Source organism: Nocardioides szechwanensis (assembly GCF_900103935.1).
Lineage (GTDB): Bacteria > Actinomycetota > Actinomycetes > Propionibacteriales > Nocardioidaceae > Nocardioides > Nocardioides szechwanensis.
The window spans coordinates 1-115343 of the sequence record NZ_FNIC01000004.1; the positions used below are offsets into that span (position 1 = coordinate 1).

The 115343-nt window shown below is 70.0% G+C and carries 107 protein-coding genes and 2 tRNA genes (1 of these 109 running past the window's edge); 45 read left to right on the forward strand and 64 right to left on the reverse strand.

Annotation, left to right across the window (positions count from 1 at the left end):
• The 3 genes from BLR90_RS21465 to BLR90_RS10745 form a co-directional block, all read right to left on the reverse strand.
• On the reverse strand, positions 1-121 hold a 121-nt coding region (locus BLR90_RS21465; RefSeq protein WP_245715284.1), incomplete at its 3' end, for a transposase family protein.
• 492 nt (positions 122-613) lie between these two features.
• A complete protein-coding gene (locus BLR90_RS10740; RefSeq protein ID WP_245715256.1) occupies positions 614-1453 on the reverse strand; it encodes a rhomboid family intramembrane serine protease in 840 nt (279 codons plus the stop codon).
• A 113-nt stretch (positions 1454-1566) separates the two neighbouring features.
• Positions 1567-2079 carry a peptidylprolyl isomerase gene (locus tag BLR90_RS10745; RefSeq protein WP_091025222.1) on the reverse strand — a complete coding sequence of 171 codons (513 nt, stop codon included), beginning with the start codon at positions 2077-2079 and terminating at the stop codon, positions 1567-1569.
• Positions 2080-2272: 193 nt separating this feature from the next.
• Between BLR90_RS10745 and BLR90_RS10750 the strand changes: the two genes are divergently transcribed.
• On the forward strand, positions 2273-2911 hold the full coding sequence (locus BLR90_RS10750) for a DLW-39 family protein (protein ID WP_091025223.1): 639 nt from the start codon (positions 2273-2275) through the stop codon (positions 2909-2911).
• An 86-nt stretch (positions 2912-2997) separates the two neighbouring features.
• Here the strand turns inward: BLR90_RS10750 and BLR90_RS10755 are convergent, their stop codons facing one another.
• Genes BLR90_RS10755 through BLR90_RS10770 form a run of 4 tightly spaced genes read right to left on the reverse strand, consistent with a single transcriptional unit; the run spans position 2998 to position 5962 of the window.
• Positions 2998-4005 (reverse strand): 1-acyl-sn-glycerol-3-phosphate acyltransferase, encoded by a 1008-nt coding sequence (locus BLR90_RS10755; RefSeq protein WP_091025224.1) that lies wholly within the window; start codon positions 4003-4005, stop codon positions 2998-3000.
• A gap of 7 nt (positions 4006-4012) precedes the next feature.
• Entirely contained in the window at positions 4013-4846 is an 834-nt protein-coding gene (locus BLR90_RS10760) for a patatin-like phospholipase family protein (RefSeq protein ID WP_091025225.1), read from the reverse strand.
• A 4-nt stretch (positions 4847-4850) separates the two neighbouring features.
• Positions 4851-5201: a DUF3817 domain-containing protein gene (locus BLR90_RS10765; protein WP_091025226.1), complete on the reverse strand. Its 351-nt coding sequence runs from the start codon at positions 5199-5201 to the stop codon at positions 4851-4853.
• Positions 5198-5962 (reverse strand): SURF1 family protein, encoded by a 765-nt coding sequence (locus BLR90_RS10770; RefSeq protein ID WP_091025227.1) that lies wholly within the window; start codon positions 5960-5962, stop codon positions 5198-5200. The genes BLR90_RS10765 and BLR90_RS10770 overlap by 4 nt, the downstream gene beginning before the upstream one ends.
• 64 nt (positions 5963-6026) lie before the next feature.
• Between BLR90_RS10770 and BLR90_RS10775 the strand changes: the two genes are divergently transcribed.
• From BLR90_RS10775 to BLR90_RS10795, 5 genes are all read left to right on the forward strand, one after another.
• Entirely contained in the window at positions 6027-6992 is a 966-nt protein-coding gene (locus BLR90_RS10775) for an AAA family ATPase (RefSeq protein WP_091025228.1), read from the forward strand.
• A complete protein-coding gene (locus BLR90_RS10780) occupies positions 6985-8193 on the forward strand; it encodes a DUF58 domain-containing protein (RefSeq protein WP_091025229.1) in 1209 nt (402 codons plus the stop codon). Before BLR90_RS10775 ends, BLR90_RS10780 begins: the two co-directional genes overlap by 8 nt.
• A 13-nt stretch (positions 8194-8206) precedes the next feature.
• Entirely contained in the window at positions 8207-10471 is a 2265-nt protein-coding gene (locus tag BLR90_RS10785; protein ID WP_091025230.1) for a transglutaminase-like domain-containing protein, read from the forward strand.
• 132 nt (positions 10472-10603) lie between these two features.
• On the forward strand, positions 10604-11344 hold the full coding sequence (locus BLR90_RS10790) for a FadR/GntR family transcriptional regulator (protein WP_091025231.1): 741 nt from the start codon (positions 10604-10606) through the stop codon (positions 11342-11344).
• The gene (locus BLR90_RS10795) at positions 11341-12075 is read left to right on the forward strand and encodes a sterol desaturase family protein (RefSeq protein WP_091025232.1); all 735 of its coding nucleotides are present in this window, start codon (positions 11341-11343) and stop codon (positions 12073-12075) included. The genes BLR90_RS10790 and BLR90_RS10795 overlap by 4 nt, the downstream gene beginning before the upstream one ends.
• A gap of 13 nt (positions 12076-12088) precedes the next feature.
• Here BLR90_RS10795 and BLR90_RS10800 read toward each other — a convergent pair whose 3' ends face one another.
• Positions 12089-13063 carry a hypothetical protein gene (locus BLR90_RS10800; protein WP_143016183.1) on the reverse strand — a complete coding sequence of 325 codons (975 nt, stop codon included), beginning with the start codon at positions 13061-13063 and terminating at the stop codon, positions 12089-12091.
• Positions 13064-13100: 37 nt separating this feature from the next.
• Between BLR90_RS10800 and BLR90_RS10805 the strand changes: the two genes are divergently transcribed.
• Positions 13101-14141: an App1 family protein phosphatidate phosphatase gene (locus BLR90_RS10805; protein WP_091025234.1), complete on the forward strand. Its 1041-nt coding sequence runs from the start codon at positions 13101-13103 to the stop codon at positions 14139-14141.
• On the opposite strand, the gene BLR90_RS10810 is transcribed toward BLR90_RS10805, so the two are convergent.
• Complete coding sequence (locus tag BLR90_RS10810; protein WP_091025235.1) at positions 14138-14488, reverse strand: hypothetical protein; 351 nt, start codon at positions 14486-14488, stop codon at positions 14138-14140. The genes BLR90_RS10805 and BLR90_RS10810 overlap by 4 nt on opposite strands.
• 168 nt (positions 14489-14656) lie before the next feature.
• Here BLR90_RS10810 and BLR90_RS21010 point away from each other — a divergent pair, with 168 nt between their 5' ends.
• Both BLR90_RS21010 and BLR90_RS10820 read left to right on the forward strand, forming a co-directional pair.
• A complete protein-coding gene (locus tag BLR90_RS21010; RefSeq protein ID WP_170254366.1) occupies positions 14657-14905 on the forward strand; it encodes a sigma factor-like helix-turn-helix DNA-binding protein in 249 nt (82 codons plus the stop codon).
• A gap of 127 nt (positions 14906-15032) precedes the next feature.
• A complete protein-coding gene (locus BLR90_RS10820; RefSeq protein WP_143016184.1) occupies positions 15033-15662 on the forward strand; it encodes a hypothetical protein in 630 nt (209 codons plus the stop codon).
• 243 nt (positions 15663-15905) lie between these two features.
• Here the strand turns inward: BLR90_RS10820 and BLR90_RS10825 are convergent, their stop codons facing one another.
• The 4 genes from BLR90_RS10825 to BLR90_RS21765 form a co-directional block, all read right to left on the reverse strand.
• On the reverse strand, positions 15906-17366 hold the full coding sequence (locus BLR90_RS10825) for a plasmid pRiA4b ORF-3 family protein (RefSeq protein WP_245715257.1): 1461 nt from the start codon (positions 17364-17366) through the stop codon (positions 15906-15908).
• A gap of 80 nt (positions 17367-17446) precedes the next feature.
• A complete protein-coding gene (locus BLR90_RS10830; RefSeq protein ID WP_091025238.1) occupies positions 17447-18049 on the reverse strand; it encodes a hypothetical protein in 603 nt (200 codons plus the stop codon).
• A complete protein-coding gene (locus BLR90_RS10835) occupies positions 18046-18609 on the reverse strand; it encodes a helix-turn-helix domain-containing protein (RefSeq protein WP_143016185.1) in 564 nt (187 codons plus the stop codon). The genes BLR90_RS10830 and BLR90_RS10835 overlap by 4 nt, the downstream gene beginning before the upstream one ends.
• Positions 18610-18659: 50 nt before the next feature.
• A complete protein-coding gene (locus BLR90_RS21765; RefSeq protein ID WP_091025240.1) occupies positions 18660-18872 on the reverse strand; it encodes a helix-turn-helix domain-containing protein in 213 nt (70 codons plus the stop codon).
• 263 nt (positions 18873-19135) lie between these two features.
• Between BLR90_RS21765 and BLR90_RS10845 the strand changes: the two genes are divergently transcribed.
• Genes BLR90_RS10845 through BLR90_RS10855 form a run of 3 tightly spaced genes read left to right on the forward strand, consistent with a single transcriptional unit; the run spans position 19136 to position 20943 of the window.
• Entirely contained in the window at positions 19136-20314 is a 1179-nt protein-coding gene (locus BLR90_RS10845) for a tyrosine-type recombinase/integrase (RefSeq protein ID WP_091025241.1), read from the forward strand.
• A 34-nt stretch (positions 20315-20348) separates the two neighbouring features.
• A complete protein-coding gene (locus BLR90_RS10850; RefSeq protein WP_091025242.1) occupies positions 20349-20660 on the forward strand; it encodes a type II toxin-antitoxin system RelE/ParE family toxin in 312 nt (103 codons plus the stop codon).
• A complete protein-coding gene (locus tag BLR90_RS10855) occupies positions 20647-20943 on the forward strand; it encodes an addiction module antidote protein (RefSeq protein WP_091025243.1) in 297 nt (98 codons plus the stop codon). The genes BLR90_RS10850 and BLR90_RS10855 overlap by 14 nt, the downstream gene beginning before the upstream one ends.
• A 368-nt stretch (positions 20944-21311) precedes the next feature.
• On the opposite strand, the gene BLR90_RS10860 is transcribed toward BLR90_RS10855, so the two are convergent.
• The 20 genes from BLR90_RS10860 to dnaA form a co-directional block, all read right to left on the reverse strand.
• Positions 21312-22133, reverse strand: a complete 822-nt coding sequence (locus tag BLR90_RS10860) for a trypsin-like serine peptidase (protein WP_091025244.1) — start codon at positions 22131-22133, stop codon at positions 21312-21314.
• A gap of 90 nt (positions 22134-22223) precedes the next feature.
• Entirely contained in the window at positions 22224-22838 is a 615-nt protein-coding gene (locus tag BLR90_RS10865; RefSeq protein ID WP_091025245.1) for a hypothetical protein, read from the reverse strand.
• A gap of 156 nt (positions 22839-22994) precedes the next feature.
• On the reverse strand, positions 22995-23192 hold the full coding sequence (locus BLR90_RS10870; RefSeq protein WP_091025246.1) for a helix-turn-helix domain-containing protein: 198 nt from the start codon (positions 23190-23192) through the stop codon (positions 22995-22997).
• On the reverse strand, positions 23185-23424 hold the full coding sequence (locus BLR90_RS10875) for a PLC family EF-hand domain-containing protein (protein WP_143016186.1): 240 nt from the start codon (positions 23422-23424) through the stop codon (positions 23185-23187). The genes BLR90_RS10870 and BLR90_RS10875 overlap by 8 nt, the downstream gene beginning before the upstream one ends.
• Before the next feature lie 172 nt (positions 23425-23596).
• Positions 23597-26257 carry a MobF family relaxase gene (gene mobF, locus BLR90_RS10880; protein ID WP_245715259.1) on the reverse strand — a complete coding sequence of 887 codons (2661 nt, stop codon included), beginning with the start codon at positions 26255-26257 and terminating at the stop codon, positions 23597-23599.
• A 345-nt stretch (positions 26258-26602) separates the two neighbouring features.
• The gene (locus BLR90_RS10885) at positions 26603-29674 is read right to left on the reverse strand and encodes a type I restriction endonuclease subunit R (protein WP_218029447.1); all 3072 of its coding nucleotides are present in this window, start codon (positions 29672-29674) and stop codon (positions 26603-26605) included.
• On the reverse strand, positions 29671-30930 hold the full coding sequence (locus tag BLR90_RS10890) for a restriction endonuclease subunit S (RefSeq protein WP_091025249.1): 1260 nt from the start codon (positions 30928-30930) through the stop codon (positions 29671-29673). The genes BLR90_RS10885 and BLR90_RS10890 overlap by 4 nt, the downstream gene beginning before the upstream one ends.
• Entirely contained in the window at positions 30927-32492 is a 1566-nt protein-coding gene (locus tag BLR90_RS10895; protein WP_091025552.1) for a type I restriction-modification system subunit M, read from the reverse strand. The genes BLR90_RS10890 and BLR90_RS10895 overlap by 4 nt, the downstream gene beginning before the upstream one ends.
• A 51-nt stretch (positions 32493-32543) precedes the next feature.
• The gene (locus BLR90_RS10900; RefSeq protein WP_091025250.1) at positions 32544-34670 is read right to left on the reverse strand and encodes a GmrSD restriction endonuclease domain-containing protein; all 2127 of its coding nucleotides are present in this window, start codon (positions 34668-34670) and stop codon (positions 32544-32546) included.
• Between the two features lie 199 nt (positions 34671-34869).
• Positions 34870-34942: transfer RNA gene (locus BLR90_RS10905), tRNA-Ala, on the reverse strand.
• Between the two features lie 49 nt (positions 34943-34991).
• On the reverse strand, positions 34992-35117 hold the full coding sequence (locus BLR90_RS21270; RefSeq protein ID WP_218029449.1) for a DLW-39 family protein: 126 nt from the start codon (positions 35115-35117) through the stop codon (positions 34992-34994).
• A 33-nt stretch (positions 35118-35150) separates the two neighbouring features.
• A tRNA-Ile gene (locus BLR90_RS10910) sits at positions 35151-35227 on the reverse strand.
• A gap of 103 nt (positions 35228-35330) precedes the next feature.
• Entirely contained in the window at positions 35331-35888 is a 558-nt protein-coding gene (locus BLR90_RS10915) for a DUF3566 domain-containing protein (protein ID WP_091025251.1), read from the reverse strand.
• The gene (gene gyrA, locus BLR90_RS10920) at positions 35888-38569 is read right to left on the reverse strand and encodes a DNA gyrase subunit A (protein WP_091025252.1); all 2682 of its coding nucleotides are present in this window, start codon (positions 38567-38569) and stop codon (positions 35888-35890) included. The genes BLR90_RS10915 and gyrA overlap by 1 nt, the downstream gene beginning before the upstream one ends.
• Before the next feature lie 54 nt (positions 38570-38623).
• Positions 38624-40735, reverse strand: coding sequence for a DNA topoisomerase (ATP-hydrolyzing) subunit B (gene gyrB, locus BLR90_RS10925; protein ID WP_091025253.1), 2112 nt, complete (start codon positions 40733-40735; stop codon positions 38624-38626).
• A 268-nt stretch (positions 40736-41003) separates the two neighbouring features.
• Entirely contained in the window at positions 41004-41561 is a 558-nt protein-coding gene (locus BLR90_RS10930) for a DciA family protein (RefSeq protein ID WP_091025254.1), read from the reverse strand.
• Positions 41554-42696, reverse strand: coding sequence for a DNA replication/repair protein RecF (gene recF, locus BLR90_RS10935; protein ID WP_091025255.1), 1143 nt, complete (start codon positions 42694-42696; stop codon positions 41554-41556). Before recF ends, BLR90_RS10930 begins: the two co-directional genes overlap by 8 nt.
• Before the next feature lie 14 nt (positions 42697-42710).
• Positions 42711-43682: a phosphogluconate dehydrogenase (NAD(+)-dependent, decarboxylating) gene (gene gnd, locus BLR90_RS10940; RefSeq protein WP_091025256.1), complete on the reverse strand. Its 972-nt coding sequence runs from the start codon at positions 43680-43682 to the stop codon at positions 42711-42713.
• Between the two features lie 43 nt (positions 43683-43725).
• Positions 43726-44865, reverse strand: a complete 1140-nt coding sequence (dnaN, locus tag BLR90_RS10945) for a DNA polymerase III subunit beta (protein WP_091025257.1) — start codon at positions 44863-44865, stop codon at positions 43726-43728.
• 381 nt (positions 44866-45246) lie between these two features.
• The gene (gene dnaA / locus BLR90_RS10950) at positions 45247-46677 is read right to left on the reverse strand and encodes a chromosomal replication initiator protein DnaA (RefSeq protein ID WP_091025553.1); all 1431 of its coding nucleotides are present in this window, start codon (positions 46675-46677) and stop codon (positions 45247-45249) included.
• A 567-nt stretch (positions 46678-47244) separates the two neighbouring features.
• Here dnaA and rpmH point away from each other — a divergent pair.
• The 8 genes from rpmH to BLR90_RS10990 all read left to right on the forward strand — a co-directional run bounded on the left by rpmH (position 47245) and on the right by BLR90_RS10990 (position 52631).
• Complete coding sequence (rpmH, locus tag BLR90_RS10955) at positions 47245-47382, forward strand: 50S ribosomal protein L34 (RefSeq protein ID WP_091025258.1); 138 nt, start codon at positions 47245-47247, stop codon at positions 47380-47382.
• A gap of 42 nt (positions 47383-47424) precedes the next feature.
• Positions 47425-47769, forward strand: a complete 345-nt coding sequence (gene rnpA / locus BLR90_RS10960; RefSeq protein ID WP_091025259.1) for a ribonuclease P protein component — start codon at positions 47425-47427, stop codon at positions 47767-47769.
• On the forward strand, positions 47766-48020 hold the full coding sequence (gene yidD, locus BLR90_RS10965) for a membrane protein insertion efficiency factor YidD (RefSeq protein WP_091025260.1): 255 nt from the start codon (positions 47766-47768) through the stop codon (positions 48018-48020). The genes rnpA and yidD overlap by 4 nt, the downstream gene beginning before the upstream one ends.
• A gap of 3 nt (positions 48021-48023) precedes the next feature.
• Entirely contained in the window at positions 48024-49139 is a 1116-nt protein-coding gene (gene yidC, locus BLR90_RS10970; protein WP_091025261.1) for a membrane protein insertase YidC, read from the forward strand.
• A complete protein-coding gene (locus tag BLR90_RS10975) occupies positions 49136-49810 on the forward strand; it encodes a Jag family protein (RefSeq protein WP_371863178.1) in 675 nt (224 codons plus the stop codon). Before yidC ends, BLR90_RS10975 begins: the two co-directional genes overlap by 4 nt.
• 36 nt (positions 49811-49846) lie before the next feature.
• Positions 49847-50581, forward strand: a complete 735-nt coding sequence (rsmG, locus tag BLR90_RS10980; RefSeq protein ID WP_091025262.1) for a 16S rRNA (guanine(527)-N(7))-methyltransferase RsmG — start codon at positions 49847-49849, stop codon at positions 50579-50581.
• A 128-nt stretch (positions 50582-50709) separates the two neighbouring features.
• The gene (locus BLR90_RS10985; RefSeq protein ID WP_281245389.1) at positions 50710-51669 is read left to right on the forward strand and encodes a ParA family protein; all 960 of its coding nucleotides are present in this window, start codon (positions 50710-50712) and stop codon (positions 51667-51669) included.
• Positions 51666-52631: a ParB/RepB/Spo0J family partition protein gene (locus BLR90_RS10990; RefSeq protein WP_091025264.1), complete on the forward strand. Its 966-nt coding sequence runs from the start codon at positions 51666-51668 to the stop codon at positions 52629-52631. Before BLR90_RS10985 ends, BLR90_RS10990 begins: the two co-directional genes overlap by 4 nt.
• A gap of 179 nt (positions 52632-52810) precedes the next feature.
• Here BLR90_RS10990 and BLR90_RS10995 read toward each other — a convergent pair whose 3' ends face one another.
• Both BLR90_RS10995 and BLR90_RS11000 read right to left on the reverse strand, forming a co-directional pair.
• Positions 52811-53584, reverse strand: a complete 774-nt coding sequence (locus BLR90_RS10995) for a lysophospholipid acyltransferase family protein (protein WP_091025265.1) — start codon at positions 53582-53584, stop codon at positions 52811-52813.
• A 46-nt stretch (positions 53585-53630) separates the two neighbouring features.
• Positions 53631-54854, reverse strand: a complete 1224-nt coding sequence (locus tag BLR90_RS11000) for a pyridoxal phosphate-dependent aminotransferase (RefSeq protein ID WP_281245390.1) — start codon at positions 54852-54854, stop codon at positions 53631-53633.
• Positions 54855-54936: 82 nt separating this feature from the next.
• On the opposite strand from BLR90_RS11000, the gene BLR90_RS11005 reads away from it, so the two are divergent.
• Entirely contained in the window at positions 54937-55590 is a 654-nt protein-coding gene (locus BLR90_RS11005; protein ID WP_091025267.1) for a GNAT family N-acetyltransferase, read from the forward strand.
• Positions 55591-55620: 30 nt separating this feature from the next.
• Here BLR90_RS11005 and trxA read toward each other — a convergent pair whose 3' ends face one another.
• From trxA to BLR90_RS11040, 7 genes are all read right to left on the reverse strand, one after another.
• Positions 55621-55947 carry a thioredoxin gene (gene trxA, locus BLR90_RS11010; RefSeq protein WP_091025268.1) on the reverse strand — a complete coding sequence of 109 codons (327 nt, stop codon included), beginning with the start codon at positions 55945-55947 and terminating at the stop codon, positions 55621-55623.
• Positions 55948-56057: 110 nt separating this feature from the next.
• Positions 56058-57068, reverse strand: coding sequence for a thioredoxin-disulfide reductase (trxB, locus tag BLR90_RS11015; protein WP_091025269.1), 1011 nt, complete (start codon positions 57066-57068; stop codon positions 56058-56060).
• Positions 57069-57175: 107 nt separating this feature from the next.
• Positions 57176-57898 (reverse strand): hypothetical protein, encoded by a 723-nt coding sequence (locus BLR90_RS11020; protein ID WP_091025270.1) that lies wholly within the window; start codon positions 57896-57898, stop codon positions 57176-57178.
• Between the two features lie 53 nt (positions 57899-57951).
• Positions 57952-58644: an RNA polymerase sigma factor SigM gene (sigM, locus tag BLR90_RS11025; protein WP_091025271.1), complete on the reverse strand. Its 693-nt coding sequence runs from the start codon at positions 58642-58644 to the stop codon at positions 57952-57954.
• On the reverse strand, positions 58637-60547 hold the full coding sequence (locus BLR90_RS11030; RefSeq protein WP_091025272.1) for a protein kinase family protein: 1911 nt from the start codon (positions 60545-60547) through the stop codon (positions 58637-58639). Before BLR90_RS11030 ends, sigM begins: the two co-directional genes overlap by 8 nt.
• A gap of 54 nt (positions 60548-60601) precedes the next feature.
• Entirely contained in the window at positions 60602-62257 is a 1656-nt protein-coding gene (murJ, locus tag BLR90_RS11035) for a murein biosynthesis integral membrane protein MurJ (protein WP_091025273.1), read from the reverse strand.
• Complete coding sequence (locus BLR90_RS11040) at positions 62254-64446, reverse strand: DUF6049 family protein (protein WP_091025274.1); 2193 nt, start codon at positions 64444-64446, stop codon at positions 62254-62256. Before BLR90_RS11040 ends, murJ begins: the two co-directional genes overlap by 4 nt.
• A 100-nt stretch (positions 64447-64546) precedes the next feature.
• Between BLR90_RS11040 and BLR90_RS11045 the strand changes: the two genes are divergently transcribed.
• Both BLR90_RS11045 and BLR90_RS11050 read left to right on the forward strand, forming a co-directional pair.
• On the forward strand, positions 64547-65965 hold the full coding sequence (locus tag BLR90_RS11045; protein WP_091025275.1) for a CCA tRNA nucleotidyltransferase: 1419 nt from the start codon (positions 64547-64549) through the stop codon (positions 65963-65965).
• 10 nt (positions 65966-65975) lie between these two features.
• On the forward strand, positions 65976-66935 hold the full coding sequence (locus tag BLR90_RS11050) for a 1-aminocyclopropane-1-carboxylate deaminase/D-cysteine desulfhydrase (protein WP_091025276.1): 960 nt from the start codon (positions 65976-65978) through the stop codon (positions 66933-66935).
• A 55-nt stretch (positions 66936-66990) separates the two neighbouring features.
• Here BLR90_RS11050 and BLR90_RS11055 read toward each other — a convergent pair whose 3' ends face one another.
• The 5 genes from BLR90_RS11055 to BLR90_RS11075 form a co-directional block, all read right to left on the reverse strand.
• Positions 66991-67917 (reverse strand): PKD domain-containing protein, encoded by a 927-nt coding sequence (locus tag BLR90_RS11055; RefSeq protein ID WP_091025277.1) that lies wholly within the window; start codon positions 67915-67917, stop codon positions 66991-66993.
• Positions 67889-69595, reverse strand: coding sequence for an immune inhibitor A domain-containing protein (locus tag BLR90_RS11060; RefSeq protein ID WP_143016188.1), 1707 nt, complete (start codon positions 69593-69595; stop codon positions 67889-67891). Before BLR90_RS11060 ends, BLR90_RS11055 begins: the two co-directional genes overlap by 29 nt.
• Before the next feature lie 95 nt (positions 69596-69690).
• On the reverse strand, positions 69691-73620 hold the full coding sequence (locus BLR90_RS11065) for a PKD domain-containing protein (RefSeq protein ID WP_170254367.1): 3930 nt from the start codon (positions 73618-73620) through the stop codon (positions 69691-69693).
• Between the two features lie 142 nt (positions 73621-73762).
• Positions 73763-74848 (reverse strand): inositol-3-phosphate synthase, encoded by a 1086-nt coding sequence (locus BLR90_RS11070; RefSeq protein WP_091025280.1) that lies wholly within the window; start codon positions 74846-74848, stop codon positions 73763-73765.
• 80 nt (positions 74849-74928) lie between these two features.
• Positions 74929-75531 (reverse strand): PadR family transcriptional regulator, encoded by a 603-nt coding sequence (locus BLR90_RS11075; RefSeq protein WP_091025281.1) that lies wholly within the window; start codon positions 75529-75531, stop codon positions 74929-74931.
• 198 nt (positions 75532-75729) lie between these two features.
• On the opposite strand from BLR90_RS11075, the gene BLR90_RS11080 reads away from it, so the two are divergent.
• Both BLR90_RS11080 and BLR90_RS11085 read left to right on the forward strand, forming a co-directional pair.
• Positions 75730-78015: a transglycosylase domain-containing protein gene (locus BLR90_RS11080; protein WP_091025282.1), complete on the forward strand. Its 2286-nt coding sequence runs from the start codon at positions 75730-75732 to the stop codon at positions 78013-78015.
• 43 nt (positions 78016-78058) lie between these two features.
• Complete coding sequence (locus BLR90_RS11085) at positions 78059-79483, forward strand: glycosyltransferase family 87 protein (RefSeq protein ID WP_245715261.1); 1425 nt, start codon at positions 78059-78061, stop codon at positions 79481-79483.
• Here BLR90_RS11085 and BLR90_RS11090 read toward each other — a convergent pair.
• The 5 genes from BLR90_RS11090 to BLR90_RS11110 form a co-directional block, all read right to left on the reverse strand.
• Positions 79444-80517 (reverse strand): alanine racemase, encoded by a 1074-nt coding sequence (locus BLR90_RS11090; RefSeq protein ID WP_091025284.1) that lies wholly within the window; start codon positions 80515-80517, stop codon positions 79444-79446. The genes BLR90_RS11085 and BLR90_RS11090 overlap by 40 nt on opposite strands.
• Before the next feature lie 127 nt (positions 80518-80644).
• On the reverse strand, positions 80645-81772 hold the full coding sequence (locus BLR90_RS11095) for a lipid II:glycine glycyltransferase FemX (protein ID WP_245715262.1): 1128 nt from the start codon (positions 81770-81772) through the stop codon (positions 80645-80647).
• Between the two features lie 9 nt (positions 81773-81781).
• Positions 81782-82591 carry a deoxyribonuclease IV gene (locus tag BLR90_RS11100; protein ID WP_091025285.1) on the reverse strand — a complete coding sequence of 270 codons (810 nt, stop codon included), beginning with the start codon at positions 82589-82591 and terminating at the stop codon, positions 81782-81784.
• Between the two features lie 50 nt (positions 82592-82641).
• The gene (locus BLR90_RS11105; RefSeq protein WP_143016189.1) at positions 82642-82998 is read right to left on the reverse strand and encodes a hypothetical protein; all 357 of its coding nucleotides are present in this window, start codon (positions 82996-82998) and stop codon (positions 82642-82644) included.
• Positions 82999-83267: 269 nt separating this feature from the next.
• Positions 83268-83831, reverse strand: coding sequence for a hypothetical protein (locus BLR90_RS11110; protein WP_091025287.1), 564 nt, complete (start codon positions 83829-83831; stop codon positions 83268-83270).
• Positions 83832-84020: 189 nt separating this feature from the next.
• Here BLR90_RS11110 and BLR90_RS11115 point away from each other — a divergent pair, with 189 nt between their 5' ends.
• On the forward strand, positions 84021-86039 hold the full coding sequence (locus BLR90_RS11115; protein WP_091025288.1) for an FHA domain-containing protein: 2019 nt from the start codon (positions 84021-84023) through the stop codon (positions 86037-86039).
• An 86-nt stretch (positions 86040-86125) separates the two neighbouring features.
• Here the strand turns inward: BLR90_RS11115 and BLR90_RS11120 are convergent, their stop codons facing one another.
• A complete protein-coding gene (locus tag BLR90_RS11120; protein WP_091025289.1) occupies positions 86126-86989 on the reverse strand; it encodes a serine/threonine-protein kinase in 864 nt (287 codons plus the stop codon).
• 177 nt (positions 86990-87166) lie between these two features.
• Between BLR90_RS11120 and rpsF the strand changes: the two genes are divergently transcribed.
• The 4 genes from rpsF (at position 87167) to rplI (ending at position 88962) form a co-directional block, all read left to right on the forward strand.
• Entirely contained in the window at positions 87167-87466 is a 300-nt protein-coding gene (gene rpsF, locus BLR90_RS11125; RefSeq protein WP_091025290.1) for a 30S ribosomal protein S6, read from the forward strand.
• A gap of 126 nt (positions 87467-87592) precedes the next feature.
• Complete coding sequence (locus tag BLR90_RS11130; protein ID WP_091025291.1) at positions 87593-88138, forward strand: single-stranded DNA-binding protein; 546 nt, start codon at positions 87593-87595, stop codon at positions 88136-88138.
• Positions 88139-88263: 125 nt separating this feature from the next.
• Entirely contained in the window at positions 88264-88500 is a 237-nt protein-coding gene (gene rpsR, locus BLR90_RS11135; protein WP_091025292.1) for a 30S ribosomal protein S18, read from the forward strand.
• A 15-nt stretch (positions 88501-88515) separates the two neighbouring features.
• Entirely contained in the window at positions 88516-88962 is a 447-nt protein-coding gene (gene rplI, locus BLR90_RS11140) for a 50S ribosomal protein L9 (protein WP_091025293.1), read from the forward strand.
• 86 nt (positions 88963-89048) lie between these two features.
• Here rplI and BLR90_RS11145 read toward each other — a convergent pair whose 3' ends face one another.
• Genes BLR90_RS11145 through BLR90_RS11155 form a run of 3 tightly spaced genes read right to left on the reverse strand, consistent with a single transcriptional unit; the run spans position 89049 to position 92154 of the window.
• Positions 89049-90203 carry a hypothetical protein gene (locus BLR90_RS11145; protein WP_091025294.1) on the reverse strand — a complete coding sequence of 385 codons (1155 nt, stop codon included), beginning with the start codon at positions 90201-90203 and terminating at the stop codon, positions 89049-89051.
• 53 nt (positions 90204-90256) lie between these two features.
• Complete coding sequence (locus BLR90_RS21015) at positions 90257-90814, reverse strand: hypothetical protein (protein ID WP_091025295.1); 558 nt, start codon at positions 90812-90814, stop codon at positions 90257-90259.
• Positions 90811-92154, reverse strand: coding sequence for an MATE family efflux transporter (locus BLR90_RS11155; protein WP_245715263.1), 1344 nt, complete (start codon positions 92152-92154; stop codon positions 90811-90813). The genes BLR90_RS21015 and BLR90_RS11155 overlap by 4 nt, the downstream gene beginning before the upstream one ends.
• Before the next feature lie 437 nt (positions 92155-92591).
• Here BLR90_RS11155 and dnaB point away from each other — a divergent pair, with 437 nt between their 5' ends.
• Entirely contained in the window at positions 92592-94010 is a 1419-nt protein-coding gene (gene dnaB, locus BLR90_RS11160; protein ID WP_091025296.1) for a replicative DNA helicase, read from the forward strand.
• Between the two features lie 5 nt (positions 94011-94015).
• Positions 94016-94567, forward strand: a complete 552-nt coding sequence (locus tag BLR90_RS11165; RefSeq protein ID WP_091025297.1) for an AAA family ATPase — start codon at positions 94016-94018, stop codon at positions 94565-94567.
• 28 nt (positions 94568-94595) lie between these two features.
• On the opposite strand, the gene BLR90_RS11170 is transcribed toward BLR90_RS11165, so the two are convergent.
• From BLR90_RS11170 to BLR90_RS11190, 5 genes are all read right to left on the reverse strand, one after another.
• Positions 94596-95192, reverse strand: a complete 597-nt coding sequence (locus tag BLR90_RS11170; RefSeq protein ID WP_091025298.1) for a TetR/AcrR family transcriptional regulator — start codon at positions 95190-95192, stop codon at positions 94596-94598.
• Positions 95193-95198: 6 nt separating this feature from the next.
• Positions 95199-96323: a hypothetical protein gene (locus tag BLR90_RS11175; protein ID WP_091025299.1), complete on the reverse strand. Its 1125-nt coding sequence runs from the start codon at positions 96321-96323 to the stop codon at positions 95199-95201.
• Positions 96320-97837, reverse strand: coding sequence for an FAD-dependent oxidoreductase (locus tag BLR90_RS11180; RefSeq protein WP_091025300.1), 1518 nt, complete (start codon positions 97835-97837; stop codon positions 96320-96322). The genes BLR90_RS11175 and BLR90_RS11180 overlap by 4 nt, the downstream gene beginning before the upstream one ends.
• A 70-nt stretch (positions 97838-97907) precedes the next feature.
• Positions 97908-98327 (reverse strand): hypothetical protein, encoded by a 420-nt coding sequence (locus tag BLR90_RS11185; RefSeq protein ID WP_091025301.1) that lies wholly within the window; start codon positions 98325-98327, stop codon positions 97908-97910.
• Positions 98327-99175 (reverse strand): hypothetical protein, encoded by an 849-nt coding sequence (locus BLR90_RS11190; RefSeq protein ID WP_091025302.1) that lies wholly within the window; start codon positions 99173-99175, stop codon positions 98327-98329. The genes BLR90_RS11185 and BLR90_RS11190 overlap by 1 nt, the downstream gene beginning before the upstream one ends.
• A gap of 372 nt (positions 99176-99547) precedes the next feature.
• Here BLR90_RS11190 and BLR90_RS11195 point away from each other — a divergent pair, with 372 nt between their 5' ends.
• The 6 genes from BLR90_RS11195 (at position 99548) to BLR90_RS11220 (ending at position 106073) form a co-directional block, all read left to right on the forward strand.
• The gene (locus tag BLR90_RS11195; RefSeq protein ID WP_091025303.1) at positions 99548-100141 is read left to right on the forward strand and encodes an ATP-binding cassette domain-containing protein; all 594 of its coding nucleotides are present in this window, start codon (positions 99548-99550) and stop codon (positions 100139-100141) included.
• Complete coding sequence (locus BLR90_RS11200; RefSeq protein ID WP_091025304.1) at positions 100138-100947, forward strand: ABC transporter permease; 810 nt, start codon at positions 100138-100140, stop codon at positions 100945-100947. The genes BLR90_RS11195 and BLR90_RS11200 overlap by 4 nt, the downstream gene beginning before the upstream one ends.
• A 4-nt stretch (positions 100948-100951) precedes the next feature.
• Positions 100952-101668: a MerR family transcriptional regulator gene (locus BLR90_RS11205; protein ID WP_091025305.1), complete on the forward strand. Its 717-nt coding sequence runs from the start codon at positions 100952-100954 to the stop codon at positions 101666-101668.
• A gap of 50 nt (positions 101669-101718) precedes the next feature.
• The gene (locus BLR90_RS11210; protein WP_143016190.1) at positions 101719-103668 is read left to right on the forward strand and encodes an alkaline phosphatase D family protein; all 1950 of its coding nucleotides are present in this window, start codon (positions 101719-101721) and stop codon (positions 103666-103668) included.
• A gap of 43 nt (positions 103669-103711) precedes the next feature.
• Positions 103712-104596, forward strand: a complete 885-nt coding sequence (locus BLR90_RS11215; RefSeq protein ID WP_174812381.1) for an aldo/keto reductase — start codon at positions 103712-103714, stop codon at positions 104594-104596.
• A 178-nt stretch (positions 104597-104774) separates the two neighbouring features.
• On the forward strand, positions 104775-106073 hold the full coding sequence (locus BLR90_RS11220; protein WP_091025307.1) for a cytochrome P450: 1299 nt from the start codon (positions 104775-104777) through the stop codon (positions 106071-106073).
• An 11-nt stretch (positions 106074-106084) separates the two neighbouring features.
• On the opposite strand, the gene BLR90_RS11225 is transcribed toward BLR90_RS11220, so the two are convergent.
• Positions 106085-106489, reverse strand: coding sequence for a limonene-1,2-epoxide hydrolase family protein (locus BLR90_RS11225; RefSeq protein WP_091025308.1), 405 nt, complete (start codon positions 106487-106489; stop codon positions 106085-106087).
• 43 nt (positions 106490-106532) lie between these two features.
• Here BLR90_RS11225 and BLR90_RS11230 point away from each other — a divergent pair, with 43 nt between their 5' ends.
• The 5 genes from BLR90_RS11230 to BLR90_RS11250 all read left to right on the forward strand — a co-directional run bounded on the left by BLR90_RS11230 (position 106533) and on the right by BLR90_RS11250 (position 111832).
• Entirely contained in the window at positions 106533-106898 is a 366-nt protein-coding gene (locus BLR90_RS11230) for an iron chaperone (RefSeq protein WP_091025309.1), read from the forward strand.
• Positions 106899-106962: 64 nt separating this feature from the next.
• Positions 106963-108306: a purple acid phosphatase family protein gene (locus BLR90_RS11235; RefSeq protein WP_091025310.1), complete on the forward strand. Its 1344-nt coding sequence runs from the start codon at positions 106963-106965 to the stop codon at positions 108304-108306.
• Between the two features lie 21 nt (positions 108307-108327).
• Complete coding sequence (locus BLR90_RS11240) at positions 108328-109203, forward strand: carbohydrate kinase family protein (RefSeq protein WP_091025311.1); 876 nt, start codon at positions 108328-108330, stop codon at positions 109201-109203.
• Positions 109203-110126 carry a pseudouridine-5'-phosphate glycosidase gene (locus BLR90_RS11245; RefSeq protein WP_091025312.1) on the forward strand — a complete coding sequence of 308 codons (924 nt, stop codon included), beginning with the start codon at positions 109203-109205 and terminating at the stop codon, positions 110124-110126. The genes BLR90_RS11240 and BLR90_RS11245 overlap by 1 nt, the downstream gene beginning before the upstream one ends.
• Before the next feature lie 14 nt (positions 110127-110140).
• Positions 110141-111832, forward strand: a complete 1692-nt coding sequence (locus tag BLR90_RS11250; RefSeq protein ID WP_091025313.1) for a DUF429 domain-containing protein — start codon at positions 110141-110143, stop codon at positions 111830-111832.
• Here BLR90_RS11250 and BLR90_RS11255 read toward each other — a convergent pair.
• Positions 111829-112242 (reverse strand): hypothetical protein, encoded by a 414-nt coding sequence (locus BLR90_RS11255; protein WP_143016191.1) that lies wholly within the window; start codon positions 112240-112242, stop codon positions 111829-111831. The genes BLR90_RS11250 and BLR90_RS11255 overlap by 4 nt on opposite strands.
• 100 nt (positions 112243-112342) lie before the next feature.
• Here BLR90_RS11255 and BLR90_RS11260 point away from each other — a divergent pair, with 100 nt between their 5' ends.
• Together BLR90_RS11260 and BLR90_RS11265 are read left to right on the forward strand one after the other, a co-directional pair.
• Positions 112343-113566: a cytochrome P450 gene (locus tag BLR90_RS11260; protein ID WP_091025315.1), complete on the forward strand. Its 1224-nt coding sequence runs from the start codon at positions 112343-112345 to the stop codon at positions 113564-113566.
• Complete coding sequence (locus tag BLR90_RS11265) at positions 113563-114123, forward strand: TetR/AcrR family transcriptional regulator (RefSeq protein WP_091025316.1); 561 nt, start codon at positions 113563-113565, stop codon at positions 114121-114123. The genes BLR90_RS11260 and BLR90_RS11265 overlap by 4 nt, the downstream gene beginning before the upstream one ends.
• Here the strand turns inward: BLR90_RS11265 and BLR90_RS11270 are convergent.
• On the reverse strand, positions 114099-115343 hold the 3' portion of the coding sequence (locus tag BLR90_RS11270; protein WP_218029450.1) for an MFS transporter. The gene runs 27 nt beyond the window's last position; only the last 1245 of its 1272 coding nucleotides appear in the window; its start codon lies off the right edge, out of view; it ends in the stop codon at positions 114099-114101. The genes BLR90_RS11265 and BLR90_RS11270 overlap by 25 nt on opposite strands.

Sequence of the window (115343 nt, forward strand, 5' to 3'; positions counted from 1 at the left end):
CCTCGAGGAAAGCGGGCTTGGTGCCGTGGTCCAGGGTCCGCCACAGCCGCCGTCCACGTCCCTGGTCATAGCGCCGGGACCGACGCCGGCACCGACCGCAACGGTTCTTCTGACGCGCCATCGGTCGGACACTGACCACGACCCGGCCACCGTGACCCGGCTCGACTCGAACGTCCTCGATCGCGGTGTCTTCAAGTCCGAGCAGGGGTCGCCATAGGGTGAGCGCAGACACGCCGTTCTCCTTCGCCAGGTAACTGTTCCTCAACAGCTCAGAAACCTAGCCAGAGAACGGCGTGTCCTACGTCAACTGCTCAACCCCACCCACACATCCGTCACAAGAGCCCAAACTTTGCGACGGGAGTACGAGCGCAGCGAGTACTCCCAATGGAATGACGGAGTCATTCCACGGTCAGGGTCATTTGTGGATACCCCACAGGGGTTGTCCACAGGTAAGTGCACAGGTGTGGATGAGTTACACCGGTGTGGTTCTACACAGCTGTGGACAAACCTGTGCACTCACGGCTGTGGAGAGACGCGGGAAAGTACGGAACGCAATCGACCCGGTCCCGGCCCGGCGGGGTCGATAACGTTCCGTACTTTCCGGACGATGCGCTCAGGCGGTGAGGGAGGCGGAGCGCAGGATGACCGCGAGGGCGATCAGGGCGGCGATGAAGACCAGCGCACCGACCTGGAACTGCGTGCGGTTGCGGCGGGGGGCGTAGACCAGGGCGCCGGCGATCGCCACTCCGCCGAGGAAGCCGCCGAGGTGGCCCTGCCAGGAGATGAACGAGCTGCCGAGGACGGTGATCACGACGTTGATGCCGATCCAGGTCAGGATCGACTGGACGTTGCCGCCGACCTTGAACGCCACCACGAGCAGGGCGCCCATCAGGCCGAAAATCGCGCCGGACGCGCCGAGGGTGGCGCTGGACTCGTCGGAGAGCCAGAAGACCAGGGCCGAGCCGGCCAGGCCGGAGAGCAGGTAGAGCGCCAGGAAGCGCACCCGGCCCAGCACCAGCTCGAGCTGGGGGCCGAGGGCGTAGAGCGCGAACATGTTGAACGCGATGTGCCAGATCTCCACGTGGGAGAACATGCTGGTGACCAGCTGCCAGTAGGCGCCCTCGGACACACCGGGGATCCACTGCCCGTCGCCGGGTGGGTTGGTCCCGATCGCGCAGGCGCGCTCGGTGAAGAGCGGGTAGGTGCCCGCCTCCGCCCGCGAGCCGCACACGCCGGTGGGCAGCAGGGCCAGGCGGTAGACCAGGTCGCTGGCCTTCCAGCCGGTCACCACGATCATCACCCACACGAAGGCGTTGATCCCGATCAGGGTGATCGTGGTGGCGCCGGGGTTGCTCGGCCGCACTCCGCCGTACGCCGTCCGGCCGGCGCGGGTGGTCTTGGCACCCTCGGCGACGCAATCGGGGCACTGGAAGCCCACCGACGCCTGCCGCATGCAGTCAGGACAGATGATCTTGTCGCAGCGCTGGCAGTGGACATAGGACTCCCGCCCGGGGTGCCGGTAGCAAACCGACATCGGCACCCCAGGAACGGGAGCGGGGTGCTCGGTCAGGAACCCACGACCTCGACCGAGTCGATGACGACGGCGTCCTGGGGCCGGTCACCGGCACCGGTCGGGGTCGTGCCGATCGCGTCGACGACGTCGCGCGAGGCCTGGTCGGCCACCTCGCCGAAGATCGTGTGCTTGCGGTTGAGCCACGGCGTAGCGCCGAGGGTGATGAAGAACTGCGAGCCGTTGGTGCCCGGGCCGGCGTTGGCCATGGCGAGCAGGTAGGGCTTGTCGAAGACCAGCTCGGGGTGGATCTCGTCCTTGAACGTGTAGCCGGGGCCGCCGGTGCCCGTGCCCAGCGGGCAGCCGCCCTGGATCATGAAGCCCTCGATGACGCGGTGGAAGCCGAGCCCGTCGTAGAACTTCCCGGTGCGGCCGTTGCCGGCGTCGTACGACTTCTCACCCGTGGCCAGGCCGACGAAGTTCTCGACGGTCGCCGGAGCGTGGTTGGGGAAGAGGTTGACGGTGATGTCACCCCGGTTGGTCTTGAGGATGGCCTGCTGCTCAGCCATGACTGCCTTTCGCCTTAGGCGTTGTCGCCTGGAATGTCTGGTGCGTTACGTCGGAATCGTTGCGGATCGATCCTCGCACGCGCCACAAGGCGAGCGTCACCGCAGGTCGTCGAGGAGGTCACCCCGGCGGGGGGTGGCCCGGGTTACCAGTGGCATGGTGGGATGGAGACGACGCCTAAGAAGGAGTGCTCGGATGGGACTGCGCAAGAAGAAGTCACTGTTGGACCAGGCAAATGACTGGGCCAGCGACTATGTCGAGGCCGCGAAGCCCCACGTCGAGGCGGCCTACGAGTCGGCCCGCGAGTTCGTGCAGGACACGGCGGTGCCCGCACTCCTCGACGCCAAGGACAAGGCCGGCCCCGCGCTGGCCGACGCCCGCGAGAAGGCCGCGCCAGTGATCGCTGACGCCCGGGGCAAGGCGGCGCCGCTGATCGCCTCCGGTGCCGCGCTGGCTGGCGAGAAGGCCACTGCCGCCAAGGCGCTGGCCGACGCGAAGGTCGCCCAGCTCAAGGGTGAGCCCGAGCCCAAGAAGGGCGGCAAGCTCAAGAAGTTCGTGCTGTTCGCCGGCATCGCCGGTGCGGTCGCGTTCGTCGCCAAGAAGCTCCAGGGCGGCAGCGGCTCCAGCGACAACTGGCAGTCGTCGTACGTCCCGACCCCGCCGCCCAAGAGCGCGCCGACCCCGGCCCCCACGCCGGCCGAGGCCACGACCGACGACACCGGCGGCTCCTCGCCCGACGAGGCCCTGGCCGACGCCGCCGACGCCCCGCACCCGGTCACCACGCCCGACGACCCGGCCGACGTAGTCGAGATCAACCCGGACACCAAGTCCTGACCATGGAGTGACTTCGTCACTCCATGGGGAGCCTGACCCGCTCCACCGTTGACCCGCCCGAAACTTTCGGGCGGGTCAACGTCATTTCAGTGGGTTTCGGACGGGTCGGCGTAGTCCTCGATCCAGGCGTCGATCCGCTCCCACCAGCCGAAGAGCCACTCGATCCGCTCGTCACGGCCGGCCGGGATCTCGGAGCGCGGCACGGTCCACCAGCGCATCACGATCTTCTTGTCCATCGGTAGCTCGCGCCAGATGTCACCGACGGTGAGCAGGTGGTCGAGCCCCGTGTGCGCCACGAGTACGACGTCAGCAGCCGGCGCGGCGTCGAGCGCGGCCAGGAAGCCGCCGGGGCGCGGGGCGAGCACGTTGGTCATCGCCTCGGCGCGCTCGGCCATCCGCTCCATGCCGAGCTTGCGCAGCCGGTCGATCGCGCGCTGCCGCCGGGCCGGGGTGAAGTTGCCGCCTTCGGGGAAGATCACGAACGCGTCGTTCTCGTCGAGGTCCGAGGCCAGCGCGGCGATCTGGCTCTCGAGGTCCTCGCCGGCCGCCGGGTTGGGCGAGATGAACCGCGCCGGGATCCGCCGCAGCACCACGTCGATCATCGGGTCCCAGGCGAGCGTGTCCTTGAGCACGACCCGCGGCTCGCGCCGGTACCAGTACATCAGCGCGTGGATCAGCGTGAACGAGTCGCCGGGCCCGGCATGCCGGCACGCGACCAGGATCGGCCGGCCCGGGTGGGCGTCCGGGCTCGGGCCGTCGGTGACGATCGTCAGCCGGAGCACCCGCTTCGCCTCGCGGAAGAACACCCACATCACGCCCTGCACCAGGTCGTAGTGGATGCCCTCGAAGTAAGGCGTCCGGATCCGCCTCCCGAACCCGCTGGCCAGCCACAGCCCCAGCAGCACGAGCAGCATCAGCGCCTCGATCGTCAGGTAGACGATGAGGATCCACGCCAGCCGCAGCGCCCGCCACCGGCCAGGCAGCAGCGGCGACAGCGCCGCGGCCGCGATCGCCCAGAGCGGCGCGGTCACCCACAGCAGCCCCGCAAGCAGTACGACGGCCGGCGCGACGACGACCCGCCGGACGACTCTCATCGCGGTCTCACAGGTCCCTCAGGTGCTCAACCAGGTAGTCGCGGCTCGCCTCGTAGGTGAGCTCGATCCGCTCCTCGACGGTGCTGAAGTCGCGGGTGCCGAAGATCGTGTCGTCGCGCGCGGAGGTGCCCTTGGCCGGCAGCACGTGGCACTCGACGTCGTCGGGCAGCTCGGCGAGCTCGCGCGTGAACCGGTGCCGCCGCGCGATCTCGAACGACACTCGCGCGACCTCCCACGGACGCTTCGGCACGGTCAGCGGCCGGTCGATGCGCCCCACCTGGAGCACGAACACCCGGGTCGCACCGAGCCGGACCGCGCGCCCCAGCGGGATCGAGTTGACGATGCCGCCGTCGAGGAAGTGCTCGTCGCCCACCTTGGCCGGCGGCAGGATCCCGGGTACGGCGGCGCTCGCGACGACTGCGTCGACCACCGGGCCGGAGTCGAACCAGTGCTCCGCGGCCCGCTCGATGCTGGCCGCGCAGACCTGGAAGCGCACCGGCAGCTCCTCGATCGTGAGGTCGCCGAACTCCTCGGCCAGCCGCTGCTGGAGCGGCTTCGAGGAGTAGATGTGCGTGCCGGTCGCGACGGCCCGACGTACGGTCCGCAGCGGGTTGTCGCCGTAGACCTCACGCCCCGACTCGCTGGCGCCGCGCCACAGCTCGGTCATCCGCTCGATGACCGTCAGGCTCGGGTCCTGCGCCACCAGGGCACCGTTGATGGCGCCGACGCTGGTGCCGAGCACGAGGTCGGGCACGACGCCGCGCTCGAAGAGGGCTCGCAGCATCCCGACCTCGACCGCGCCAAGCACCCCGCCCCCGCCGAGGACGAACGCGGTCGTCATGGTGCTAGGCCGCGCTGGGCGTGAGCTCGTCGGTGTGCTCGGCCCGCACCCGCGCGGTGGCGCGGTGCTCGGCCCAGAAGCTCAGCACGGGCACTGTGCCGCAGAGCAGCGTGACGATCGTGAAGCCCAGCTCCCAGCCGGCCTTGCGCGACAGCAGGAACGCCGTGACCAGGAAGATCATGTAGAGCCAGCCGTGCGCCACCCCGAGGTTGGTGGTGATCCACTCGCCGGCCTCCTGGGCGCCGGAGCCGTCCTCGAAGAGGTACTTCAGCGGCATCCCGATGAGGATCAGCACGATCAGCAGGACGCCCACGACGGTGGCCATCACGCGGTAGCGGGTCAGGGTGCCGGTCACGCGTCCGAACGTACCCGGTCGGCCTCGGCCGAGGCCTCCTGGGGCGCCCCCTCCTCGCGCACGAAGCGCCACCAGATGAAGGCCGCGAACCCGCCGAACACCCACCACTCGATCGCGTAGAGCAGGTTGCGCAGCGCCGTGAAGCGACCCGGCGACGGCAGCTGCTCGAGGGTGGCGGGCGCCAGCCCGTCGAGCGGCTCGGTGGCCACGCCGTAGGCGCCGTACAGGTCCTGGTCGACGTGCTGGATCAGGTCGGCGGTCCGCAGCTGCGGGAGTACGTCGTCGTCCGGGTCGGTGTCGGCCTCGCCGCTGCCCTCGGTCGGCTGGAGCCACGCGACCACCGAGGCCGTGCCGGCCGGCGGTGGGGGCGCGGTGTCGATGGCCGACAGCCACCCGCGTACGACGGGCAGCGCGGGGCCGTCCGGGTCCGGCCCGTCCGGACCGTCGATGGCGAGCGGGGTCACCACCCAGAACCCCTCGACGCCGTCGACCTCACGGCCGGACACGAAGACCGTCGAGTCGGGCAGCCAGGTGCCGGAGACCTCGACCGGCTGGCCCACCTGGTCGCCGGGGAAGGCGTCGTCGGGCCCCATCACGTCGGCGAGCGGGACCGGCTCGAGCTGGGTCAGGTCGACCGCCTCGGCCGCGCGATGCTCCTGCCAGGCGTCGTACTGCCACAGCCCCAGACCGCCCGCCACCCCCACGCAGACCAGCACGAGCAGGTGTGCGCCCAGCATCCGGAGGGTCAGGAAGGCACGCACCCTGGCAAGAGTACGGAGTCACTTCGCCCCTCCACGGGGTCGCCTGCGCGTTACCCTCCCTGGCATGACGTTGAGCGCGGAGCAAGCGCAGTGGTTCCGCGCCGGGTTCACCGACATGGCCGACAACATGGGTCAGGCCCTGCTCGGCAAGGACCACGCGATCCGGCTCGCGCTGACCTGCCTGGTGTCCGAGGGACACCTGCTGCTCGAGGACCTGCCCGGCACGGGCAAGACGATGCTCGCTCGGGCGCTGGCCAACACCGTCGAGGGCCGCCACGCGCGCATCCAATTCACGCCCGACCTGCTGCCGACCGACGTCACCGGGGTGACCGTCTACGACCAGCTCAAGGGCTCCTTCGACTTCCACCCCGGCCCGATCTTCCACGACATCGTGCTGGCCGACGAGATCAACCGGGCCTCGCCCAAGACCCAGTCGGCGCTGCTCGAGGTGATGGAGGAGGGCCACGTCACCGTCGACGGCGTCACGCACGACGTACCCCGCCCCTTCATGGTGATCGCGACCCAGAACCCGATCGAGCAGGCCGGCACCTACCGGCTGCCCGAGGCCCAGCTCGACCGGTTCCTGATGAAGACGTCCGTGGGTTATCCCGACGCCGACTCGACCGAGGAGCTGTTGCTGGCCTCGCACATCCGCGACCGGGCCGAGCTGGTCAAGCCGATCGCGACCACCGCCCGGATCGCGGAGATGTCGGCGCTGGCCGCCGACGTCCACATCGACCGGTCGCTGGTGCGCTACGTCCGCCAGCTCGCCGAGGCCTCGCGCACGATGAACCACGTCCGGCTCGGGCTCTCGGCGCGCGGCTGCCTGGCGCTGGTCCGCGTCGTCAAGACCTGGGCCGCCGCCGACGGCCGCACGGCCGTCGTCCCCGAGGACATCAACAGCCTCGCCGAGCCCGTGCTCTGCCACCGGCTGCTGCTCGACCCCCAGTCGCAGTTCAGCGGCGCCACCATCAGCGACGTGATCTCCCAGCTGCTGGCCGCCGTCCCGCCGCCCGTCGACCGTGACTGACGTCCGGCGCACGCTGCGCCGCGTGCGCGCCGGCGTGACTCCGGCCGGACGGGCGGTCATCTGCCTCGGTGCCTTCGCGACCCTGGTCGCGGCGTTCGCGGGGTACGACGAGTTCCGGCTGATCGCCATCATGTGCGCGCTGCTCGTGCTCGTCGCGCTCGTGCTGTTCTCGATGCCAACGCGGGTGCGGGCCCGGCTGCAGCTGCACCCCGCGCACACCATCGCGGGCGAGACCGGGGTCGGTGACCTGGAGGTCACCAACCTGCGGCTGACCCCGATGTACCACCCGCTGGTGAGCATCCCGCTCGACGCCGCCCGCGACGACCTGCGAGGCGCCCAACGCGTGCACGTGCGGATGCCGGTGCTGCGCCGCGGCGAGACCACGGTGGAGCGCTTCGAGGTGCCCGCCGTACGGCGCGGGGTGCTGCAGGTCGGCCCCGCAGGCGTACGGCGGACCGACCCGCTGGGGTTCTTCCAGCGCCACGCCGTGTGGGCCCAGCCGGTCGACCTCTACGTGCGGCCCCGGATGGTCCGCGTCGAGTCGCTCGGGACCGGGTCGGTGCGCGACCTCGAAGGCATCCCCAGCGACCAGATCTCGATGAGCGACCTGTCCTTCCACGCGCTGCGCGAGTACGTCGTCGGCGACGACCTGCGCCACGTCCACTGGCGTTCGTCGGCGCGCACGGGTCGGCTCTACGTGCGGCAGTACCACGACACCCGCCGCAGCCACACCGTCGTCCTGGTCGACGACGACCCCGCCGCCTACGCCGACCCCGAGGACTTCGAGCTGGCCCTCTCGATCGCGGCGTCGGTGGTGATGCGGGTCGCCCTCGAGCAGTTCGCCCTGACCCTGGTCTGCGGGCCCCAGCAGCTTGCCGGCTCCCCCCACCAGGTCCTCGACGCGTTCTGCCTCTCCGAGCTCGCGGCTGGGTCCGACCTCCGGCTCGCCGCCGCCACGGCGGCCCGGATGGCGCCGGACGCCAGCCAGCTGATCGTGGTCTCCGGCGGAGGGGTCGACCCCGGTGTCCTGAGCGAGGTCCGCAGGACCTTCCCCGACGACGTCCAGTTCCTCGCGTTCCGGGCCGACCCGGGCAGCGGCGAGGAGAGCCCGGCAGCGGACCGTCCGCACCTGCTCACGGTCAGCGTCCTCGAGGAGCTCCCCGGCCTGCTCGGCGCCTACGTGCGTGGGGTCGTCCTGTGAGCGGGGGCCTCCAGTGAGCGAGCCGCGGGCGCCGGCGGTCCAGGGCTTCCACGCCTGGGACCTGGTGCTGGTCTTCGCCCTCACCGCGATCGCGCTGGTCGGCTGGAGCTCGACCTACCGCGGCGCGGGGTGGTTCGTGGCGGGGGGCCTGGCCGCGCTGGCCGGCGCGGTGATCGCGTTCGTGGTGGTCTCCCTGCGCGGCGGCGTCGAGATCGTGAGCCTGCTGCTGCTGGTCGTCTACTACCTGGTCTCCGGACCCATCGTCGACGGGAGCCTGCGCCTCGACGGGCTGCGCACGCTGGAGAACGGCATCCGTGCCAACGTCGAGGGGTGGCCGATCCTGCTGGGCACCCATCCGCCCGTCGACGCCGAGGGCGCGGTGCTGCTCGCGCCCGTCCTGCTCTGCCTGGTGTCGGCCGGCATGGGGGCCGCGACAGCCCTGCGCGGCACTCGTGTCGCCTGGCCGCTGGTCCCGCCCACGATGATGCTGGGCTCCGTCCTGCTCCTGGCCCAGCCCGAGCCGGTGTCGGTGCTCCTGCAGGGGGTGGGCTACGGCGCGCTGGCGATGCTCTGGATGCGGCTACGCGGGCTGCGCGTGGACGAGACAGCGCACGGTCGGGACCCGGCACGCCTGTGGCGGCTGGGCGGCAGCGTGGTCATCGTGGTGGTGACGGCGCTGGTGGCCGGCGTACTGGCCGACACGACCGAGCCCGGCGAGCGGCTCCTGCTCAGCCGCAGCCTGGCGGCGTACGACGTCGGCGCGGTGCGGACGCCGCTGGACGGCTTCCGTGACTACACCCGGCAGCGCGACAAGCCGAGCGGCAACGTCTTCGACGTACGGCTCTTCGAGGTCGAGGGCGCGCCGGCCGGGACCCGGGTCAGGCTCGCGGCCCTGGACACCTACGACGGCTCCCGCTGGAAGGCCTCCAACGACACCGATCCGAGTCGCCACGACGACCGCTTCCTCATGCTGTCGTCGACGATCACCAACCCGGCGCGCGGACGCGAGGTCGCGGTCACGATCACCCCGTCGGCGCGCTACACGCTGCCCTGGGTCCCGATGGTCGGGGCCCTCCAGTCCTTCGAGTTCCTGGGCCGCGCGCGCAAGGACGCGCGGACACACCTGCGCTACAACCCGGCCACCCAGACGGGCGTGATGGACGACCGGCTGGAGGAGAACGACAGCTATCGCTTCACGACCCGGCTCACCGGCGGCCTCCTCAAGCCGCGGATGGAGCCCTCGGGGTTGTGGGACCAGGCCGTCTACGACGCGGGCGCCTTCCTGCAGCCGGCCGTCAACACCTGGTCGGCCGGCGCCTACGGCCAGGTCGATGCCCTGATGCGGGTGGCCGCGCGGCTCAAGAAGGAAGGGCGCTACAGCGACGGCTACGCCGACTGGGAGTCGGTCTACCTGCCCGGGCACAGCGAGTCGCGGCTGGGCGACGACTTCCTCTTCGAGGTGCCGAGCGTCGGCAACGACGAGCAGTACGCCGCCGTCATAGCGCTCATGGCCACCCGGCTCGGTTTCCCGGCACGGGTGGTGGTGGGCGCCGTCGTCCCCGAGTCCGGCGTGGTCCGCGGCCGCGACGTGGAGGCCTGGGTAGAGGTGCGGATCTCGGACGGCAGCTGGCGCACCCTCCCGACCGAGTCGTTCATGGGTCGCCGGCCACCCAAGCGCGAGGACAGCAGGGGCGGCTCGACCGGCGTGCGCCACTTCCCCCCGCCCATTCCGGAGCAGCAGCCCCCCGCCCAGCCCGAGCAGCAGCCGCAGCCCGACCCTCCTCAGGAGGAGGAGGAGCCCGACGAGGAGAGCGACTCGGGAGGAGGCGTGCCCTGGCGCCTGGTCCTGCTCCTGCTGCTGGGCGGCCTCCTGGTCGCCGTACCCCTGGCCAAGGCCGTGCGGCAGCGCCGCCGCCTGGGCGCTCGCCGCGTCACCGCCCGCTACGCCGGCGCCTGGGCGGAGCTGATCGACCGCGCCCGGGACCTCGGCACCCCCGTGCCCGACGGCCTGACCCGTCCGGCCGAGGCCCGTGCGCTGGGTGCGCGTCTGGCGGAGGTCGGCGAGGGCGAGCAGGGCTCGGTGCTGACGCTCGCTCAGGAGGCCGACGCCCGGATCTTTGGCGCCGACGAGCCCGCCCCCGCCGACGCCGCCGCCTTCTGGGACCTGGTCCGCGACCAACGCTCTGGCCTCGCCGCCGACGTACCTCTCCGCCGCCGCCTCTGGGCCGTCTTCAACCCTGCGTCGCTCCGCCGCCCGCGGCCGCCCGGCGGCTTGTAACACGTTGTTCGTGGCACTTCTCGCCCGATATTTCGGGCGAGAAGTCACGAAAACAACGTGTTACAAGAGTCGCAAACGCCAACTGGTCATACCACTTGACCTGCGACCGCAGCCCGATCTACGGTCGCGGGCATGCCCCTCCAGCCCGTGGTACGCCGTTCGGTCCCCGACGAGGTCTTCGACCAAGTCCTCGGGGAGGTGGTCGACGGCGGCATCGAGCCCGGCGAGACGCTGCCGAGCGAGCGGCGCCTGGCCGAGGTGCTCGGGGTGTCCCGGCCGGCGGTGCGGGAGGCACTGCAGCGGATGGCGCAGACCCGGCTGCTCGAGGTGCGCCACGGCGGCTCCACGACCGTGCGCGACTTCAAGCGGTTCGCCGGTCTCGACCTGCTGCCGCAGCTGCTCGTACGCCGCGGCAACCTCGACGCCGCCGTGGCCCGCAGCGTGCTCGAGGCGCGGCTGGCGATCGGTCCGAGCGTGGCCGCCCTCGCCGCCGACCGCGGCGGCCCGGCTCTGGCCGCGGCCCTCGAAGGCACCGTCGACGCACTCGCGGCCACCGACGACGACGTGGAGCGCCAGCGGCACGCGCTGACCTACTGGGACCAGGTCGTCGACGCCGCCGACTCGGTCGTCTTCCGGCTGATGTTCAACAGCCTGCGGGCCGCCTACGAGCCGGCCCTCGAGGCGCTCGCGCCGGCGATGGCCGAGGAGGTCGGGCAGGCCGGCGCCTACCGCGTGCTCACCGCCGCCATCGCCGCGGGAGACCCCGACACCGCGCGCGCCGCCGCCGACCGCGTGCTGCGTCCCGCCACCGACAGCCTGATCGCCGCCCTCTCGGCGCTGGACCTGCAGAACGACGAGGAGAAGCACTCATGACCAAGGCCACCCCCGAGATCGAGGCACTCGCCGCCCAACGCCTCGCCCACGACGAGGACCGGATCACCGGCAAGGCCGGCCCCGGGCGCCGTACCAACGTCACCCTGGGCGAGGCGTGGGGTGCGTGGTGGCGCCACCCGAGCCCGCCGATGATCAGTACGGCGCTGCTCGCCGCCGTGGTCGCGCGCGTCGTCGCCGGCGGCGGGTCCTGGTGGGAGCTGGCGATCCCGGTCGCGCTGGTGGCGATGTTCCCCGTGATCGAGTGGGTCATCCACGTCGTGATCCTCCACTGGCGCCCGCGCCGGCTCGGCCCGGTCCGGATCGACTCCCTGCTCGCCCGCGAGCACCGCGCCCACCACGCCGACCCGCGCGACATCCCGCTGGTCTTCATCCCGTGGAAGGCGCTGCTGTGGCTGCTGCCGGCGTACGCCGTGGTCGCACTGCTGGCGATGCCCAGCCTGCCCAGCGCCCTGAGCATGCTGGTCGCCGTCTACGGCATCAAGCTCGGCTACGAGTGGACCCACTACCTCGTGCACAGCGACTACCGGCCCCGCTCGATGTGGTACCGCGGCGTGTGGCGCAACCACCGGCTCCACCACTACAAGAACGAGCACTACTGGTTCACCGTCACCTCCGCCGGGACGGCGGACCGGCTGTTCGGCACCTACCCCGACCCCGCCGGCGTCGCGACGTCGCCGACCGTCAAGAACCTGCACGCCAGCGACAGCTGACGAGCTCGATCGCTCAGTCGGTGCAGACCGCGAACGGCAAGTTGCGCTGGCGGGTGAGCAGGGCCGCAGCGGCCGGGTCTGGCATCGAGTAGCCGATGCGGCCGCCGACCGGGTCGGCGACCCCGTCGGTGAAGCCCATGGCGAACTCCGGCTCGGTCGCCGGCAGGTTCTCGGCCAGGCGCATCCGCTCGAACACGTCCGTGCGGTCCGTTCCCAGGCGGGCGGTGGCCAGCAACCCGCCGAAGGACAACGACCACGCCTCCAGCGTCTCGAGCTCGGCGAGGTCCGCCGCCGGCGTGGCCGCCAGCTCGTCCGCGACGTCGGCGCCGAAGGCGTACTCGAACGGCACGCACTCGCGCTGGACGTGGGTCGCGTTCGCCTCGGCCTGGCTCACCAGCGACACCAGCTCGGCGTCGGCCGCCCAGCTCGACTCCCCGTCGGGGGCAGTCCCGCTCGACACCAGCCGGTTGTCGGCGTCGACCTCCGCGCCGCTCAGCGGCCCGACGCCGTCATCGACGGCACGTCGTACGGCGTCCAGGTCGAGGTCGTCGCGGAAGGACAGCACCCAGCCCTCGCCGGCCGGTCCGCTGAACGACGCCTCCCACGCGACGTCGTCCTGGGTGAAGCCGTAGTCGCGCAGCAGCCGGGCCTCGACCGGCCGCAGCATCCCGGTGGAGAGCAGCGGTGCGTCCTCCTCGGCCTGGCGCCAGAAGCGCGCGCGCTCGGCGGCCGGTGACTCACCGGTCAGCAGCGAGGCCCCGAGCACGAGGCGCACCTGCTCGAAGTCGGTGACCGAGAGCGTCGTCGCGTCGTCGGGGACCAGCGCCAGCACCGCGGGCGCGGAGGCCAGCGCGGCGTCGTACGCCGGGGGGCCGGTCTCGGTCGGCTCGCCGAGCGGCGCCGCCGGCACCGGGTCGGGCTCCTCGGCCGAGCACCCCGTGACCGCGAGTGCGGCGACGAGCACCGTGACCACGCCCCAGGACCTCACGCCGTCAGTGTGCCATCTCCGCCGGTAGGTTCGCCGCATGGAGCAGCCGCACCGAGCCGCGCGGATCGAGCAACGCATCCACGCCCTCGTCGAGCGCCGGCTGCACACCCAGGGCTGGACCCCGCGGGTCGTCCCCTACGTCGGGTACGGCGGCGCCGGCTGGGTCCGCGTCCTCGCGCGGGTGCTGCTGATGCCGCCCGGCTCCCCGCGCTCGCTGCGCACCGACGGCCGCGGCTGGCGACGGTTCGTCTCGGCCTCCGCCAGCGACGTCCCCGTCACCGTGCGCGTCGGCGGCCACACGCACGTCGTACCCAGCACCCAGGACGGCTACGTCGACGTCCGACTCGAGGTCTCCGGGCTCGAGCCCGGGTGGACCCACGCCCTGCTCTCGGTCGCCGACGCCGAGCCGGTCGAGGCACCGCTGCGGATCGTCGGCCCGGCGACCACCATCGGCCTGGTCAGCGACATCGACGACACGGTCATCGTCACCATGCTGCCGCGCCCGCTGGTGGCGTTCCGCAACGCGTTCCTGGTGCGCGAGATCGACCGCCGCCCCGTGCCCGGCATGGCCGCGCTGTACGCCGACATCGTCGCCGCGCACCCCGACGTACTCGTCGTCTACCTCTCCACCGGCGCCTGGAACACCGCCGCCGCGCTCAACGGGTTCCTCGAGCGCCACGGCTACCCGCCCGGACCGCTGCTGCTCACCGACTGGGGTCCGACCAACGACGGCTGGTTCCGCTCCGGCCGCGCCCACAAGCGGGCCCAGCTCGCGCACCTCTTCGCCGACTTCCCGGGCCTGCGCTGGCTCCTGGTCGGCGACGACGGCCAGCACGACCCTTCGCTCTACGCCGAGGCCGCAGCCACCCACCCCGACCAGGTGCTCGCGATCGCGATCCGCCAGCTGTCGACCACCGAGCAGCTCGCCCAGCACGGGAGCCTCGTCGGACCCGACCCGATCACCGAGCCCGTGCCCCACGCCGTCGACGACGCTACGCCGGAGGTGTGGGCTCCCGACGGCGTCGCCCTGGCCGAAGCCCTGCGCAAGCGGGGTCTCCTGCCGCCGATCTCGCGTTAGTCGTCGGCCTGGACGTCATCACCGTCATCATCAGCCGGCTCGCTGTCGTCGGCGTCTGGATCAACCTCCGGAACCTCGACGCCGTCAACGCCGTCGGTCTCGTCGGAATCCCCTGAGCCGTCGCTGTCCTCAGTGTCGTCAGCCGCATCACCGTCGCCGTGATCGGTCGGGTCGGTGTCGCCGTCGTCGGTCGAGTCGGTGTCGTCGTTGCCCTCGGTCTCCGGGGAGACCTGGGGTTCGTCGGTCCCGTCGTGGCCCTCGGTGCCTTCTGTCGGTTCGGCTCCCGGCGCATCCTCGGTCGGGGATGCGGGCTCACCTACTGACGGCTCCCGGTCGGGGGCAGGCACTCCGCGGCCCTGGTCAGGTCGTTGCTCGGGCGGCCTCCGAGGGTCGCCGGCGGTCGTGGGCGGCTCGACAGGGTCCGGCTACGTGTGGTCGGCCGGGGGCGGGAGACCTCGCCTCACGACACGGCAGTCCCGAGCGGCGTCGACTGGGGCACCACTGCGGATGGGGCCTTGGTCATCAACGGCATTGACGCCACCCGCCGGCTCCTGGGTCTTCTCTCCAAGCGAGAGGCCGAGGTGATCGCCTGCATCGACGTCGTCGGGCTCGACGCCGCGGCCACGAGCCAGGCGTTGGGGATCAGCGTGACCGCAGTTCGCGTGGCGCGGCACCGCGGCCTCAAGCGGCTCCGTGCGCTGATGTCGACCCCGCCAGCCCGCACGGCGCCGGCCCCACCGCGACCGGTCGCCGGGCCAGCATGAGGACGCGGCACCGAGAGGCTCCCGAATCGCGCATGTAACGGATCGCAGTGCTCGCAACCTGAGTCTTCCGTAACCTTCGTCCCGCTGCCCCCGCCGTGGGTCGTCCCCCGCTGGTTCTGGAGGATTCATGACGCTTCACGACCCATTGCCCGGCAGAACAGTCGCCGTCGGTGCCGCCCTGGCCGCTGCCGGCCTGTTCGGTGTGATGCCTTTGGCGCACGCCGGATCCTCCGACGCCGATGGCGACGGCATCCCCCACCGATGGGAGCGCAGCCATGGCATGAACCCGTTCAAGGCTGCCGACGCCCGCGCCGACTTCGACCTGGACCGCCTGAGCAACCTTCGCGAGTACCGACTGGGGTCGCGCATTCGCGATGAGGACTCCGACAACGACGGCCACGACGACGGCGATGAGGTCAGGGACGGGTTTGGCTCGACCGCCCTCAACGACCGGGACACCGACGACGACGGCGACTCGGACGGCGACGGCGAGTCCGACGAGGACGAGGCGGACGTGCTGGGCACGATCGACTCCTTCGACGGCACCACGCTCGTGGTCACCTCAGTGAACGGGTTCATCGTCTCCGGGATGGTCACCGAGGACACCAAGGTTGAGCTGGAGGAGGACGGCGAGGACGGTGAAGGGGCCGGAGCGACGACCGCCGACCTCCAGCCGGGCGTCACTGTTGCTGAGATCGAGTTCGATGACGAGACCGGCGCGATCGAGGAAGCCGAGATCTACCTGACCAGTCCCTGATCAACAGGAGCCCGACCGGACACCGGCACATCCCCGCCGGACTGGGCTACTCGGGCTTTTCGTCGTCGTCCTGCTCGCGCCACCAGACCAGCAGGAACAGCCCGGACAGGATACCGGCGACGATCAGCACCGCGACCTGAAGAGGCTCGTCGTAGATCATTGCCCCTCACGCTAACGACAGTCGCGGCCCGCTCACAGTCCCAGCGGCCGAAACCGGAGGGTTCCGGCGGATCGCCGCTGCACTCAGCGCCGCCGCGTCACCGCGCGCGCCGTGGCCGCGACGGCGAGGTCGATGCCCTTGATCTCCCGCCAGCGGACGCGCGAAGCACCGGCGAGTTGCTCAAGCACGTCGAGGGTCGCGCTGTTGGCGGGCGGAGGCGAGAACCGGTCGTGTCCGCTTCGCCACCCGAGCGCGAAGAGCAGGTCGCTGATCTCGCTGCGCCACTCCTGGGCCGGTACGCCGCTGCCGACCACGGCGAGTGCCATCCAGCCCGCCTGGCGCTCGGCGTCCTTGGTCCCTAAAGGCAGGCGCCCGACGATGTGACGCCACAGTGCCTGCGGGTCACGGCCACATCGGAGGGCGGCGGTGGTCGGGCTCAGCCGGCCCTTGCGGACGCTGACGAAGCCGAGGGCGCGCGCGGTAGTGCGGATGTCGGCGACGGGGAAGGTGAGGTCCTCCCGGTTGGCCTTGCCGAACCACCAGTCCGCGATGCCGGTGCGTTCGGCGACCTGCTCGACCACCGCAGGCGGGAGGTAACCCGCGGCGGTCAGCGTGACGCCGTCCCCGATGACCTCGAGGAAGACCCGGTAGGTCTCGGTCAGCCTGTCGGCCTCGACATCACTCACGTCTATCGAACCGTGGGAGAACGGCCGTCCCAGGACCTCGCGCAGCAGGCGGACGCCCCGGCGGTCGAGCTGTTCAGCCAGCTCGGCCATCTCCCCGGTGACCGCGACCGGCTCGGCCACCGCGATCGCCAGGGCGGTGTCGGTCTCCCCGACGTCGAAGTGGTCGGGGTGCCAGTCAATCGGCAGCCAGTCGCGCGCATGCGCCGCGTCCTCGAAGTTGCCAGGGAGACGCACGTCGTCATACCCGCTGCGGACCCAGGCGGCCAGGTCCTCGTAGCCGCCGATGCCACCGCAGTCCTCGGGCGGACACGCCATCCGACCACCGGTGCAGCGCGCCGTCGCGGGCGGCTCATCGAGGACCTCCTCGATCACCAGCTTGTGGTCCCAGCCGTCGCCGAAGTCGTAGTCGTACCAGAGCTCGTCGCCCTTCTCGGCGACGAGCTGGTCGAGTCGCACGTCGTCCTCGAGCGTCCCCTCATCGCCCTCCTCGAGGTCGAAGCTCGTGACGAAGAACGGCGAGCGGTGGTCGCTGCCGGTGCGGAACCGGTGCAGATGGCTGTTGGTCCACCCCATCGCGGCCTGGATCACGTCATGCAGCCGCGGCAGGGTCAGGTCACCGGGCAGCTCGAGGCGGCGCCAGACCGGCGGCTTCGCGCCGTGCAGGTCCAGACGCACCCGGAACCCGCGGACCTCGCTCGGGACCGGGAGCAGCGTCGGCGCCTCTTCGCGCTTGACCTTCTCGAAGATGCTGGTCACCTGTCCGCTCATCAGCGCCTCGAGGAGCGCCTTGTTCTCCTCGGGGCTGGCGCCGGCCATCAGCTGCTTCACCAGATACTGGACGTCGATTGCTTCGGCCACGACAGACAGTCAATCACCGTCGGATCTGTCGATGAGCGCGCGCCACGAGGGTCGCAGGGCGGCTCTTTCGCGCGTGCTGGCTATGAGTTGTGGAGTTCGCTCGCGAACTGATGGGCCCACTCGCCGATGCGGATGGCCTCGGTGCGCGTGGCGGCCGGATCGGCTCCCTTGATCCCGAGCATGGTGGGGAGCAATCCCTCACCGTCGTAGACGCGGGCAAGAAGGTCGGCGTACTCCTCCGGTGGCGCGTCCTCCATGCCGACCTCTCTGATCAAGAGTCGGATGTCGGGGCGGTCTTTGCGACGTGTGGCGATGAGCTTCATCGCCAGGACGTGCTCGGGCGGGGCGATATGAATGGTCAGGCCCGGTTTTGTTGGCGGCGTCAGTGCCCATTCGGGCCGAGGAGGCACCCAGCCCGCGGCGTTGCTGTTGAGCCATCCTTCGGGTAGGCCGTGGTCTTGGGCCATCGAGGTGGCCTCGTCCAAGACCGCTGCGTGACTGGTCAGTGCGTCGATATCGGGGGTCAGCCCATCACGCCCGTACGCCAGGGTCATAGCGGCGCCACCGACGAGGTAGAGGCTCGCGGCAATACCGCGAGCCTCTAGTCGGTCGCCTAGTTCGTTGAGCAGCGCCGTCATCTGGGCACGGTCCAGTTCGAAGAGCGGTCCGTTGCTGTCCATCACGCGGTGACGAGGTCCTTCTCAGCGATGAAGATGTTGCGCTCAGCTAGCCAGCGTGGAGTTTGTTCTTTGATCTGGTCGTCGCTGAGTCGAGGTGTGTCGAGGATCCATTCGCTGGCGAGGCGGGGCCCTTGCGTCCACTTGGGTGCAGGAAGGCCGGCCTCGTGGAACTCCCTGCTGACGAAGGCGGCGGCCAGGGCCTTCCAGTGAGCTTCGATGTCCGGCGGCTGCGCCTCCCAGGCCTCGGCTAGTTCCATGGAATTGCGCAAGATGTCGCGGAGCCTGTCGCGAAGTTCGAGAGACAGGGCGTAGGTCCAGTCGTCGTCGCCCTTGTTGTGGGCTGCGCCGATGGAGAGGACGGCGTCGATGGAGGTAGGAATGCGGCTCTCGCGAGCTCGGGAGATGGCGTCTGCGATGCGCTCGGCGCGCAGGAGAAACGCCGCAGATGGCGCGATCTTGCCCGAACGGTAGGCCGAGAATCGTGAAGCGTCGGTCCCCAGTGCGTGGGCAAAACGGCGCAACGAGAGACCGCTTCGCGCATGAGCGGCGTTGAGGCGGTCCATGACCGCCTGTGTGTCTCGGTCCATCACTTGGACAGGATACATCGGCGTAGTCATATATGACAACGCGCCGTCTGCGCGACGGATTGCCGCGTCACCACCGAGCAGACGGGAGCTGCCGCGGTGCCGCCTCCAGATCCTCGAGCTTTGATCCGAATGGCGTTGCCGCAGCGGTACGCCAGGAGCGTGCCTGCTGCGATCCAGCGCCGGATGGTCTTGACCGAGACCGACATGGCCTCGGCTGCCTCCTCGAGGCTCGCCGGCATGGACGACAACCTCGTCCCGTCCGAGAAGGGCGTCGAAGACCTGCGGTTTCTCTCGGTGGAGCCTAGGGGACTCGAACCCCTAACCCCCTGCTTGCAAATCGACCTGAAACAGGCGCAGTATGGCTCTGACCTGCAGAAACGTCGGACACGTGTGGACAAGATTCCCCTATTTGGGACATTCTTTCCCCCACCAGTCCCCCACAGGGACTCCTGCTGCTAACCAAGCATGGGGTTAGGACTCGGGATCGAAGGGCGGCTCTCGGATGGCCAGGCGACGGGGCTTCGGCGAGGTCGAACGGCGGGTCAGCGCGACCGGCCAGGTGACCCACCGAGCTCGCTATGCCATGCCCGACGGCACCCGCTACTCACGCACTCTCGCCACCAAGATGGACGCCGAGGCGTGGCTCGCTGCCGAGCGGGCGTTGGTCGACCGGGAGGAGTGGACTCCACCCAGGGCACGTCAGGCGGCGGAGTCCAAGCGGCAGTCCGCCGCGGCCTGGAACACGGTCGGCTCGTTTGCCGAGCGCTTCCTGGTCGAGCGCGGCCTGCGGCCGACCACCCAGCGGAACTACCGGCAGCTGCTGCGGTCACGGATCCTCCCGTACTTCGGCGAGATGCCGCTGACTGAGGTCGCCCTGTCGGAGATCAAGCAGTGGCGCGCCTCGCTGGATCCAGCCACCGAGTCGAGCAACGCCGCGGCGTACCGACTCGTGCGATCGATCCTCCAGGCGGCCGAGGAGGAGGAGCTGATCTTCCGAGCACCACCCAAGATCCGCGGCGCCGGATCGGCTCGCGTGAAGCGAGTCGCCGTGCCGGCGACCCTCGACGAGCTGGCGGTCATCATCGACGCGATGCCCGAGCGGCTGCGACTGCTCATCGTGCTGGCCGCGTTCGTCGGCCTCCGCGAGGGCGAGCTGCTCGAGCTGCGACGCTCCGACATCGACGGCGTCACCGGTCGGATCAGCGTCACCCGCAAGGTCGACAAGGACGTCATCCCCGGAACGAAGGACGCCTGTCCCAACTGCGGTCGCGTCATCAGCCCGCCGAAGACGGCCAGCGGAGTCCGTACCGTGCACGTCCCGCCGCCATTCCTTCCGATGCTGCAGAAGCACCTGCTCGAGCACACCGCACCCGGCCCGGCTGGACTGCTGTTCGCCGGCGACCGGACCGACCACATGAGCGTCCGCTATCTGATGGACCGATACCGCCCCGCCCGCGAGAAGGCCGGTCGCCCGGACCTGACCATCCACCACCTGCGCCACACCGCACTGACCATCGCCGGCCAGCACGGCGCGACGGCGGCCGAGCTCCAGGCGCGTGCCGGCCACGCCTCCCAGGCCGCGATGGCGATCTATCAGCACGCCACGCTGGACCGCGACAAGTCGCTCGCCCAGGCGATCGGAGACACGTATCGCCGCTGGGCAGAAGGCAAGCACCCATGAACGCCGTTGAGTTCCACCTGGGTGTGAACTAGAGTTGACAACCAGGGTCATCAAGACGAACCACTTCGACAGGTGGTTCCGGCAGTTGAAGGACATCCGGGCCGCGGGTCGGATTCAGATGCGGCTGGACCGGCTCAGCGCGGGGAACCCCGGGGACGTGCGACCAGTCGGTGGCGGCATCTCAGAGTTGAGGATCGACTACGGCCCGGGCTACCGGGTCTACTACCAGCAGAAGGGCGACGTGTTGATCGTCCTCCTCTATGGCGGCGACAAGTCCACCCAGGCCAAAGACATCACGAGGGCGAGAGAACTCGCAGAGGAGTGGACGGACAATGACCAAGACTGAGTTCAGCGAGTATGACTCGGCCGACTACCTGACCTCCCTCGAGCACATCGCCGCCTATCTGGAGGCCGTACTAGAGGAAGCGGGCGATGACCCCGCCTTCGTCGCTAAAGCCCTCGGAACCATCGCGCGCTCGCAGAACTTCAGCGAACTTGCCCGCAAGGTCGGGATGAGCCGCGAGGGGCTTTACAAGGCCTTGTCAGCGGACGGCAACCCGAGCTACGCCACCATCGTGAAGGTCGCCAAGGCCCTCGGTCTCAAGATCGAGTTCCACGCGGTCGCCTAGCCACACGATGCGCGGGCCGGCCGGGGTCGGGACCTCTTCAGTAGCGAACCTCCCTGCGTCCTACCGCCGCGTCCAGTCGCAGCGTGCACCGCACAGTTCGGGCAATCTCGCGTCGAGTCGGCGGCTTGCGCCGGCGACTTGGTCGAGCGGCACCTCCGCGGCTGGCAGTCCCGTAACGACGGCGACTTCTGACTCTGCCAGGTCACGTCTAACCCGGTCATCGGTTAGCTCCGCCCCCGCAACGTCTCGCGCTCAAGGACGCTCGTTGGCGCTCTACGCCAGCACAGTTCAAGCCACCTCGTGCGGGTCCGACAGAGTCACCGACGCGCGAGTCATCTCGGACGTCGGAGCCACATCGACGGCACCGCCTAAGAACCATTCGCTGCATCGATCATCTGTCGTGCCAAGGCGTGCACCTCACTCGCCTTGTAGACGATCCCGAGGTCGATCAGGTCGTACACGAACGGGATGCCATGCGCGGTCTGCAGCACCGGGACTTGACGCTGATGGACGGCTGCCACAACACCGAGGAACACCGGCGGCCGGGAGCCCCCGATGGTGATGTTGCCGAACTTGTCGGGCGCTGACGGGTTCGGCACGAGGAACACAGGACTGCCGCTCGAACCCGGGAAGACCGATGCGTCGATGAGGAACGTCGGCTTGCCCCCATAGTCGATGTTGAGCGCGGTCGCGGAGTGGCCCTGCCGAACAATCGGCAGGAGCGACGCGGAGTCGAACAACCCGTTTGGGTAGCCGATGAATGTCACCGGTTCAATCGGCTCGAACTGATCCAGTACGTCCTCGGTTGCGCACATCTCTGTACTCACCGAGCGGAAAAAGGCGGGCGTCCCAGCGTTCGCAAGCTGCTCCAGCGCTCCCCCTACCCCGATCATGGCAATGTCGATCTCAGGATCCGGGTGACCAACGAACCGATCCGGCGTCGCCGATAACACTCGCTCGTGGCCGAGCTCGGGTTCTCCGTCAGGAGTGGCAGCGAGCAGGTGCATGTTGACTAGCGCGGCGCCCTCGACAACGTGCTTGTTGGTTACCAGGAGCAGCGATGCGCCGCCGTCCGGGCGACTTTCGGCGAGCATGAATCCGGTGCCGCTGCCACTCTGCCCGTCGGGCATCTGGGTCGTTATGCGGACGGTCACGAACAGCAACTGCTCTCTCAGGGTCTGTACCTGCATCTCGATGGCTCCCCGTTCGCTTCTCGTGGGTCAGTCAGGTGAGGCACGCTACGTCCAGCGGCTCTCTTCGCTACACACTTACCGCGGCGTTCACTCGCCTTCGCTATCGAGTTCGACTAGGAAGGGCTTGCGTTGGTCCGGCAGCTTCTCAGTGAGCTTGGCGATTGCCCGCGCCACGTCGACGAGAGTGCCGTCATGACGGGCCACTGACTCCCGGAAATCAGCCATGTCGATGATGTACTCGTTGGCCGGTATCGCCCCGTGCGGGCCGTCGCAAGCGATGCGGACCCGGTGGGCCAACGATCCGGACCGGTTCACGAGATCGGCTGATGGCCCGAGCGTCCAATGAAGGGTGCACCCCGGTGCGAGCGACGACAAGCCCTCGCTGAGACGCTGATGCATAGCGTCGATGTAGACGCCTTCGTGGTCGGTGGGCAGCGGCGGGTCAATCGCGACCCTCACGTTCGTGGCCACCGTAGGCCCGGAATTGCCGATGACGAACTCCAGATTCCAGCCGTTACGAGATTGCAGTCGAACATCCGCCCATACATAAGGCGACGAGGAGCCCTCTGCAATCGCCTGTTGCAGGTCTGTCTGCCGCTTCATCTCTCTGACCTGTTGCTGGACGAACCGGCCCGAGACGGTTGCGGCGGCAGCGGCGGCCACCGCCGCCACCGCCGCGATCACTGCAATCCAGGTCTCCATGACATGCACGCTACGCAATCGCACCGACGGTTAGGTGAACGGACACAACGGAACCAGCCGGCTGAAGCGGGTCATTCCGCCTTTTGGCGCCGGCAATCTAATGATGACGTCGCACTTGTCGGGTGCGGCGGCGTCCTGGCTCGACGCTCTACCGCATCACCACCGCGCTGACGGGATCTGTCGAGGCGCGGCCTCCAGGTCTTCGAGCTTGATCCGGATGGCGCGCTTGCCGCAGCGGTACGCCGGCAGGGTGCCGACGGCGATCCAACGCCGGATCGTCTTTACCGAGACTGACATGCATTCGGCCGCCTCAGCGAGGCTCAGGTAGACCGGGACGGCGCGTCGTTCAGCCATCGGATCGCACCTCCGCTCGTGGGACGGTGGCTGAGGCGAGGAAGCGTCGGGCCTCGGCGACGGTGATGTAGAGCCGGCCGACGCCTTGGAAGCGGGTCCACCGTGGCCCGACACCGCGCCGGCGCCAATCGCGGACGGTGCGCTGCGGTGTGCGGATGAGTTCGCAGAACTCCTCGAACAAGATCAGGTTGTCGTCGTCCCAGTCGTCCGGGATGCCGATGGGTGTCACCATCACTTCGCCTCTCGCCGTGGCCGCCGAGGGATTCGGCGACTCCTGCTTGGAGAAGCAACCTCGCGTTCGACGGATCGGACGTCTGTGACCGCTGCTGTCGAGACCCGAGCCTCTCCTGGTCACCTATGTCATCCGGGCCGCTCCGGGCGATCACTCGACGCGATGAAGTTGGTCAGCGGCGGATCCCGCGGGAGGTGGGTGAAGGAGTCGGGATCGGTTGGGGTGGACGACGAGGACCGTCGCGCAGCACCGCAGCCTGGAGTCCCGCGGCGGGCGGCTGCGCCTTCGGTCCGTACCGGTCGATGTCGTCCGCGGCTCTCTCGGCGGCGTGCCTGGGCCCGAGGTCGGCGCGGTCGCGGTTGAAGACGTCGACCCATTGGCTACGGGCGTCGTCGATCGACTCGGCGACGAGGTGGGCGACGTTGCGGTGGCGGCCACGGGTCATGCCGACGTACGCCGAGGCGGCGCCGGTCGTCTCGCCGAGTGCGAGGTGGGCTGAGTCGACGGTCTCTCCCTGGGCTCCGTAGGCGGTGGTGGTGAAGGCGAGCTCGACGTGATCGTGGACGTACGCGGCGGGCAGTGTGCGTTGGCCGGCGCGGCCGGTGACGAGGAGGCTGCCGCCGTCGCCAACCCCGGCCACGGTCCAGGTGTCGCGGTTGGCGACTGCGAGGTCGCGGTCGTTGCGTCGGGTGGCGACCCGGTCGCCGAGACCGATCGGCTCGCCACGACGCGTGGTGAGTTCACCAGCGCGCTCACCAGGTTGTTCGCGCTCGCCGTGGCGGCGGTCGCGGATTGCCGCGTTGAGTGCGCCGACCTGGTCGCGGGTGTCGGTGATGACGAGCTGGTCGCCGTCGGCGCCGATCGCGGCAAGGGCTGCGGTGCGTTCGACCTCGGTGGTGTGGACGACGACCTCGCCTCGTTCGAGGAGTGCGTCGAAGACCTCACCGGACCGCTCACCAGAGCGCATGAGCAGGCTGAGTTCGGCGTACGCGGGGTCGCTGAACCGGTGGACCGAGTCGAGCTCGTGGTGCGCTTCGGGTGGCACCCAGCGTGCGGCGAGGTCGAGGACCCCGCCGCGGCCGACGGCCGGCAGTTGGTGGCGGTCGCCGAGGAGCGCCACGACTGCGTGCGCTCGGTCGGCGATGGCGAGCAGCGCGCGGGCGGTGTCCTGGTCGAGCATGCCGGCCTCGTCGACGAGGAGGACGTCGCCGGGGAGCAGTCGTGCGCGGGCCTCGGGCGCGGCGTCGGTCTGCGACCAGTGCCCGTCCTCGTCCCAGCGGTAGCCGTGCTGGTGAACGAGCCAGGCGGCGGAGAAGGCGGCGGTGCCGACCTGCTGCTGCGCCGCTTGAGCGGCCTTGAGGGTGGGCGTGACGACCACGAGTCGACGATCGGCGTCGTCGAGTACGTCGCGCGCGGCGGCCAGGGTGGTGGTCTTGCCGGTGCCGGCTGCACCTTCGATCACAAGCAGACCGGCGCGGCCGGCGAGGGCCGCTACGACGCACCGTTGCGCGGGGTCGAGGTGCCCAACGCCGCGGAGCCGGACCGCGTCAGTGACCGGCCGTGCGGAGCGGGCAGCGATGCTGTCGACCAGGTCGGCTTCGACGGCGAGGACTCGTTCGGACGTCAGGCTGCGGACGTGCTCCGGGACGTCATTGCGTTCCAGCAGGGGCACGCATCGTGATCGCGCACGGTCGGCGAGGTCCTCCACCAGCTCCTGCCTGACGGGTCGCTCGGCGACCACGCCGACGGAGGCGATCAGCCGTTCGGCCTCGCCGCGGATGTCTGCTGCGTTCCATGCCGACCGCTTGGCGCCGAGCCGGGTGAGCACGAGGTCGGCGGCGACGTCGCGGTTGAGCCGGCCGATCTGGAGGCCCGGCTCTGGCGCGCGGCTGGTCGGGGGCGTGAAGCCGAGGTCGCGCAGTTCGCTGTTCCATGCGGCGACTAGGTCGGCGCCGCTGTGGGGCACGACCTTGTCGGGTCGTGTGTCCGCCCACGCGCGTCGGTCCCAGGTACGGCGCAGTCGCGGCCCGGGCTCCTGGTCGGGATGCTCGGCTCGCCACGCGGCCTCGTACCGGTCGACGTTGCGGTTGATCTGTGCAGCGCGCTGGCTGAACCCGCCGACGAACGACGCGAGCTGCTGGATCTCACCGTCGTCGTCGAGGCTGTAGCCGCGGCCCGCGAGCGCGGCCCGGAACTCGGGGTCGCACATCACGGCGGCGTGACCGATCCCGTTGAGCGCCTCGATGCTGTCGACGACGCCGACCGAGTGCAGTCCACGCCACGCGCCGCGTGCGAAGACGCGTGCGTTGATCTGTACGTGGAGGTGACGGTGCGGGTCGCCGGCTCGCGAGGTGTAGTGACGTACGACGGCCGCCTCGAGCATCTCCACCGGCACCTGCACCTGACGGCCGCGCGGCCCGACCCGGGTAGTGGCGTGCTCAGCCACCCACCCGATCACCTCACCAGCTGCCCTGCACAACGCCGCGTCGTACGCCGTCGCGATGTCGGGGTGAAGTGCGGCGGCGAGCGACCAGGACTTCGGCCCGTTGACGACGACCTCGACGAACCGCAACGCGCGTGCGTCTTCACGCAGCCGCCCCTTGGCCGCGCCGGTCAGCACGTCGTACCCGCCAACCCAGCGCTCGTACGCCGGGCCGTCGAGGTCGCCGACACGCTGCACCGCTCCGGGACCGGCGATGTAGTGCTCGGCCAGGCCGCTGCCTTCGGCCAGGTAGTAGTCGTCGGCGCGTGAGTGGTCGGCCTCGACGTAGGAGCGCGCCGCAGCCGCAGAGCCGCGGTAGAACTTCACTCCACCGTGCATCGGCCTCGTCACCGCCCGTCACTACTCGTCACCTAGCCTTGAAATGACGCTCGGCCCACCCCGAGGGGCGGACCGATCTACGGACCTTCGTAGCATGCGTGCCGCTGGATTTGGAAGCTTCGAAGTGCTCCTGGGCACAGCGGTTTCGTGGCTCGCCGGCCTTCGTCAAAGATCGTCAAGGGCAGCGGGTGGTGGGCCGACGCACCTGCGCTTCAAGTCGTTTCGCGGCTGGGCGAGAGGTTCGACGCTGACGGGGCGGTAGTCGTTTACTCCCGGGAGCGCAGACACGTTGCTGGAGGTGCGAGTCGCCGGCAGATTCTGCGACACGCAACGATGCTCACGGCCTGCCGGCCCGGGTCACGAGAGTCCTGCATACCGGTCGAAGAAGGCGGCGAGCTTGTCGAGAACGGTCTGCTTCTTGAGCGCGTGGTTGCTGCCAGCCGCGAACCTCGAGACGGGCGGCAGGATCTTAGTGACGGCAGTTCCGGCGGTGGGGATCGCGCCGTCGCGGAAGGCGTCGGCCACGAACGCGCGCGTCTCCTCAGGTTCCAGTCCCTCGGCGAGGATCAGCGCCTCGAGTTCCTCAGTCCTCTTGGCCTCGACGAATCGGCGCCAGTCATCACTCGTGTCCTCGCTGACGTTGACGGAGTCGACGAAGGCTAAAATGAGGTCGCGCTTGTTGCGCAGGGTGATGCTGGAGTCGATGGCGCGCTGGATGTTCATCAGCGCGGTCATCTCGACGTCGGAGCCGTTGCCTCGGGCTTCGCGCCACTGCTCGACCAGCAGCAGGATGTAGTCGACATTGACCTCGACCTGCTTGATGAGCTCGATCTCGAAGACTACGTCGTCGTTGATCGACTCCTTCTCGGCCGCGTCCTGGCCCCGGAACTCGGCGTACAGGTTGAGGTAAACGCTTCGGTAGTCCTGGAAGTCGCGCTCGCTGAGGATCTCGTGCCCGGCGAAGTCGTCGAAGGAGACCAGGATGTTGCGTAGTCGCAGGATGGCGCCGAAGAGCGCGATGAACGCCTTCTGCGCAGCCTCACCGACGATCGGCTGGGAGAGCGGGAACAAGGTCGTGAGGTCGGCGACGAGCCTGGAGTATTCGGCGTAGTACTCGGCGTAGGGCTTGAGTAGGACGATGCCCTTGGCGTCCTTGTTGCCGAAGAGCGACAGCGCATCGTTGGTGGCCTTTTCCAGGTCTCGGAAGCTGACGATGTTGCCGTAGGTCTTGACGGAGTTGAGGATCCGGTTGGTACGCGAGTAGGCCTGGATCAGGCCGTGCTGTCGGAGGTTCTTGTCGACCCACAGGGTGTTCAGGGTAGTGGCGTCGAAGCCCGTCAGGAACATGTTGACGACGATCGCGAGGTCGAGCTCACGGTTCTTGAGACGCTGCGACAGGTCCTTGTAGTAGTTCTGGAACCGATCGGCCGACGTGTCGAAGCTCGTACCAAACATGACGTTGTAGTCCTGGATCGCGTCTTCGAGGAAGTCACGGGAGCTGGCATCGAGGTCTCCGGTCTCGAACTCTTCTTCCCCCAGGATTCCGCCGTCGAGGTCCTCGTTGGCGGCGTAGCTGAAGATCAGTCCGACCTTGAGGGGCTGGTATCCCGGGACGGTCTCCTCCCGCTGGCGCTGCGTTTCCTTAAACGCCTGGTAGTAGCGCTTCGCTGCGTCGATGGACGCGGTCGCGAACATCGAGTTGAACCCGGCGACGCGCTTGTCCCCCAGCCGGTAGGTCGAGTTGCGGCGGGTCTTCTGATCGAAGTGGTCGAGGACGTAAGACGTCACTGCTCCGACCCGCTCCGGACTCAGCAGAGCTGCCTCGGTGTTGATCGCGGCAACCTGCTTGTCGGTCAGGGCCGCCGGGATCTTCAGCGTGTTGACGTAGTCGATGCGGAACGGCAGCACGTTCTTGTCATTGATCGCGTCGACGATCGTGTATGTGTGGAGCTTGTCGCCAAATGCCTGCTCGGTGGTGCGTAACTGTGGGTTCCCGCTTGTCCCCGCGTTCTCGGCGAAGATCGGCGTGCCCGTGAAGCCGAACAGGTTGTAGCGGCGGAAGACGTTCGTGATGGCCATGTGCATGTCGCCGAACTGACTGCGATGGCACTCATCGAAGATCACCACTACGTGCGAGCCAAACACGTCGTGCCCTCGCTCATAGCTCACGAATCTGGCGAGCTTCTGGATCGTCGTGACGATGATCCGCGACGTCGGATCCTCGAGCCTTCGTTTGAGGTGCGCGGTGTTGGTGGTGCCGTCGACCGCGCCCTTCTCGAAGCGGTCGTACTCGCGCTGGGTTTGGTAGTCGAGGTCCTTGCGGTCGACGACGAAAAGTACCTTGTCGACGCTGGTGAGCTTGCTCGCCAGCTGGGCGGCCTTGAAGCTGGTGAGCGTCTTACCGGACCCGGTGGTGTGCCACACGTAGCCGCCGGCTCCGAGGGTGCCGAGCTTCTTGTAGTTGGTGGAGGTCTCGATGCGTTGAAGGATCCGCTCGGCCGCGACGATTTGGTACGGACGCATCACCAGCAGGTTGCGGTCGACGTCGAAGACGCAGTACTTCGTCAGGATGTTGAGCAGCGTGTGCTTCGCGAAGAACGTCTTGGTGAAGCCGGTCAGGTCGGCGATCGCCCGGTTGCTCGCATCGGCCCACCAGCTCGTGAACTCGAACGTGTTGGACGACTGCTTCCTGCCACGCTTGCCACCGACCGACTCGTTGACGTGGCGCTCGCGGGTGGTGTTGGAGTAGTACTTCGTCACGGTTCCGTTGCTGATCACAAACAGCTGGACGTACTGGAACAGGCCGGAGTCGGCCCAGAAGCTTTCCCGCTGGTAGCGGTTGATCTGGTTGAAAGCCTCCCGGATGTCGACCCCGCGGCGCTTGAGTTCGATGTGCACCATCGGCAGCCCGTTGACGAGGACGGTGACGTCGTAGCGGTTCGTGCGCTGAACACCTGATGCTCGGCCCTCGACCTCGTACTGATTGATGACCTGGAGCCGGTTGTTGTGGATGTTCGTCTTGTCGATCAGGTAGATGTTCTTGGCCGTGCCGTCATCGCGCTTGAGGACCCGAACGTGGTCTTCCTGGATGCGGGCCGTCTTCTCGACGATCCCGTCGTTCTTGCCCGCGACGGACTCGTTGAAGAACCGCTGCCACTCTGGGTCGGTGAACTCGATCTTGTTCAGCGTTTCGAGTTGGGCGCGAAGGTTGGTCTCCAGCGCTGCCGCACTGACTATCGGCAGATACTCGTAGGCCTGCCCCTGGAGCAGCTTGACGAACGCCGTTTCCATCTCGGCCTCGCTCTGGTAACCGCTCTCCTTGGAATCCTCCGGCAGAAACTCGGCGACCACCGTGCTCTCGTCACTCACCGAGATCGGCTCGAAGTGGGTGGCGCTTCCTGTGACGCCCAGCTCGGGGAACTCGGTCACGCTGCTTCCTCGAAAGTGAGCAACTTGTCCCGGTAGTACTCATATTGCCGACGCCGGGCAGCGATCTCCGCCGGCAGGCCGATCGACAGCTCATTCACAAGTACGTCGAACTTGTCGAGGATCTCGACGATCCGCTCCTGCTCCGTCATGGTCGGCACAGGGATTTCGATCTTGCCGAATCCTGCAACGAGCAAGGTGTTGACCTTGGTTCTGGCGATGTACTTCGCCTTCTCCCGGCGAAACCAACTCGTCTGCATGACGTATGAAACGAACGCTGGGTTGAGCTCGTGTCGGAACGCGTAACTGTGGTCGTGAATCGCCACTGGTTCATCGCCGAGCCAAGCCACCGCCTTGCCGACATCCTCGACGGTTTCGCCGACATCAACGATCACCACATCCCCAGGTTGGGCATACCGAAGACCAGGGATGTCTCGCCGGAGGTGCGACACAACCGACCTCGCGGAGGTACCGAAGTGTGTGTAGATCTCGCCATAGTGGATGCACGGAATGCCAGCGTCCTCGTAGTCGGTCTTGGTGAACCGCTTACCCCGAATGAATTGACCCAAGTCACTCAACTTCGCCCACCGAACTCTTGCCCGAGAGAGAGAGAGAGAGAGAGAGTCAGCGCCGAAGGCGAGGAGGGAATCCCGGTAGTGGACGAACTGCTCACGTCGAAGTTCGAGTTCAGCCTCCAACTCGGTCCGAAGCCGGGCCTCAAGATCGGCAAACTTGTTCAGCACAGCAACCACCTCGCGCTGAACAGCTAGCGGCGGAACTGGGGCAACGATCTTGGAGAGGTTCGTGGCCGATACTCGCGCCAGCTTCGACTCGGATGCGAACCGCACCTTCTGGTCATGGAACATCGTCGTCTGGAAGTAGTACGAGATGAAGGTGGGATCGAACCCATGTCGAAAGATGTAGCAGTCGTCGTGAACTGCCACATCGTCTTCACCAAGCCAGGCAACGGCCTTGCAGACGTCCTGCACGTTCTCGCCGGTTGCCGCAATCACCAGGTCTCCCTGACGTGCGAGGCGCAAGCTGGACTTCAGATCGGCACCCACAAACCGATTCACCGAAGACGCGGTTGTGCCGTAGTCCGTGTAGATCTCGCCGTAGTGGATAGAGCCGAGGCCCGACTCCACGTAGTCGACTTTCGTGAAGCGGCGGCCGCGGATGAACTCGCCCAGTTCACCCAACGGGCGATATTCAACGCCATTCGGACACGCGTCAGCTATAAGGTCGTCGATCCGGCTCACCGACGGCTCCCTTCAAGGTCAGCGACGATCGCGTCGATCTCGGCACGGACCGTTGTCTGACTCTCGACGATGTGACGGATCTCTGCGTTCAACCTCGTGATGTCGACGGCCACCCGGGTGTCCTCGGCCGCGACGTACGAGCTCACCGCGATGTTGTACCCGTTGTCGGCGATGACCTCGTGGTCGACGAGCTTGGCGAAGTGTGCGACGTCCTCCCGCTTTTCGAAGGCGTCGAGAATGACCTGCTGGCGATCCGTTGTGAGTCTGTTCTTGTTGCCCTGACGCGTGAATTCTGCGGAGGCATCAATGAACAGGATTCTATTGTCCGCCTTCGACTTCTTGAGAACGAGAACGCAGGTCGCGATCGCCGTGCCGAAGAAGAGGTCCGGTGGGAGTTGGATGACGGTGTCGACGTAGTTGTTGTCTACGAGCCACTTGCGGATCTTCTGTTCTGCTCCTCCGCGATAGAGCACGCCGGGATACTCGACGATCGCCGCGGTGCCATTGACGGCGAGCCAGCTCAGGATGTGCATGGTGAACGCGAGGTCTGCCCGTGACTTGGGCGCGAGCACGCCGGCTGGTGCGTACCGCGGGTCGTTGATCAGTAGCGGGTTCGCGTCGCCCTCCCATTTGATCGAGTAGGGGGGGTTGGACACGATCGCCTCGAACGGCTCGTCGTCCCAATGGGCCGGGTCGATCAGGGTGTCGCCGTGTGCGATCTCGAACTTCTCGTACGGGATGTCGTGCAGGAACATGTTGATCCGGCACAGGTTGTAGGTGGTCAGGTTGACCTCTTGGCCGAAGTAGCCTTGCCGCACCTTGCCGTGTCCGAGGACCTTCTCGTACTTCAGCAGCATCGAGCCCGAGCCGCAGGCCGGGTCATAGACCTTATTGACCTCGGTCTTGCCGACGACGGTGATCCTGGCCAGGAGCTCCGCGACCTCCTGAGGCGTGTAGTACTCACCACCGGACTTGCCGGCCGCAGACGCGTACATCTGCATGAGGTACTCGTAGGCGTCGCCGAACAGGTCGTTGTTGTTCTCCCTGAAGGCACCACCGAGCGGGAGGTCGCCGATGGCGTCGAGGAGCTTGACGAGCTTCTCGTTGCGCTTGGCCACCGTGGGGCCGAGCTTGCTGCTGTTGACGTCGAGGTCGTCGAAGAGACCCTTGATGTCATCCTCGGAGGTCGCGCCTACGGCCGAGCCCTCGATGCTCTTGAAGACACGGCTCAGCGTCTCGTTGAGGTTCTCGTCGTGCCTGGCCTTGGCGCGGACGTTGGCGAACAGATCCTCCGGGAGGATGTAGAAGCCCTTCTCCTTGACCGTCTCGTCACGGCCGAACTCCGCGTCAGCACGTGCCAGGTTGCGGTAGTCGAAGCCCTTGTTGCCTGCCAGCCGCTCCTGCTCGTTGAGGTAGACCGTCAGGTTCTCCGAGATGAAGCGGTAGAAGAGCATTCCGAGGACATATGTTTTGAAGTCCCATCCGTCGACACTGCCGCGAAGATCGGTGGCGATCCGCCAGATGGTCTTGTGTAGCTCCGCGCGCTCCGTTTCCTTCGTCATCTCACCCACGCGCGGATTCTCTCAATGGCCCCGTAGACGGGTGAACAGCGGCTACTCATCGATGAGCGCCAGCTGTGCCTCGGCGGCGGACTCCGCGGAGGCGAGAAGCTCGGCGCGTAGATCTCGGAGTCGCCGGCCGTCGGCCACGGACCAGAAGTACCACCCGTTCGTCGCCCGCTTGCGCAGCAGGTTGCCGGCGCCAGACGGCGTTCCGAAGCGCTTGCCGTTGAGCTCGATCTTGGCGTCCGCGGCGATCACGCCCTCGACACCTGCGAAGTCGCGGTGGGTCGCGATCAGCTTGTCCCCGACCGAGAGGAGACCGGCCTCGAGGAGATGCTTGATCTCTACCCAATCCTGGGCCTTGGTCTGGGGGTCGACGACTCTGCCGGCGTGGCCGACCGGGACGGGCCAGACCTTGAGCAGCCTGTCGACGAGCATGGCCGTGCGCTCGTCGATCCTGGCCTCGTCCCATTCGCCGTCGACATCCAGGAGGCGACCAGTGAGCTTAATGGTGTTGTGCTCCATCAGGCTCTTGCGCTTGCTAGCCCATGGGCCGTTGGAGACCTTCGAGTTGAGGCCCTTGGTGAGCAGCGTCAGGTTGCCGAGGCGGTGGACCCGCTCCTGGCGTTCCTGCTCGGCCTCTGGGGATTCGACCGACCAGTGGTCCTTCCACTTCTGGGGGAGGATGTGTTCGATCGGGAAGCCAGCGCGCTCTACCTGCGGCTGACCCGTCTCGGCACGGAACGAGTTTTCGATCGCTTCCAGGTAAGCGCGCAGACGTGCCCGGGGGAACCGGCGATACGCGGGTTCGGCTATCAACGTCGAGCGGATCTCGTCGTCGCCCGGCCAGTAGGTGCTCGTCACGTTGAGGCGCGCGAGATGGCCGACCACGCGGTCAGCCAGTTCAGGCGTCGAAGTCTGCGTGTTGGTCTTGATGAGATCGGCGACGATGCGGCCGAGGTCCGATCCAGGCAGGCGGAGCAGCTGGCGACGGACGACCCAGCTCTCACTCGCAGTGATGATCCCGTCGATCACTGCCTGTGGAAGGTCGCGGCCCGGCTCGTGGAGCCACAGCAAGAGTGGTTTCAGGAGTTCAATCCCACTGGCTTGCATTCGATAGACGGCCATCTCGACGGACGTGAGGTTTCCGTCAGGTCGCGCAGCAGCCTCGGTCCAGGCCTCATACAGGTTCGCCTGCTCCTTGAGAACCGGCAGGAGGTCGGCCATCTTGTGGCCTGCCTGGTGTTCGACATACGACTTGAAGCGGGTAAAGGTGGACTGCGGACTGATCTCTTCACCAAGGCGCGAGATCAACCACTGATTGAGGAAGAGCGAACTCCGGCTGACAAAGTACCGGCCGACGCTGATCTCTTTAGTCCAGAACTTCGTCTCGAACGGCCAGTCCTCCTTGTAGGCCTTCTTGGTGTCGCTACCCTCGGCCTCCAGTCGCTGGAAGACGAAGTTGCGTACCAAATCCGCAGCCGTGAGCGGCGTGCCCCGGGCATTGAGCGTCTCAAAGATCTCCTGTGAGTTCTCCGACGACAGCAGTTCGATAGTGACCAGCTGCAGATCCGTCTGGAGCACGCTGGCGAGCTGCTCGGCCTTGGCCGCGAAGCCCTCAGCCGCGGGATCGCCCAGCCACTGGGTTACCGCAGTTGTGAAGTACCGGTGAGCCTTCGCGATCTGGGAATCGGAGTGCTTCAGGCTCGCGTAATCGATTGGTGGGTCGGCGGACATGACCTCGTCGAAGGCGGCGTGGTCGTTGTTGAGGTGGCGCACCTTGAGTCGGCTGTCGCCCTCTGGGATGAAGTTCACCGGGTTGTGCGTCAGGGACTCCAGCTGGCTCGCGTAGCGATCCGAACCGGCCTGCGTCAGAACCGCACTCGTCGCGTCCATCAACGCCTGGAGCGTGGTCAGCCGCTGCTGGCCGTCGATGACGTTCCAGGTAGTCACCCGGTTGCTCCCCGCGTCGTGGGCTTGGAGGACTACCGCACCCAGGAAGTGCTGGGGGTTGAGATGAGGCTCGTTGATGCGCAGCTCAGCGACCCGGCGGATGTCCTTCCAGAGCGGCTCCCACTGGAGGTCTTCCTTCCAGACGTAGGGGCGCTGGAAGAGCGGGATGACAAAGTGTTGCGGCAGGTTGAACAACTGCAGCGGCGTCCGCTTGAAGGTCTCCACCCCGCCATCCTGCCTTGCTGGCTGGACCCTGGGAGTAAGTCGCACCGCTTGAGCATGTCGATGGCCTGGGCAGGGCCCGCGTCCTCCGACGTCAGTACCGATGCTTTCCCCCACCAATCCCCCACAGCATCGAGAGAGTCAGCAGGGGGTTAGCCCGAAAATGGGAAGAAACCGCAGGTTGACCTGCGGTTTCTCTTTGTGGAGCCTAGGGGACTCGAACCCCTAACCCCCTGCTTGCAAAGCAGGTGCGCTACCAATTGCGCCAAGGCCCCTCGGATCCCGGCACCAGGCCGGGACGCGGGTGGTGGAACAGCGAGCGGGTCAGACCTTCTCGACGTTGTCGGTGGCCTCGGCCCAGAGGGCCTGCTCTGCCTTGCCCTCGGAGATCTTCTTGCGGGCGATCACGGCGCCGGCGGCCGCGATCACGACCAGGAGGATCTTCTTCATGGTGACTCCCAAAACACGTGAGGGCAGAGGTGGTGGTGGGCCTAAGAGGACTTGAACCTCTGACCTCTTCCTTATCAGGGAAGCGCTCTAACCGTCTGAGCTATAGGCCCGCTTGGCGACTGCCAGCGGCGAACATTACCCCACCGCGAACGGCCCCCACAAAACGCCCGGCACTGCTCCCACCGAGGGTGCGACCGGGGGCCTCGGCTGGGCTCAGTTGTTGTCCTCGGCGAGGGTGACTTCGATGCCGCCGAGCAGCGCCGCCGCCATGTTGTAGAGGAACGCCCCGAGGGTGGCGATGGCGGTCAGCAGGATGACGTCGACCGCGGCCACGAGCATCGTGAACCCGAGCACCCGCGAGGTCCCGATGTAGTTCTCGACGTCGAGATCTGCCGTCTCCGGGCCGCCGATGCTCTCCTGGATCGTCTGGTTGATGGAGTCCCAGACACCGGCCGCGCCGAGCACGGACCAGACCATCAGCACCGAGACGACGGTGACGACGCCGAAGGCGATCGACAGCAGGAACGCCGTCTTCATCACCGACCACGGGTCGATCCGGGTCAGCCGCAACCTCGCGCGCCGCGGCGGCTTGGCCGGGCCGGAGGCCAACTTGTCCGCCTTGGTCGACTCGGGTGCGGCGTTGGCGCGGTGCTCCTCGGTGGCCGAGCTGACCTTCGCCTGGATGCGCTCGCGCAACGGCGGTCGCACGGCGGTGTCGTCAGTCGGGACGGTGGTGCGCTGGGTGGACGGCTGGGCGGAACGCTCCGTCATCAGCCCTCACTCTCCCCTTCGTCGGTGGTCTGCGTGGGTGCGGTCTCGTCGATTGTGTCATCCGCTACCACATCCGACGACTCAGCGGCGACCACCTCGCCGTCAAGCTCGCCGTCCACCCCGCCGTCCTCGGCGTCGTCGATCACCTTGGCCTCGACCGACCGAGCGACGACCACGACCGAGTCTCCGGACTTCGGCGTCACGAACTTCACGCCCATGGTCGAGCGACCGGTGGGCCGGAAGTTCTCGTTGATGGGGCTGCGTACGACCTGCCCGCCCTGCGTGATCGCGAGCACCTCGTCGCCGTCCTCGACGATGAAGCCGCCGACCAGACCACCGCGGTCCTCGTTGGCCAGCGCCATGGCGCGTACGCCGAGTCCGCCGCGGTTGGTCAGGCGGTACTCGCTGATCCGGCTGCGCTTGGCGAAGCCGCCGTCGGTGATCGTGAAGACGTACTGGACGTTCTCGTCGGACTCCTCCGCGGCCGCCTCGGCGGCGCGGATGACCGACATGGACAGCACGGCGTCGTCGTTGGTGCGGAACTTCATGCCCGAGACACCGGACGTGGCCCGGCCCATCGGCCGCAGCTGCGAGTCGTCGGCGCGGAAGCGGATCGCCGAGCCCTTGCGGGAGACCAGCAGGATGTCGTCCTCGGCGTTGACCAGCTCGGCGCCGATCAGCTCGTCGTCGTCCTCGCGGAAGTTGATCGCGATGACGCCGGCCTGGCGCGGGCTGTTGTAGTCGCCGAGGCGGGTCTTCTTGACCAGTCCGTTGCGGGTGGCGAGCACGAGGTAGGGCGCCTGCTCGTAGTCGCGGATCGCCAGCACCTGCGCGATCGACTCGTCGGGCTGGAAGCTCAGCAGCCCGGCGACGTGACCGCCCTTGGCGTCGCGCTGCGCCTCGGGGAGGTTGTAGGCCTTGGTGCGGTAGACCCGGCCGGCGGTCGTGAAGAACAGCAGCCAGTGGTGGTTGGTGGTTGCGATGAAGTGCTCGACGACGTCGTCGCCGCGCAGCGTCGCGCCGCGCACGCCCTTGCCGCCGCGCTTCTGCGAGCGGTACTGGTCGGCACGGGTCCGCTTGGCGTAGCCGCCGCGGGTGATCGAGACGACCAGCTCCTCGTCGGGGATCAGGTCCTCCATCGAGAGGTCGCCGTCGGCCGCGATGATCTGGGTGCGGCGCTCGTTGCCGTACTTCTCGACGATCCCGGCGAGCTCCTCGCCGATGATCGAGCGCTGGCGGGTCTCGTTGGCGAGGATGTCCTCGAGGTCGGCGATGGCCACCTCGAGCTCGGCGAGCCGGTCCATGATCTTCTGGCGCTCGAGGGCGGCCAGTCGGCGCAGCTGCATCTCGAGGATGGCGTTGGCCTGGACCTCGTCGATCTCGAGCAGCTCCATCAGGCCGGTGCGGGCCTCCTCGACGTCGGGCGACCGGCGGATCAGCGCGATCACCTCGTCGAGGGCGTCGAGCGCCTTGGCGTAGCCCCGGAAGATGTGGGCCTGACGCTCGGCCTCCGCGAGGCGGAAGCGGGTACGGCGCTGGATGACCTCGACCTGGTGGGTGACCCAGTTGCTGATGAACTGGTCGACCGACAGCGTGCGCGGGACGCCGTCGACCAGCGCGAGCATGTTGGCGCTGAAGTTGGTCTGCAGCTCGGTGTGCTTGAGCAGGTTGTTGAGCACGACCCGGGCCACGGCGTCGCGCTTGAGCACCACGACCAGGCGCTGGCCGGTGCGGCCCGACGAGTCGTCGCGCACGTCGGAGATGCCCTGGACGCGACCGGAGTCGGCGAGCTCGGCGATCTTGAGCGCGAGGTTGTCGGGGTTGACCATGTAGGGCAGCTCGGTGATCGACAGGCAGGTGCGGCCCCGGTTGTCCTCGTCGATCTCGATGACCGCGCGCTGGGTGACGGAGCCGCGGCCGGTGCGGTAGGCCTGCTCGATGCCCTCGCGGCCCACGATCAGCGCGCCGTTGGGGAAGTCGGGGCCCTTGATCCGCTCGATCAGGGCGTCCTGGAGCTCCTCGCGCGACGCGTCGGGGTGGTCGAGCGCCCACTGCGCGCCCTCGGCGACCTCGACCAGGTTGTGCGGCGGGATACTGGTGGCCATGCCGACCGCGATGCCGGCCGAGCCGTTGACCAGCAGGTTGGGGTAGCGCGACGGCAGGACCGTCGGCTCCTGCGAGCGGCCGTCGTAGTTGGGCTGGAAGTCGACGGTGTCCTGCTCGATGTCGCGCACCATCTCGAGCGCGAGCGGAGCCATCCGGCACTCGGTATAACGCATCGCGGCAGCGGAGTCGTTGCCCGGCGAGCCGAAGTTGCCCTGTCCGTTGACCAGCGGCGCGCGCATCACCCAGGGCTGCGCGAGGCGGACCAGGGTGTCGTAGATCGCGGTGTCGCCGTGCGGGTGGTACTGACCCATGACGTCACCGACGACGCGCGAGCACTTCGAGAAGCCGCGGTCGGGGCGGTAGCCGCCGTCGTACATCGCGTAGAGCACGCGGCGGTGCACCGGCTTGAGGCCATCGCGTACGTCGGGCAGCGCGCGGCCGACGATGACCGCCATCGCGTAGTCGATGTAGGCGCGCTGCATGGACGTCTGCAGCTCGATCGGCTCGATCCGGCCGCCGGGCCCGGGGCCCTCGGGAGGAGTCGTGGTGCCGCCGCCGGTGGGGGTCTCAGTCACGTGTCTGGGTCTCTCTGGTCGGTTCTATCGATATCTAGGACTGTCGCTAGACAGTTAGATATCGAGGAAGCGGACGTCCTTGGCGTTGCGCTGGATGAACGACCGGCGCTGCTCGACGTCCTCGCCCATCAGGATCGAGAAGATCTCGTCGGCCTGGGCGGCGTCGTCCAGGGTCACCTGGAGCATCAGGCGCTGCTCGGGGTTCATCGTGGTCTCCCACAGCTCCTCGGCGTTCATCTCACCGAGACCCTTGTAGCGCTGGACGGGGTTCTCCTTGGGCAGCTTGCGGCCCTGCTCCAGACCGTCGCGCATCATCAGGTCGCGCTCGGTGTCGGAGTAGACGAACTCGTGCTCGGCCGGCTTGTTCCAGCGGATCCGGTAGAGCGGCGGCTGGGCCATGTAGACGTAGCCGTGCTCGATCAGCGGCTTCATGAACCGGAACAGCAGCGTCAGCAGCAGGGTGTTGATGTGGTGGCCGTCGACGTCGGCGTCGGCCATCAGCACGACCTTGTGGTATCGCAGCTTGTCGAGGTTGAACTCTTCGTGGATGCCGGTGCCGAGGGCGGAGATGATCGCCTGGACCTCGGTGTTGGCGAGCACCTTGTCGATGCGGGCCTTCTCGACGTTGAGGATCTTGCCGCGGATCGGCAGGATCGCCTGGACCCGCGGGTCGCGGCCCTGGCGGGCCGAGCCGCCGGCCGAGTCGCCCTCGACGATGAAGACCTCGCACTCGGCGGGGTTGGTCGACTGGCAGTCGGACAGCTTGCCGGGCAGACCGCCGCCGCCGAGCAGGCCCTTACGGCCGCGGGCCAGGTCGCGCGCCTTGCGCGCGGCGATCCGGGCCGACGCCGCGGCCTGGCTCTTGCGCACGATGTCGCGGCCCTCGGCGGGGTTCTGCTCGAACCACGCGCCGAGCTGGTCGTTGGTCAGGCGCTGCACGAAGCCCTTGGCCTCGGTGTTGCCGAGCTTGGTCTTGGTCTGTCCCTCGAACTGCGGCTCGGCCAGCTTGATCGAGATGATCGCGGTCAGGCCCTCGCGGATGTCGTCACCCGAGACCCGGTCCTCGCGCTTCTTGATCAGGCCCCACTCCTCGCCCCAGTGGTTGACCAGGGAGGTGAGCGCCGAGCGGAAGCCCTCTTCGTGGGTGCCGCCCTCGTGGGTGTTGATCGTGTTGGCGAAGGTGTGGACCGACTCGGTGTACGACGTGTTCCACTGCATGGCCACCTCGAGGCTCATGTGGTGGTCGGCGTCGGCCGCTCCCTTGCCGTTGGAGAACAGGTCGGAGTCGGCCTCGAACGAGATGACCGTCGGGTTGGCCTTGTCCTTGCGGCGGTTGAGGTGCTCGACGTAGTCGACCAGGCCGCGGTCGTACTTGAACACCTGCTCCAGGCCACCGCCCTCGGCCTTCTTGATCGCGTCGTGTCCCGCGGAGTCGACGTCGGCCTCGACGGTGGCGTCCTGCACCGCCTCGACGAGCTCGTCGGCCTCAGGGCGCTCGTCGCGCACCACGATCTCGAGACCCTTGTTGAGGAAGGCCATCTCGCGGATCCGGTTGGTGATCGTCTCGAGGTTGTAGGTGGTCGTCTCGAAGATCTCGGGCGAGGCGTAGTAGGTGATCGTGGTGCCGGTGCGCTCGCCGGGCTCCATGGGGCGCACCTGCTCGAGATCACCGTCGGGAACGCCGACGGTGAAGGTCTGGCGCCACTCGTGGCCGCGGTTACGGACCTCGGCGATCACGCGCGTCGAGAGCGCGTTGACGACCGAGATGCCGACGCCGTGAAGACCGCCGGACACCTTGTAGCCGCCGCCGCCGAACTTGCCGCCCGCGTGGAGCATGGTCAGCGCCATCGTCAACGCCGGCATCTCCTGGCCGGCGGCGGTGTCGGTCGGGATGCCGCGGCCGTTGTCCTCGACGCGGATGCCACCGTCGGCGAGCAGGGTCAGCACGATCCGGTCGCAGACGCCGGCCAGCGCCTCGTCGACGGAGTTGTCGACGACCTCCCAGATCAGGTGGTGGAGGCCACGCTCACCGGTGGAGCCGATGTACATGCCGGGGCGCTTGCGCACCGCCTCCAGTCCCTCGAGGACCTGGATCGCGGAGGCGTCGTAGTCTCCGGTGACGGTGGCGTGCGGCTGGGGGCTTTCGTCAGACACGCAGGACCTCATCGCAGAAGTTGAGTTGGCACACAGAAGGTCGCTGCTCCCGGGCTGAACCAGTCACGGCAACCGATAGCCATGCTACCGGTTAAAAGCCCGCATTCCACGTGTCACCCCCGACTGTGGGGGGATCTGTGGATGAAAAAGGGCTCTGAGCGCCTCTCCGTGGCCGATTCGAGGCCCGAACAGGGGGTCAGACGGGTACCCATACGGAGACGAGGCCCGCAGATCGCCTGGTAGGCCGTTGGTCCGGGCGCCGCCGCGACCCCTGAGGGGCTCAGCCGTAGGTGTCTCGCGGACCCCGGCCGTCACGCATCGAGCGGCGGCCCTTCTTCCAGTTCGGCAGGTGTGGTCCGACGACGTCGATCACGACCACGGTGCCGTGCCCGAGCTCCTCGTTGAGGCGGCGTACGACGTTCGGCGCGAGCAGCGTCAGCTGGGTCGCCCAGGCGGTCGAGTCGGTGCGCACCACGAGCTTGCCGTCGGTGAAGGTCTCGGGGTGGCAGTGTGCGGCGACCTCGTCGCCGACCAGCTCGGGCCAGCGCGCGAAGACGCCCCGCATCCGCAGGTCGAGCTCCCAGCCGCGGTCGTCGACCAGACGGGCGAGGGTGCTGTCCAGGGTCTGCGGGTCGCGGTCGTCGGGGTGGGCACCACTGACCCGGCTGCGCGGCGACGCCGGCCGGTCCTTGCCGCGCATCCGTGCCTTGCGCCGCGGTGTGGAGCCGGCCGTCGCCCGGGTCAGCGACCGCGCCAGGTCCAGCCCGTCGTCGGCGTGCGGCTCCTCGGGTTCCTCGGGCTGCTCGGGATCGGGGGGGTCGAGCTCCTCGTCAGACACGCGTCACCTCCCCGTTGCCCACGGCGTAGCGGACCCCCGCCAGCGCCACCGGTACGTCGTCGGCCACCGCGGCAGTGACCAGCACCTGCTCGGCGCCGGCGACCAGCTCGGCGAGCTGGCCGCGTCGCTCGGTGTCGAGCTCGGCGAACACGTCGTCCAGGATCAGGATCGGGTCGTCGCCGTCGGAGCGCAACAGGTCGTAGGACGCGAGCCGCAGCGCCAGCGCGAACGACCACGACTCCCCGTGCGAGGCGTAGCCCTTCACCGGAAGCCTGACGCCGCCTGCCTCCGCGGGCGCACCCAGGGTGAGCAGCAGCTCGTCGCGGTGCGGACCCACCAGCGAGATGCCGCGGTCGAGCTCGTCACCGCGGCGGCGCTCCAGCTCCGCGAGCAGGCTCGCCTCCAGGTCGTCGCCGAGCTCGAACGACGGCCGGTAGTCGATCTCCGCGTCGTCGCGCGACGCGCCGCGCGCCACGGTGGCGTAGGCCTTGCCGACGTAGGGCCGCAGCGTGGCCACCAGGGCGAGCCGCTCGCGCAGCAGCTCGGCGCCGGTGTGGGCGAGGTGGGAGTCCCACACGCCGAGCGTGGAGAGCGCCGACTCCTGGCCGGTCGAGCCGCGCCGAGCGTGGCCGGCGGTCTTGAGCAACGAGTTGCGCTGGCGCAGGATCCGGTCGTAGTCGGCGCGGACGCCGGCGAGCCGCGGCGTACGCAGCACCAACAGGTCGTCGAGGAAGCGGCGCCGGTCGGACGGGTCGCCCTTGACCAGGGTGAGGTCCTCGGGGGAGAACACCACGGTGCGGACCAGGCCGACGAGGTCACGTGACTTGGGCAGCGGCGACTTGTTCACCCGGGCCCGGTTGGCCTTGCCGGGGTTGAGCTCGACCTCGAGGACCGCCGTCCGGCCGTCGCGCACGACGGCGGCCCGCACGATCGCCTGGTCGCAGCCGGCCCTGACCAGGGGCGCGTCGGTGGCGACCCGGTGCGACGACAGCCGCGAGAGGTAGTCGATCGCCTCGACCAGGTTGGTCTTGCCCTGCCCGTTGCGGCCGATGAACGCGGTGACGCCGGCCTCGAGCGGCACGTCGACGGAGCCGTAGGAGCGGAAGTTGTGCAGCGTGAGGTGGGAGACGTACACGTGGGGCGTTCTGGCTAGCTCTCGGCCGGGGCGGAGTCGTCGCCGGACCCGGCCTGGGTCGCGGCGGCGGACTGGTCGGGGGTGCCACCGGACGCGTCGCCGCCCTTGGGCGCGTCGGTCTGCATGGCGTGGCCGCCGAACTGGTTGCGCATCGCGGCGATCGCCTTCATGGCCGGGGAGTCGTCCTGGCGGGAGACGAAGCGCGCGTAGAGCGCGGCGGTGATCGCGGGGGTGGCAACGGCGTTCTCGATGCCGGCCTCGACGGTCCAGCGGCCCTCGCCGGAGTCGTCGGCGTAGCCGCGGATCCCTTCCAGGTTGGGCTTCTCGTCCAACGCGGCGACCAGCAGGTCGAGCAACCAGGACCGGATGACCGTGCCCTCGCGCCACGACCGGAGCACCTCGGTGACGTTGTCGACGAGGTCGACCTTCTCGAGCAGCTCCCAGCCCTCGGCGTAGGACTGCATGATCGCGTACTCGATGCCGTTGTGGACCATCTTGGAGAAGTGCCCGGCGCCGACCTTGCCAGCGTGGACCGAGCCGAAGTCGCCTTCGGGCCGCAGGGCGTCGAAGGCCGGCTGAACCTTGGCGACGTCGTCGGTCGTGCCGCCGTACATGAGGGCGTAACCGTTCTCGAGGCCCCAGACGCCGCCGGACACTCCGCAGTCGACGAACCCGATGCCCTTCTCGGCGAGCATCTGCGCGTGGATCTCGTCGTCGGTCCACCGGGAGTTGCCGCCGTCGACGATCAGGTCACCCTCGTCGAGCAGGTCGCTCAGTTCGGTGACCACGTCGTCGGTGGCGGCGCCGGCGGGGACCATGACCCAGACCACGCGGGGCGCCGGGAGCGCCTCGACGAGGGCCGCGAGCGAGTCGACGTCGCGGACGGCGGGGTCGCGGGCGTAGCCCACGACGGTGAGGCCGGCGTTGCGCATGCGGGTGCGCATGTTGCCGCCCATCTTGCCGAGCCCGACGAGTCCGATCTCCATGCGTGTCCTCCGAGGGTCTGCCGAGCGTGAGGGGTTGCCACCCCTAGGAAAGCAGGCGCCTCGGCATGAGCAGGTAGCGGAACCCGCTGTCGTTGCCGCCGTCCTCGACCGAGCCGCTCAGGACCACCGGCTTGGAGGCCTGAGTGAAGGCGAGCTCGACGACCGGCTCGTCGATGGCGGTGAGGCCGTCGAGCAGGAACTGCGGGTTGAAGCCGGTGGTGATGTCCTCGCCCTCGATCAGCGCCTCGATCGACTCGGAGGCCTGGGCCTCGTCACCCGACCCGGCGTCGAGGGTGAGTACGCCGTCGCTGAACGCCAGCTGCACGGCGGTGTTGCGCTCGGCGACGAGGGAGACGCGCTTGACCGACTCGATCAGCGCGGCCTTGTCGACCTTCGCGACGGTGAGCTTCTCCGCGGGGAACAGGCTGCGGACCTTGGGGAACTCGCCGTCCAGCAACCGGGTCGTCGTACGACGAAGCCCGCCGGGTCCGGTGCCCTCGAAACCGATCAGACCCTCGCCCGATCCGCTCGCGGAGAGGGCGATCGTGACCTCGCTGCCCGCGGTGAGCGACTTGGCGGTGTCGCCGAGGACACGCGCCGGGACCAGGGCTGCGACCGACTCGTCGGGGGAGCGTGGGTCCCAGTTGAACTCGCGTTGGGAGAGCCGGAACCGGTCGGTGGCCAGCAGCGAGATCGTGGAGCCGTCGATCTCGATCCGGACACCGGTAAGCACGGGCAGCATGTCGTCGCGGCCGGCGGCGGTGACCGCCTGGGCCACGGCGTGCGCGAAGACGTCGCTCTGGACGGTGCCGGTGGCGACCGGCATCTGCGGGATCGTCGGGTAGTCCTCGACCGGCATCGTCTGCAGCGTGAACCGGGCCGAACCACACGTCAGCGTGACCCGCGCACCGTCGATCGCCATGTCGACCGGCTTGGCTGGCAGGCTGCGGCAGATGTCGGCGAGGAGCCGGCCACTGACCAGGGCACGGCCCTCGTCGCTCACCTCAGCGGCGAGCGTGGCGCGCGCGGAGGTCTCGTAGTCGAAGGTCGACAGCACCAGCCCGTCGTCGGTCGCATCGATCAGGAGCCCGGCCAGGACCGGGGCGCTGGGACGGACCGGCAGGCTGCGGGCAGCCCAGGCGACGGCGTCGGCGAGCACGTCGCGGTCGACACGAAACTTCACGATGGATCCTTCGGGACGGCAGAGTTTGCTGGGTTGTGTTGCGGGAGTTCTTGGGATGCGCATCCTGCCACGTAGGTCCGACCCGCACGAGTCATCCCCAGGCAGGGGTCCAGATGGATGTTCACCGATGACCTGAGCAGATAGAGGTCCGTCGTAGTCATAGCAACGGTGGAAACTGTGGATGAACAACATCTATGCAGGTCAGAGGCGCTATTCGCTATCGACGAACCTGTGGATGGATCTGGGACAGCCCGCTGTCTGTGTGGAATGAGGCGACGCCGCCGGACGGTGCTGCTCGCTCGTCCACAGATCCTCCCCGTGTAGTTCGGACCCCGGGAGCACCGTCGTCCACAGCCAGGTGGTCGTCGCAAGAGGAGCTGCTCAGGACTGGCGGGCCTGCATCTTCACCCGGTTGGTGAGCTCGCTGACCTGGTTGAAGACCGCACGCCGCTCGGCGAGCAGCTGGTTGATCTTGCGGTCGGCGTACATCACCGTCGTGTGGTCGCGGTTGCCGAACTGGGCGCCGATCTTGGGCAGCGACAGGGCGGTCAGCTCGCGGCAGAGGTACATCGCGATCTGGCGGGCCATCACCAGGTGCCGGCCGCGGCTGGGGCCGGTGAGCTCCTCGATGGAGAGCCCGAAGTAGGCCGCGGTCTGGGCGATGATGAGCGACGCCGTGATCTCCGGCTCGCCGCCCTCGGGGATCAGGTCCTTGAGCACGATCTCGGCCAGGGTCATGTCGACCTCCTGACGGTTGAGGTTGGCGAACGCCGTCACCCGGATCAGCGCGCCCTCGAGCTCGCGGATGTTGGTCTGGATCTTGGAGGCGATGAACTCGAGCACGTCCGGCGGCGCGGTGAGCCGGTCCATGGCGGCCTTCTTGCGCAGAATCGCGATCCGGGTCTCGAGGTCGGGCGGCTGCACGTCGGTGATCAGGCCCCACTCGAACCGGTTGCGCAGCCGGTCCTCGAGCGCCTCGAGCCGCTTGGGCGCCCGGTCGGAGGTCAGCACGATCTGCTTGTTGGCGTTGTGGAGCGTGTTGAACGTGTGGAAGAACTCCTCCTGGGTCTGGGTCTTGCCCTCCAGGAACTGGATGTCGTCGATCAGGAGTACGTCGACGTCGCGGTAGCGCCGCTTGAACCGGTCCTGCCGGTCGTCGCGGATCGCGTTGATGAACTCGTTGGTGAACTCCTCGCTCGACACGTAGCGCACCTTGGCGCCGGCGTAGAGGCTGCGCACGTAGTGGCCGATCGCGTGGAGCAGGTGGGTCTTGCCCAGCCCGGAGTCGCCGTAGACCAGCAGTGGGTTGTAGGCCTTGCCGGGCGCCTCGGCCACGGCCACCGCGGCGGCGTGGGGGAACCGGTTGGAGCTGCCGATGACGAAGGTCTCGAAGGTGTACTTCGGGTTGAGCCGGGTCTCCAGGGCGCTGCCCTTGACCTGCTCGGTCGCCTCGGGGAGGCGGGACTGCGGGGGAGGCAGGGGCTGCACCTGCGGAATTGTCGACATGTCGATCTCTCGACTTGTCTCCGAATCGTCTTGGCTCCGGTGGTCCGGGATGGGCTGCCCGTCGTCGAGGCTGGCGTCGACGGTGACCGCGATCCGGATCTCGCGCGCGAAGCTCTCCGTGAGCGCGTCCTCGAGCTGTCCACGCAGCCGGCCCTCGAGCTGAACCCGGGTGAAGTCGTTGGGCACCGCGATGATCGCGGTGTTCTCGTGCAGGGTCACCGGCTTGCTGGCACGAAGCCACGCCCGCTGGTTGGGTTGCAGGTCGTCGACGACCTGACGCCATGCCTGGTCCAGCTCCGACATCATCTGCTCCACCGGGTTCCCGCCGCCTTTCCTCCTCGGGACGTGCCCGAGCTTTGTCCGCACGCCGTCTTGGCGCCGTCCCGTGCTGTCTCCACAAGTTTGTCCACAGGGTGTGAACCCGACCCTCAGTCTGTGGACAGAGTCGGTCCGAGACGCATCCGGAGGCCACCGAGTCGAGCATCGTCGCAGGTCAGGTGCCCTTTTCCGTCCAATGTGGCGGGGGTCACAAACGGGGCCGATTCGGAGATTTCCGAGGATGCGGGGGAACCTCGGTGTCACGAACCTAACCCGCCTCAACGGGCTCCGGCAACCCGTCATCCACAGGCTTCGAGAGAGCATGTGGAGAAGCATCCCGGCGGGGGGTCGCACGGGTTTGACCCTGTGGAACGCCAACGCGTACCGTTGGCCGGTCACCGGGTGTCGACCGGTGCCGCATGTCCACGGGAGAGTCAGAAGTTTCCGTGGGTGGGCGGTGCCAGCCGAACCGGCCCACGGGCCTCGTCCCAGTGGCCAGGCGCTGCCGATCCAGCCGCGTGACTTCCTCCTGAACCAACTGAAAGAGACAAGCTCGTGAGCAAGCGTACGTACCAGCCGAACAACCGTCGTCGCCACAAGGTGCACGGGTTCCGCCTGCGCATGCGCACCCGCGCCGGCCGCGCCATCCTCTCGACGCGCCGCCGCAAGGGCCGCAAGAGCCTGGCCGTCTGAGGGTTGCGTCCTCCGGCCTTGCTGGCCTGACGCAGCCATCCCGTGCTGTCCACGGAGCACCGGCTCACAGACGCCGCGACGTTCCGTCTGGTCTCCCGCACGGGACGGCGGTCGGCCTCGCGCACGCTCGTCGTGCACCTGGCGCTCACCGACCTATCTGGCCCCCGCGTGGGGTTCGTCGTCAGCAAGGCCGTCGGCAACGCCGTCGTCCGCAACCGTGTGAAGCGCCGCCTACGTCACCTCGTCCGGGAGCAGCTCACCTCGCTCCCGGACTCCGGCGCGCTCGTGGTCCGGGCGCTGCCCGCGGCCGGCGCCGCCTCGGCGGCGGAACTGGCCGCCGACCTCGATCGTTGTCTGGGACGGTTGCTACCGAGGGACGCCGCATGAAGTACGTCGTGATCGGACTGCTGAAGGCGTACCGCGCCGTGATCAGCCCGCTCTACGGGCAGGTGTGCCGTTACCACCCGTCCTGCTCGGCCTATGCGCTCGAGGCCGTGGAGCAGCACGGTACGGTCCGAGGCGGCTGGCTCGCCGTGCGCCGGCTTGCACGGTGCCACCCCTGGGCCGCCGGCGGCTACGACCCCGTTCCTCCCCGCGTCGCAGCGGGCAACTCGACCTCGACGCACCAAGGAGCCTGATCCGTGGGAATCTTCGGCGACATCGGCAGCTTCATCATGACGCCGCTCTACTACGCCATCTCGGCGATCCTGCTCGCCTGGCACTGGGTGTTCACCCACATCGGCCTCGACCCCGAGGGTGGTCTGGCCTGGGCGCTGTCGATCATCGGGCTGACGCTGGTGATCCGGGTCGCGCTGATCCCGCTGTTCGTCAAGCAGATCAAGTCCAGCCGCAACATGCAGCTGATCCAGCCCAAGGTCAAGGAGCTGCAGAAGAAGTACGGTCACGACCGGGAGCGTCTCGCCCAGGAGACGATGAAGCTCTACAAGGACACGGGCACCAACCCGTTCGCCTCGTGCCTGCCGATCCTGCTGCAGATGCCGATCTTCTTCGCCCTGTTCCGGCTGCTCGACCAGGCGGCCAAGAAGGGCACCGCGCACGGGTTCCTGACCGAGGACCTGGCCGCGAAGTTCGGCAAGTCCGAGATCTTCGGCGCGATCCCGATCTCCGACTCCTTCTGGGGCGCCCGCACCTGGGGCGGCAACCCGGACGCCAACGGCCTGGTCATGGCTGTCGCGCTGGTCCTGGTGCTGTCGATGACCGCGACCACGTTCACCACCCAGCGCCAGCTGATGAGCAAGAACATGCCGGCCGACGCGCTCAGCGGTCCCTACGCCCAGCAGCAGAAGATGCTGCTCTACATCCTCCCCGTGGCGTTCGGTCTCGGTGGCGTGGCGTTCCCGATCGGTGTCCTCCTCTACTGGACCACCTCGAACCTGTGGACGATGGGTCAGCAGTTCTACGTGATCCGCAACAACCCGGCCCCCGGCACGCCGGCGGCCCAGGCCAAGCTCGACCGCGACAAGGCCAAGGCGCTCAAGCACGGCAAGCCGCTCGTGGCCGAGGCGGAGCCTGAGCCCGAGGTCGAGACGCGCCCCGCCGTGCGTGAACAGCCCAAGCGGCTGACCAAGGCCCAGCGTCAGGCTCAGCTCAGGCAGCAGCAGAAGAGCCAGGCCGCCCAGAAGCGGCAGGGTCAGCAGCGCCAGCAGAAGCAGGGCCAGCAGGGCCAGGGCAAACAGGCCGGCAAGGCCCCCGAACCGAAGACTGACCAGAACAAGGACAAGGGAGACACCCCATGAGCGCCGACGTCGACACCGAGACCACCGAGACCGACGAGGTCACCGAGGTGGGCGAGAACGACTCCCCCGAGACGTCCGAGGACGCCCCTGACGCCTCAGGGGCCCCTGGGGCCCCTGACGCTGCTGACGCTGCTGACGCTGCTGAGGTGGCGGAGGACGGCGACGACTCCGACGAGAGTGACGACGAGACGCCGGCCCCGGCTCGGGCCTCGCGCCTCCAGCAGCTCGAGCGCGAGGGTGACATCGCCGCCGACTACCTCGAGGAGCTCCTCGACATCGCCGATCTCGACGGCGACCTGGACATGGACGTCGACGGTGACCGTGCCGCGGTGTCGATCGTGGGTGCCGACCTGAGCCAGCTGATCGGCCCGGACGGCGAGGTGCTCGAGGCGCTGCAGGAGCTCACCCGACTCGCGGTGTTCCGTGAGACCGGCGACCGCTCCCGCCTGATGCTGGACATCTCCGGGTACCGGGCCGACAAGCGTGAGCAGCTCGTGGCGCTGGCCGCTCGGCTATGCGCCCAGGTGAAGGAGACCGGCGAGCCGGTGTCCCTGGACCCGATGAGCCCGTTCGAGCGCAAGGTCGTCCACGACGCCGTGGCCGCTGCCGGGCTGTCCTCGGAGTCCGAGGGTGCCGAGCCGCGACGCTTCGTGGTCATCGTTCCCGCGTAGTCCACGCATGTTTCACGTGAAACACGGTTGTCCGTGATGAGCGAGACCGACCCGTTGACACCCTCCGCGCCCGACGTGGCGCGGAGGGTGTTTTCTGTTGAGCGACTACCCCTCGCCGAGCGCTACGCCGCCCTCCTGGCCACCGACGGGGTCGTCCGTGGCCTGATCGGTCCGCGGGAGGCGCCCCGCCTGTGGGAGCGGCACCTGCTGAACTGCGCGGTGCTGGCCGACCTGCTGCCCGAGGACGCCACCGTCTGCGACATCGGGTCCGGTGCCGGCCTCCCGGGCCTGGTCCTGGCGATCGCTCGTCCCGACCTTCGGGTCACGCTGGTCGAGCCACTGCTACGTCGCACCACCTTCCTCGAGGAGGCCGTGGCCGAGCTGGGGCTGGAGCAGGTCGAGGTCGTCCGGGGCCGGGCGGAGGTCCTTCACGGCGAGCGGCGCTTCGATGTGGTGACCTCCCGGGCGGTGGCTCCGATGGAGCGGCTGCTCGGCTGGTCGATGCCGCTGGTCGACCCCCACGGTGCACTGGTGGCGATGAAGGGCTCGTCGGTCGCCGAGGAGATCGAGGCGTCCGCCGGCGTCCTCGCGGACCTGGGTTGTGCTGCTCCCGAGGTGCACATCCTCGGTGAGGACCTACTGTCGTCCATAACCGTCGCGGTGCGAGTTACCTGGGCCGAGCCGGCGCGGGTATCTTGGCCGATGGCCCAGACGCCCCCGAGGCGCGCGGCGCCTTCCAGAACCAAACGCAAGCAGAGGCGGAACGAGTGACCGAGGAGTTTTCCACCGGTGCCACACCGCCGTCTGAGCCTGACTATCCACAGGTTCAGACCAGTTCTCCACAGGCAGGGGAGAACGCGGACAACAACGATGTTTCACGTGAAACAGCTGGCGAAGGGGTGCCGCCGAGCCCGTTCGCGGTCCGGACCGCGGGCGAGCTCGCCTCGACGAGCTCCGCCCTCGACGACGCGGGCACCCCCCTAGCGCGAGCGGCCCAGCACAGCATCCTGGCTCGCCAGCAGGCACACACCCGACCCTCGTTGCAGCGCCCGGACGCGACCCGGGTCTTCGTGGTGGCCAACCAGAAGGGCGGCGTGGGCAAGACGACCTCCACCGTCAACGTGGCCGCCGGCCTGGCCCAGCTCGGACAGCGGGTCCTCGTCATCGACCTGGACCCCCAGGGCAACGCCTCGACCGCGCTGAGCGTCGAGCACCGACGCGGCGTGCCCTCGACGTACGACGCCCTCGTGGACGGCGTTCCGCTCGCCGACGTGGTCGCGCCGTGCCCGGACGTCGAGGGGCTGTGGGCCGTGCCGGCGACCATCGACCTCGCCGGTGCCGAGATCGAGCTGGTCAGCGTGGTCGCCCGCGAGGGCCGGCTCAAGCGCGCGATCGACGGCCATCCTCTCGTGGGGACCGCTGCCGACGTCGGCGACGAGCGCTACGACTTCGTCTTCATCGACTGCCCGCCCTCCCTGGGGCTGCTCACGCTCAACGCGCTGGTCGCGGGCGCCGAGATGATGATCCCGATCCAGGCCGAGTACTACGCCCTGGAAGGCCTCGGCCAGCTGCTGGAGACCGTCGACATGGTGCGGGCCCACCTCAACCCGGACCTGGCCGTCTCCACGATCCTGGTCACGATGTACGACGCCCGTACCCGGCTGGCCGCCGGCGTGGCCGAGGAGGTGCGCGAGCACTTCGGCGACCAGGTGCTCAAGACCTCGATCCCACGCTCCGTGCGGGTCTCCGAGGCGCCGTCGTACGGCCAGACGGTCATGACCTACGACCCGGGTTCCCCCGGGGCGCTGAGCTATCTCGAGGCCGCCCGCGAGATCGCGACCAAGGGAGTCCGCGCGTGAACCGTCCGACGCAGCGCCGTGGCCTGGGCCGTGGCCTGGGCTCCCTGATCCCGACCGCCCCGCCCGAGACTCCGGGGACCCCAGGGGCCCCCGCCTCGTCGGGCGAGGCCGGCTCGACCGCGGAGACACCGGCGCCGGACCAGGTCGCCTCGGGCGCCTACTTCGCCGAGCTGCCGATCACCCAGGTACAGCCCAACCGTGTGCAGCCGCGGCAGGTCTTCGATGAGGAGGCGATGTCGGAGCTGGTCCACTCGATCCGTGAGGTGGGGCTGCTCCAGCCGGTCGTCGTGCGGCGTACCGGCCCGGAGGCCTACGAGCTGGTCATGGGCGAGCGCCGCTGGCGCGCCTCCCAGGAGGCCGGCCTCACCGCGATCCCCGCGATCGTGCGCGAGACCGAAGACAACGACATGCTCCGCGACGCGCTGCTGGAGAACCTCCACCGCTCGCAGCTCAACCCGCTGGAGGAGGCGTCGGCCTACGCCCAGCTGCTCGAGGACTTCTCCTGCACCCACGAGGAGCTCGCCGGCCGGATCGGGCGCTCCCGTCCGCAGATCAGCAACACGCTGCGCCTGCTCAAGCTCAGCCCGGCCGTCCAGCGCCGCGTCGCGGCGGGGGTCCTCTCCGCCGGGCACGGCCGCTCGCTGCTGGCCGTCGAGGACCCGGAGATCCAGGACCGGCTCGCCCAGCGAGTCGTCGCCGAGGGCATCAGCGTCCGTGGCCTCGAGGAGATCGTGGCCGTCGGCGAGCTCAAGGGCTCCGGCCAGCGGGTCACCCGGCGCAAGCCCACGGCACCCGGCCTGGCCGACCTCGCCGAGCGCCTCTCCGAGCGGCTGGAGACCCGGGTCAAGGTCGACCTCGGCCAGCGCAAGGGCAAGATCACCGTGGAGTTCGCCTCCCTCGACGACCTGCGCCGGATCATCGACATCATGGACCCGCGCAACCGCAACGACCGGCCGATCTAGCCACCTGTCGCTTTGTCGACAAACCCACTTATCGACTAGTCGCCATGTCGGTACGAGCCTCTCACCTGCGCAAACTGAGATAGTCCCTCACGCCAGAGTGGTCTTGGATCGATCCAAGTCGCGCTGATGTGAGGGACTATCCGGGCGACCCGGGGTGGGGTGGCGCAGCGGGGGTGGGGTCAGGAGTCCTTGGCGGCGCGCTTGGCGGCACGCCGGGCGGCGCGGTCGCGCTTCTCGGCGGCGTCGAGCGCGGCCGCCTCCTCGAGCGTGGGTGCCGAGCCGCCGTAGCGGGCCGGGAGCCACCAGGAGCCCGGGGGCTGCTCGGCCTCGGGGTAGGTGCGGATGGTCTCGTCGAGCATCGAGGACATCACCCGGTGGAGCTCGGCGGTCTCGGCGACCGGGTCGTCGCCGGTCGGGTGCAGGGGCTGGCCGACCCGGATGGCGATGGTCTTGCCGCGCGAGAAGTCCCGGGGGTGGTCCTTGGTCATCATCCGCTGCGTACCCCAGAGGATGACCGGCACCAGCGGTACCCCGGCCGCCGCCGCGATCCGCACCGCACCGGACTTGAACTCCTTGAGCTCCATCGCCCGCGAGATCGTCGCCTCGGGGAAGATCCCGACCGCCTCGCCGTTCTTCAGGTAGTCCAGCGCTGTGTGGTACGACGCCAGCCCCTCGCCGCGGTCCACCTGGATGTGGTGCAGGGAGCGCATCAGTGGCCCGCCGAACCGGTTGTCGAAGATCTCGCGCTTGGCCATGAAGCGCACCAGCCGGCCGGAGGGGTTGGCGGCGAGCCCGCCGTACACGAAGTCGACGTACCCGATGTGGTTATAGGCCAGCAGCACGCCGCCGGTCTTCGGCACGTGCTCGGTCCCGGTCATCTCGAAGCGCTGCCCCAGGACCCGGAACAGGGTCTTGGCCGTGAGGATGATCGGCGGGTAGGTGATGTCGCGCATGGTGCTCCTCGTTGAGCGTGGGGGGTGCGGTCAGCCCAGGATGCAGTCAGCGAAGCGTGGCGAGGTAGTCGGCGATCCGGCCGATCGCCTCCTCGAGCACTGCCACGTCGGGCAGCGTGACCAGCCGGAAGTGGTCGGGCGTGGGCCAGTTGAAGCCGGTGCCGTGGGTGACCAGCAGCTTCTTGGCGCGCAGCAGGTCGATGACGAAGGCCTCGTCGTCCTCGATCGGGTAGACCTCGGGGTCCAGCCGCGGGAAGCAGTAGAGCGCCCCCTGAGGGCGTACGGAGGACACACCGGGGATGTCGTTGAGCAGCCGGTGGGCCAGAATGCTCTGCTCGTAGAACCGGCCGCCGGGCCCGATCAGTTCCTGGATCGACTGGTAGCCGCCCAGCGCGGTCTGGATCGCGTGCTGCGCGGGCACGTTGGCGCACATCCGCATGTTGGCGATGAGGGTGAGGCCCTCCAGGAAGTCGGTCGCGCGCTCCTTGGGGCCGGAGATCATCACCCAGCCGGCGCGGTAGCCGCACACGCGGTAGGACTTCGAGAGTCCGCTGAACGTCAGGCACAGTACGTCGGAACCGGCGGCCTTCGCGGCGTGGTGGTGCACCGCCCCGTCGAACAGGATCTTCTCGTAGATCTCGTCGGCGAAGACCACCAGCTCGTGGCGGCGCGCGATGTCGACCAGGCCCTCGACGGTGGCCTTGCTGTAGACGGCACCCGTGGGGTTGTTGGGGTTGATGATGACGATCGCGTGGGTGTTCTCGGTGATCTTGGACTCGATGTCCGCGAGGTCGGGGTTCCAGTCGTCGTCCTCGTCGCACAGGTAGTGCACGGGCACGCCGCCGGCGAGGGTCACCGCCCCGGTCCACAGCGGGTAGTCGGGCGCGGGGACCAGGATCTCGTTGCCGTCGTCGACGAACGCCTGGAGCACCATCGAGATCAGCTCGGAGACGCCGTTGCCGATGAAGACGTCCTCGACGGTGACGTCGAGCAGTCCCTGCTGCTGGTAGAACTGCGAGACCGCCGTGCGCGCCGAGTAGATGCCCTGCGAGTCGCTGTAGCCCTGCGACTCGGGCAGGTGGTGGATCATGTCGGCGAGGATCGCCTCGGGCGCCTCGAAGCCGAACGGCGCCGGGTTGCCGATGTTGAGCTTGAGGATCCGGTGGCCCTCGGCCTCGAGCCGCTGGGCCTCGACCAGGATGGGTCCCCGCACGTCGTAACGGACGTTGTGGAGCTTGCGGCTCTGCCGGATCGGGCGCACGAGTGTCATCCTCTCAGGAGGACCCCCGCGGCTCACCCGCAGTCCCAGGTCGCGGTCCCGTGGGTCGTCCCGCCCGACAGGGGAGGTGCGCATGTCTCGCAAGGTCGTCAAGCTGACCGTCGACCACCTGGCCCGGATGCCCGGGCCCTGCCGCACCTGCCTGTTCTGGGAGCTCGACCCGGTACGCCGGGGCCGGGTCGACGACGAGGCGGCGGCCGGCGAGAAGGAGGCGTGGCTCTCGGAGGTGCTGCGCGAGTGGGGCTCGTGCGGCCGGGTGGCGCTGGTCGACGACGAACCGGTGGGCTACCTCGTCTACGCCCCGGAGGCGTACGTCCCCGGCGCCGGTGGGTTCCCCACCGCCCCGGTCTCCTCGGACGCGGTGCTGCTGACCACGGCGTACGTCGATCCGGCGCACGCGGGCGGTGGGCTGGGCCGGATGCTGGTGCAGGGCATGGCCCGCGACCTGATCCTGCGCGGTGGGATCCGCGCCGTGGAGGCGTTCGGCACCACCACGCCCGGCGTCGGCTCGTGCCTGGCGCCGGTCGAGTTCCTCGGCGGCGTCGGCTTCAAGACCCACCGGCCGCACCCGCTGACCCCGCGGATGCGGATGGAGCTGCGCTCGGCGCTCACCTGGCGCGACGAGGTCGAGGCCGCGGTGGAGAGGCTGCTGGGCGCCGTACGTCCGGCGCCGAAGCCGAGCCCGGAAAGCAGTCACCGCTCACTCGGCGAACCGGGTGAGCGGTGACGGTGGAGCGGATGCTGCGTCAGAGAACCGTCAGGCGATGAAGGACTCGAGCTCCTTGAGCAGCGCGGCCTTGGGCTTGGCGCCCACGATCGAGCGGACCACCTCACCACCCTGGTAGACGTTGATCGTCGGGATGCCGGTGACCCGGTAGGACGACGGCGTCACGGGGTTCTCGTCGACGTTCATCTTGAGGAACGTGATCTTGTCCCCGTGCGCGGTGTTGAGCTCGTCGAGGATCGGGGCGACCTGGCGGCACGGGCCGCACCACTCGGCCCAGAAGTCCACGAGGACCGGCTTGTCGGACTTGAGGACCTGCGCCTCGAACTCGGCGTCGGTCACGGCTTCGATGTTGCCCACGGCATATCCCTTCTCGGTTCAACTCAGAGGTCTGTTGATAGTGAACACCACCGGTCGGACGCATGTTCCCCACACGCGGGTGTCGACCTGCGGTTTGGGACCAAACGGCGTCAGAGACCGGCGGTCTGCACCGTCTCGGTGAGCGCCGAGTCGGCGACCGCGGTCTGCGCCTCGGCGCCGGAAACGGCGGCGTGGTCCAGCTCCGCGAGGTAGCGCTCGGCGTCGAGGGCCGCGGCGCAGCCGGTGCCGGCCGCGGTGATCGCCTGGCGGTAGTGGTGGTCGACCAGGTCACCCGCGCCGAAGACGCCGGGCAGGTTGGTGGCCGTCGAGGGGTGCTTCACCAGCACGTAGCCGTTGTCGTCGAGGTCGACCTGCCCGGTCAGCAGCTCGGAGCGCGGGTCGTGGCCGATCGCGATGAACAGGCCGGTGGCGGGCAGGTCGCGGGTCTCGCCGGTGACGGTGTCCTTGAGGGTGACCGACTCGAGGCGGTCGGAGCCGTTGATGGTCTCGACCACGGAGTTCCACTCGATCTCGAGCTTGGGGTCGGCGAAGGCCCGCTCCTGCATGATCTTGGAGGCGCGCAGCTCCCCGCGGCGCACGATCAGGGAGACCTTCGAGCCGAAACGGGTGAGGAACGTGGCCTCCTCGATCGCCGAGTCACCGCCACCGACGACGGCGATGTGCTGCTCGCGGAAGAAGAACCCGTCGCAGGTCGCGCACCACGACACCCCGCGCCCGGACAGCTCCTCCTCGTTGGGGAGGCCGAGCTTGCGGTAGCCCGAGCCCGTCGCCAGTACGACGGCCCGCGCGGTGTAGGTGTCGGTGGCGGTCTTGACGACCTTGAGGTCGCCGGTCAGGTCGACCTCGACGACGTCGTCGGAGACCAGCTCGGCGCCGAAGCGCTCGGCCTGCGCGCGCATCTCGTCCATGAGCGCGGGGCCCATGATGCCGTCGCGGAAGCCGGGGAAGTTCTCGACCTCGGTGGTGGTCATCAGCGCGCCGCCGGCGGTCACCGAGCCCTCGAAGACCAACGGCTGGAGGCTGGCGCGGGCGGCGTAGACCGCCGCGGTGTAGCCGGAGGGGCCGGAGCCGATGATGATCACGTTGCGGGTCTCAGACATGCCGTCCAACTCTCGTCGCTTGTCGGGCCCTGGGGATGCCTCAGGGCGCACTTGCTTCAACCGATCGTAGGGGAGCATTCTTCCCGCCGCCCGCGGCCCAGGGCCGGTCAGGGCACGGGCAGGGTGACCGAGCGCAGGATCGCGGCGGTGCCGCACTCGAGCAGGTCGACGACCTGGGTGTCACCGGCCGGAGGGCGGTACGCGAGGACGGCGGGCACCCCGGCGTAGCGCACCGCGACCAGCTGGCCCGCGCCATACGGTGCTGCGTCGCACACGAACACGCCGCTGGCCGTCCCCAAGGGGGCTTCCTGGGGCGGCGGGTCGGCCTGGCTCTCGACGTTGCCGTTGCTGTCGGTGATGCTGACCAGCTGCTGTGCGCGCAGCCGGGCGACGTCGTCGGCGAAGAAGTTGGGTCGGACCCGCTGCGGCCGGTCGGACGCCGGGCCACTGAACTGGTTCCCGGGCGCCACTCCGTCGACGCCGTTGCGAAGGCTGCTGTCGGCGTCACCGGCGGCTTCGGCCTCCGGGGCCTCTGCGGCGCTCCCGGCATCGTCACCGCTGCTGACCGTCCCCGGGACGAGGTTGCCGACGCCGACCCCGAGAGCCACGACGGCGGCCGCGGCGACCAACAGGGTCGCGGCCTTGCGCCGGCGGCGGTGGGCCAGGTCGACCACCGTCGCGGGGGACTCGCCCTCCTCGTCGGCGAGCCGGGCCAGGACGCGGTCGAGACGCTCGGCGACGTCGTCGGGCATCGGGTCCTCGACGCGCGCCTGGGCCAGCAGGCGGCGGACGCGCTCCTGCTCGGGGCTCAGCTCGTGGTCGTCGGACATCGGGACAGTCTCCAGGGGTCGTGGTGGTGCGGTGCGAAGCGGTGCCGTGGTGCTCAGTCGGGGGTGGGTGGGCCTCGTGGGCTCCGTGCTGATCTGACGGGGGCGGACGCGGCCGGGTTCCCCGGGTCGGGGTGGTCCGGGTCACGGCCGGGCGCCAGCAGCCCCAGCGTGACCGCCAGCTTGGCCCGTCCGCGGGAGCAGCGCGACTTCACGGTGCCCTCGGCGCAGTTGAGAATCAGGGCGACCTCGGAGACGGGGTAGCCCTCCATGTCGACGAGCACCAGGGCGGCCCGCTGCTCGGCCGGCAGGCCGGACAGGGCGTCCAGCACGCGTTGCTGGCGTTCGCCGCGTACGGCGGCCTCCGCGGGGTCACCGTCGTCGCCGGCGCTTCCACCGGTGGCCAGCGACCCGCGGTCGCCGTACTCCTCGAGGTCGTCGGGCAGCGGGTCGGCGCGCCGGACCTTGGCGGCCCGGATCCGGTCGAGGCAAGCGTTGACGACGACCCGGTGCAGCCAGGTGGTGACCGCGGCGTCACCGCGGAACGACGCGGCTCGGCGGTAGGCCGCGATCAGCCCGTCCTGGAGCCCGTCGGCGGCGTCCTCGGGGTTGCCCATCGTGCGCAGCGCCACGGCCCAGAGCCGGTCGCGGTGGCGGGCGAAGAGGACGCCGAACGCCTCGCGGTCGCCGTCGACGTGGGCCTGGAGCAGCTCGGCGTCGGTCGGGTCGACGGCGTCGTGGTCACTCACCCCGGACCGCCACCTCGGCGATGGTCCCGCGGAACTCCGCCCCGTCGGGGGGAAGCGCGGTCAGCCACACGACGAGGAACCGGCCTTCGGCGGGCTCGGAGAGCGTGATGGTGACGGTCTCGGTCTCGGCCGTGGTGGAGGCGACGCGCTGGAGACCCTCGACGTCGGTGGGGGCCGCGTCGGAGAGGTAGAGCGAGATCCCGGTGGGTGCGCCCACCAGGGTGACGTCGACGGAGGTCACGGTCTGCATGCCCTTGAGGTCGATGCTCAGGCCGACACCCGTCTTCAGTCCGCCGGGGCCGAGCTGCTGCTGGTAGCTCGACGTCGACCAGGTGGTGTCGACCTTGCCGTCCACGGCGAGCGGCGCGTCGTCGCTGTTCTCCTCCGGCTCCGGTGTGCCCTGCGGGTCGAGGTCGTCGGCCACCAGGCCGCCCAGCAGCGTCGGCTCCGCCGACGGAGTGGCGCTCGGGGTGGGGGTCGGGTCGTCGTCAACCTCGGCGCCGAGCACGGTCTTGCCGCGCCCGAGGTTGTAGGCCACGACGATGGCGACCAGCAGCAGGAGGCCGGCGGCGATCGCGGCGGCCAGGCGCAGCCAGCTCCGGCCCGGCGGTGGCTCGTCGTCGACGACCGGGGTCAGGCCGCTGCCGGTGGTCCGGCCGGTGCCGGTTCCGGTGTCGGCCCAGGGCCAGTACTCCACGCCGCCGTTGGTCGAGGCACCACCCGGTCGCGGCCGGCGTACGGGCTCACCGCGTGCCGGTGTCGGCGCGAACAGCGGTCGCTGCGGAGGCTCCTCGAACGGCGGCGGGGGTGGCGCCGGGGTGGCCCGGGACTGCAGCCAGGACACGTCGTCGGAGTCGTCGTCGAAGATCGGCATCCCGGCCTGGGTGCGCAGCCCCCCGTCCTCCGGCTCGTCGTCGGGCTCCGACTCTTCCTCGGGCTCCGGCTCGTCCTCGGGCTCCGGCGGGGGCTCGGGCTCTGGGTGCTCCGGCTCCGCGTGGGGTACGGCGGGCAGCTCGCCGCTGTCGCGGGCCAGGATCTCGGGTACGGCCGGCAGCACCACGAGCTGGTCACCCCGGGCCGGGGCGGGGATGCTCGCGAGCAGGGCCTCGGGCAGGCCGGCGGGGTCTCCCACGAAGTCGTCGAGGTAGGCGCTGATCTCGCGGGCGGTCGTGACTGCGACGAGCTCGCGGCCCCGGTTGGTGGGCTGGCCGTTGGCCTGGGTGTGCAGTACGGCGTCGCACAGACTGTCGAGCGGGCGCGGGATGCCGGCGCGCACCTGGCGCGGACGCAGCACCTCGCCGTGCTCGAGCGGGGCGCGTGGGACCGCCGAGGCCGACACCCCGGCCCACTTGCCGGTCAGGGCGCAGTAGAGGAGCCCGGCCAGGTCGGAGGTGTCGACCGAGGGCCGGAAACCGGTCAGCCCGTGCATCGCGGCGTCGACGGAGAAGCCGATCACCCGGATCTCGCCGTTGCGGTCGACCAGGACGTTCTCGGGCACCAGCCGGCCGTGTGTCACGCCGGCGTCGTGGGCGCGTGCGACCGAGTCGGCCACCTCCGCGACCAGCCAGGCGGCCCGGCGCGGCTCGAGGGGGCCAGTGCTGGCGACCAGGATGTCGAGGGACGTGCCCGAGCCCCACTCGTTGACGACGTAGCAGAGGCCGTCGACGGTCTCGGCGTCCAGCACGCGCAGGATCCGGCGGTCGAGGATGGTGGCGGAGCGGCGGGCCGCCTCGAGCAGCCCGGGGGCGCGGGGGTCGCCGGCGTCGATGACGTGGAGGGCGACGTGCCGCTCGAGGACGCGGTCGTGGGCGCGCCAGAACCGTGCGCCGCCGCTCTCGGTGAGCAGGTCGACGAGCCGATAGCGGCCGGCGAGGACGTCGCCGGGCCGGATCGAGTGCGGCACTAACGTCCCTTCATGTCCCTGTCCAGGTCCCCGTGTTGGTCATCGTAGGACGGTTCACGACGCGCGGGTGCGGCTCAACCGGCGCGTTACCGTTTCGATGACGGAGGTGACCTCGCGCAGGCGCAAGGCCCGGGCCAGGAGCACGAACACCAGCACGTCGGCCGCGGTGATCGCGGCTGCCTGGAGCGCCGCGACCGGCCACGGCGGGCTGTCGGTCAGCGAGTGCAGCCCCAGCGCCACCAGCAGGGCGACCCCGGTCGACACCAGGACGACCAGGAGCAGCCGGACGACGAAGCGGACCAGGCGCGGCGACTCCAGCCCACCGAGCCGCCGGCGCAGGACGGCGTACGAGATCGCCGAGCCGACGACGTACGCCGCGGTGTAGGCGAGCACCAGTGCGGGCGAGGTGTCCTCGTCGTTGCTGGCGGCGACCAGCGCGACCGCGGCCACGATGTTGGTGACGGCGACCGCGCACTGGATGAAGAAGACGGTGCGGGTCTCCTCGAGGGCGTAGAACCCGCGCAGCATCAGGTAGTGGACGGTGAAGAACACCAGCCCACCACCGAACAGCGCGAGCGACGGCACGTAGCGGGTGAAGGCGTCGGCCGCGGCGCCGTGGCCCCACACCACGTTGGCGAGGTCGGTGGCGATGATCGGCAGCAGTGCGGCGAAGGGGAGTACGACGGCCAGCGCCGAGCGCAGCGTGCCCGACAGCGAGCGGGCCAGGCCGCGCAGGTCGCCCTCGGCGGCGCGGGCGGAGAGCCGGGGCAGCACCGCGGTGGCCAGCGAGACGGTGATCACCGAGTGCGGCACCATCATGATCAGGAACGCCGAGGAGTAGATCGTGATGCCGGTGCCGTCGCCACCGTCGGCGGTGCCGCCGCTGGCGAGGTTGACCACGACGACGTACGCGACCTGGTTGGCGATGACGAAGAGCACCGTCCAGACGCCCAGGCGCAGGGTGTGGCCGAGCCCGGTGTTGCGGAAGTCGAAGCGCGGGCGGTAGGTGAAGCCGGCCTTGCGCAGGTAGGGCAACAGGATCAGCAGCTGCGCGGCGATGCCGAGGGTCGAGCCGACGCCGAGCAGCAGCTCCTGGTCGGTGCTGAACGGGCCCACGGTCTCGGCGCCCTCGGCGGCGCCGAACACGAAGAGGTAGGTGACCAGCACCGCCACCGAGATGACGTTGTTGGCGATCGGCGCCCACATCATCGGTCCGAACCGGTCGCGCGAGTTGAGGATCTGGCCGACCAGCACGAACATCCCGTAGAAGAAGACCTGCGGCAGGCAGTAGCGGGCGAAGTCGATGGCCGACTGCCGCTCCTCGGCCAGCGCTGCCGAGTCGTACTCCGCGTTGAGGACGACGGACATGACCAGGGGTGCGGCGACGACGAGTACGACGGTCACGGCGGCGAGGAAGAGCGCGGCGAGCGTGATCACCCGGTTGGTGTAGGCCTCACCGCCGTCCGGGTCGTGCTTCATGGCGCGCACCAGCTGCGGGACGAGCACGGCGTTGAACACTCCGCCGGCCAGCAGGATGTAGAGCATGTTGGGGATCGTGTTGGCGATCGTGAAGAGGTCGGCGTGCAGCGAGACCCCGAGGGTGGCGGCCAGCAGGCTCGAGCGCACGAAGCCGCTGAGCCGCGACACGACCGTGCCCGCGGCCATCACGGCGCTGGAGGCCAGCATCCGCTCGTCGTCGGAGGTGCTCACGCGGCCGGCTCGCGCTCGGGCTGGGGTTCGGACTCAGGCTCGGGCTCGGGGTCGTTGCGGTGCCGGAACCGGCGGACCAGCCGCGCGGCGACGGCGAGGAAGAGGATCCCGGCGCCGCTGGCCATGATCACCCAGATCACGGTGCTCACCTGGGCCGAGCGGATCGGGACCGAGTCGAAGGAGCCGAGCTGGTCGCCGTCGACGTTGCTGAGGTGGAGAGTCACGTCGTGGACCCCGGGGCGTCGGGTGTGGACGTCGATGCTCACCGTCGTCTGGCTGTCGGCCGCGAGCTGCAGCGGCTCCGAGTCCGTCACGTCGATCCCGTCGTCGCTCCTGGCGGTCACCACGACGGTGACCGGCTGGTCGAGGTCGTTGGTGACGGTGGCCAGGAAGGACCCGGTGCTGCCGGAGAGGGTGACGCCGACCGGGGCGTCCACCGTCACCGACCTGAGCCGGCTCTCGATCCACTCCTGGGACTCGCGGGTCGCGGTGCGCGCCGCCCGCGGCGCCTCACGCGCGGCGTACGACGTGCTGGTCAGGGCCTGGTCGGTCACGGTCGAGGAGATTTGGTCGTTGCGGGTCAGGATCGTCTCGAGGCGCCGGCCGGCGACGATCAGGTCCTGGGCGGTTTCGAAGTTGGCCTCCCGAAGCTCGCGCCGGGCCTGCCGCTCGGGGTAGGTGAGGCGGGCCGGGTCGACGACCGCCGCCGGACGGTCGGTCGCCTCGCTGACGGTGCTGAGGTCGAGCCAGTCGAGCTGGAGGCCGGAGAAGAACCCGTCGAGGTCCTCGGGCTGCCAGCCGAGGGGGAGCATCATCACCAGCGGCCGGTCGCCGGTGTCGAGCATCCGGATCGCGGCCTCGCTGACGATCCGCTGCCGCAGCGCGACGCCCGCGAGCCGGTCGCCGGGGCGCGGTCCGCCCTCCGCCGCGCCCGAGGACAGGACCACCAGCCGCTCGCTCCCGGTGTCGGCGACCGCGGGCGGTTCGTCACCGAACATCCGGTCGGTCAGCAGGGTCGTGGTCGCCGAGGAGGCCAGGGCGATCGCGTCGGGGTCGAGGTAGCCGCTCGGCGAGCCGATGGCGGGCATGGTCGGGACGTCCCACGAGGCCAGCACCGCGCCGGTGCGCGCCACGGCCAGGTCGAAGAGCCGGGTGTCGTGGTCGGCGGCGGCCGCCACGTCGACGTCGCCGTACGGCAGCGCGAGCACCTGGTTGCCGAACAGCGCGCTCCTCAGGTCGGCGAGCCACTCGCTGGCGGTCTCGGCGGCGGCGGCCTCCTCCGGCTCGAGCTCGTCGTCGGGGTCGTCCTCGGCATCGGGCGGCGTGCTCAGGGCGACCGAGGGCGACGGCTCGTCGCTCTGCTCACCCTCGGGCTCCTCCTCCGCGTCGGGTGGCAGGGTCGGGTCGAGGGAGCGGGCCGGGTTGCCGGCCGCCAGGCGGCGTACGACGTCGGGGAGCGCGGGGTCGATCAGCCAGGTGACCGGGGCGCTGCCGGCGGCCGCCCCGAGCTCGACGAGGGCGCGCAGCCGGCCACCGTCGCCGAGCGTCTGCTCCCAGTCGTCGACGTGGGCCACCGAGCCGTCGGCCTCGAAGGCCACGTGGCGGCGCAGTGGGATCACGAGGGCGGTCTCGATCTCACCCTGGGCGTTGGCCGGGACGTAGGGCAGGAACGTGCGCGCGCGACCGTCGGCGACCTGGTCGCGGGAGATGGGCCCGTCCGCCAGCGCATGCACCCCGAACCAGTAGACCCCGCCGGACGGCACGGAGTAGAGGGACCGCGGCACCACGATCGTGTAGTCGTAGGACTCACCCGGCGCGAGCTCGGCCACCTCGTCCAGCGGCACGTTGCGGAAGATCCGCTGCCCGACGTCCTCGCTGACCGGGACCTCGACGGCGGCGCGCAGCTCGGCCTCGGTGGTCATGGGCTCGCCCGAGATGAACGGGTAGAGGCTGATCGTGGACCAGGTCTCGGTGTCGACGTTGGTGACCGTGCCGGTCAGCGTGATGTCCCCGGTGCGGGGTACGACGGACGGCGACATCGTGTCGATGGTGATCGCGAGGGGCTCGGGCTTCTCCGTGTGGCTGGCTGGAGCCGCCTGGGCGGGGGCGGCCACGAGCGTGAGGCCTGCCAGCAGCGGGACCCCGATCGCAGTGCCGAGGGCGCGCACGAACAGCGAGGACCTGACCACGCCTTCGAGCCTATCGGCACCCGGTGCCGCCGACTGACCACCCGGCCCGCAGGGCCTAGACTCGTCGGTCGTGCCCGAAGCCCCGCCTCCCGTCCTCTCCATGGTCGAGGTACAGCGCGCGGTCGAGACCGAGCTGGATCGGATCGCCCCCGTCATCGACGACCTCGGGCGACGCTTCAACGAGGCCGGCCACGAGCTCGCCCTGGTCGGCGGGCCGGTCCGCGACGCGATGCTCGGGCGCCCCTACCACGACCTCGACTTCGCCACCTCGGCGCTTCCCGAGGAGACCGAGCGGATCCTGAAGCCCTGGGGCGACGCCCTGTGGGACATGGGCCGCGACTTCGGCACCATCGGGTGCCGCAAGGGCGACTGGGTGGTCGAGGTGACGACGTACCGCTCCGAGGTCTACGACACCTCCTCCCGCAAGCCGGAGGTCGCCTACGGCGACAGCCTGGACGGCGACCTGGTCCGGCGCGACTTCACCGTCAACGCGATGGCGGTGCGGGTCCCTGGCCGCGGGCTGGAGGACCCGTACGGCGGCGTGGTCGACCTCGCCCACCGGGTGCTGCGTACGCCGGGGCGTCCGGAGGACTCCTTCTCCGACGACCCGCTGCGGATGATGCGGGCCGCGCGCTTCGCGGCCCAGCTCGGCTTCACCGTCGACCCGGCGGTGGTGGCGGCGATGACCGCGATGGCGGAGCGGATCGAGATCATCTCGGCCGAGCGGGTGCGCGACGAGCTGGTCAAGCTCATCTGCGCGCCCTACCCGCGGCTCGGCCTGACGCTCCTCGTCGAGACCGGGCTGGCCCAGCGGGTGCTGCCCGAGCTGCCCGCGCTCGCGCTGGAGCGCGACGAGCACCACCGCCACAAGGACGTCTACGAGCACACCCTCACCGTGCTCGAGCAGGCGATCGACCTCGAGGAGCGCCTGGGCGGCGAGCCCGACCTCGTGTCGCGCTTCGCGGCCCTCATGCACGACGTCGGCAAGCCGCGCACCCGCCGGTTCGTCGAGGACGGCACCGTCACCTTCCACCACCACGACGTGGTCGGCGCCAAGCTGACCCGCAAGCGGATGAAGGCGCTGAAGTTCTCCAACGAGCAGATCGACGACGTGAGCAAGCTGGTCGAGCTGCACCTGCGGTTCCACGGCTACGGCGACGGCGAGTGGACCGACTCCGCCGTACGTCGCTACGTGCGCGACGCCGGCGACCAGCTCGAGCGGCTGCACGTGCTCACCCGGGCCGACTGCACGACCCGCAACCAGCGCAAGGCCGACCGGCTCCGACGTACCTATGACGCGCTCGAGGAGCGGATCGCCCGGCTGCGCGAGCAGGAGGAGCTCGACTCCATCCGGCCCGACCTCGACGGCAACCAGATCATGGAGCTCCTCGGCATCGGCCCCGGCCGGGACGTCGGCGCGGCCTACCAGCACCTGCTCGAGCTGCGCATGGACCACGGCCCGATGACCGACGACGAGGCGCGCGCCGCCCTGCTGGCCTGGTGGGCCGACCGGACATGAGCGACTGGTCATGAGCGGCTTGGCGCAGCGGGTCCCGGGACTGGGGTACGTCGCACTGGGCACGTCGCCGACACCGGTGCGGCCGCTGCACCTCGACCTCGGCGCCGACGTCTGGCTCAAGGACGAGTCGGTCTTCGGCGACGGCGCCTGGGGTGGCAACAAGGTGCGCAAGCTGGAGTGGATCATCCCGGAGGCGCAGCGGCGCGGCGCGCGCACGCTGTTCACCGTCGGCGGTATCGGCACCCACTGGGGCCTGGCCTGCGCGCTCTACGGCCGCGAGCACGGGCTGGAGACGGTGCTCGGCCTGGTCGACCAGCCGGTCGACGACCACGTGCGCGAGCAGCTGGCGCGGCTGGAGGCGTCGGGGGCGCGGCTCTACCGCTTCTCCTCGACGCGCCGGCTCAAGCTGGCCGCGCCCTGGATCCTCCTGCGGCACCGCCCGTGGTACCTGCCCGCCGGCGGCTCCAACGCGTTCGGCACCCTCGGCTACGTCGAGGTGGCCCTCGAGATCGCCGGCCAGGTCGCGGCCGGCGAGCTCCCGGCACCGGGCACCGTCGTGGTCCCGGTCGGCTCGGGCGGCACGGTCACCGGGCTGACCGTGGGCTTCCGGATCGCCGGTCTCGACACCCGGGTGCTGGGCGTGGTCGTCAACGACATGCTCCCGCTCGACGCCCCCGCGATGACCCGCCTCGCCCGCCGCACCTCAGCGCTGCTGCGCGACCGCGGCCTGACCGACGTACCCGAGCTGGAGGAGGGTGACTTCGACCTGCGCGACGACTGGCTCGGCACGACGTACGGCGACCCCACGCCGGCGTCCGTCGCCGAGGTCGCCCGCGCCCGCGAGCAGGGCCTCGACCTCGAACCCGTCTACACCGGTAAGTCCCTGGCCGCCATCCGCGACCTCGCCGCCTCCGGCGGGTCCTCGCTGCCCGGCCCGATCCTCTGGCTCAACACCCACGGCCCCCGCTGATCACAGCCCGCCCGGGAGTACGAGCGCAGCGAGTACTCCCAAGGGAGTGACGAAGTCACTCCCCGGTCACCGTGATCGTGTAGGTCGCGATGTGGAACCGGCCCTGGGGGTCGGAGACGCGGAGACGGACCTCGAAGGTGCCGGGGTTGTCGAAGACGTGCGAGGCCTGCTCGCCGACGGCGTCCTTGGCGGGGAGGCCGTTGTCCCAGCTCCACACGTGGTCGAGCTTGCGGGGGGTCTCCTTGTCGGTGCTGGTGGCGCCGCTGAAGGTCACCCGGGTGCCGGCGGTGACGGTCGTGGCCGAGGCCTTGATCCGCGCGGTCGGTCGGGTGTTCTTCGGCGTGGCCGGCACGCCGTAGCCGTAGTTGAACTTGCCGCAGCCCTTGCCGATCGTGAACTTCACGCTGCCGCTCAGGTCTCCGTCGGAGCGGGACGGCCCGGTGGTGGCGCCCTTCAGCGACAGCACCTTGAAGCTCAGGCAGTCGTACTGGAAGCGCCACGGGTTGGCCACGTCGGCGTAGCGCGGGTCGACCGAGCTGTTGGCCGGGTCCTCGTAGTTGTCGGTGTGCCCGCGACCGAAGTCGGTGAACAGCCGACGGTCGGCCCCGGCCGTGAACGCGGCGTCGTTGAGGTCCGGCGTGGTGCTGCCGGGCTCCGGCTTGGAGTCGAGCGGCGACTGGGCCGGCGGGTCGTCGGTGCCGGCGTTGCCGTAGCCGTGCGCCTCGTCGGTGTAGCCGAGGTAGAAGCCCGGCTGCCACCCGATCGGGTCGCGGTCGATCTGGCCCTGCCCGTCGAGGTCGAAGCCGGAGCGGTCGCGCATCTCCATGTAGTAGGCGTGGTCGAACTCCGCCTCGGCGCCGGCCTTCACGAACTGCCAGCCCTTGGTGCAGTCGCCGCCCGGGTTGTCGGGCTGGCAGCCGCCGTTGAAGACCCGCGAGTCGTCGGGACCGCCCTCACCCTCGAAGTCGGTCTTCAGCAGCACCTTTGCCCCAGACGGCGTGGTCGCCGTGACCAACAGGTCGTCGATGAACCAACCGGGACGCGCCAGGCCGGGGTCGGTCGAGTAGCTGAACCGCAGCACCGGCGTCTTCGCCCCGGCCGTCTGCACCGCAGCCGAAGTCGTTGCCACTGCCCGAGAACCACACGTGCTTCTTGGTGGCCTTGTCGCCGGTGCTGAACTTCGCCGGGTCGAGCAGCTGACGCCCGGGCAGCTTGGCGACGTACATCCGGGAGTTGTGCACGATGCCGTCGCGGCCGCGCTTGAGCGTGTAGGCCTTGCCGGACTGCGTGCGCCAGCGGATGACGCCGGTGTCCTGCTTGGAGTCGGGGATGTTCTTGATGGTGCGCGTGCCCTTGGTCAGCACCTCGGGCACGACCCAGCCGAGCTCCTGGCGCGAGAACGCGTCCATGTTCTGCGACTTGTCGGTCGCCATCAGGTTCCAGTCGCCGTAGGTCTCGCGACCGCCGGTGGAGTAGAAGTCCGGGAGGCCCAGCGAGTGGCCGTACTCGTGCGAGATGACGCTGGCCTTGTCGATGGCGGTCTCGGGGTTCAGGTTGTAGGGACCGACGCGGACGAACACCTTGTACGGCGTCTTCTTGGTCGTCATCTTCGAGTAGGACTTGTTGGTGTAGAAGAGCAACTTGCCCTCGAGGTTCTTCAGCTGGTCGTCGGTCGTGAAGCCGGGCAGGCCGGTCACGGGGTCGGTGATGTAGTACTCCAGCGACGAGCTGTGCGGCCAGATGTTGTCGTACGGCGCCGCGTCGGTCGCGGCGTCGGAGCAGACACCCAGCTGGGACGCGCCGTTGCCGCCGCAGCCCGCGAAGACGGCCATGAAGAAGTCGACGATGCCGTCCTTGTCGGTGTCGAAGTCGGAGTAGTCGATCTCCGGGTCGGAGAGCGCCACGGCGTCGGCGACGATCTTGCCGGTCGGGCCGCAGCCGCTGTCGATCTGCTGGAGGGCCGCGACGCCGGCCAGCGAGCCGACGATCGCCGAGCCGTTGGCGTCGGCGCCGTACCACTGGGTCTGGCCGGGCAGGTTGTAGACGCCGTCGGTGATCCGCTCCGGGTAGAGCGGCGTGCCCTCTGCCGGGACCGGGGAGTCGGCGAAGGTGGCACCGGTGCAGGTGTTGGCGGTGGCCGGGTCGGTCTTCTGGAAGTCGAAGCCGGGGCCGTAGTCGAAGTCGGCGGTGGCGATGCCTGCCGAGGGGACGGTGCCGTTGGGGTAGTGCTGGCCTAGCGACATCTCCTGGAACAGGTTGAACGTCGATCCCTTGAGCTTGGGGCTGTTGATCACCGCGGCGAGGTCACCGCCGGAGTGGCCGGCGACATAGCTGCGGTCGGAGTACTGGACCGGGACGACGGGGAACGGGCGGTCGCCGTAGCGCGCCGTGTCGTAGACCTCGGCGGGCGGGATCACCTTGGGGCCGTGGCTGGTGACGGTGGTCCGGCGCTTCTTCGAGGTGAGCTGCGCCTTGGTGGACAGGTCGCGCCACACCAGCGTGGGTAGGGTCTTCAGGCCGGCGGCGCGGCTCTCGATGACGAGCGTCGCGGTGCGCTTGGGGCCGACCGGGCGCAGCCGCCACGTGATCAGCCGCGGCTTGACCTGGCGCGCACCCGGGCCGGCGGCCGTCTTGAACGCCGTGCCCAGCGGCGCCCGCACCATGACGACGGCGCCGGCGACCCGCTTGTTGGTGGGGTTGGTGACGCTGACCCGCCCGAAGTCCCGGGCGGGTCAGCGACGAGGTGCGACCTGGCTCAGCCGATGATGCCGAAGCCCTCCACGTAGGCCATGCCCTTGATCACGACCAGCCGCACGTGGTGCCGGCCCTGGCCCAGGCCGGTGAAGATCCGGTGGGCAGTAAGCGTCGGACGAGTCGTCGAGCCGGCGAAGGACAGGGTGCCGACCCGCTTTCCGTCGATCAGGACCTTGGCGGTGCCACCGCCGATGGCGCGGCCGAACCAGACGTCCACCTGAGGACCCCGGAACCTCAGGCTCATGACGTCCCGCCCGCCGCCTCGACCTGCGTTGTCGCAGTAGCTGCCGCCGCGGACCCGTCCGTCGCGCACCGTGCGCCAGCTGCCTGGGCGCTCCACCCGGCTGACGTTGCAGGCGACCTCGCGGCGCACCAGGATCCGCTTGGTGTCGGTGGTGCTCTTGCCGCCGGCGTCGGTCACCGTCAGTGAGATGTTGCGGTAGCCCGGGCTCGTGAAGCTGGTGCGGACCCTCTTGCCGACCGCGTCGACTCGGTCACCCCCGTCGCCGAAGCTCCACTCGTAGACGAGCCCGTTCGAGCCGGTCTCGGCATCGGTCGAGTCGCGGCCGGACAGCATCACGGGCATGTTGGTATAGGGCACCGCCGGCGTGATCCGTGCCGCGGCCTTGGGAGCCTGGTTGCCCGGGGCGTCACGGGTCACGGTCACCCTCACGACGTCCGTGTCGGTCGCGCCCATCGGGTCGGTGACGGTGACCTTGACGTCGTAGGTGCCTGCCTGGGGGAAGGCGTGCGTGACGTCGATGCCCGAGGCGTCCTTGGTCGAGCCGCCGTTGTCGAAGTCCCAGGAGTAGTCCAGGTTGCCAGGGGTCTCGGCGTCCACACTGCCCGACGCCGTGAACTTGACCGGCGCCCCGGTGCGCGCGTTGAGGGGCGTGGCCGAGGCCAGGGCCATCGGTGCCGTGTTGGTCGGCGCGCTGGGGGGCGGTGCGTAGCCGTAGTCGAACTCGCCGCAGCCGGTGCCCGTCGTGAACCGCACCGAACCGGTCAGGTCCCCGTCGGACGTGGCCGGCCCGTCGGTGTTGCCCGCCATCGACAGCACGTTGAAGGCCAGGCAGTCATAGGCGAACTCCCAGTTGCCGGACGCGGTCGACGGGTCGCTGTAGTTGTCGACGTGGGGCTTGGTCTTGGCGTCGGAGTACGACGACCGCGCCGGCGCCGCCGTGAACGCTGCGTCGTTGAGGTCGGGCGTGTCCGACCCGGGCTCCGGGGTGGAGTCGAGGGGCGACTGCGCCGGCGGGTTGTCCGTGCCGGTGTTGCCGTAGCCGTGGGCCTCGTCGGTGTAGGCGAGGTAGAGGCCGGGCTCGAACCCGATCGGCTCGCGGTCGATCTGACCCTTCCCGTCGAGGTCGAAACCCGAGCGGTCGCGCATCTCGAGGTAGTAGGCGTGGTCCTGCTGCGACTCAGCGCCGGCCTGGAGGTACTTCCAGCCCTGGGTGCACTCCTGCGCCGTGGTCAGGTCCTCACGGCAGCCGCCGTTGAAGACGCGTCCGTCGTCCGGACCCCCGGTCGTCTCAAAGTCGGTGACCAGCACGTCGCGGGGCGCCTTGCCGGGCTCGGTGACGGTGATCTTGACGTCGTCGATGAACCAGCCGGGACGCGCCAAGCCGGGGTCGGTGGCGTAGCTGAACCGCAGCGCCCCCTGAGGTTTGCCGGCGAGGGCGCTGATGTCGTAGCTGTCCTCGAGGAAGACCGCCTCCGGGGTGCTGCCCAGCTTGCGGTCAGTCGCCTCGGTGCCGTCGGCGTAGGAACCGCTGGTCCCGGTGATGCCGTTGTCGTACTTCGCCTGGCAGGTGTTCTGGTTGGGGTTGCCGGCAGTCGGGTCGGTGTTGGACGTGGTGTAGCCCTTCTCGGACTCGTGGGAAACGTAGTTCTTCCCACCGTCGACCGTGGTCAGGACGTAGCCGTAGTCGTAGTCCCATTCGATGTCCCAGTTGGACTTGAACGTCAGCTGCACCGTGCTGCCGGTGGGCAGGGTGGCCAGCTGCGGGATGGAGAGGTCGAGGTTGCGGCCGCCGCTCGGCGCGCAGCCGAAGTCGTTGCCGGAACCGGACCACCAGGCGTGCGTCTTGCTGGCCTTCTCACCCGAGTCGAACTTGGCCGGGTCGAGGAGCTGGCGCCCGGGGAGCTTGGCGACGTACATCTGCGAGTTGTGCACGATGCCGTCAGGTCCGTTGGTCAAGGTGTACGGCGTCCCGTCGGGTCGCTGCCAGGTGATGGTGCCGATGTCCTGCTTGGAGTCGGTCCAGCCGCTGACGGTCTGGGTGGCGCCGGGCGCCAGGACCTGCGGAACGACCCAGCCGAGCTCCTGGCGTGAGTAGGCGTCCATGTTCTGCGACTTGTCGGTCGCCATCAGGTTCCAGTCGCCGTAGGTCTCGCGGCTGCCGGTGGAGTAGAAGTCGGGCAGGCCCAGCGAGTGGCCGTACTCGTGCGAGATCACCGAGGCCTTGTCGATGGCGGTCTCGGGGTTGACGTTGTAGGGACCGACCCGCACGAGCACCTTCAGGGCGTCGCCCTTGTCGGTGGTCGTCATGGTCTTGCGGCTGGTGTCGGTGTACCAGAGCGGGCGGCCTTCGAGGTCCTTGAGCTGGTCGTCGGTGGTGTAGCCGGGCAGACCGGTGTCCGGGTCGGTGTAGTAGTACTCCAGCGACGAGGAGTGCGGCCAGACGTTGTCGTACGGCGCGTCCGGGTAGTCGCAGCCGGCGACCGAGAGCTGCGAGGAGCCGTTGCCGCCGCAGCCGGCGAAGACGGCCATGAAGAAGTCGACCACGCCGTCCTTGTCGGTGTCGTAGTCGGAGTAGTCGATCTCCGGGTCGGCGATCGCGGCAGCGTCGTAGACCATCTTGCCGGCGGGACCGCAGCCGGAGTCGATGCTCTGGAGCGCGCCGACGCCACCCAGGGCGCCGATGAGCGCGGAGCCGTTGGCGTCCGCGCCGTAGTAGCCGGTGTTGCCGGGCAGGTTGTAGACGCCGTCGGTGATCCGCTCGGTGTAAGCGGCTCCGCCGACGGTGCCGGGGGCAGGGACAGGCCCGGTCTTGGTGGCGCCGGCGCAGGTCTGGCCGGGCTGGATCTGCGAGAACTCGAAGCCGGGCGCGTAGGTGAAGTCAGCCGCCCCGATCCCGGCAGAGGGCACGGTGCCCTCGGGGAACAGCTGGCCCAGCGAGATCTCCTGGAAGAGGTTGAAGGTCGAGCCCGGCTTGGCCGGGTCGTTGATGACCGACTCGAGGGAGTCACCGTCGTGCCCGGCCTGGTAGGCGCGGTCGCGGTACTGAACCGGCACTACCGGGAACGGCCGGTCGCCGTAGCGCGCGGTGTCGAAGGTCTCGGAGGGCGGGATCACCTTGGGGCCGTGGCTGGTGGCGGTCTGGGTCGTCCCGGCGACGGTGACCGCAGCTGTCGTCGAGATGTCGCGCCAGACGATCTCGGGGTTGGCGGCCAGCGTGTCGGCGGTGCTGTCCAGCACGAGGGTCTTGGTCTGGCCGGCGGCCATCGGGCCGACCGTCCAGGTCACCGTCTTGCCACCCGGCGCCAGCGTCGCGCCGGAGCCGGCCTGGGTGATCGTGGAGCCTTCGGGCGCCGTGACCGTCACCGTCGCGCCCGCGATCGGCAGGTTGGTGGGCACCGCCGGGTCGGCTGGGTTGGTGACGATGATCCGCGAGGGGTAGCTCTCGCCGGGCTTCACCCAGCCCACGGACGAGACAAAGCTGTTCTCCACCTCGAGACCGCCGAGGGTGACGGTGCTGTCGGCCGGCGCCGCGGGGGCGACGGCGGCTGGAGCGGCGGCGGCGGGGGCCACCGGGGGAGCCGCGGAGGCGAGCGAACCGGGCACGGCGGCGGAGCCGGAGAGGAGCAGTGCGCTGCAGGCGGCGGTGACCGCAGTGGCGCGCACTGCTCTCGTACGAAGGGCAGACATGGGCATCCTCAGCGGGGGGGGAGGTCACGGGGGTGGTGTGACCGGGTGCCTCGCCAACGACGGGAAGCCCACCGGGGTTACGAAATGACGCTGACCCGCCCGAGGTCTCGGGCGGGTCAGCGGTGGTGCGGGGACTAGGAGGTCACTCCTCGCCGCGGATGAAGGCCTCGACGCGGCGGCGACCCTCGTCGTCGGGCAGCTGCACCGGCGGGGACTTCATCAGGTAGGACGACGCCGAGATGATCGGGCCACCGATGCCGCGGTCCTTGGCGATCTTCGCGGCGCGGATCGCGTCGATGATGATGCCGGCGGAGTTGGGGGAGTCCCAGACCTCGAGCTTGTACTCGAGGTTGAGGGGGACGTCACCGAACGCGCGACCCTCGAGGCGGACGTAGGCCCACTTGCGGTCGTCAAGCCACTGGACGTAGTCGGACGGGCCGATGTGGACGTTCTTGTCGTGGATCTTGCCGGAGAGCGACCCGTGCAGGTTCGACGTGACGGCCTGGGTCTTGGAGACCTTCTTGGACTCCAGGCGGTCGCGCTCGAGCATGTTCTTGAAGTCCATGTTGCCGCCGACGTTGAGCTGGTAGGTGCGGTCCAGCGAGACGCCGCGGTCCTCGAACAGCTTGGCCATCACGCGGTGGGTGATGGTCGCGCCGACCTGGCTCTTGATGTCGTCACCGATGATCGGGACGCCGGCGTCCTCGAACTTCTTGGCCCACACGGGGTCGGAGGCGATGAAGACGGGCAGGGCGTTGACGAAGGCGACGTTGGCGTCGATCGCGCACTGCGCGTAGAACTTGTCGGCCTCCTCGGAGCCCACCGGGAGGTAGGACACCATCACGTCGGCCTTGGTCTCGCGGAGCACCTGGACGACGTCGACGGACTCCTCGTCGGACTCCTCGATGGTCTCGCGGTAGTACTTGCCGAGGCCGTCGAGCGTGGGGCCCTTCTGGACCGTGATGCCGAGCGGCGGCACGTCGGCGATCTTGATCGTGTTGTTCTCCGAGGCCTGCGTGGCCTCGGACAGGTCGAACCCGACCTTCTTGGCGTCGACGTCGAACGCGGCGACGAACTCGACGTCGCGCACGTGGTAGTCGCCGAACATGACGTGCATGAGACCCGGGACGGTGCCGTCGGGGTCGGCGTTCCTGTAGTACTCGACGCCCTGGATCAGGGAGGTGGCGCAGTTGCCCACTCCCACGATTGCTACTCGGACCGAACCCATTGGGGTCTTCCTTCCCTGGTGACTTCTCTGGAGGTCGTGCTGGTGGTGCTGGTTTTGCGGGTCTTCTGAGGGACTGCTGGTTACTGGGGCTGCTGCTCTGGCTGCGGCTTCGGCGGGTGCTGGAGCTCGATCCGGTCGAGGCTGCGCTCGGCGTTGATCAGGTCGGAGAGCCAGCGGACCTCGCGCTCGACCGACTCGACGCCGTGGCGCTGCAGCTCGGCCGCGTAGCGGTCGACCTCGGCCTGGGTGAGGGAGAGCTGCGACTGCACGCGGTCGAGCCGCTCCTGCAGCCGCGTGCGCCGGCCCTCGAGGACCCGGAGCCGGATCTCCATGTCGGTGCTGCCGAAGAACGCGAACCGGATGTCGAAGTTGTCGTCCTCCCACGCCGTCGGGCCGACCTCGGACATCAGCTGCTGGAACTCGCGGGTGCCGGCCTCGGTGACGCGGTAGACGATGCGTGGGCGGCGCGTGACCGGGACGCCCGGCACGGGCAGCGTGGTGTGCTCCTCGATGAGCGAGCCCCGCAGCATCTTCTTCAGCGCCGGGTAGAGCGAGCCGTAGCTCAGCACCCGGCTCCAGCCCAGCATCAGGTTGAGCCGCTTGCGCAGCTCGTAGCCGTGCATGGGTCCCTCGTGCAGCAGTCCGAGGACTGCGAGCTCGATGGTTTCTCCGCGACGTGCCACGAGACCTATCGTAGCGATATATCCACGGATTACGAATCCGGGACATATCCACTTCGTTACTCCTGTGTGACGGGTGCCTCGCCGGGTCCCAGGGCTCGCGAATGGGGACCCTCGGCCCGGGTGCGTACCCTGGAAGCGCGCCGTACGACGTGCGTCGGACCGCGCCCGCCTGTCCCCGACCCCCCGGAGAACGAGACCTTGAACGCCAAGCGCAGGGCCGATGGGCCGGCCGTCAAGAAGAAGCCGAAGGCCCCTGTCTCCCGGAAGGCCCGGCTGAAGAAGGCCGGCAAGTGGTTCCTCATCGTCAGCCTGGTCGGCGCCCTGGTGGCCGTCGGCGGCTTCGTGTTCCTCTACACCACCATCGACATCCCGGACCCCAACGAGGACTTCCAGACCGAGACGTCGTTCGTCTACTTCGACGGCGGCAAGCAGGAGCTCGGCAAGTTCGCGGTCCAGGACCGCGACTCGATTCCTCTCAGCGAGATGCCCGAGACCCTCAAGGACGCCGTGGTGGCGGCCGAGAACCGCAGCTTCTGGAGCGACAAGGGCATCGACCCCAAGGGCATCCTGCGCGCGGCCTTCAGCAACGCCCAGGGCAACAGCACGCAGGGCGCGTCCACGATCACCCAGCAGTACGTCAAGATCCTCTACCTCACGCAGGAGCGCTCGCTCACCCGCAAGGCGAAGGAAGCCATCCTCTCGCTCAAGGTCCAGCGCCAGCAGACCAAGTCCGAGATCCTCGAGGGCTACCTCAACACCATCTACTTCGGCCGCGGCGCCTACGGCGTGCAGGCAGCGGCGCTCGCCTACTTCAACAAGCCGGCCAAGGAGCTGAGCCTCAAGGAGTCGGCGGTCCTGGCCAGCGTGCTCAACAACCCGACCCGGTTCGACCCGGCCAACGGCAAGGACGCCCGCGCGGAGCTCAAGGGACGCTTCCAGTTCGTCCTCGACGGCATGGTCGAGATGGACGAGCTCGACGCTGACGAGGCCGACAAGGCGCGCACGAGCCTGCCGAAGTTCCCCGAGATCGAAGCCGAGAGCACCTACGGCGACCAGAAGGGGCACATGCTCAAGCTGGTGCGCGACGAGCTGAACCGGCTCGGGTTCGAGGACGAGGAGATCGACGGCCAGGGCCTGCGGATCACCACGACCTTCACCGAGAAGGCGATGGACGCGGCCAAGCAGGGCGTGATCGAGGAGCGGCCCGAAGGGTTCAAGGACAAGTTCCTGCACGTCGGCGTCGCCAGCGTCGAGCCCGGCACCGGTGCCGTGCGCGGCTTCTACGGCGGCCAGGACTACCTCGACTCCCAGATCAACTGGGCGGTCTCCGGAGGCCAGGCGGGCTCCATCCTGAAGCCGTTCGCACTGGCGGCCGGGATCAAGGCCGGCTTCTCGCTCAAGGACACCTTCGACGGCAACAGCCCGATCGAGATCGGTGACACCGAGTTCGAGAACCAGGGCAACGACTCCTACGGCCCGGTCAGCCTGCTCAAGGCCACCGAGGGCTCGATCAACACCGCCTTCATCGACCTGACCAACAGCATCCCCGACGGCCCCGAGAAGGTCATCGAGACCGCCAACGACCTCGGCATCCCGCCGGCGAAGGCGCCGCGCAAGGGTGCGACCGGTATCCCGACCTCCACCCCGGGTCTGGAGCCCAACGTGGGCGTGGCGCTCGGTAGCGCGACGGTCAGCCCGATCAACATGGCCAACGCCTACGCGACCATCGCCAACGGCGGCGAGGCGGCCGCGCCGTACGTCATCGAGAAGGTCGTCGACCAGGACGGCGAGACGGTCTACAAGCACAAGAACAACACCGAGCGGGTGCTGGACGAGGACATCGCGGCGGACGTCTCGTACGCCCTCGAGCAGGTCATCGCGGCGCCCGACGGGACCGGCTCCGACGCCCAGGCACTAGGCCGCCCCGCGGGCGGCAAGACCGGCACCTCGACCAACGACGAGGGCCGTGTGGTCTCGTCATGGTTCACCGGCTTCACCCCGCAGCTGGCGACCTCGGTCGTCTACGTGCGCGGCAAGGGAGCAGAGCCGCTGGACGACTGGCTGCCCAGCTTCTACGGCGGCGACTACCCGACGGCCACGTGGACCGCGGTCATGGAGCGCGCCCTCGAGGGCACCGAGGTCCTCGACCTCGCCGAGCCGGTCTACGTCGACGGCGAGGCGCCCAGCGACGGTCACGAACCGGCCCCGCCCCCGCCGCCGCCGTCGACCAAGAAGCCGAAGCCGACCAACACGCCGTCCGAGACCCCGACGCCGTCCGAGACGCCGACGCCGACCCCGACGCCGACTCCCACCCCGACGCCGACTCCGACGCCCACCCCCTCGTGCGACCTGATCGGCGGCTGCTCCACGCCGCCGCCGAGCAGCGAACCGCCGCCGAGCAGCGACCCGCCGAGCGGCAGCCCGTCCGCCTCGGCGAGCGGTGGCGCGCGGACGGCGGCCTACCGGCCGTCGTACGACGCCTGACGAGAGCGGCTCTGGTAGAACCGACCCGGTGAAGGGGACAGGGGTGGACGGCAGCGGGATCCACGTGCACCCCACCCAGGACGACCCGGTGGTCGCCGGCCTCAGCGAGGCCGTCGGCGGTCCGGTCGGCGGGCGGGCGGGCGGCACGCGCTGGTGGACACCGCTGCGGGTGGTGCTGCTGATGGCGGCGATCGGCTGCGCCCTCGGGCTCCTCCAGAAGGCGCCGTGCGCCGAGGACACCTGGGGCGAGGGCGACACCCGCTACTCCCAGATGTGCTACTCCGACCTGCCGTTCCTCTACACGCTGCGCGGCTTCGCCGAGCACACCTACCCCTACACCGACGACGAGCAGACCCGCGTGCGCTACGAGTCGATGGAGTACCCCGTCGGGATCTCCTACTGGGCCTGGGGCACGTCCTACGTCACGCACTGGCTGTCGGGGTCACCCCCGGTCGAGGACCGCTACGAGCGGTCGGTGGGCGACCTCCAGGGCGACCCCGAGATCCAGGACGAGGGTCGCCTGTACGTCGCGGTCAACGCGGTCGCCCTGGCGGCGCTCACGATCCTGGCGGCCGGCCTGCTGGCCGGGGTCAACCGGCGAAGGCCGTGGGACGCTGCGATGTTCGCCCTCGCACCGACCCTCGCGCTCACCGCGCTGATCAACTGGGACCTGCTCGCGGTCGCGATGGTCGCCGGTGCCCTGTGGGCCTGGGCCCGCGACAAGCCGGTGCTCACCGGCGTGCTGATCGGGCTCGGTACGGCGACCAAGCTGTTCCCGCTGTTCCTGCTGGGGGCACTCCTGGTGATCTGTCTGCGCGACAAGCGCGTGCGCGAGCTGGCGCTCGTGGTGTCGAGCGCGGTCGCGGCCTGGGTGCTGACCAACGCGCCGGCGTATCTCGCGAGCAGCGAGCAGTGGAAGGTCTTCTGGTCGTTCAACTCCGAGCGCACCGCCGACCTCGGCTCGATCTGGCTGGTCATCGACCAGGCCGGCGACCTCGGCATCGAGGCGCACACGATCAACGCCTGGTCGTGGGCGTTCTTCGCGGTGTGGTGCGTCGGCGTCTTCGCGATCGGGATGCTGGCCCCCGAGACGCCACGCTTCACCCAGCTGGGCTTCCTGATCGTGGCGGGGTTCCTGCTGGTCAACAAGGTCTACTCGCCGCAGTACGTCCTGTGGCTGCTGCCGCTCGCCGTGCTCGCGCGGCCCCGGTGGCGCGACCAGCTGGTCTGGCAGGCCGGTGAGGTCCTCTACTTCGCGACGGTGTGGTGGTACCTCGGTGGCTACCTCGAGCCGGCCCGCGGCGGCGACGCCGGCTTCTACTGGGTGGCGATCGTGGTGCGGATGCTCTGCGAGCTCTACCTGGTGGTGCTCGTGACGCGTGACGTGCTCCGGCCCCACCACGACCCCGTGGAGAAGCCGCCTCGGGCTCAGGTGACGACGACGCGGTCGAACGCCGTCGCGGTGTAGCGCACCCGCACGTCGATCTGGTCGCCGATCTCGGGCACGTGGGCGCCCAGCGGCAGGAAGAGCATCGAGGCCTGCATGTGCGGCGGCTCCGCGAACAGCCGCTGCTTGCCGTCGATCGAGAACGGCGACCGCACGAAGCCGACCGCGTCGAGACCGCCGCGGGCCAGGGTGGCGGCGCGGGCCTTGATGGATGACTCGCCTGTCGGCGCCTCGAGCCCGATGCCGTGGGCGGTGCCGCCGCTGACGACCAGCAGGTGCCCGGTCTTGGGGGCCGTGCGGGCGCGGTAGCCGAACGCGTCGCCGCGCTCGAGCGGGTGCACGTCGAGGACCGTGGAGGTGACCCGCAGCGAGGCGCGGTCACCGAGCCACAGGTTGGTGCCGATCCGGGGCCGGATGCTGAAGTCGGCGTACGACGTCTGCAGTGCGGCGAGCTCGGCGTCGGTGAGGTGGCTGACCCAGATCGTCGGCGACCACCGGTCGCCGAGGGTGTCGAGACCCGCCGCGACCACGTCGTTCATCAGCCGGCTGACCTCGGAGAGGTGGGAGCCCTGGGCCAGCGGCAGGTGAAGCGCGACCCCCTCGACCCGAGCGCGCGGGTGGTCGGCGAGCACGCGGGCGGCGGCCCACAGCTCGCGGGCCGAGAGCCCGTGGCGCTGCATGGAGGTCATCCGCTCGAGCACGAACCGGGCGTCGGGCTGGCGCGCGAGCAGGTGCTCGAGGTCGCTGACCCGGCTGACCGTGTGGACGATCCGGTCGTTGAGTGCCGGGTCCACCTCGAGGGCGGCGCCGAATGGCCGGTAGGGGGTGAGTACCAGCAGGCTGCCGCCGAAACGCTGCGCCACGTGGCCCAGCTCGTCGTACGTCCCGACCGCGAGAGTGTCGACGCCGAGCCACTCCGCCTTGCGGGCGAGCCGGCCGAGCGTGAACCCGTAGCCGTTGCCCTTCGCGACCGGCACCAGCCCCGGGTGCGTGCCGGCGACCCGGCGCAGGTGGCTGCGCCAGCGGTCACCGTCGACGGTCAGGGTCAGGCTCATCGGCGGGTCCTCGTGCGGCGGATTTCAGCAGATGCTGAGATCCCCGTCGTTCCGGGTAGTTGCAACTCGCCGGAACGACGGGGAAAGGCCCAGAACCTCCCCGCGGTACTCCGGTCGCGCGCCACCATCAGCGCCGCCGCATGTAGACGTCGAAGGCCTTGTAGAGGGCGCGGTTGAGGGGGAGGTCCCACTCGCCGGCGTACTCGACGGCCTCGCCGCCGGTGCCGACCTTGAACTGGATCAGGCCGACGTGTGAGTCGTCGGGGTCGAGGGTGTCGGTGATGCCGCGCAGGTCGTAGACGGCGGCGCCGGCCGCGAGTGCGTCCTGGATCATCGCCCACTGGACCGCGTTGGAGCCGCGGACCTCGCGCTTCTCGGTGGACGAGGCACCGTAGGAGTACCAGGCGTGGGTGCCGACCCGGATCGAGATGCTCGAGGCGACCAGCTCGCCCTCGTGGCGGGCGAACCAGAGCTTGATCCGGTCGGGGCTCTCGGAGCCGAGTGCGTCGACCATGGTCTGGAAGTAGGCCAGCGGCCGAGGCGTGAAGTGGTCGCGCTGCGCGGTGTGGACGTAGAGGTCGTGGAAGGCCTTGAGGTCCTCGGGCGAGGCGCTCGAGGTCACCTCGACGCCCTCCTTGGCGGCCTTCTTGATGTTGCGCCGCCACAGCTGGTTCATGCCCTTGAGGACGTCGTCCTCGGTGCGCGGCGCGCCCTCGGCGTCGACGAGCGGGACCTGGAAGACGTACTGCGGCTGCCCGGCGGCGAAGCCGCCCTCGGCCACCTGGCGGCGCCAGCCGAGCTCGTCGAGCTGGCACACGACCCGGGCGCCCACCATGTCTCGCTCGGAGGGCGCGAGGTCGTCGAGGCGGCGTACGGCGTCGTCGGCGATGCCCTCCTTGACCTGGGCCGCCGTCCAGCGGCGGGTCACGACGGGGGGACCCATGCGGACCCCGAAGGCGCCCTGCTCCTTGAGGTGGGTGGTCAGCGGGTCGAGCCAGTCGCGCAGCTGCTCGGTCTCCCAGTCGATGACCGGGCCCTCGGGCAGGTAGGCGAGGTAGCGCTTCACCTTGGGGAGCTGCCGGTAGAGCACCAGGGCGGCACCGACGAGCTCGTCGTCGCGGAACCAGCCGAGCGACTCGCGGCGCCACTCGCTCTTGACCCGGCCCCACGCGGGGGTCTGCAGGAAGCTCGCGGAGGGCTGCTCCTCGAGGAAGGCGAGGTGCTGGGACTCAGGGATCTCTCGGACGCTCAGCACAGCCCGAGGCTACAGGCGCGCGCGGAGCCACTCGAAGTCGGCGACGTGCTCCTGCGCGCCGCCGGGGGTCTCGCAGATCACCGGCGCGCCCGCGGCGCGCACGACCGAGGCCAGCAGGTCGGGGTCGATCCGCCCGGACCCGAAGTTGGTGTGCCGGTCGGCGCCGGAGTCGAAGTCGTCGCGGCTGTCGTTGCAGTGCACGAGGTCGATCCGGCCGGTGATGGCCAGTACGTCGTCGACCACCGTCTCCAGCGGGTTGCCGCCGGCATGGGCGTGGCAGGTGTCCAGGCAGAAGCCGACGTTGTCGAAGCCCTCGGCGCCCGAGATCGCGTCCCACACGCGGGCGATGCGCTCGAGGTGGCGGGCCATCGCGTTGTCGCCGCCGGCGGTGTTCTCGATCAGCAGCGGCACCTTGAGGTCGGTGGCCTCGATCGCCTTGCGCCAGTTGTCGAAACCCTTCTCCAGCACCTCGCCGTTGTCGCCGGCGCTGTCGACGTGGCCGCCGTGGACGATCAGCCCCTTGGCCCCGATCGAGGCGGCCGCGTCGACGTGCTGCTGGAGCAGCTTGCGGCTGGGGATCCGGATCCGGTTGTTGGTCGTCGCGACGTTGACCAGGTAGGGCGCGTGGACGTAGAGGTCGACGCCCGCCGCCTCGGCGTCGGCCTTGAGGCCCTCGGCGCCGCCGGCGTAGGCGATCTTGGGCCCGCGGTAGCTCTGCGGGTCGCCGAGGAAGAACTGCACCAGCGGGGCGTTGCGGGCGCTCGCCTCGGCGATCGGGTCGGTCTGGTCGACGTGGGCTCCGAGGGCTAGGGTGGTCATGCGGCCCATCGTAAGGAGGCCCACCGACCCTGCCGAACGCGCCGAGGCACCTACTCGGGGATCTCAAGCCCGGTGGGCACCTCGACGTACAGCACCAGCTCCAGCAGCGAGGCCAGGTCGGCCTGGTCGTCGCCGCTGGTGAGGTCGAGCTCCACGAAGGCGTCATCCGCCACGACGACGCCCTGGGGCCCGGCCGCCGGACTGAGGCAGACCCAGGCGGTGTCACCGACGTCCGGTACGTCGGTCACGTCGCTCGCGCAGAAGTCCCGCGCCTGCTGCGCGAACTCCGCGGGATCCCCGAGGGTCGGGATGGCGCTCACGATCAACGTCGGCGGCTGGTGGCGCGGGGCCGCGAAGATGCAGTAGTCCACCTCGGCGAGATAGCTGCGCGTCTGTGGGCCGAGCACGTCCCGCACAACATCCAGTGTGAGCCCGCCACAGACCGGGTCGGGTCCGGACTGTGTCTCAGACGGCGGTACCGACGTGGCGGGCGGTTCGGGTTCGCTGGGTGCGCTGGTCGGCGTACCGGTCGCCGGGGAGCTGGGTGTGGTGGACGGTTCGTCGCTGGAGCGGTCGCCGCTCGCGGCGGGGGTGTCGCCCGAGCAAGCGGTGAGGGCGATCCCGACGACGAGTCCGAGCAGGACGCCGGCGGGACGCCGCCAGGTCGGCGACGGCCTCACGGCACCGTCACCGACGGCAGCAGCGCCGCTGCCACCGCGAGCGCCGCCGGCTCCGACTCGTCGGCGGTGACCACGTCGAGCAGGATGCTGACGCTGTCGACGAACACATAGCCCTGCGGACCCACGAACGTGACGCACGCGAAGGCCACGTCTCCCGCCTCGACCTCGGTGACCTCGCCCTCGCAGAGGTCCCGCGTGCCGTCGGCGTACTCCGTCGGGTCGATGGCGATCTCGGTGAGGGAGGCGTTGACCGAGGCCGCCGACGCGTCGTCGACGGGAGCGAACAGGCAGGTCTGCGGGCCGGACGCGGAGACGACCATGTCCTCCCCGATCGCCGCGGTCACGGCCTCGGCGTTGAGCAGCGCGCAGGAGCCCTCGGGCGCGGCGGACGTCGACGGGTCGGCCGCCTCGGTCGGGGACGTGGTCGCGGCCGGCGGTGAGGTGGAGGTGTCCTCGGACGGGCTGCTCTCCGGGGCCGGGTCGGGGTCGTCCCCGCAGCCGGTGAGCATCAGGGGGGCGGCCAGGGCCAGGGCAGCAAGGCGGCGACGCAGGAGGGTCATGCGCTGTCTCTCTGAGCGGGGGGGGCGAGACGAGAGGACCAGCATGGCGCAGGAGAGCCGCCGCGGATAGCGGTTTGCGGGTGGGTCCCGACGTCGAGGGAGCCCGACCCCCTCCCGGGCGAGCCCGCTTGGCCCTAGGCTCGCGCCAACCCCGACGCTTGCCGGGCCGTCGTACCGAAAGAGGCGGACATGAGCACGATCACCATCCAGTCGCCCGGCCAGACCTGGACCTCCGACCAGCCCCGCACCTTCCGGGTGGGCCGCGAGACGGACAACGACATCGTGACTCCGGACCAGTCGGTGTCGCGCCACCATGCCGAGATCCGGGCCGCCGGCGAGGGCTGGGAGGTCGTCGACGTCGGCAGCTCCGCGGGCACGTGGGTCAACGGGCAGCGTGTCCAGCGTGCCGACCTGACGGGCACGACGGCGGTCTCGTTCGGCGCGCAGGGCGGCGGGTTCAGCGTGATGGTCACGGTGACCGGAGCGGCCCCGGCGCCCATGCCGCCTCCGCCGGTCGCGGACCGGCCGGTCACCGCGGGTGTCGCGGCCCCGCCGCCGGCGCTGGCCCAGACGATGGTCGCGGGCGGCGGCCCGGTCGGCCCCGGGACCGGCGGGCCGGGTCTCCTCGTCCGGCGACGCGTGGGCGCCGACCTCCGCTTCGGCACGCATGCCGCGGTGCGGGTGGGGCGTGACCCCGCCCTCGAGGTGGTGGCCGACGACGCCGCGGTCTCCCGCCAGCACGCCGTGATCGAGCCACGCCCGGACGGCTGGTGGTGGGTCGACCAGTCGACCAGCGGCTCCTACCTCGACGGCGAACGGATCACCCGCCTCAAGATCGAGGAGCCGGTCGAGATCCTGCTCGGCCACCCGACCGCCGGCTTCGAGGTGGAGCTGGTGCCGCTGGTCGCGGCCGGCCAGGCGGTCGCCGCGATCCACGGCAAGAAGCGCCGCCGGACTCTCGCCGTCGTGGGGGCCGCGATCGCCGGCCTGGTGCTCGTCGGTGGCGGGATCGCCGCGGCGGTCGTGCTCGGCGGCGACGACGACAAGGACAACCCGCCCGCCGCGAGCGACGGCCTCAGCGAGGCCCACCTGGCGCGGGCCAAGGCGGCCGCGGTGTTCCTGGTCGCGGTCGACTCCACCGGCACGCCGACGCACTCCGGGTCCGGCAGCATCATCAGCGAGGACGGGCTGATCCTCACCAACGCCCACGTCGCCAAGCCGTCGGCTCCCGGCCAGGGGTCGAGCGAGTTCACGGACCCCGACTACCTGCTGGTGTCGCTCACCTCGAGCGAGGACGACAAGCCCGCGACCGCGGCCTTCCGGGCCGAGCCGATCGTGGCCGACGGCTACCTCGACCTGGCCGTGCTCCAGATCGTCGGCGACGCCGAGGGCAACCCGATCGAGGGCACCGCCATGAACCTGCCGGACCCGCTGCCCATCGGGAGCAGCGACGACCTCCACACCGGCGACGAGATCACGGCGCTCGGCTACCCGTCGATCGGCAACGTCGGCGCGTCGCTCGACCGCCCGCTCACGGTCACCCGCGGCGTGGTCTCGACCTTCCAGGCCGACGAGATCATCGGCACCGAGCGCGGCCTGATCGACAGCGACGTCCGCCTGGGCTCCGGCAACTCGGGTGGCCCGTCGATCAACGACGACGGCGAGCTGATCGGCATCAACACCGCCGTGATCACCGCCAGCTCCGAGGACGCCGGCGCCATCACCCAGGGCTCGGCCCTGATCCGGCCGGTCGACCTCGCCGAGGAGGTCCTCCAGATCGCCGAGGACGGCGGGGACCCGTCGTACGTCTCGCCCTACGTCGAGGACATGCCGACCCCGCCGACCGACGCCCCGACCGACGCGTCGTTCGTCTCGGCCGGCTGGGTGAGGGAGGGCGAGCAGGGCGGCTGCGAGGGCTCCAGCACGGTCGAGCAGCCCCAGATCCTGAGCGTCACGCCCGGGGAGCCGCTGTACGCCGAGTACGTCATCACCGGGGTGCCCGACGGGACGCCGATCGGCGTCACCCTCTACTCCCTCGACCTGAGCACGGTCCTCGGAGAGCTCCAGGACACGTGGACGTTCGGGACCGACCAGGCCTGCATCTACGTGCCGTTCGCGGCGCCCGACGGAGTGCCCGGCATCAACGGGGTCTTCGTGGTGGGCGAGGAGGCGCAGCCGGTCGTCGACAACCCGCTCGCCTACCAGTGACGGCCGGGCCATGGAGGTCGTGCTCGTCCTGACGGCGCTGGTGCTCCTGGCCGCCGGCTGGGGGCTGCTGCTCCGCGCGCGCCGGGTCAGGTCGCGAGCAGGGCGGCCGCCGCACTGAGGGCCACGGCGGCCAGGAAGCACAGGCAGGCCAGCGCCATCGAGAGCCGACCGGGCTCGGGCCCGTACGGCGCTGGGCCGAGGCGGTCGGGCAGCACCGTGTCCGGCGCCAGGGGAGGCACCGGCAGCCGCCGCAGCCGTTCCAGCGCGTCGGCGGCCGACTGCGGCCGCAGGGCCGGGTCGGGGTCGGCCAACGCGTCGAGCAGCGGGCGGAGCAAGCCCGGGCGGTGGCCGGTCAGCTCACGGCCCACCACCCCGACGGCGTACAGGTCCTGGACCGGGTGCGGCGCCGCGCCCCGCTCCTGCTCCGGTGCCGTGTAGCCGCGGGTGCCGACCGGGCCGGCGCCGGTCAGCCGCTGCTCGCCGAGCACCGCGGCCACCCCGAAGTCGGCCAGGCGCAGGTGGACCGGCCCCGGTTCGAGCAGCAGGTTGGCCGGCTTGACGTCGCGGTGGACGACCCCGGCCGCGTGCACGGCTGCGAGCGCCTGGAGCAGCTGGTCGAGCAGCAGCGCGACCAGTGGTTCGGGCAGCGGCCCGCGCTCGGCGCGCAGGGTCGCGACCGAGCCGCCGGCCACGAGGTCCATCGTGAGCACGACCCGTCCGGTGTCCGCCGCCCAGTCGATCGGCGCGACGACGTGGGGGTGGCGGATGCGTACCGCCTGCTCGCGCACGAACCGCTGGAGCAGCGCGTCGTCGTACCGGCCGAGGAGCTTGGCGGCCACGATCCGGCGCTCGCGCAGGTCCCACGCCCGCCACACCGAGCCCATGCCTCCGACGCCGACCTGGTCGAGCAAGACGTAGCGTCCGGCGAGGGGCAGGTCGTGGGTGCGCATCACCCGACGGTAGGACGCCTCCGGCCCGCGCGGGCCGCGATTTCCACAGGGTCTCCGCGCGCTGTTAACCTTGCCTGTCTTTGTGACCGCCCACCGACGGGACGGTCGCGTGACAACTGCAAGCCCTCCTGCCACGGAGAGACCGTGGCCGCCGAGTCCAGAGGAGGTGGAGACGCTTTGCGTCCCTACGAAGTAATGGTCATCCTCGACCCGAGTCTCGAAGAGCGGACGATTCAGCCGTCGCTCGAGAAGTACCTCAACGTGATCACCAAGGATGGTGGCACCGTCGAGTCCGTAGACGTCTGGGGACGTCGTCGGCTCGCCTACGAGGTGAAGAAGAACGCCGAGGGCATCTACGCCGTCATCAAGCTGCAGGCCGAGCCGGCCACGGTCAAGGAGTTCGACCGCCAGCTCACGCTCAACGAGGCCATCCTGCGCACGAAGGTGATCCGGCCCGGCGCTCGCTCGCTGACCTGACCGTCTCGACGGTCGGGTGTCCACCTGTGGACGACCGCTTTCCACTGTCGGCTGCCCACGCTTTGATGAGCGTGGACGCAGACAGCATCAACAAGATCATCATCGGATCAGCTAGGGAGACCTGACATGGCAGGCGAGACCGTCATCACCGTGGTCGGCAACCTCGTCGACGACCCGGAGCTCCGCTTCACCCCCTCGGGTGCCGCGGTCGCTAACTTCCGGATCGCGTCGACGGCGCGCACCTTCGACAAGCAGACCAACGAGTGGAAGGACGGCGACGCGCTGTTCCTCTCCTGTGCGGTCTGGCGGCAGGCGGCGGAAAACGTCGCCGAGTCGCTGCAGAAGGGCATGCGCGTCGTCGTGCAGGGCCGGCTCAAGTCGCGCCAGTACGAGACCCGCGAGGGTGAGAAGCGCACCGTCTTCGAGATCGACGTCGAAGAGGTCGGTCCGTCGCTCAAGTACGCCACCGCCAAGGTCACCCGCGCCAGCCGCTCCGGCGGCGGTGGTGGCGGCTACGGCGGCGGGCAGCCCTCGGGCGGCCAGCCGTCCGGTGGCGACGACCCCTGGGCCACCGCGGCCCCGGCGGGTCCCTCCGGAGCCCAGGGCGGCGCACCTGCCGCCCAGGACCCGTGGGGCGCGCCCGGTGTGGGCTCGGAGGAGCCCCCGTTCTGAGCTGATCCATCCACCACCACGGTGGTTGAGGAGGCGCGCCAGCGCCGTCTCGAAACCCAAATCAACCCGAACCATTCCGGCGCCGTACCCACTCGGGGCCGGGCTTCTAGAGAGGAAGCACCACAATGGCCAAGGCAGTGATTCGCAAGCCCAAGAAGAAGGTTTGCCAGTTCTGCAAGGAGAAGGCGACCGGTGTCGACTACAAGGACACCGCCCTGCTCCGCAAGTTCATCTCCGACCGCGGCAAGATCCGCGCGCGTCGGGTCACCGGCAACTGCGTCCAGCACCAGCGTGACGTCGCGATCGCGGTCAAGAACGCCCGCGAGGTCGCCCTGCTGCCCTACTCCTCCACCGGTCGATAGGGGGCTGAGGACACCATGAAGCTCATCCTGACCCAGGAAGTCACTGGCCTCGGTGCCCCCGGCGACGTGGTCGAGGTCAAGGACGGCTACGGCCGCAACTACCTCATCCCGCGCGGTGTCGCGATCCGTTGGACCCGAGGCGGTGAGAAGCAGGTCGCCTCGATCAAGGCCGCTCGCTCCTCGCGCTCGGTCCGCGACCACGACCACGCAGCCGAGATCAAGACCAAGCTCGAGTCGACCCCGGTCGACGTCAAGGTCCGCGCCGGCGAGGGCGGTCGCCTGTTCGGCGCCGTCACCGTCGCCGACATCGCCGACGCTCTCGCGTCGGTGTCGGGCGAGGCAGTCGACAAGCGCACGATCGTGGTCACCAACCCGATCAAGTCGCTCGGCAACCACCAGGTCTCCGTCAAGCTGCACGACGAGGTGTCCGCTTCGGTTGCCCTCAACGTGATCCCTGCCTGACCGGATCCTGACCCGCTCCACCAGCGAGGCCGCCCTCCCCCTCGGGGAGGGCGGCCTCGTTGTCTGTCTCGCGGAGTGTGTGAGGTTCAGTGAGCCAGCAGGGCGTCGATCCGTGCGACCTTGTGGCCACCGAGCGCCCGGACCCGGATCGTGATCCGGCCGGTCACCTTGGGGGCGTACTCGTTGCGGATCACGTAGACCTTGAACCGCTCGTAGCTCGGGGCGTTCAGCTTGATCTTGCGGTGGATGCCCTTGCCGATCTGGATGTCGATCACGCCGAGGTTGGGTCCGGCGGGGGCGATCAGGCGCAGCTCGGTCATCGTGAGCGACTTGGTGACCAGCTGCGTGCCGACCTTGCGCGCCTCGAGGTAGTCGCCGGCGAAGTAGCTGCTGCCCTGGACCCGGCGCCAGCCGCTGCCCTTCGCCGCGAGCAGGTTGAGGGGTACGGCGAACTGCGTGGTGGCGGGGGACGTGTCGCGGTTGCCGGCCAGGTCGATCGCCGCGGCGGTGAACCGCCGGTCGCCGGGCTTGAGCTGGCTGAGCTCGGTGGCCCCCTGCTCGCAGGGCACGGTGGCACCGTCGAGGGTGCACACGAAGTCCAGCACGTTCGCGGCGCTCTCGCTGGAGTCGAGGCGCAGCGAGATGTTGCGGCTGGTGACCATCGGCAGCTCGGGGCGGAGCTCGTCGTACGGCTTGTCGAAGATGTAGGAGTTGGGCGCGGTGGTATCGACCTTGAAGGAGCGCTCCGCGGGGGTCTTGTCCGCGTCCGACGTGTCGGGCTCGGTCACCGTGGACAGCGGGCTGCTGGTGTCGGTCCAGGTGACGTCGGCATCGGTGCCGTCGATGGCGTAGACCTGGAAGGTGTAGCCCGTCTTGTTGTCCGCGAGGTCGGTGTAGGTCTTGGGGCTGGTGCACGACTCCCACGCGGCCGCGTCGAGGCGGCACATGTAGCGCAGGGTGCCGGTGTCGGCGTCGGTGTAGCTGCCGGCGAACGTGAAGCTGATCGAGTCGGTCTTGATGTACGCCGCGCCGTTGGGCTGCGGGCTGCTGCCCGTGACCGCCGTGTCGGGGGGCGTGTCGTCGTCGCAGCCGGTGCGGTCGAGCAGGCTGAGCGAGTCGTCCGCGAGGCACCCCGGGGAGGCGCCGGCAGGAGCCGCGAGCAGGGCCCCGGGCAGGAGCCCGGCCACGAGAGCGGCGACCACGAGGGCGGCGCGGTGGCGGTAGGGCGTGCGGTGCGACATGTGCTCTCCCAGGTGTGGTGCGGTGCTCCTACAACGCCGGAGCGGGGTCCAGGCTACGAAGCCTGCGGCCGCTGCGCGGCGTTTTCGTCGACCGGGGCCCCGCTCCAGGTGCGGCCCGAATAGCTGAAGAGCAGCCAGACCAGGACCACGTAGACCGCTTGGGCGGCCAGCGCGGCTGGGTCGGCGAGGCCGGAGATGCCGGCGCCGAAGACCAGCACCGGCAGCACGGCCACGGCGACGACGACCGTCCGCACGAGTGCGAGCCACTGCGAGGGCTTGACGTCTCCCGCCTCCTCGGCGGCCGCGGCCAGTGCGTGGCAGAGCAGCGCGGTGAAGGCGAAGGCCGGCAGGTCGGCGGCCCAGCCGAGCGAGGCGTCGGCGTCGGCGAGGGCGTCGCGCACGACGGGGAACCACATCGGCACCGACACCGCGGCGGCGACGGCACCGACGTACTGGAGGGGGGTGCGGTGGGGCAGGTCCGCGGGCAGACGGCGTACGCCGAGCAGGACCAGCACCCAGCCGACCGGGTCGGCGTACAGGTCGTAGCCGTTGAGCCGCGCGTAGAGCGCGATGAAGACGAAGCCCATCGCGACGGACTGAAGCGGCTTCATGCCGACACCTTAGGGGCGCCGGTGACCAGCCACCGGTCGCCGCGGGCGCGGTGGGCGAGCACCACGAAGCGGGCGCCCATGAAGGCCGCGCAGAACACGGCCCAGACCGCGACCAGGCCGCCGACGAGGTGGGCGGCGAGCAGCACCAGGGGGGCGTGGACCAGCAGCGTCAGCAGGCCGCCCCAGGCGAGGTAGGTCCCGTCGCCGGCGCCGATCAGCACCCCGTCGAGCACGAACACCACCCCGGCCACGGGTTGCCCGAGCGCGGCCACCAGCAGCACCGGGACCAGGAGGCGGTGCACCTCGGGGTCGGAGCTGAAGAGCCGGCCCAGGAACGGGCTGGAGGCGGCGAGCAGGACCCCGGTCACGACCCCGCTGGCCACGCCCCAGCCGACCATCCGCCGGGTGACGGCGCGGGTCGACTCCACGTCACCCGCCCCGAGGTAGCGCCCGGTGATCGCCTGCGCGGCGATCGCGATGGCGTCGAGCACGAACGCGAGGAAGGTCCACAGGGTCAGTGCCAGCTGGTGGGTGGCCAGCTCCACGGCACCCGGGTCGCGCGGGCCGATCGTCACGGCGTACGTCGTGACCAGCAGGGCCGCGCGCAGGGTGAGGGTCCGCACCACGAGGGCGACCGCGGCCCGGGCGGCCGCGCGGATGCCGGGCAGGTCGGGCCGCAGCGAGGCCCCCTCGCGGCGGGCGGCACCGACCACCACGGTCACCAGGGCCGCGGCGCTGGCGACCTGCGCGAGCACCGAGCCGATCGCCGAGCCGGCCAGGCCCAGGCCGTCGAACGGCCCGGCGCCGTACACGAGCAGCACGTTGAGCACGATGTTGAGCACGTTGCCGACGACGGCGACGACCAGCGGGGTGCGGGTGTCCTGGAGCCCGCGCAGGACGCCGGTCGCGGCCAGCATCACCAGCAGCGGCACCGCGCCGAGGAACGCGATCCTCAGGTACGTCGTGGCGTGGTCGGTGACCTGCTGGTCGGCGCCGAACAGCCGGACCAGCGGGCCGGTGAGCGCTACGCCCGCGACGGTGGTGACGAGCCCGAGCAGGACCGCGAGCCAGACCCCGTCGACGCCCTGGGCGAGAGCACCCCTGCGGTCCCCGGCCCCGAGGTGGCGCGCGACGCCTGCGGTGGTGCCGTAGGCCAGGAAGACGCAGAGCCCGATCGCGGTCTGGAGGACCACCGCGGCGATCCCCAGACCCGCCAGCTCGGGGGTACCGAGGTGGCCGACGATGGCGGCGTCACCGAGCAGGAAGAGGGGCTCGGCGACCAACGCGAGGAACGCGGGAACGGCAAGCCGCCTGATTTCTTTGTCGAGTTCCCTGCGCACCTCGCCATTGTCTGATATCGGCAGTGGATAACTTGCACCGAACTGTGGACAGGCATTGAGGCCGGCGCTTTGTCGACAAACCAACACCCCACAGGGGCATGGACGGCAGATGAACCGAGAAAGGTGCCTACTATTTTCTGTGCACACGCGGGGGACGACGTTTGTGCAGGTCAGAGCCGTCTTCGTCGGTCGTCCCGGGCGTGTCTCCACAGGCCACTCCCCAGGTCCTGCACAGGCGACCGCGTGTCGTCCACGGCGTTGCGGGAGTTATCCCCAGGTGCCTGTGGATAGGGCCCTATCCCTCGGTGCCGTCACCCCCGTAGGTTCGCCGCCTGACCCCGCTGTCGGTGCCGGCTCCTAGCCTGTCGACCGTCAGTCAGGTCATGCCCGCACCATCGCTGTCCGGTCCTTCTCGGCCCGGACGATCAGGGAGCTTGATGAGCGTCACGGAGTCCGACACCCGGGGTCTTCCCGAGCCTCCGTTCGAGGACTGGGGCGACGGCCCCGCGGCCTACGCCCCCGGCGAGCGGCCCAGCCGCCCCGGCGACCGCACGCCGCCGCAGGACATGGCGGCCGAGCAGTCGGTCCTGGGCTCGATGCTCATCTCCAAGGATGCCATCGCCGAGGTCTCCGAGGTGCTGCGCGGGGTCGACTTCTACCGGCCCTCCCACGAGACCATCCACGACGCCGTGATCGACCTGTTCGGCCGCGGCGAGCCGGTCGACATGATCACCGTCGCCGCCGAGCTGCAGCGCAAGGGCGAGCTCCAGCGGGCCGGCGGCGCGCCCTACCTCCACACCCTCGCGGCCAACGTGCCGATCGCGGCCAACGCCGCCTACTACGCCCAGATCGTGCGCGAGAAGGCGATCCTGCGCCGCCTGGTCGACGCCGGCACCAAGATCGTGCAATACGGCTACGCCGGCGAGGGCCAGGTCGACGACATCGTCGACCGCGCCCAGGCCGAGGTCTACCAGATCACCGACCGCCGCGCGGCCGAGGACTACGCGCCCCTGTCCGACATCATGGACAAGGTCCTCGACGAGATCGAGGCCATCGGCAACCGCGAGACCGGCCTCTACGGCGTCCCCACCGGCTTCGCCGACCTCGACGACCTGACCAACGGGCTCCACGCCGGCCAGATGATCATCGTGGCGGCCAGGCCCGCCATGGGAAAGTCTACATTAGCACTAGACTTTTGTCGGGCGGCGTCGATCAACAACAACCTGGCCAGCGTCTTCTTCAGCCTCGAGATGACGCGCTCCGAGATCACGATGCGGCTGCTCTCAGCCGAGGCGAAGGTGCCGCTCAACCACATCCGCAACGGCAAGATGGACTCCGCCGACTGGGACAAGCTGGCCCGCCACATGGGCAAGGTGTCGTCGGCGCCGATGTTCATCGACGACTCGCCCAACATGACGATGATGGAGATCCGGGCCAAGGCCCGCCGGCTCAAGCAGCGCCACGACCTGCGCCTGATCGTCATCGACTACATGCAGCTCATGTCGTCGGGTCGCAAGGTCGAGTCCCGCCAGCTCGAGGTCTCGGAGTTCTCCCGTCAGATCAAGCTGCTGGCCAAGGAGCTCGAGCTCCCGATCATCGCGCTCTCCCAGCTCAACCGTGGTCCCGAGCAGCGCAGCGACAAGCGCCCGATGATGAGCGACCTCCGCGAGTCCGGGTCGCTCGAGCAGGACGCCGACATGGTGATCCTGCTCCACCGTGACGACGCCTACGAGAAGGAGTCGACCCGCCCCGGCGAGGCCGACCTGATCGTCGCCAAGCACCGCAACGGCGCCACCCGCGACATCACCGTGGCCTTCCAGGGCCACTACTCCCGCTTCGTCGACATGGCCCACTGACCGGGGTGAGCCGCCTCCTCCACCTCAACGGGCCTCCTGGCATCGGGAAGTCCACGTTGGCCAGGCGCTACGTCGAAGACCACCACGGAGTCCTCAACTGCGACATCGACTCGCTGCGGACCTTCATCGGTGGGTGGGAGACCTCGTTCGCGGAGGCGGGCCGCCTGATCCGGCCGGCCGCGCTGGCGATGATCCAGGCCTACCTCGCCGAGGGGAACGACGTCGTACTCCCGCAGATGCTGGTCAACCCCACGGAGCTCGCACGGTTCGAGGCCTGTGCCACGCAGGCCGGCGCGAGCTTCGTCGAACGCGTCCTGATGGATGAGGAAGCGTCCGCGGTCTCCCGGTTCCACCACCGAGGTGACTCCGACCCCGACGACCCCTGGCACGCGCAGGTCCGCGACATCGTCGCGGCCGAAGGCGGCAACGAGAGGCTGGCGCACTACCACCGGGCGCTCACAGCGCTGGTGGCCGAGCGTCCGGATGCCCAGGTCATCACGAGCGTCGAGGGCGCCGCCGATCAGACCTACCAGGCGCTGCTGGACTCGTTGGCCTGAGGGCGCTGGTCCCACGGCCCGCCTGAGGTCACGCGTGAAGAGCTGGGCCGAGCCAGCGGCGGACCAGTGCGCGCAGGTCGTCGTCGGAGCGGGGTGGGTCCGACGGGTACTGCAGGAACGAGACGAACAAACGCATCAGGATCTCGGCCAGGTCCTCGAGCTCGTGCTCGCCGACCCCGATCTCGGCCCAGTCGACCGGGACGCCTCTCAGGATGTCCGCGCCGACGGACAGCGCCATCGACGAGGTGACCCCGCGGCTGAAGGTGTCGGTCTCACCGGCCTGGAAGAGCAGCCCGATGTACGGCTCGCGCGGGATGGCCCGTACGGCGAACACCACCGACTCGATCGCGGCCTCGGCCGGGGTGGCGGTGCTGGAGAGGTGGGCCTGCATGCGTTCGATGAAGTTCTCGAGACCGGCCTGGGCGACCGCGCCCAGCAGCTCGGCGAGGCTGGGGTAGTACCGGTAGACCGTCTGTCGGGTGACGCCGAGCTCGGCAGCAATGTCGGAAAGCGTCGTCTTGACGGGGCCGAACTGGTCCACGCACGACAGGGTGGCCGCGATGATCCGCGCTCGGGCCTCCTCCTCCGAGCCAGGTGGGTTGCCCTGCCAACCATGGTGACCCACGGGTCCTCATTCCGCCGTGGCCGCGAGGCCGCGGCGTCCACGACCGGTATACAACGCCGCGAGAAGTGCGATGGCACCGGCGTAGCACGCGAGCACGTAGAGCCCGCTGCCCACCGGCGTGCCGTCGCTGGTGACACCGTCGGTGGCGTCGAGGTACGCCGGCAGCGCTCCCAGCCAGGCCACCGTCATCCCGGCCAGGTAGACCGCCGGGTAGACGCGGGCGAACGGGGTCATCGGCTCGACGTCGTAGGTGTGGCGGCGCTGCACGTGGGTGAGCAGGACCCACGCTCCGGCCAGCCACACGAGACCCAGCTCGATCCCGAGCACCCAGGCCTGGGCCGTCACGTTGGGGGTCGCGCCGCCGAAGATCCCCGAGGGGATGCCGAACAGACCCATCGCCGGAGGCGCCAGCACCCCCGCCAGGGCGATCCGCCAGGTCAGGGACCAACCACGGCGCGGACCGCCGTCGGCCGCCCGGGACCCGGCCAGCTTCACCACCAGGTACGTGAGCGCCGCGAAGGAGACAGAGGCGAAGAGGAACATGCTGTTCATCGGCACCGACGCCAGCGCCGGGTGGTTGACCTCCATGTTGTCGTAGTTCCAGGCCCACCACTTCAGCTGCGGGCCGACCTGGTCGAAGATCTCGTAGAACACCTGGCACACGAAGGCGACGGCGACCGAGCCCACGAGCGCGCCGCGGTAGCGGAAGACCCCGAGCACCCGCACCAGCTCGTAGGCCAGCTGGCTGAGGGCCGGATAGAACGCCACGATGTAGAGCGGGAGCCGGTCCCACATGAACTGCACGGTGAACTGGTTGTGCGCGAAGATGAAGCCGTAGATCTCGTCCAGGCCGAACCACTCGGGGAAGTAGAGCGGCGGTTCGGTCACGAGCAGGTAGACCAGCGAGGCGCACCACAGCGCCAGGTTGACCGGGTCCCCGGCACGCAGGCGTCGTACGGCGTGCGCCAGCGCGAAGAGCGCCCCGCCGATGATGACCAGCTCCAGGACCGGCATCGTCCAGTGGGCCAGGTCGAACGGGTTGCGGACGGAGATGACCGTGCTGACGTCGTGGCAGTCGAAGCCCAGGACCCGGGTGACCTGCTCGGCCGCCGGGCCGCAGCTGCCGCTCATCGTGTCCGCCCGGTGGCGGCGCCGGCGGGCGTGCTCGCGAGGTCCGGCCCGGGCGGTGTCCAGTCGGTCGCCGGCGGGTCCTGCTGCGCGTCGAAGCCGAAGGGCACCTTGGTGCGGCCCAACGCGGAGCTCACCTGGTAACGCAGCAGCCCGGCCAGGACCCGGGGGCTCCTCATCATGTCGCCCAGCGACTCGTCGAGGTTGAAGACCCGAGCGAAGTGCTCGTCGATGACCTCGTCCTCACGTGCGGCGCCGGTGATGAGGTTGAACGCCGGCCAGGTGAGCGCAGCGAGGATCCGACGCTGCCACGCGGGAAGGGTTTCGGTACCCGTGGCACATTCGTAGCCGCGGTCGCGAGCCATCGCCATGTTCCACGGGACCTTCAGGGCTTTGCGCTGCTGGGCGAGGAAGCCCTGGAAGAACCCCCTGTCCAGTGCGGTGGCTGACTGCAGCCAGGCCCGCAGCAGCAGCGCCGAGCCGGCCGCTGAGCTGATGCCTTGGGCATAGAACGGGTTGAACGCGCAGATGGCGTCGCCGATGAACACGATGCCCGACGGTGCCGGGGCCAGGCGGTCGTACCGGCGCCACTTGTTCCCGGTCGACCGGGTCAGGTGAACCTCGGAGTGGGGCTCGCAGCGCGCCATCGTGGCGGCGAACAGGGGCGTTCGCACCCGCTCGGCGGCAGCGACGAAGCCCTCGGGGGTGCGGGGCATGTCGATACTCCACGACCCCATGCACGCCAGGGCCCGGTTGTCCTCGACGGGGAAGAAGTTGACCAGGAACTCGTGCTCCGCGGGGTGAGCTTCCTTGTCCTGGGTCGGCATGACCACCAGGTGCTGCCACCACCACGACTCCGGTCGGTCCTCGGGTGACGGCAGGTCGTACCAGCGCGAGGTGTAGGTCACCTTGGCGTCGAGGGTCTGCGCCGGTGTCTCGGGCCACCCGGCCGCTGCGAGCCAGTCTGACACCGAGGATCCGCGCCCCATCGCGTCGACGACGAGGTCGGCCTCGCACCGCTCGACCCCGTCGGTGGCGGTGGAGAAGGTCACGCCGGTCACCCGTCCTTGCGCGGTCCCGGCGCCCGTCGTCGCGATGCCCGTCACGGAGACACCCTCGCGAATGAGGATGTTGGGCACCTGGCGCGCCTTGTCGCGCAGCACCCGCTCGATCAGGATCCGGGTGCTGTAGACCATCGTCATCGAGGACTGCTTGCGCGACGACCACCCGCTGCGCTCGAGGTAGGCCGCATCCATCGACGGCATCAGGTGCAGCCCGCCGGCAGCGATCAGGTCGTCCTCGAAGCCAGGGAAGAGCTCGTCGATCGCCCGGCGGCCCGAGTTGAGGAGGAAGTGCGGGTGCTTGCTCTGGGGCACCCCTCGTCGGTGAGCGGCTCCTTCAGGAAGCACGTCGCGCTCCAACACCAGCACCTCGTCGAAGTACGGGGCGAGCGCACCGGCGGCGCACAGCCCCGCCACACTCCCACCGAGGACCACGGCTCTGTTGCCCAGCGTCATACCAGCTCCATCAATCATACAATGAGTGCATGAATGTATGATTGATGTCGTACTGCGTCAACAGTGCAGGTCAGGACCGGCCGAGCCAGTCGGTCGCCGTCGCCACGGCGCCGGTGACCGCGGCGAGCACCGCGGTCATCGCGAGGAGCGAGCCGCCGGACCCGAGGTCGTCCCCGAAGAGCACCGCGAGCGCGACCAGGGCGGCGGCGACGACCTGGGCGACCCCCTGCCACGCACCACCCCGGGCTGCCGCCGCACCCCAGAGGAGCACGGCGCACAGGAGGATGACGGTGATCTTGGTCGCGGCGGCGTGCCCGGTCGCGGGAGCGGACCACAGCGGGGACTGGTCGACGGCGACGAAGGGGAGGCTCGCGCCGATCGCGAGCAGCCCGAGCAGCACGGCGTTGAGAGGGGCGAACCGGGGCGCGGCGTTCATCGCGGGTCCTTCACTGGTCGTGACGGCTGACGGGTGCTCCAGGTGCTGGGTCATCAGAACCCCAGCAGCGCCTGGAGCGCTTCCTCGCTCCACGTGTCGGTCTCCAGCATGATCCGGACCGCCTCGGTCAGGTCGGCCCGGCCGTTGGTGAGGTCGGTGCTCAGGTGCCGGAGCTTGCTGAACAGCTCGTACTTCGCCTCCATGACCACGACGCTGTAGGGGTTGTTGAGCTCGGCGTCCCGGTCGAACTGGGACTGGTCGTAGCTGACCTCGGGGATCGGGTCCTTGGCGGTGTCGGCGAGCGACTCCATCGACGCCAGGATGTTGTCGATCGTGTAGAAGTCCATCCGGACCTCGCCCACGGCGTCGCTGAGCCGGGCCGGGGGGAGGGTCGACAGCTCGTCGTTGTTCAGGTAGTCCAGCGTGGTCTGGCCGGCGGCCGTGATCTCGTTCATCCCGGCGTTGAAGTCGTCGCGGAACTCGCCCTCCGCCGCCCAGAAGTCGTTGAGGACGTCGTTGGGGTGCTCGCCCGAGACGGTCCGCAGCGGTCCCTGTGCGTCGTCGTAGATGCCCTTGGCGGCCTCGATCCCGGCCACGACCGGCTCGACGGCACCCTTGGCCGGCACGATGGACGCGATCAGGCCGATGGTGTCCCAGGCCGCGGCGCTGCTGCTGTGCCCGCCGTCGGGGTGGGCAGCGAGCATCGCGTCGCGGACGGACTCGGCCAGCGACAGGGCGCTCGCCTTCGCGGCGTTGATCGCCGCGGCGTCGGCCGCGCCACAGGCGGCGAGGTCGATGAGGTCCTGGCGCAGGTTGTTGCACAGGATGTCGCGGGTCTCGCCGTACCGGCTGTAGAAGGCGTTGAAGGCCTGGCCGTAGTTCTCGGTGTTGGCCTTCTCCACGTCGGCCAGCCAGCCGTGTTGCCGGTCGACGGCGAGCGGAACGTGACGTGCTGACCGTCGATGAAGTCACCGACGATCCACCCGTCCTCGTAGTTGCCCTCTCGCACCGTGTTGGGCAGGGAGTCGCCTTCCCAGATGTCCTTCATCGTCCAGTGGACGAACGCGTCGGTGGCGGCCTTCGCGGCCTCTTCGATCAGCTCGTCGAGTTCGGATTGGAAGCTCATGTCGGTGCTCCAGTGAGGGGGCCGGTGAGGGCGCCTGTGGGGGCTGTTCGGTTCCCTCACTCCTTTCCACAAGTCGACATCCGGAAACCTGCTGGGCTCGCGGAGCGGACTTGACCTTGACGCTGCGTCAACGTCGCACGCTGGCCTCATGAGCAACCACAGCACGGCGATCGAGGTCGCCGGGATGACGAAGTCGTACGGCGACAACACCGTCCTGCGGGGCATCGACCTGACCGTGCCGACCGGCACCGTCTACGCCCTGCTCGGCCCCAACGGCGCCGGGAAGACCACCGTGGTCCGCATCCTGTCGACCCTCATGAGCGCCGACGGTGGTGAGGCCCGGGTCGCCGGCTTCGACGTCCGCCGCGAGCCGGACGGCGTACGACGGTCGATCGGCGTCACGGGTCAGTTCTCCGCGATCGACGAGCTGCTGACCGGCCGCGAGAACCTCCGGCTGATGGCCGACCTGGCGCACCTCCCTCGGGCCGCCGCCGCTGCCCGCGCCCGCGAGCTGCTCGAGCGGTTCGGCCTCACCGACGCGGCCGACCGCCGTGCGGCGACGTACTCCGGCGGCATGAAGCGCCGGCTCGACGGCGGACGGCTGGTCGCGGAGGGGACTCCCGCCGAGCTCAAGTCGCAGGCCGGCGGAGAGACGCTCGACGACGTCTTCCTCGCCCTGACCGGCCATCCCGCCACCCCCGAGACCGACGAGAACGACCCCGAGCTGGAGGAGATCCGATGAGCTCCCTGACGTACGCCGCCCGCGACTCCGCCACCATGCTGGGCCGCAACCTCAGGCACATGCTGCGCTACCCGTCGCTGACCCTGATGCTGATCGGGCAGCCGGTGCTCTTCCTGGTGCTCTTCGTCTACGTCTTCGGCGCCACGATGGGCGCCGGGCTCCCGGGCGGCTCTGTCGACGTCGGCGGCGCCGGGGGGCGGGCCGACTACCTCGCCTACATCGCGCCGACGATGGCGCTCCTGACCGTCGCATCCGTGTCGCTGAGCACGGCGATCTACATCGCGAAGGACGCGACCGAGGGGATCATCGACCGGTTCCGGACGATGCCGATCGCCAAGGCCTCGGTCCTCACGGGGCACGTGCTCGCCGCCCTCATCCAGACCGTCGTCGCCCTGGCCGTGGTGCTGCCGTTCGCGGTGCTGCTCGGCTACCGCCCCGGCGCCGGCGTCGTCGGCTGGCTGGGTGCCGTCGGGCTGCTCCTGCTGCTCGCCGTCGCCCTGACCTGGCTGTGCCTCGCGCTCGGCCTGGCTGCCGGCAGCGTCGAGACCGCCAGCAACTCGCCGATGTTCCTGATGCTGCTGCCCTTCGTCTCCAGCGGCTTCGTCCCGACCGACTCGATGCCGGCCGGTCTGGCATGGGTCGCGGAGAACCAGCCGTTCACCCCGATCATCGACACCCTGCGGGCCTGCCTCGACGGAACCTCGCCGGGTGCCGACGGCTGGTGGGCGATCGGGTGGTGCGTCGTCGTCACCGGTGCGTCGTACGCCTGGGCTCGTCGCCTGTTCGCGCAGGTTCGGGCAGGCTGAGACCGTGCTGACGATCGGCCGGCTGGCGGCGTACTCCGGAGTGACGACGCGCGCCGTCCGGCACTACCACCAGATCGGGCTGCTTCCCGAGCCCGAGCGGGACGCCTCCGGCTACCGCACGTACGCCGCCCCGGCCGTCGTCCGGCTGATCCGGATCCGGACCCTCGCCGAGGCGGGCGTCCCGCTCGCGCGAGTGGAGGAGCTGCTGGCCGCCGGTGACAGCCTCGCGCTCCCGGCGTCGGTGACCACCTACCTGGACCGGATGCGGACGCTGGGTGCGCCGGAGGTGATGGTCGAGATGGAGCGAGACGCGTGGATCCTGATTGCGGCCCAGATGCCGGAGCAGATGGACGAGTTCATGGTCCAGAAGGACGCACAGCTCGACGACCCACTGATGCGGCGCTTCCTGGCGGCCATCGGCGCGGTGATCGCCGGCGACGACGAGTCCGAGGACGTGTTGGCCGAGATCGCCGACCTGGTGGTCGAGATGGCCGAACAGGCCGCGGCCCGGGGCGAGCTCGACGGGCAGGACGACGCGCTGCCGGACAGCTCCTTCGCCGACCTCCTCGACACCGTGGTCCTCACCGCCGGCCCGCGACTGGTCCGGCTCCGCGACCGGATCCAGGAGCTCATGCTCGAGCGCGGCTGGAGCGGCCTGGTCAAGATGGAACGAGTGGGTCAGCCGGACAGGGCAAGTGACGGGGGCATGAACAGCCCATGAGCAGGTACGCGCCACCGTAACCACGGGAGCCGCTCGGGCGTTCCACCTGCGTGCACCCCGACGACCCGGCCACCCCTGACGCCTCTCGACGGGGGCTCCGACGCCGCACCGTGCTGCGCGGCAGCGGCCTGGCCGGGCTCGCTCTCGGCACCGTCGCGGTCGAACCGGCCGCCGGGACGGGACCGGACGCACAGGACGCCCGTCGCTACTCCCGGCGACTCCCGGCCGGCTGGACCTACCCCGTGGCCGAGCGGCTGCTGCCGTTCGGTCACGGCGTCATGTCCGGTGACCCGCTCGCGCACCGGGTGGTGCTGTGGACCCGGATCACCATCCCGGACCGCCGAGGGTGGGACGCCACGCTCGTTCCGGACCCGCAGGGCATCCGGCGGGTCCGGGTGCGCTGGCGGATCGCCACCGACCCGGCCCTGCGCCACGTCGTACGGCGTGGGGAGGTGGTGACCGACGCGCGACGCGACTGGACGGTCAAGGTCGACGCCGACCGGCTGCCCTCGGCGACGACGCTCTACTACGCGTTCGAGGCGCTCGGGTGGCGCTCACCGATCGGTCGGACCCGTACCGCACCGAGCATCACGGACCCGGTGCGCGCGCTGACGGTGGCGCACGTGGCCTGCACCTCGTGGTGGCACGACGTCTTCAACTCCTACGACCGGATCGGCGACCGCCGTGACCTCGACCTGGTCACCCACGCCGGCGACCACGTCTACGACAACTCCGGTGGGCACCCCGCGTCGCGCTTCTGGAAGGGCCAGCGCGGCTGGGACACCGACATCGACAACGCCGACTGGAGCACCGTGGCGCAGGCCCGTCGCCGCTACGCGCTCTACTACGCCGACCCAGCGCTGATCCGGGCCCATCACGCGGCGCCGTTCGCGATCATGGCCGACCAGCACGACTACGACCCAGGTCTGCGCGGCGAGCAGGTCACCCTGACCACCGAGCAGGCCGGCTCGGTGCTCTTCGAGTGGACACCGATCCGTCCGCCGATCCCCGACGGCTCGGGGCGCTTCCCGCCGTCGCCCGGACCTGACCGGAACCTGCCGATCCCCCGAGGGCGCGACGCGCTCTACTCCTACCGGGTGCTCCCGTTCGGACGGACCGCGGACGTGGTGCTGATCGACGTACGCCGCTTCGCCGGGGTCGAGGGACAGGAGTCCCAGGTGCTGGGTGACGCCCAGTGGGCCTGGCTCGAACGCACCCTGCTGGCCAGCAAGAAGCGTGGGGTGCGGCACCGTGTGGTCGTCAACCAGGTGAACCTGAGTCAGCTGCGGGCGTTCAACCTGCCGTTCGCCGAGCAGCTCTCGCAGGCGTTCGGGCTCGATCTCAATGCCCCCGAAGGGGAGATCTACACGACCGGGTGGGGTGGGCACCCGGCGGAGCGCACCCGGCTGTTCCGGTTCCTGCGGGAGCACCGCATCATCGACAACGTCGTCCTGTCCGGCGACTCCCACGGGTTCTTCGGATCCGACCTCGTCGAGGACTCCCAGGCCCCCAGCTACGAGCCCCTGACCGGCGGCGGACTGCTCGGGGCTGTGGGCGTCGAGATGGTCGGGTCGACGATGGGTCGTCCCGGTGGTCAGGACGTGATCGCCGAGGAGCTCTACTTCGCCGAGACCGGGGGTAGCCGCGGCGCGGCCTTCACCGACGCCGCGACGTACGACGCCAGGCACCGCCCGGCCGCGCTGGCACCGACGCTGGCACTGGAGGAGGCGGCAAAGGTGGCCAACCCCAACCTGCGCTACTTCAACTGGAAGGCGGAGTACGGCCACTCGCTGGTGCACCTTCGCACCGACCGTGCGGTGATCGAGTGCTGGCAGACACCGCAGCGAACCCGGTCCGACGAGGCGAGGCTGCTCGCGCAGTTCGAGTCGATGATCGGGCGCCCGCACCTGGCGCCGGTGGCCGATGCCGAGCCGGTGCGCGGGCCTGACCGTGGGAGGCTCGCGCCGGCGGCGCGGGTGACGCGGGTCCGGCGCCGCTGACGTCGGGTGCGACTCCGCTTTCGTGCGGTGGCAGATTGGTGACGTGAAGACACGCCACCTCGGAAACCAGACCACCGGACGCATCGAGGTCGGGGCCATCGGCCTCGGTCTGATGACCTTCGACCAGACCGGCACCCAGCCCCGCGAGCAGCTCGCGGCCACGGTGCGTGCGGCGCTCGACGCGGGCGTCACCCTCTTCGACACCGCGGACGCCTACGGTCCCGGCGACGAGCTGGGCGCGGCCGCCCAGGGTGCGAACGAACGCCTCATCGCCGGGCTCCTCGACGAGCTCGGCGTCCGCGACCAGGTCCTGCTGGCCACCAAGGGCGGCCACGTGCGGACGGAGGGTGGGGGCTGGGGCACCGACAGCTCTGCCGCCCATCTCCACGAGGCCGTCGACGCCAGCCTCGAGCGTCTCGGGGTCGAGCAGATCGCGCTCTGGCAGCACCACCGCCCGTCGTCGAAGACGCCGTACGACGAGGTGATCGGCACGCTCAAGGAGATCCACGACTCGGGCAAGGTGCGGATGATCGGGCTGTCCAACGCCGACCCCGAGCAGATCCGCGCCGCGCACGCCGTCCTGGGTGACGCGCTGGTGAGCGTGCAGAACCAGTTCTCGCCGAAGTTCCGCAGCAGCCGTCCCGAGATCGACGTCTGCGACGAGCTCGGGCTGGCGTTCCTGCCGTGGAGCCCGCTCGGCGGGCTCTCGGACGCCAAGGAGCTGGCCGAGCAGCACCCGGCCTTCGCCGAGGTCGCGGCTGCGCGCGGAGTGAGCGCCCAGCAGGTCGCGCTGGCCTGGGAGCTGGCGCAGTCGCCGGTCGTGATCCCGATCCCCGGCGCCAAGCGTCCCCAGTCGGTCACCGACTCCGCCGCCGCCGCCGACCTCGACCTCACCCCCGACGAGCTCGCCCGCCTCGACGCCGACTGACCTTCTCCTGTGGATGACCGAGGGAAAGTCCGGAACGTTATCGACGCGAATCGGGCGGTTTCAGGTCGATAACGTGCCGTACTTTCCGGAGATGGCGGGTTGACGTAGGGCGAGCCGGGGCTGACTCGGGGTGCTTCCCGATACCAGGACTGGGCTCCGGTCTGGAAAACTGCTCGGCATGGGGATCCTCAGCAACGTCAAGCGCCGGGTGGCGACGCGCCTCCTCGCGCGTTCGACCCGCAACGGGATCGACCTGCGCAAGCTGAGGTTCCTGCCCGACTCGATCACCATGCCGCTCAAGCGCGACGGGCTCGACCCCCTGCCGGAGATGGCCCAGGTACGCGCCGAGGCGCCGGTGAAGAAGCTCGCCGAGATGTTCGGCAAGGGCATCTGGCTGGTCTCGGGGTACGACGAGGCGCGCACACTGCTCGCCAGCGGTGACGCGCTCTCCAACGACCTGGGGCAGTTCGTGTCACAGGAGGGTCGGGACCCCTCCGAGCAGATCGGTGGGCTCGGGATGACCGACCCGCCCCTGCACACCGCGCTGCGCCGCTACCTCACGCCCGAGTTCACCAAGCACCGCCTGGCCCGGCTCGAGCCGGCGATCGAGCGGATCGTCGACGCGCGCCTCGACGCGATGGCCGAGCTCGGTCCCGAGGTCGACCTCGTCGACCAGTTCGCGTTCCCGATCCCGTTCGAGGTCATCTGCGAGCTCCTCGACCTGCCCGTCGACGACCGCGCCCGCTTCCACAGCCTCGGCGCGGCCCGCTTCGACCTCTCCCAGGGCGGCGCCGGCGTCTTCGGGGCCGCCGCCCACACCCGGGAGTTCCTGATCAGCTCGGTCGCCAAGCAGCGGCTGGACCCCGGTGAGGGACTGATCGGCGCGCTGCTGCGCGACCACGGCGACGAGCTGGACGACGTCACTCTCGGTGGCCTCGCCGACGGGGTGTTCCTCGGTGGCTACGAGACCTCCGCGAGCATGCTCGCGCTGGGCACCTACCTGCTCGCCCAGCACCCCGAGGGGATGGCGGTCATGCGCACCGGCGACGACGCCGACGTCGACCGCATCGTCGAGGAGCTGCTGCGGCACCTGACCGTCGTACAGCTGGCGTTCGTGCGTTTCGCCCGCGACGACATGGAGATCGCCGGCCACCAGGTCAAGGCCGGCGACGTCCTGGGCATCTCGCTGCTGGGCGCCAACCGCGACCCGTCCTTCACGCCCGACCCCGACACGTTCGACCCGCTGCGCGCCCCTACGCGCCACCTGGCGTTCGGCCACGGCCTGCACCGCTGTGTCGGCGCCGAGCTCGCGCGGATGGAGCTGCGGATCGCCCTGCGCGGCCTGGCCCGGCGCTTCCCCGACCTGCGCGTGACCGACGTGGACGGACTGGAGTTCCGCAAGCTCTCCGCTGTGTACGGCGTCGAGGCGCTCCCGGTCCGGCTCTTCGACGACACGACCGCCGAGCTCCCGGTCTGAGGGGTCGGGCGCTACTTGCGTCCCGGCAGCAGCGCCAGCGCCAGACCCTTGAGGCTGGCGCCCAGGAAGTTGGCCTCGCTGAAGTGGTCGTCCCACAGCACGACCAGCCCGTCGCTCACCCGGAACGTCCCGCAGACCCAGAACTCCGTCTCGAACCGGCCGTAGCGCAGCACGTCGGTGCGGTCGGTCAGCACGATGTCCCCGTCCGCCGCGACGTGGTGCATGCGGGCCTCGAAGCCGACCCCCCGCTTCTCCATGTCGCGCAGCAGGCCGCCCACGCGGGACCGGCCGCGGACCGTGGGCAGCCCCGAGTTACGCCACTCGACGTCCTCGTGGAGCAGCGCGATGGCGGCGTCGGACTGGCCGTCGGCCAACAGGGACAGGAGGTCGCGGACGACCTGTGCGGATTCGGTCATGAGGCACGGTACCCAGGACCCGAGCAGGGCTAGCCTGTGATCCGTGGCGCAGAAGTTCTCCACCATCGACGAGTACGTCGGGTCGCTGGCGCCCGATTCCGGCGCGGCCGTGCAGCGGGTGCGGGATCTGGCGCACGAGGAGCTGCCCGGGCTGGGCGAGACCATCGCCTACAACATGCCGACCTTCGAGCGCGACGGACGGCCGGTGCTGCACGTGGGCGGGTGGAAGACGCACCTGGCGATCTACCCCGAGCCGAGCGCGCCGGCCGAGGACGCCGGGCTGGTGCTGGACCTGGCGCCGTACGCGTCGGGGAAGGGGACGCTGAGGTTCCCGCTGTCCAGGCCGCTGGACGAGCAGCTGCTCCGCCGGACCCTGCGCGCCCTGGGCGCGGCCGCGGCCACCGGCTGAGCCGGACGTCGCCTCGCGCGCCGGGGTTCACGCCGCGTTCACCGCCGTCTGCCAGGCTCGGCCCGTGCCGTCGCTCCCGAGCACCACACGCCGTACCGTCCTCGCCGGCGCCGCCGCCTCCCCGATCCTCTGGGTGCCCCCCGCGGCCGCCGCGCTCCGCCCGCAAGGCGTGCACCTCGCCTTCGGTGCCGACCCGCGGCACCAGATGGCGGTCTCCTGGTCGACGCCGTCATCGGTCCGTCGCCCCCGGCTCGAGGTGGGTCCCGACCGTGGCCTGGGCCAGCTGGTCGACGTCGAGTCACGCTCCTCCAAGGACGTGCGCACCGTCTACCACCACGCGCGGCTGGCCCACCTGGAGCCGGACACGACCTACCGCTACCGGGTCAGCCACGCGGGTTCGGCCCCCGCGGAGGGGACCTTCCGGACCGCGCCGGCCCGGCCGCGCGCGTTCCGGTTCGCGGCGTTCGGCGACATGGGGGTCAACGCCGCCGCGGCGGCGCACGTCGCGCTGATCCGCGAGCAGCAGCCCGACTTCTCCTTCGTGGTGGGTGACCTCTGCTACGCCGACTCCAGCGGCGGCACGGGCGCGGGTGGCGACGAGACCCAGGACTTCGCGCTGTGGGACCGGTGGCTGCGCCAGATCCAGCCGAGCGCCCGGAGTGCGCCGTGGATGACCACCGTGGGCAACCACGAGATGGAGGCCGGGAACGGCGAGCTCGGCTACGCCGGCTACCTCGACAGGTTCGCCCTCCCGCGCAACGGTGTCCACGGGTCCCCGGTGACCTACTCGTTCGTCTACGGCAACGTCGGCTTCGTCGCGCTCGACGGCAACGACGCGTCGTACGAGATCGCGCGCAACGCCGACTACCTCGGCGCCGCGCAGGACCGCTGGCTGGTGCGTCGGCTCGAGGCGATGCGTGCGCGGCCCGACCTCGACTTCATCGTCGTCGGCTTCCACAACTGCATGTACTGCACCAACCTGGTCCACGGCTCCGACGGCGGGCACCGCGACCGTTGGGAGGGGATCTTCGACCGGTTCGGGGTCGACCTCGTCGTCAACGGCCACAACCACTGCTACGAACGCACCCATCCCGTGCGTGGCGGGGAGGCGGTCGCCGAGGCGCCGCGCGGCGCGGTGGTCGACAGCGCCCGCGGTACGACGTATCTCACGGCCGGCGGGGCCGGCCAGGCCGTCTACCCCGTGGGTGGGCAGCCGCTGTCCTACGTGACCATCGAGGGCGGGGTGCGGGTGCCCGAGCCGACGACCTGGTCGTCGGTGACCTCCGCCCAGCACTCCATCGCGTTCCTCGACGTGACGCCGCGCGACCGGCACGGGGTGGCGCGGATGCGGCTGGTCGCGCGGGCGACCGACGGCACAGTGCTCGACCGGGTGACTCTCAGGCGCTGACCGCTCGGTAGCGTCAGCCGTATGACGGTGGTGGTGGTCGGCGGTGCCAACCTGGACCTCAAGGCCAGGACGACGGGGGTCGTCGTGCCCGGCACCAGCAACCCCGGGACCATCGCGACAAGCCCCGGCGGCGTGGGCCGCAACGTCGCCGAGAACCTCGCCCGGCTCGGCACGCCCACCGTGCTCGTGGCCGCCGTCGGCAGCGACCACTTCGGCGACGGCCTGCTCGACGCCACCGCGGCGGCCGGCGTCGACATCACGCACGTGCGGCAGGTGGCTGGCGCGACCGGCACCTACCTCGCGGTGCTCGACGCCTCCGGTGACCTGGCCGTCGGCGTCTCCGACATGGCCGCCACCGCCACGCTGGCGCCCGAGCACCTCGACCCCGCGCTGATCGGGGGCGCCGACCTGGTGGTCCTCGACGGCAACCTGCGCGCCGACACCCTCGCCGCCGCCTGGGCGCTCGCCGCGGCGGCCGGGGTGCGCGTGGTGATCGACCCCGTCAGCGTGCCCAAGGCCGCCCGCGTCGAGACGCTGCTCGGCGAGCGCCCCCTGTGGTGCATCACCCCCAACACCGGTGAGCTGGCCGCGCTCGGGGGCACCGTGGCCGACCTCCACCGCCGGGGCGTCGAGCTGGTCTGGGTACGCCGTGGCGCCGCGGGATCGCTGCTCAGCGGGCCGGACGGCGAGGTGCAGCTGGAGACGATCAGCGGCGAGGTCGTCGACGTGACCGGCGCCGGCGACGCGATGCTCGCGGCGTTCTGCCATGCCCTGCTGGGCGGAGCCTCCCCGGTCGAGGCGGCGGCGTACGGCCATGCCGCCGCCGCTCTCACCGTGGCCTCTGCCCAGACCGTGCGCCCCGACCTGACCGACGAGCTCGTGAGGAGCCGACTCTGATGCACCCCATGCTGGCCGTGACCGACGAGGTCGCCACCGCCCTGGCCGAGGGCCGTCCGGTGGTCGCGCTGGAGAGCACGATCATCAGCCACGGCATGCCCTACCCGCAGAACGTCGAGATGGCGGTCGAGGTCGAGGGCATCGTCCGCTCGCTCGGCGCGGTCCCCGCGACGATCGCCGTGCTCGGCGGCCGGCCGCGGATCGGCCTGTCGCCCGACGACCTCGAGCTGCTCGCGAGCCACCCCGACGTCACCAAGGTCAGCGTCCGCGACCTGCCCTACGTCGTCGCGCGCGGCGTCCACGGCGCGACCACCGTCGCCTCCACGATGCGCCTCGCGGCACTGGCCGGGATCCGGGTGTTCGTCACCGGCGGGCTGGGCGGCGTGCACCGGGGGGCCCAGACCTCCTTCGACGTCTCCGCCGACCTCACCGAGCTCGGGCAGACCGACGTCGCGGTCGTCTGCGCCGGCGTGAAGAGCATCCTCGACATCGGGCTGACCCTCGAGACCCTCGAGACGCTGGGCGTCCCGGTCGTCGGCTTCGGCTCCGACGAGTTCCCGTCGTTCTTCTCCCGATCCAGCGGTCACGCGGCACCGATGCGCGTCGACTCGGCCGCCGACGTCGCGGCGATGATGCGCGCCAAGTGGGACCTCGGGCTCGCGGGCGGCATCGTCGTGGCCAACCCGATCCCGGCCGAGGACGAGATCCCGGCCGACGAGATCGGCCTGATCATCGACCAGGCGCTGGCCGACCTCGACCGGCTCGGCATCCACGGCAAGGACGCCACGCCGTACCTCCTCGGCCGCATCGTCGAGCTCACCGACGGCGCCAGCCTGGTCGCCAACATCGCCCTCGTGCGTAACAACGCGCGACTCGGCGCGGCCATCGCGGGTGAGTTCGCCGGTGGGGTCCCCGCCAACTAGGGCAGGGTGGCCCCGTGCACTACGTCGGGATCGACCTCGCCTGGGGTGAACGCCAGCCCACTGGCGTCGCGGTCCTCGACGACGACGCGCGGTTGCTGGCCATCGCCGCGGTGCGCACCGACGACGAGATCGCGGCCGTGCTGGCGCCGTACGTCAGCAGCGAGTGCCTGGTCGCGATCGACGCACCGCTGGTGGTCACTAACGCCACCGGCTCGCGAGTGGCCGAGCAGGCGCTGAGCAAGGACTTCCGGCGTTTCGAGGCCGGCGCGCACCCGTCCAACACCGGCAAGCCGGAGTTCGCCGGCGGGGAGACCCGCGGCGCGCGCGTCTGCCAGCTGCTGGGGCTCGACATGAACCCCCGCTCCGGGCGGGCGCGGCGCGCGATCGAGGTCTACCCGCACCCCGCCACCGTGGTGCTGTTCGGGCTGCCGCGCACCCTGAAGTACAAGGACAAGAAGGGCCGCGACCTCGAGCTCCTGCGCGGCGAGCTGCTCGCGCTGATGGGTCACGTCGAGGGTCTCGTCGAGACCGATGACCAGTGGCTGACGCTGCGGGTCGCCGTCGAGACCGCGACCCGCAAGAGCGAGCTGCGCGTCGTCGAGGACCAGGTCGACGCCGTCGTGTGCGCCTACGTCGCGCTGTTCCGCGAGCGCTGGCCCGACCGGACCACGACGTACGGCGACTTCGAGCACGGCTACATCGTCACCCCGTCGCTGCCTGACGCACGCGCCGCGGTCCAGGAGTACGCCGCCCACCGGCCGATGCTGGTCGAGGCCGGCCAGCAGTTCGTGGCGCTGGTGACCGCGATCCTCGACGAGGCCGGCATCAACTACCTGAGCGTCACCGGGCGCACCAAGTCCGTCGAGTCGTTCGCCGAGAAGGCCGCGCGCACGGTCGACGGGCGCCCGGTCTTCACCGACCCGCTGCGCGAGATCACCGACCAGATCGGCGTCCGCGTCATCACCTACGTGCACAGCGACGTGTCCGCGGTGGCCGACCTGCTCAGCGACCAGGTGGTCGTCAAGGAGGACCGCGACCTGGGGCGCGAGACCGCCAGCGAGGGCCGCTTCGGCTACGCCAGCCGGCACCTGCTGATCGAGCTGGACGCGGCCCGCGAGAGCGAGCGCGACTACGCCGCGTTGCGCGGCCGGACGGCGACCGTCCAGGTACGCACCGTGCTCCAGCACGCGTGGGCGGAGTTCGAGCACGACATCCGCTACAAGGGCGACGTCCCCGACGAGCACGCCCGCGACCTCGACCGCCGCTTCACGCTGGCCGCCGGGCTGCTCGAGCTCGCCGACCAGGAGTTCTCCACCATCCGCGAGCGACTCCGTTCGAGCGGCTCCGGGGGGCCCGCGGTCCGGCACGACAGTGTGGTCGACGACCCGCGCATCGACCCGCGCGAGCTCGCGGCCTTCCTCGCCGGGCAGTACGACGACGCGGGCTGGTCGCGCACCGACCACTACGCCTGGATCTCCGGGCTGCTGCTCGAGCTCGGCATCACCTCCCTCGTCGAGCTCGGCGACGTGCTGCGCGAGACGCCGGCCGACCTCAACGAGCGGATGGACTACCGCTACCCCCCGGGCGCCGTACGCCGCCTCGACGACGCCCTGCTCTCCGCCTTCGCCGAGCGCTACGTCGACCTGCACGGCAACGCGCACCGTCGCGACGGCCTCCTCGCGCGGCTGGCCAAGCTGCGCGACTAGGTCTGCTCGCCCGGGAAGCGCGTCCCCAGCTCGTCGAAGAACGCGTCGGCCAGGCTGCGGAACCCCGCCGCGTCGAGCGTGATCGGGTCGCCCTCGGCCAGGCCGAGCACGGAGCGGTCGGCGGCGTACCTGATCGACCTCTCGCCGGTCAGCACGCCGTCGTGGTCGCGGATGGAGCCGCAGAGCAGCCGGACCTCGTTGAGCGGGTTGCCGTCCTTGCCCTCCTCGCCGCGGCTGCGGTGCAGCGCGTAGGTGTCGAGCGCGAGCACCAGCTGGCGCAGGTAGCCGGGCTCGAAGGCCGTCCGCTCGGCCTCCGACAGCGGCAGCGCGTCGTAGGCGTCGAGGTGGCTGCGTACGGTGGCCCGGCTGGCGGCGACATAGGCGGCGGGGTAGGAGCTCTGGCTCAGCATCACGGTGTCCTCTCCGGTGGATGGGTACATCCTCCTGACGCGCCCGCCCGTCGGAGTGTGACGCGTTGACAGAACTCGCCATTTGTCTCACTCTCGACACATGACTGCGACCACGTCCCACGCTCCGGTGTACCTGCCCGGCGGTCCGGACACCTGGGCCGACCCGTGGCCGGCCTATGCCGCCCTGCGCGACCACGACCCGGTGCACCACGTCGTCCCGCAGGGACATCCCGAGCGCGACTACTACGTGCTGTCGCGGCACGCCGACGTCATGGCGGCGGCCGTCGACACGGCGACGTGGAGCAGTGCGCAGGGACTGTCGGTGGAGTACGGCGAGCTGGAGCGGATCGGGCTGGTCGACAACCCGCCGCTGGTGATGCAGGACCCGCCCGTGCACACCGAGTTCCGGCGGCTGGTCTCGCGCGGCTTCACGCCCCGGCAGGTCGCGACCGTCGAGCCCGCGGTGCGCGCGTTCGTGCGCCAACGGCTGGCCCGGCTGGTCGCTGCCGGCGAGGGCGACATCGTGGCCGAGCTCTTCAAGCCGCTGCCGAGCATGGTGGTGGCGTTCTACCTCGGCGTGCCCGACGCCGACCGCGGCCGCTTCGACGCCTGGACCGACGCCATCGTCGCGGCGGGCTCGACCGGTGCGGGCGGGGCGGGGCTCGGTGGGGTGGACGCGGTGGCCGAGATGCTCGGCTACTTCGCCGAGCTCGTCGAACGGCGCCGCCGCGAGCCCGGCGACGACACCGTCTCGCACCTGGTCGCCGCCGGCGTCGGTGACAACGACCGCGGCCTGCTCTCGATCCTGGCCTACGTGTTCACGATGGTCACCGGAGGCAACGACACCACGACCGGGATGCTCGGCGGCGCGGTCCAACTGCTGCACGAGCGGCCCGACCAGCGCGCCGCGCTGGTGGAGGACCCCACGACGATCGGGCCCGCGGTCGAGGAGCTGCTGCGCCTCACCTCGCCGGTCCAGGGCCTGGCCCGCACCGCCACCCGCGACGTCGAGCTGCACGGCGTGACCGTCCCGGCCGGCCGCAAGGCACTGCTCCTGTACGGCGCCGCCAACCGCGACCCGCGTCGCTACGGCGCCGACGCCGACGAGCTCGACGTACGGCGGAACCCGGGGCAGATCCTGACGTTCAGCCAGGGCTCGCATTTCTGTCTCGGCGCCAACGCGGCGCGGATGCAGGCCCGGGTGGCGCTCGAGGAGCTGCTGGCGGCCTGCCCGGACTTCACGGTGGACCTGGCCGGCGTCACCTGGGCACCGGGCCCCTACGTGCGGCGGCCCGCCTCGGTGCCGTTCCGGGTGCGCGCATGACCGGCTGGATCGGCGACGAGCGGGCCCAGCTCGCCGCCGAGAAGATCCTCGACGCGGCCGCCGGGCTCTTCGTCGAGCGTGGCGTGGGCGGCGTCGGGATGGGCGAGATCGCCGCGGCCGCGGGTTGCTCGCGCGCGACGCTCTACCGCTACTTCGCCGACCGCGGCCAGCTCCACATGGCGTTCGTGCACCGCGAGGCGGTCCGGGTCGGCCAGCAGGTCGCCGCCGAGGTCCACGCCGCCGGCACCACCGACCCGGCCGAGGCGGTGACGCTCGCCGTGCTGGGCGCCGTACGACGGGTGCGTGAGACGCCGGCGCTGGCCGCGTGGTTCCGCCAGGACGACGCCGCGACCTCGTCGTCGGTCGCGCAGTCGTCGGCGGTGATCGAGGCGCTGGGCCTCTCGATGGTGCCCGACCCGCTGGCCGCGCGCTGGCTGGTGCGCGTCGTGCTGTCCCTGCTCACCGTCCCCGGGCGCGACGACCCCGAGGAGCGGGTGATGGTGGAGCGGTTCGTGGCTCCCGCGGTGGTGGCCTACGCGACCCGCGTGACCCGGTAGCGCACGAACGACGGGACGGCGATCGCCGCGGCCACCGTCAGCACCACGACGAGCACGCCGCCACCCGCCGCGGCGGCGGCGGTGCCGACCATGACGGCACTCGCGCCGTGGGCCACGTCGGCGATCCTCGGGCCGCCGGCGACGACCACGATGAAGATCCCCTGGAGGCGACCACGGACCTCGTCGGACGCGGAGGCCTGGAGCATGCTCATCCGGAACGCCGCCGAGGCCATGTCGGCGGCCCCGCCCACGACCAGCATCGCGACGGCGAGCGCGAGCATCGTCGTACGCCACTGGTCGGCCAGCGCGACCGCGACGCCGAAACCGGCCATCGCCGCGCCCCACACGAGGATGCACACGACCACGGCCAGGCCCTGGCGCGAGACCCGGGACACCCAGCCGCTGAAGATGCCGCCGAGCACCGCACCCGCCGGGATCGCCGCGAAGAGCGCCGCGAAGACCAGCCCGCCCTCCTCCGGCCCCAGGAAGCTCTCGTGCGCGATCTCGGGGAACAGTGCCCGCGGCATACCGAAGACCATCGCGATGATGTCGACGAGGAAGGACATCATCAGCACCGGGTGCCCGCGCAGGTAGGTCAGCCCCTCGATCACCGACCGCAGCCCCGGCGTGCCCCGCATGGCGCCCTCGACCGGCAGGGCCGGGAGCCGGACCACGGCCGACAGCGTGGCCAGCAGCGTGAACGTGTCGATCAGGTAGAGCCACTCGAAGCCGAGCACCGGGATCAGCGCGCCGGCCACCAGCGGACCCGCGATCGCACCGGCCTGCATGACGGTCATGTTCAGGGAGTTGGCGGCCGGCAGCAGCTCGGTGCTGACCAGCTTGGGGATCACCGCGCTGCGGGTCGGCTGGTTGACCGCGAAGAACGCCTGCTGCACCGAGAACAGCCCCAGCAGCAGCCACACGTTGTGGTTGCCGAGCATGGCCTGCAGCCAGAACAGCCCGCTCGTGCCGATCAGCCCCACGGTCGTGACGACCAGCATCGTGCGCCGGTCGAAGACGTCGGCGAGCGCACCGCCCCACAGCCCGAAGACCACCAGCGGGACCAGGCCGAACAGCCCCGTCAGCCCGACGTACGCCGAGGAGCCGGTGTCGGCGTAGATCTGCGCCGGCACCGCCACGACCGTGAGCTGGGCACCGACCACGGTGATGATGTTGGCCAGCCAGAGTCGCCGGAAGTGCGGGTTGCGCAGCGGCCTCGT

What these genes read in the sequence shown, in the direction of transcription:
- BLR90_RS10740 (WP_245715256.1), bottom strand. Translation starts at nt 1,453, where the DNA reads ATGCGGCAGGCGTCGGTGGGCTTCCAGTGCCCCGATTGCGTCGCCGAG.
- BLR90_RS10745 (WP_091025222.1), bottom strand. Translation starts at nt 2,079, where the DNA reads ATGGCTGAGCAGCAGGCCATCCTCAAGACCAACCGGGGTGACATCACC.
- BLR90_RS10750 (WP_091025223.1), top strand. Translation starts at nt 2,273, where the DNA reads ATGGGACTGCGCAAGAAGAAGTCACTGTTGGACCAGGCAAATGACTGG.
- BLR90_RS10755 (WP_091025224.1), bottom strand. Translation starts at nt 4,005, where the DNA reads ATGAGAGTCGTCCGGCGGGTCGTCGTCGCGCCGGCCGTCGTACTGCTT.
- BLR90_RS10760 (WP_091025225.1), bottom strand. Translation starts at nt 4,846, where the DNA reads ATGACGACCGCGTTCGTCCTCGGCGGGGGCGGGGTGCTTGGCGCGGTC.
- BLR90_RS10775 (WP_091025228.1), top strand. Translation starts at nt 6,027, where the DNA reads ATGACGTTGAGCGCGGAGCAAGCGCAGTGGTTCCGCGCCGGGTTCACC.
- BLR90_RS10790 (WP_091025231.1), top strand. Translation starts at nt 10,604, where the DNA reads ATGCCCCTCCAGCCCGTGGTACGCCGTTCGGTCCCCGACGAGGTCTTC.
- BLR90_RS10795 (WP_091025232.1), top strand. Translation starts at nt 11,341, where the DNA reads ATGACCAAGGCCACCCCCGAGATCGAGGCACTCGCCGCCCAACGCCTC.
- BLR90_RS10805 (WP_091025234.1), top strand. Translation starts at nt 13,101, where the DNA reads ATGGAGCAGCCGCACCGAGCCGCGCGGATCGAGCAACGCATCCACGCC.
- BLR90_RS10820 (WP_143016184.1), top strand. Translation starts at nt 15,033, where the DNA reads ATGACGCTTCACGACCCATTGCCCGGCAGAACAGTCGCCGTCGGTGCC.
- BLR90_RS10835 (WP_143016185.1), bottom strand. Translation starts at nt 18,609, where the DNA reads ATGGACCGCCTCAACGCCGCTCATGCGCGAAGCGGTCTCTCGTTGCGC.
- BLR90_RS21765 (WP_091025240.1), bottom strand. Translation starts at nt 18,872, where the DNA reads ATGCCGGCGAGCCTCGAGGAGGCAGCCGAGGCCATGTCGGTCTCGGTC.
- BLR90_RS10845 (WP_091025241.1), top strand. Translation starts at nt 19,136, where the DNA reads ATGGCCAGGCGACGGGGCTTCGGCGAGGTCGAACGGCGGGTCAGCGCG.
- BLR90_RS10855 (WP_091025243.1), top strand. Translation starts at nt 20,647, where the DNA reads ATGACCAAGACTGAGTTCAGCGAGTATGACTCGGCCGACTACCTGACC.
- BLR90_RS10860 (WP_091025244.1), bottom strand. Translation starts at nt 22,133, where the DNA reads ATGCAGGTACAGACCCTGAGAGAGCAGTTGCTGTTCGTGACCGTCCGC.
- BLR90_RS10865 (WP_091025245.1), bottom strand. Translation starts at nt 22,838, where the DNA reads ATGGAGACCTGGATTGCAGTGATCGCGGCGGTGGCGGCGGTGGCCGCC.
- BLR90_RS10870 (WP_091025246.1), bottom strand. Translation starts at nt 23,192, where the DNA reads ATGGCTGAACGACGCGCCGTCCCGGTCTACCTGAGCCTCGCTGAGGCG.
- BLR90_RS10875 (WP_143016186.1), bottom strand. Translation starts at nt 23,424, where the DNA reads ATGGTGACACCCATCGGCATCCCGGACGACTGGGACGACGACAACCTG.
- BLR90_RS10895 (WP_091025552.1), bottom strand. Translation starts at nt 32,492, where the DNA reads ATGACGAAGGAAACGGAGCGCGCGGAGCTACACAAGACCATCTGGCGG.
- BLR90_RS21270 (WP_218029449.1), bottom strand. Translation starts at nt 35,117, where the DNA reads ATGAAGAAGATCCTCCTGGTCGTGATCGCGGCCGCCGGCGCCGTGATC.
- BLR90_RS10915 (WP_091025251.1), bottom strand. Translation starts at nt 35,888, where the DNA reads ATGACGGAGCGTTCCGCCCAGCCGTCCACCCAGCGCACCACCGTCCCG.
- gyrB (WP_091025253.1), bottom strand. Translation starts at nt 40,735, where the DNA reads ATGAGGTCCTGCGTGTCTGACGAAAGCCCCCAGCCGCACGCCACCGTC.
- gnd (WP_091025256.1), bottom strand. Translation starts at nt 43,682, where the DNA reads ATGGAGATCGGACTCGTCGGGCTCGGCAAGATGGGCGGCAACATGCGC.
- dnaA (WP_091025553.1), bottom strand. Translation starts at nt 46,677, where the DNA reads ATGATGTCGGAGCTGGACCAGGCATGGCGTCAGGTCGTCGACGACCTG.
- yidD (WP_091025260.1), top strand. Translation starts at nt 47,766, where the DNA reads ATGAAGTACGTCGTGATCGGACTGCTGAAGGCGTACCGCGCCGTGATC.
- BLR90_RS10975 (WP_371863178.1), top strand. Translation starts at nt 49,136, where the DNA reads ATGAGCGCCGACGTCGACACCGAGACCACCGAGACCGACGAGGTCACC.
- rsmG (WP_091025262.1), top strand. Translation starts at nt 49,847, where the DNA reads ATGAGCGAGACCGACCCGTTGACACCCTCCGCGCCCGACGTGGCGCGG.
- BLR90_RS10995 (WP_091025265.1), bottom strand. Translation starts at nt 53,584, where the DNA reads ATGCGCGACATCACCTACCCGCCGATCATCCTCACGGCCAAGACCCTG.
- BLR90_RS11000 (WP_281245390.1), bottom strand. Translation starts at nt 54,854, where the DNA reads ATGACACTCGTGCGCCCGATCCGGCAGAGCCGCAAGCTCCACAACGTC.
- BLR90_RS11005 (WP_091025267.1), top strand. Translation starts at nt 54,937, where the DNA reads ATGTCTCGCAAGGTCGTCAAGCTGACCGTCGACCACCTGGCCCGGATG.
- trxB (WP_091025269.1), bottom strand. Translation starts at nt 57,068, where the DNA reads ATGTCTGAGACCCGCAACGTGATCATCATCGGCTCCGGCCCCTCCGGC.
- BLR90_RS11020 (WP_091025270.1), bottom strand. Translation starts at nt 57,898, where the DNA reads ATGTCCGACGACCACGAGCTGAGCCCCGAGCAGGAGCGCGTCCGCCGC.
- BLR90_RS11045 (WP_091025275.1), top strand. Translation starts at nt 64,547, where the DNA reads ATGGTCGAGGTACAGCGCGCGGTCGAGACCGAGCTGGATCGGATCGCC.
- BLR90_RS11050 (WP_091025276.1), top strand. Translation starts at nt 65,976, where the DNA reads ATGAGCGGCTTGGCGCAGCGGGTCCCGGGACTGGGGTACGTCGCACTG.
- BLR90_RS11065 (WP_170254367.1), bottom strand. Translation starts at nt 73,620, where the DNA reads ATGTCTGCCCTTCGTACGAGAGCAGTGCGCGCCACTGCGGTCACCGCC.
- BLR90_RS11070 (WP_091025280.1), bottom strand. Translation starts at nt 74,848, where the DNA reads ATGGGTTCGGTCCGAGTAGCAATCGTGGGAGTGGGCAACTGCGCCACC.
- BLR90_RS11090 (WP_091025284.1), bottom strand. Translation starts at nt 80,517, where the DNA reads ATGAGCCTGACCCTGACCGTCGACGGTGACCGCTGGCGCAGCCACCTG.
- BLR90_RS11100 (WP_091025285.1), bottom strand. Translation starts at nt 82,591, where the DNA reads ATGACCACCCTAGCCCTCGGAGCCCACGTCGACCAGACCGACCCGATC.
- BLR90_RS11110 (WP_091025287.1), bottom strand. Translation starts at nt 83,831, where the DNA reads ATGACCCTCCTGCGTCGCCGCCTTGCTGCCCTGGCCCTGGCCGCCCCC.
- BLR90_RS11115 (WP_091025288.1), top strand. Translation starts at nt 84,021, where the DNA reads ATGAGCACGATCACCATCCAGTCGCCCGGCCAGACCTGGACCTCCGAC.
- BLR90_RS11120 (WP_091025289.1), bottom strand. Translation starts at nt 86,989, where the DNA reads ATGCGCACCCACGACCTGCCCCTCGCCGGACGCTACGTCTTGCTCGAC.
- BLR90_RS11130 (WP_091025291.1), top strand. Translation starts at nt 87,593, where the DNA reads ATGGCAGGCGAGACCGTCATCACCGTGGTCGGCAACCTCGTCGACGAC.
- rpsR (WP_091025292.1), top strand. Translation starts at nt 88,264, where the DNA reads ATGGCCAAGGCAGTGATTCGCAAGCCCAAGAAGAAGGTTTGCCAGTTC.
- rplI (WP_091025293.1), top strand. Translation starts at nt 88,516, where the DNA reads ATGAAGCTCATCCTGACCCAGGAAGTCACTGGCCTCGGTGCCCCCGGC.
- BLR90_RS11145 (WP_091025294.1), bottom strand. Translation starts at nt 90,203, where the DNA reads ATGTCGCACCGCACGCCCTACCGCCACCGCGCCGCCCTCGTGGTCGCC.
- BLR90_RS21015 (WP_091025295.1), bottom strand. Translation starts at nt 90,814, where the DNA reads ATGAAGCCGCTTCAGTCCGTCGCGATGGGCTTCGTCTTCATCGCGCTC.
- dnaB (WP_091025296.1), top strand. Translation starts at nt 92,592, where the DNA reads ATGAGCGTCACGGAGTCCGACACCCGGGGTCTTCCCGAGCCTCCGTTC.
- BLR90_RS11175 (WP_091025299.1), bottom strand. Translation starts at nt 96,323, where the DNA reads ATGAGCGGCAGCTGCGGCCCGGCGGCCGAGCAGGTCACCCGGGTCCTG.
- BLR90_RS11180 (WP_091025300.1), bottom strand. Translation starts at nt 97,837, where the DNA reads ATGACGCTGGGCAACAGAGCCGTGGTCCTCGGTGGGAGTGTGGCGGGG.
- BLR90_RS11185 (WP_091025301.1), bottom strand. Translation starts at nt 98,327, where the DNA reads ATGACCCAGCACCTGGAGCACCCGTCAGCCGTCACGACCAGTGAAGGA.
- BLR90_RS11195 (WP_091025303.1), top strand. Translation starts at nt 99,548, where the DNA reads ATGAGCAACCACAGCACGGCGATCGAGGTCGCCGGGATGACGAAGTCG.
- BLR90_RS11200 (WP_091025304.1), top strand. Translation starts at nt 100,138, where the DNA reads ATGAGCTCCCTGACGTACGCCGCCCGCGACTCCGCCACCATGCTGGGC.
- BLR90_RS11220 (WP_091025307.1), top strand. Translation starts at nt 104,775, where the DNA reads ATGGGGATCCTCAGCAACGTCAAGCGCCGGGTGGCGACGCGCCTCCTC.
- BLR90_RS11225 (WP_091025308.1), bottom strand. Translation starts at nt 106,489, where the DNA reads ATGACCGAATCCGCACAGGTCGTCCGCGACCTCCTGTCCCTGTTGGCC.
- BLR90_RS11240 (WP_091025311.1), top strand. Translation starts at nt 108,328, where the DNA reads ATGACGGTGGTGGTGGTCGGCGGTGCCAACCTGGACCTCAAGGCCAGG.
- BLR90_RS11245 (WP_091025312.1), top strand. Translation starts at nt 109,203, where the DNA reads ATGCACCCCATGCTGGCCGTGACCGACGAGGTCGCCACCGCCCTGGCC.
- BLR90_RS11255 (WP_143016191.1), bottom strand. Translation starts at nt 112,242, where the DNA reads ATGCTGAGCCAGAGCTCCTACCCCGCCGCCTATGTCGCCGCCAGCCGG.
- BLR90_RS11260 (WP_091025315.1), top strand. Translation starts at nt 112,343, where the DNA reads ATGACTGCGACCACGTCCCACGCTCCGGTGTACCTGCCCGGCGGTCCG.
- BLR90_RS11265 (WP_091025316.1), top strand. Translation starts at nt 113,563, where the DNA reads ATGACCGGCTGGATCGGCGACGAGCGGGCCCAGCTCGCCGCCGAGAAG.